The sequence below is a fragment of the Roseovarius albus genome, assembly GCF_900172335.1.
Taxonomy (GTDB): Bacteria; Pseudomonadota; Alphaproteobacteria; order Rhodobacterales; family Rhodobacteraceae; genus Roseovarius; species Roseovarius albus.
On the sequence record NZ_FWFX01000011.1, the window covers coordinates 1 to 115,343 of the forward strand.

General features: G+C 54.2%; 111 protein-coding genes, 2 tRNA genes and 1 pseudogene (1 of these 114 running past the window's edge). 63 read left to right on the forward strand and 51 right to left on the reverse strand.

All coding sequences use genetic code 11. From position 1 onward, the window contains the following. The first annotated feature begins 198 nt into the window (after positions 1–198). Positions 199–1,338, forward strand: a complete 1,140-nt coding sequence (locus ROA7450_RS15235) for an alpha/beta hydrolase (protein WP_159454066.1) — start codon at positions 199–201, stop codon at positions 1,336–1,338. Positions 1,339–1,555: 217 nt separating this feature from the next. On the opposite strand, the gene ROA7450_RS15240 is transcribed toward ROA7450_RS15235, so the two are convergent. Further along, entirely contained in the window at positions 1,556–3,226 is a 1,671-nt protein-coding gene (locus ROA7450_RS15240) for an alkaline phosphatase family protein (RefSeq protein WP_085806768.1), read from the reverse strand. Positions 3,227–3,490: 264 nt separating this feature from the next. On the opposite strand from ROA7450_RS15240, the pseudogene ROA7450_RS21300 reads away from it, so the two are divergent. Further along, positions 3,491–3,643 (forward strand): annotated as a pseudogene (locus ROA7450_RS21300) (integrase); the annotation flags it as partial. A gap of 244 nt (positions 3,644–3,887) precedes the next feature. Here the strand turns inward: ROA7450_RS21300 and ROA7450_RS15250 are convergent. The 5 genes from ROA7450_RS15250 to ROA7450_RS15270 all read right to left on the reverse strand — a co-directional run bounded on the left by ROA7450_RS15250 (position 3,888) and on the right by ROA7450_RS15270 (position 11,264). Further along, the gene (locus ROA7450_RS15250) at positions 3,888–6,335 is read right to left on the reverse strand and encodes a GcvT family protein (RefSeq protein WP_085806770.1); all 2,448 of its coding nucleotides are present in this window, start codon (positions 6,333–6,335) and stop codon (positions 3,888–3,890) included. 8 nt (positions 6,336–6,343) lie between these two features. Then, the gene (locus tag ROA7450_RS15255; RefSeq protein ID WP_085806772.1) at positions 6,344–7,225 is read right to left on the reverse strand and encodes a phosphotransferase; all 882 of its coding nucleotides are present in this window, start codon (positions 7,223–7,225) and stop codon (positions 6,344–6,346) included. A 2-nt stretch (positions 7,226–7,227) separates the two neighbouring features. Beyond that, on the reverse strand, positions 7,228–9,219 hold the full coding sequence (locus ROA7450_RS15260) for an ABC transporter permease (protein WP_085806773.1): 1,992 nt from the start codon (positions 9,217–9,219) through the stop codon (positions 7,228–7,230). Beyond that, the gene (locus ROA7450_RS15265) at positions 9,219–10,241 is read right to left on the reverse strand and encodes a quaternary amine ABC transporter ATP-binding protein (RefSeq protein ID WP_085806775.1); all 1,023 of its coding nucleotides are present in this window, start codon (positions 10,239–10,241) and stop codon (positions 9,219–9,221) included. Before ROA7450_RS15265 ends, ROA7450_RS15260 begins: the two co-directional genes overlap by 1 nt. Positions 10,242–10,319: 78 nt before the next feature. Continuing rightward, the gene (locus ROA7450_RS15270) at positions 10,320–11,264 is read right to left on the reverse strand and encodes an ABC transporter substrate-binding protein (RefSeq protein WP_085806777.1); all 945 of its coding nucleotides are present in this window, start codon (positions 11,262–11,264) and stop codon (positions 10,320–10,322) included. 214 nt (positions 11,265–11,478) lie between these two features. Here ROA7450_RS15270 and ROA7450_RS15275 point away from each other — a divergent pair, with 214 nt between their 5' ends. Further along, positions 11,479–12,252 (forward strand): DeoR/GlpR family DNA-binding transcription regulator, encoded by a 774-nt coding sequence (locus tag ROA7450_RS15275; protein WP_085806778.1) that lies wholly within the window; start codon positions 11,479–11,481, stop codon positions 12,250–12,252. 243 nt (positions 12,253–12,495) lie between these two features. Here ROA7450_RS15275 and ROA7450_RS15285 read toward each other — a convergent pair whose 3' ends face one another. The 4 genes from ROA7450_RS15285 to ROA7450_RS15300 all read right to left on the reverse strand — a co-directional run bounded on the left by ROA7450_RS15285 (position 12,496) and on the right by ROA7450_RS15300 (position 19,588). Beyond that, complete coding sequence (locus ROA7450_RS15285) at positions 12,496–15,801, reverse strand: error-prone DNA polymerase (protein ID WP_085806781.1); 3,306 nt, start codon at positions 15,799–15,801, stop codon at positions 12,496–12,498. Next, complete coding sequence (locus ROA7450_RS15290; protein ID WP_085806782.1) at positions 15,798–17,288, reverse strand: Y-family DNA polymerase; 1,491 nt, start codon at positions 17,286–17,288, stop codon at positions 15,798–15,800. Before ROA7450_RS15290 ends, ROA7450_RS15285 begins: the two co-directional genes overlap by 4 nt. A gap of 76 nt (positions 17,289–17,364) precedes the next feature. Then, positions 17,365–18,570 carry a cytochrome P450 gene (locus ROA7450_RS15295; protein WP_143534485.1) on the reverse strand — a complete coding sequence of 402 codons (1,206 nt, stop codon included), beginning with the start codon at positions 18,568–18,570 and terminating at the stop codon, positions 17,365–17,367. Between the two features lie 130 nt (positions 18,571–18,700). Next, positions 18,701–19,588: an AEC family transporter gene (locus ROA7450_RS15300; protein WP_085806785.1), complete on the reverse strand. Its 888-nt coding sequence runs from the start codon at positions 19,586–19,588 to the stop codon at positions 18,701–18,703. A gap of 311 nt (positions 19,589–19,899) precedes the next feature. On the opposite strand from ROA7450_RS15300, the gene ROA7450_RS21305 reads away from it, so the two are divergent. The 5 genes from ROA7450_RS21305 to ROA7450_RS15320 all read left to right on the forward strand — a co-directional run bounded on the left by ROA7450_RS21305 (position 19,900) and on the right by ROA7450_RS15320 (position 23,058). Then, on the forward strand, positions 19,900–20,046 hold the full coding sequence (locus ROA7450_RS21305; RefSeq protein WP_268808476.1) for a DUF5993 family protein: 147 nt from the start codon (positions 19,900–19,902) through the stop codon (positions 20,044–20,046). Positions 20,047–20,056: 10 nt separating this feature from the next. Further along, positions 20,057–20,638, forward strand: a complete 582-nt coding sequence (locus ROA7450_RS15305; protein WP_234999546.1) for a disulfide bond formation protein B — start codon at positions 20,057–20,059, stop codon at positions 20,636–20,638. Between the two features lie 86 nt (positions 20,639–20,724). Further along, complete coding sequence (locus tag ROA7450_RS15310; RefSeq protein ID WP_085806786.1) at positions 20,725–21,366, forward strand: MarC family protein; 642 nt, start codon at positions 20,725–20,727, stop codon at positions 21,364–21,366. Between the two features lie 203 nt (positions 21,367–21,569). After that, the gene (locus ROA7450_RS15315) at positions 21,570–22,163 is read left to right on the forward strand and encodes an HdeD family acid-resistance protein (protein WP_085806787.1); all 594 of its coding nucleotides are present in this window, start codon (positions 21,570–21,572) and stop codon (positions 22,161–22,163) included. A 28-nt stretch (positions 22,164–22,191) separates the two neighbouring features. Next, positions 22,192–23,058 (forward strand): DMT family transporter, encoded by an 867-nt coding sequence (locus ROA7450_RS15320; protein WP_085806789.1) that lies wholly within the window; start codon positions 22,192–22,194, stop codon positions 23,056–23,058. Between the two features lie 46 nt (positions 23,059–23,104). On the opposite strand, the gene cyoD is transcribed toward ROA7450_RS15320, so the two are convergent. The 7 genes from cyoD to mprF form a co-directional block, all read right to left on the reverse strand. Next, positions 23,105–23,386: a cytochrome o ubiquinol oxidase subunit IV gene (gene cyoD, locus ROA7450_RS15325; RefSeq protein WP_234999547.1), complete on the reverse strand. Its 282-nt coding sequence runs from the start codon at positions 23,384–23,386 to the stop codon at positions 23,105–23,107. 8 nt (positions 23,387–23,394) lie between these two features. Continuing rightward, the gene (locus ROA7450_RS15330) at positions 23,395–23,982 is read right to left on the reverse strand and encodes a cytochrome c oxidase subunit 3 (RefSeq protein WP_085806792.1); all 588 of its coding nucleotides are present in this window, start codon (positions 23,980–23,982) and stop codon (positions 23,395–23,397) included. Continuing rightward, positions 23,979–25,940, reverse strand: coding sequence for a cbb3-type cytochrome c oxidase subunit I (locus ROA7450_RS15335; protein ID WP_234999548.1), 1,962 nt, complete (start codon positions 25,938–25,940; stop codon positions 23,979–23,981). Before ROA7450_RS15335 ends, ROA7450_RS15330 begins: the two co-directional genes overlap by 4 nt. Continuing rightward, a complete protein-coding gene (gene cyoA, locus ROA7450_RS15340) occupies positions 25,937–26,740 on the reverse strand; it encodes a ubiquinol oxidase subunit II (protein WP_085806793.1) in 804 nt (267 codons plus the stop codon). The genes ROA7450_RS15335 and cyoA overlap by 4 nt, the downstream gene beginning before the upstream one ends. A 90-nt stretch (positions 26,741–26,830) precedes the next feature. Next, positions 26,831–27,418, reverse strand: a complete 588-nt coding sequence (locus tag ROA7450_RS15345; protein WP_159454067.1) for a rhomboid family intramembrane serine protease — start codon at positions 27,416–27,418, stop codon at positions 26,831–26,833. A gap of 11 nt (positions 27,419–27,429) precedes the next feature. Further along, on the reverse strand, positions 27,430–27,675 hold the full coding sequence (locus ROA7450_RS15350; RefSeq protein WP_234999549.1) for a DUF202 domain-containing protein: 246 nt from the start codon (positions 27,673–27,675) through the stop codon (positions 27,430–27,432). Between the two features lie 84 nt (positions 27,676–27,759). Then, entirely contained in the window at positions 27,760–30,348 is a 2,589-nt protein-coding gene (gene mprF / locus ROA7450_RS15355) for a bifunctional lysylphosphatidylglycerol flippase/synthetase MprF (protein ID WP_085806797.1), read from the reverse strand. Between the two features lie 158 nt (positions 30,349–30,506). On the opposite strand from mprF, the gene ROA7450_RS21190 reads away from it, so the two are divergent. From ROA7450_RS21190 to ROA7450_RS15375, 4 genes are all read left to right on the forward strand, one after another. After that, the gene (locus tag ROA7450_RS21190; RefSeq protein ID WP_200812972.1) at positions 30,507–30,977 is read left to right on the forward strand and encodes a DUF3302 domain-containing protein; all 471 of its coding nucleotides are present in this window, start codon (positions 30,507–30,509) and stop codon (positions 30,975–30,977) included. Continuing rightward, positions 30,974–32,119 carry an HlyD family secretion protein gene (locus ROA7450_RS15365; protein WP_085806798.1) on the forward strand — a complete coding sequence of 382 codons (1,146 nt, stop codon included), beginning with the start codon at positions 30,974–30,976 and terminating at the stop codon, positions 32,117–32,119. Before ROA7450_RS21190 ends, ROA7450_RS15365 begins: the two co-directional genes overlap by 4 nt. Before the next feature lie 19 nt (positions 32,120–32,138). Continuing rightward, a complete protein-coding gene (locus ROA7450_RS15370) occupies positions 32,139–33,548 on the forward strand; it encodes an efflux transporter outer membrane subunit (protein WP_085806800.1) in 1,410 nt (469 codons plus the stop codon). 171 nt (positions 33,549–33,719) lie between these two features. Continuing rightward, on the forward strand, positions 33,720–34,451 hold the full coding sequence (locus ROA7450_RS15375) for a DUF1003 domain-containing protein (protein WP_234999550.1): 732 nt from the start codon (positions 33,720–33,722) through the stop codon (positions 34,449–34,451). A 67-nt stretch (positions 34,452–34,518) separates the two neighbouring features. Here ROA7450_RS15375 and ROA7450_RS15380 read toward each other — a convergent pair whose 3' ends face one another. After that, positions 34,519–37,029, reverse strand: coding sequence for an AsmA family protein (locus ROA7450_RS15380; protein ID WP_234999551.1), 2,511 nt, complete (start codon positions 37,027–37,029; stop codon positions 34,519–34,521). 404 nt (positions 37,030–37,433) lie between these two features. On the opposite strand from ROA7450_RS15380, the gene ROA7450_RS15385 reads away from it, so the two are divergent. Further along, positions 37,434–37,856 carry a hypothetical protein gene (locus ROA7450_RS15385; protein ID WP_143534487.1) on the forward strand — a complete coding sequence of 141 codons (423 nt, stop codon included), beginning with the start codon at positions 37,434–37,436 and terminating at the stop codon, positions 37,854–37,856. Here ROA7450_RS15385 and ROA7450_RS15390 read toward each other — a convergent pair. From ROA7450_RS15390 to ROA7450_RS15425, 8 genes are all read right to left on the reverse strand, one after another. Beyond that, positions 37,853–38,422 carry an ImuA family protein gene (locus ROA7450_RS15390; protein ID WP_085806949.1) on the reverse strand — a complete coding sequence of 190 codons (570 nt, stop codon included), beginning with the start codon at positions 38,420–38,422 and terminating at the stop codon, positions 37,853–37,855. The two genes, ROA7450_RS15385 and ROA7450_RS15390, sit on opposite strands and share 4 nt — an antisense overlap. 60 nt (positions 38,423–38,482) lie before the next feature. After that, positions 38,483–38,977 (reverse strand): transglycosylase SLT domain-containing protein, encoded by a 495-nt coding sequence (locus ROA7450_RS15395; protein ID WP_085806950.1) that lies wholly within the window; start codon positions 38,975–38,977, stop codon positions 38,483–38,485. A 313-nt stretch (positions 38,978–39,290) separates the two neighbouring features. Next, a complete protein-coding gene (locus ROA7450_RS15400; protein WP_085806807.1) occupies positions 39,291–39,983 on the reverse strand; it encodes an aspartate/glutamate racemase family protein in 693 nt (230 codons plus the stop codon). Positions 39,984–39,999: 16 nt separating this feature from the next. Then, a complete protein-coding gene (locus tag ROA7450_RS15405; protein WP_200812973.1) occupies positions 40,000–40,164 on the reverse strand; it encodes a hypothetical protein in 165 nt (54 codons plus the stop codon). An 84-nt stretch (positions 40,165–40,248) separates the two neighbouring features. Next, positions 40,249–41,025 carry an isocitrate lyase/PEP mutase family protein gene (locus ROA7450_RS15410; RefSeq protein WP_085806809.1) on the reverse strand — a complete coding sequence of 259 codons (777 nt, stop codon included), beginning with the start codon at positions 41,023–41,025 and terminating at the stop codon, positions 40,249–40,251. Between the two features lie 107 nt (positions 41,026–41,132). Beyond that, positions 41,133–42,152, reverse strand: a complete 1,020-nt coding sequence (locus ROA7450_RS15415) for a COG3904 family protein (protein WP_085806811.1) — start codon at positions 42,150–42,152, stop codon at positions 41,133–41,135. Positions 42,153–42,163: 11 nt separating this feature from the next. Next, positions 42,164–42,754, reverse strand: a complete 591-nt coding sequence (locus ROA7450_RS15420) for a hypothetical protein (RefSeq protein WP_143534488.1) — start codon at positions 42,752–42,754, stop codon at positions 42,164–42,166. Continuing rightward, positions 42,738–43,124 carry a hypothetical protein gene (locus ROA7450_RS15425; protein ID WP_143534489.1) on the reverse strand — a complete coding sequence of 129 codons (387 nt, stop codon included), beginning with the start codon at positions 43,122–43,124 and terminating at the stop codon, positions 42,738–42,740. Before ROA7450_RS15425 ends, ROA7450_RS15420 begins: the two co-directional genes overlap by 17 nt. 158 nt (positions 43,125–43,282) lie before the next feature. Here ROA7450_RS15425 and ROA7450_RS15430 point away from each other — a divergent pair, with 158 nt between their 5' ends. The 3 genes from ROA7450_RS15430 to ROA7450_RS15445 all read left to right on the forward strand — a co-directional run bounded on the left by ROA7450_RS15430 (position 43,283) and on the right by ROA7450_RS15445 (position 46,670). Then, entirely contained in the window at positions 43,283–44,173 is an 891-nt protein-coding gene (locus ROA7450_RS15430) for a fatty acid desaturase (protein WP_234999553.1), read from the forward strand. 60 nt (positions 44,174–44,233) lie between these two features. Continuing rightward, positions 44,234–45,307 (forward strand): phenylalanine--tRNA ligase subunit alpha, encoded by a 1,074-nt coding sequence (pheS, locus tag ROA7450_RS15435; RefSeq protein WP_085806819.1) that lies wholly within the window; start codon positions 44,234–44,236, stop codon positions 45,305–45,307. 556 nt (positions 45,308–45,863) lie between these two features. After that, entirely contained in the window at positions 45,864–46,670 is an 807-nt protein-coding gene (locus ROA7450_RS15445) for a CE1 family esterase (RefSeq protein ID WP_085806951.1), read from the forward strand. Here the strand turns inward: ROA7450_RS15445 and ROA7450_RS15450 are convergent, their stop codons facing one another. From ROA7450_RS15450 to ROA7450_RS15470, 5 genes are all read right to left on the reverse strand, one after another. After that, entirely contained in the window at positions 46,671–47,879 is a 1,209-nt protein-coding gene (locus tag ROA7450_RS15450) for an HlyD family secretion protein (protein WP_306372435.1), read from the reverse strand. Between the two features lie 27 nt (positions 47,880–47,906). After that, positions 47,907–48,335, reverse strand: a complete 429-nt coding sequence (locus ROA7450_RS15455) for a hypothetical protein (RefSeq protein WP_085806825.1) — start codon at positions 48,333–48,335, stop codon at positions 47,907–47,909. A 126-nt stretch (positions 48,336–48,461) separates the two neighbouring features. Then, positions 48,462–49,916, reverse strand: coding sequence for an NAD(P)(+) transhydrogenase (Re/Si-specific) subunit beta (locus ROA7450_RS15460; protein WP_085806827.1), 1,455 nt, complete (start codon positions 49,914–49,916; stop codon positions 48,462–48,464). A gap of 12 nt (positions 49,917–49,928) precedes the next feature. Further along, complete coding sequence (locus tag ROA7450_RS15465; protein WP_085806828.1) at positions 49,929–51,503, reverse strand: Re/Si-specific NAD(P)(+) transhydrogenase subunit alpha; 1,575 nt, start codon at positions 51,501–51,503, stop codon at positions 49,929–49,931. 360 nt (positions 51,504–51,863) lie between these two features. Then, the gene (locus ROA7450_RS15470) at positions 51,864–52,316 is read right to left on the reverse strand and encodes a methyltransferase family protein (RefSeq protein ID WP_085806830.1); all 453 of its coding nucleotides are present in this window, start codon (positions 52,314–52,316) and stop codon (positions 51,864–51,866) included. Between the two features lie 93 nt (positions 52,317–52,409). On the opposite strand from ROA7450_RS15470, the gene ROA7450_RS15475 reads away from it, so the two are divergent. Further along, a complete protein-coding gene (locus tag ROA7450_RS15475; RefSeq protein ID WP_085806832.1) occupies positions 52,410–52,811 on the forward strand; it encodes an MmcQ/YjbR family DNA-binding protein in 402 nt (133 codons plus the stop codon). 54 nt (positions 52,812–52,865) lie between these two features. On the opposite strand, the gene ROA7450_RS15480 is transcribed toward ROA7450_RS15475, so the two are convergent. The 3 genes from ROA7450_RS15480 to ROA7450_RS15490 form a co-directional block, all read right to left on the reverse strand. Then, positions 52,866–53,642: a gamma-glutamyl-gamma-aminobutyrate hydrolase family protein gene (locus ROA7450_RS15480; protein WP_085806834.1), complete on the reverse strand. Its 777-nt coding sequence runs from the start codon at positions 53,640–53,642 to the stop codon at positions 52,866–52,868. A 109-nt stretch (positions 53,643–53,751) separates the two neighbouring features. Then, complete coding sequence (locus tag ROA7450_RS15485; protein ID WP_085806836.1) at positions 53,752–54,591, reverse strand: DMT family transporter; 840 nt, start codon at positions 54,589–54,591, stop codon at positions 53,752–53,754. A gap of 210 nt (positions 54,592–54,801) precedes the next feature. Beyond that, positions 54,802–55,941, reverse strand: coding sequence for a flavin monoamine oxidase family protein (locus ROA7450_RS15490; protein ID WP_085806837.1), 1,140 nt, complete (start codon positions 55,939–55,941; stop codon positions 54,802–54,804). Between the two features lie 271 nt (positions 55,942–56,212). Here ROA7450_RS15490 and pepN point away from each other — a divergent pair, with 271 nt between their 5' ends. The 3 genes from pepN (at position 56,213) to ROA7450_RS15505 (ending at position 59,516) form a co-directional block, all read left to right on the forward strand. Further along, positions 56,213–58,765 (forward strand): aminopeptidase N, encoded by a 2,553-nt coding sequence (gene pepN, locus ROA7450_RS15495; protein WP_085806838.1) that lies wholly within the window; start codon positions 56,213–56,215, stop codon positions 58,763–58,765. Between the two features lie 80 nt (positions 58,766–58,845). Continuing rightward, positions 58,846–59,130 carry a hypothetical protein gene (locus ROA7450_RS15500; protein WP_085806839.1) on the forward strand — a complete coding sequence of 95 codons (285 nt, stop codon included), beginning with the start codon at positions 58,846–58,848 and terminating at the stop codon, positions 59,128–59,130. A gap of 14 nt (positions 59,131–59,144) precedes the next feature. Then, on the forward strand, positions 59,145–59,516 hold the full coding sequence (locus ROA7450_RS15505) for an imm11 family protein (RefSeq protein WP_085806840.1): 372 nt from the start codon (positions 59,145–59,147) through the stop codon (positions 59,514–59,516). Between the two features lie 346 nt (positions 59,517–59,862). Here ROA7450_RS15505 and ROA7450_RS15510 read toward each other — a convergent pair whose 3' ends face one another. Beyond that, entirely contained in the window at positions 59,863–60,510 is a 648-nt protein-coding gene (locus ROA7450_RS15510) for a lytic transglycosylase domain-containing protein (RefSeq protein WP_234999554.1), read from the reverse strand. Between the two features lie 265 nt (positions 60,511–60,775). On the opposite strand from ROA7450_RS15510, the gene gatB reads away from it, so the two are divergent. The 6 genes from gatB to ROA7450_RS15540 all read left to right on the forward strand — a co-directional run bounded on the left by gatB (position 60,776) and on the right by ROA7450_RS15540 (position 68,037). Next, entirely contained in the window at positions 60,776–62,287 is a 1,512-nt protein-coding gene (gene gatB, locus ROA7450_RS15515) for an Asp-tRNA(Asn)/Glu-tRNA(Gln) amidotransferase subunit GatB (protein WP_085806842.1), read from the forward strand. Between the two features lie 26 nt (positions 62,288–62,313). Next, complete coding sequence (locus tag ROA7450_RS15520) at positions 62,314–63,393, forward strand: hypothetical protein (protein WP_159454070.1); 1,080 nt, start codon at positions 62,314–62,316, stop codon at positions 63,391–63,393. A gap of 86 nt (positions 63,394–63,479) precedes the next feature. Next, entirely contained in the window at positions 63,480–63,962 is a 483-nt protein-coding gene (locus ROA7450_RS15525) for a thioesterase family protein (protein ID WP_085806844.1), read from the forward strand. A 177-nt stretch (positions 63,963–64,139) separates the two neighbouring features. Beyond that, a complete protein-coding gene (locus ROA7450_RS15530) occupies positions 64,140–65,099 on the forward strand; it encodes an ABC transporter permease (protein WP_085806953.1) in 960 nt (319 codons plus the stop codon). Then, a complete protein-coding gene (locus ROA7450_RS15535; RefSeq protein ID WP_085806846.1) occupies positions 65,096–65,992 on the forward strand; it encodes an ABC transporter permease in 897 nt (298 codons plus the stop codon). Before ROA7450_RS15530 ends, ROA7450_RS15535 begins: the two co-directional genes overlap by 4 nt. Positions 65,993–65,994: 2 nt before the next feature. After that, positions 65,995–68,037: an ABC transporter ATP-binding protein gene (locus ROA7450_RS15540; protein ID WP_085806848.1), complete on the forward strand. Its 2,043-nt coding sequence runs from the start codon at positions 65,995–65,997 to the stop codon at positions 68,035–68,037. Positions 68,038–68,119: 82 nt separating this feature from the next. Here ROA7450_RS15540 and ROA7450_RS15545 read toward each other — a convergent pair whose 3' ends face one another. Further along, complete coding sequence (locus ROA7450_RS15545; protein ID WP_085806850.1) at positions 68,120–68,593, reverse strand: YHS domain-containing (seleno)protein; 474 nt, start codon at positions 68,591–68,593, stop codon at positions 68,120–68,122. A 347-nt stretch (positions 68,594–68,940) separates the two neighbouring features. Here ROA7450_RS15545 and ROA7450_RS15550 point away from each other — a divergent pair, with 347 nt between their 5' ends. Next, positions 68,941–69,495 (forward strand): L,D-transpeptidase, encoded by a 555-nt coding sequence (locus ROA7450_RS15550; RefSeq protein WP_085806852.1) that lies wholly within the window; start codon positions 68,941–68,943, stop codon positions 69,493–69,495. 18 nt (positions 69,496–69,513) lie between these two features. On the opposite strand, the gene ROA7450_RS15555 is transcribed toward ROA7450_RS15550, so the two are convergent. Continuing rightward, positions 69,514–70,287, reverse strand: a complete 774-nt coding sequence (locus ROA7450_RS15555) for an SDR family NAD(P)-dependent oxidoreductase (protein ID WP_085806854.1) — start codon at positions 70,285–70,287, stop codon at positions 69,514–69,516. A gap of 13 nt (positions 70,288–70,300) precedes the next feature. Then, positions 70,301–71,389 carry an ABC transporter ATP-binding protein gene (locus tag ROA7450_RS15560; protein WP_085806855.1) on the reverse strand — a complete coding sequence of 363 codons (1,089 nt, stop codon included), beginning with the start codon at positions 71,387–71,389 and terminating at the stop codon, positions 70,301–70,303. A gap of 317 nt (positions 71,390–71,706) precedes the next feature. On the opposite strand from ROA7450_RS15560, the gene ROA7450_RS15565 reads away from it, so the two are divergent. The 6 genes from ROA7450_RS15565 to ROA7450_RS15590 are packed head-to-tail and all read left to right on the forward strand — an operon-like array spanning position 71,707 to position 77,326. Then, positions 71,707–72,981 carry an imelysin family protein gene (locus ROA7450_RS15565; protein WP_085806856.1) on the forward strand — a complete coding sequence of 425 codons (1,275 nt, stop codon included), beginning with the start codon at positions 71,707–71,709 and terminating at the stop codon, positions 72,979–72,981. Positions 72,982–73,003: 22 nt separating this feature from the next. Beyond that, positions 73,004–73,279 (forward strand): (2Fe-2S)-binding protein, encoded by a 276-nt coding sequence (locus tag ROA7450_RS15570; protein WP_085806858.1) that lies wholly within the window; start codon positions 73,004–73,006, stop codon positions 73,277–73,279. Beyond that, a complete protein-coding gene (gene bfr, locus ROA7450_RS15575) occupies positions 73,246–73,731 on the forward strand; it encodes a bacterioferritin (protein WP_085806860.1) in 486 nt (161 codons plus the stop codon). Before ROA7450_RS15570 ends, bfr begins: the two co-directional genes overlap by 34 nt. A gap of 10 nt (positions 73,732–73,741) precedes the next feature. Beyond that, the gene (locus tag ROA7450_RS15580) at positions 73,742–75,232 is read left to right on the forward strand and encodes a di-heme oxidoreductase family protein (protein WP_234999563.1); all 1,491 of its coding nucleotides are present in this window, start codon (positions 73,742–73,744) and stop codon (positions 75,230–75,232) included. Positions 75,233–75,264: 32 nt separating this feature from the next. Continuing rightward, on the forward strand, positions 75,265–76,251 hold the full coding sequence (locus ROA7450_RS15585) for an imelysin family protein (RefSeq protein WP_159454071.1): 987 nt from the start codon (positions 75,265–75,267) through the stop codon (positions 76,249–76,251). A 1-nt stretch (position 76,252) separates the two neighbouring features. Then, a complete protein-coding gene (locus tag ROA7450_RS15590; protein WP_085806954.1) occupies positions 76,253–77,326 on the forward strand; it encodes a DUF1513 domain-containing protein in 1,074 nt (357 codons plus the stop codon). Here ROA7450_RS15590 and ROA7450_RS15595 read toward each other — a convergent pair. Beyond that, positions 77,323–79,716, reverse strand: coding sequence for an ATP-dependent helicase (locus ROA7450_RS15595; protein ID WP_085806864.1), 2,394 nt, complete (start codon positions 79,714–79,716; stop codon positions 77,323–77,325). The genes ROA7450_RS15590 and ROA7450_RS15595 overlap by 4 nt on opposite strands. A 49-nt stretch (positions 79,717–79,765) precedes the next feature. On the opposite strand from ROA7450_RS15595, the gene ROA7450_RS15600 reads away from it, so the two are divergent. The 4 genes from ROA7450_RS15600 to ROA7450_RS15615 all read left to right on the forward strand — a co-directional run bounded on the left by ROA7450_RS15600 (position 79,766) and on the right by ROA7450_RS15615 (position 85,958). Continuing rightward, the gene (locus tag ROA7450_RS15600) at positions 79,766–80,968 is read left to right on the forward strand and encodes an alpha-hydroxy acid oxidase (RefSeq protein ID WP_234999555.1); all 1,203 of its coding nucleotides are present in this window, start codon (positions 79,766–79,768) and stop codon (positions 80,966–80,968) included. Positions 80,969–81,193: 225 nt separating this feature from the next. Continuing rightward, entirely contained in the window at positions 81,194–84,634 is a 3,441-nt protein-coding gene (locus ROA7450_RS15605; protein WP_085806866.1) for a pyruvate carboxylase, read from the forward strand. Positions 84,635–84,735: 101 nt separating this feature from the next. Next, positions 84,736–85,122 (forward strand): MAPEG family protein, encoded by a 387-nt coding sequence (locus ROA7450_RS15610; protein WP_085806867.1) that lies wholly within the window; start codon positions 84,736–84,738, stop codon positions 85,120–85,122. Positions 85,123–85,142: 20 nt separating this feature from the next. Beyond that, on the forward strand, positions 85,143–85,958 hold the full coding sequence (locus ROA7450_RS15615) for a phosphodiesterase (protein WP_085806869.1): 816 nt from the start codon (positions 85,143–85,145) through the stop codon (positions 85,956–85,958). Here ROA7450_RS15615 and ROA7450_RS15620 read toward each other — a convergent pair. Further along, positions 85,955–86,302, reverse strand: a complete 348-nt coding sequence (locus tag ROA7450_RS15620) for a DUF1330 domain-containing protein (protein WP_085806871.1) — start codon at positions 86,300–86,302, stop codon at positions 85,955–85,957. The two genes, ROA7450_RS15615 and ROA7450_RS15620, sit on opposite strands and share 4 nt — an antisense overlap. Before the next feature lie 205 nt (positions 86,303–86,507). On the opposite strand from ROA7450_RS15620, the gene ROA7450_RS15625 reads away from it, so the two are divergent. The 3 genes from ROA7450_RS15625 (at position 86,508) to hisH (ending at position 87,901) form a co-directional block, all read left to right on the forward strand. Continuing rightward, a tRNA-Gly gene (locus ROA7450_RS15625) sits at positions 86,508–86,582 on the forward strand. A gap of 93 nt (positions 86,583–86,675) precedes the next feature. Then, the gene (gene hisB, locus ROA7450_RS15630) at positions 86,676–87,263 is read left to right on the forward strand and encodes an imidazoleglycerol-phosphate dehydratase HisB (protein WP_085806873.1); all 588 of its coding nucleotides are present in this window, start codon (positions 86,676–86,678) and stop codon (positions 87,261–87,263) included. A gap of 5 nt (positions 87,264–87,268) precedes the next feature. Then, the gene (gene hisH, locus ROA7450_RS15635; RefSeq protein WP_085806874.1) at positions 87,269–87,901 is read left to right on the forward strand and encodes an imidazole glycerol phosphate synthase subunit HisH; all 633 of its coding nucleotides are present in this window, start codon (positions 87,269–87,271) and stop codon (positions 87,899–87,901) included. Here hisH and ROA7450_RS15640 read toward each other — a convergent pair whose 3' ends face one another. Then, positions 87,902–88,642, reverse strand: a complete 741-nt coding sequence (locus ROA7450_RS15640; protein WP_085806876.1) for an AraC family transcriptional regulator — start codon at positions 88,640–88,642, stop codon at positions 87,902–87,904. It abuts the gene before it with no gap. An 89-nt stretch (positions 88,643–88,731) separates the two neighbouring features. Here ROA7450_RS15640 and ROA7450_RS15645 point away from each other — a divergent pair, with 89 nt between their 5' ends. Continuing rightward, positions 88,732–89,268 carry a peroxiredoxin-like family protein gene (locus ROA7450_RS15645; protein WP_085806877.1) on the forward strand — a complete coding sequence of 179 codons (537 nt, stop codon included), beginning with the start codon at positions 88,732–88,734 and terminating at the stop codon, positions 89,266–89,268. A gap of 65 nt (positions 89,269–89,333) precedes the next feature. Here the strand turns inward: ROA7450_RS15645 and ROA7450_RS15650 are convergent, their stop codons facing one another. Then, entirely contained in the window at positions 89,334–89,735 is a 402-nt protein-coding gene (locus tag ROA7450_RS15650; RefSeq protein WP_085806878.1) for a DUF2147 domain-containing protein, read from the reverse strand. A gap of 128 nt (positions 89,736–89,863) precedes the next feature. On the opposite strand from ROA7450_RS15650, the gene hisA reads away from it, so the two are divergent. Next, complete coding sequence (hisA, locus tag ROA7450_RS15655) at positions 89,864–90,586, forward strand: 1-(5-phosphoribosyl)-5-[(5-phosphoribosylamino)methylideneamino]imidazole-4-carboxamide isomerase (RefSeq protein WP_085806880.1); 723 nt, start codon at positions 89,864–89,866, stop codon at positions 90,584–90,586. 13 nt (positions 90,587–90,599) lie between these two features. On the opposite strand, the gene ROA7450_RS15660 is transcribed toward hisA, so the two are convergent. After that, entirely contained in the window at positions 90,600–90,893 is a 294-nt protein-coding gene (locus ROA7450_RS15660) for a hypothetical protein (protein ID WP_143534490.1), read from the reverse strand. Positions 90,894–91,061: 168 nt separating this feature from the next. Next, entirely contained in the window at positions 91,062–91,514 is a 453-nt protein-coding gene (locus tag ROA7450_RS15665; RefSeq protein ID WP_085806882.1) for a DUF302 domain-containing protein, read from the reverse strand. A 99-nt stretch (positions 91,515–91,613) separates the two neighbouring features. On the opposite strand from ROA7450_RS15665, the gene hisF reads away from it, so the two are divergent. Genes hisF through ROA7450_RS15680 form a run of 3 tightly spaced genes read left to right on the forward strand, consistent with a single transcriptional unit; the run spans position 91,614 to position 92,985 of the window. After that, entirely contained in the window at positions 91,614–92,378 is a 765-nt protein-coding gene (gene hisF / locus ROA7450_RS15670; protein WP_085806883.1) for an imidazole glycerol phosphate synthase subunit HisF, read from the forward strand. Next, positions 92,375–92,695 carry a phosphoribosyl-ATP diphosphatase gene (locus ROA7450_RS15675; RefSeq protein ID WP_085806884.1) on the forward strand — a complete coding sequence of 107 codons (321 nt, stop codon included), beginning with the start codon at positions 92,375–92,377 and terminating at the stop codon, positions 92,693–92,695. Before hisF ends, ROA7450_RS15675 begins: the two co-directional genes overlap by 4 nt. Continuing rightward, complete coding sequence (locus ROA7450_RS15680) at positions 92,692–92,985, forward strand: Dabb family protein (protein WP_085806885.1); 294 nt, start codon at positions 92,692–92,694, stop codon at positions 92,983–92,985. Before ROA7450_RS15675 ends, ROA7450_RS15680 begins: the two co-directional genes overlap by 4 nt. 8 nt (positions 92,986–92,993) lie before the next feature. Here ROA7450_RS15680 and ROA7450_RS15685 read toward each other — a convergent pair whose 3' ends face one another. Together ROA7450_RS15685 and ROA7450_RS15690 are read right to left on the reverse strand one after the other, a co-directional pair. Then, on the reverse strand, positions 92,994–93,467 hold the full coding sequence (locus ROA7450_RS15685; RefSeq protein ID WP_085806886.1) for a CoA-binding protein: 474 nt from the start codon (positions 93,465–93,467) through the stop codon (positions 92,994–92,996). A 196-nt stretch (positions 93,468–93,663) separates the two neighbouring features. After that, entirely contained in the window at positions 93,664–93,969 is a 306-nt protein-coding gene (locus ROA7450_RS15690; RefSeq protein ID WP_085806887.1) for a hypothetical protein, read from the reverse strand. A gap of 188 nt (positions 93,970–94,157) precedes the next feature. On the opposite strand from ROA7450_RS15690, the gene yidC reads away from it, so the two are divergent. The 6 genes from yidC (at position 94,158) to argB (ending at position 100,169) form a co-directional block, all read left to right on the forward strand. Continuing rightward, on the forward strand, positions 94,158–95,942 hold the full coding sequence (gene yidC, locus ROA7450_RS15695) for a membrane protein insertase YidC (protein WP_085806888.1): 1,785 nt from the start codon (positions 94,158–94,160) through the stop codon (positions 95,940–95,942). Next, on the forward strand, positions 95,942–96,688 hold the full coding sequence (locus tag ROA7450_RS15700) for an MOSC domain-containing protein (RefSeq protein WP_085806889.1): 747 nt from the start codon (positions 95,942–95,944) through the stop codon (positions 96,686–96,688). Before yidC ends, ROA7450_RS15700 begins: the two co-directional genes overlap by 1 nt. Continuing rightward, complete coding sequence (gene yihA / locus ROA7450_RS15705; protein ID WP_085806890.1) at positions 96,685–97,335, forward strand: ribosome biogenesis GTP-binding protein YihA/YsxC; 651 nt, start codon at positions 96,685–96,687, stop codon at positions 97,333–97,335. Before ROA7450_RS15700 ends, yihA begins: the two co-directional genes overlap by 4 nt. Positions 97,336–97,340: 5 nt before the next feature. Continuing rightward, positions 97,341–97,706, forward strand: coding sequence for a DUF2946 domain-containing protein (locus ROA7450_RS15710; RefSeq protein ID WP_234999556.1), 366 nt, complete (start codon positions 97,341–97,343; stop codon positions 97,704–97,706). 68 nt (positions 97,707–97,774) lie between these two features. Beyond that, positions 97,775–99,184: a PepSY-associated TM helix domain-containing protein gene (locus ROA7450_RS15715; protein WP_234999557.1), complete on the forward strand. Its 1,410-nt coding sequence runs from the start codon at positions 97,775–97,777 to the stop codon at positions 99,182–99,184. 121 nt (positions 99,185–99,305) lie between these two features. Next, positions 99,306–100,169: an acetylglutamate kinase gene (gene argB, locus ROA7450_RS15720; protein WP_085806891.1), complete on the forward strand. Its 864-nt coding sequence runs from the start codon at positions 99,306–99,308 to the stop codon at positions 100,167–100,169. Positions 100,170–100,205: 36 nt separating this feature from the next. Here the strand turns inward: argB and ROA7450_RS15725 are convergent, their stop codons facing one another. Then, entirely contained in the window at positions 100,206–101,111 is a 906-nt protein-coding gene (locus ROA7450_RS15725; protein ID WP_085806892.1) for a LysR substrate-binding domain-containing protein, read from the reverse strand. A gap of 476 nt (positions 101,112–101,587) precedes the next feature. Between ROA7450_RS15725 and ROA7450_RS15730 the strand changes: the two genes are divergently transcribed. From ROA7450_RS15730 to ROA7450_RS15740, 3 genes are read left to right on the forward strand one after another with little or no spacing between them, the layout of a single operon-like run. After that, positions 101,588–102,382, forward strand: a complete 795-nt coding sequence (locus ROA7450_RS15730) for a sterol desaturase family protein (protein WP_085806893.1) — start codon at positions 101,588–101,590, stop codon at positions 102,380–102,382. Then, positions 102,358–103,011 carry a ferredoxin gene (locus tag ROA7450_RS15735; protein ID WP_085806894.1) on the forward strand — a complete coding sequence of 218 codons (654 nt, stop codon included), beginning with the start codon at positions 102,358–102,360 and terminating at the stop codon, positions 103,009–103,011. The genes ROA7450_RS15730 and ROA7450_RS15735 overlap by 25 nt, the downstream gene beginning before the upstream one ends. Beyond that, on the forward strand, positions 103,008–103,502 hold the full coding sequence (locus ROA7450_RS15740) for a SixA phosphatase family protein (RefSeq protein WP_085806895.1): 495 nt from the start codon (positions 103,008–103,010) through the stop codon (positions 103,500–103,502). Before ROA7450_RS15735 ends, ROA7450_RS15740 begins: the two co-directional genes overlap by 4 nt. A 3-nt stretch (positions 103,503–103,505) precedes the next feature. On the opposite strand, the gene rlmB is transcribed toward ROA7450_RS15740, so the two are convergent. After that, complete coding sequence (gene rlmB / locus ROA7450_RS15745; RefSeq protein WP_085806896.1) at positions 103,506–104,285, reverse strand: 23S rRNA (guanosine(2251)-2'-O)-methyltransferase RlmB; 780 nt, start codon at positions 104,283–104,285, stop codon at positions 103,506–103,508. Positions 104,286–104,413: 128 nt separating this feature from the next. Between rlmB and ROA7450_RS21010 the strand changes: the two genes are divergently transcribed. Beyond that, positions 104,414–104,497, forward strand: a tRNA-Tyr gene (locus ROA7450_RS21010). Positions 104,498–104,683: 186 nt separating this feature from the next. Here the strand turns inward: ROA7450_RS21010 and ROA7450_RS15750 are convergent. The 3 genes from ROA7450_RS15750 to ROA7450_RS21440 are packed head-to-tail and all read right to left on the reverse strand — an operon-like array spanning position 104,684 to position 107,123. Beyond that, on the reverse strand, positions 104,684–106,369 hold the full coding sequence (locus ROA7450_RS15750) for a recombinase family protein (protein WP_085806897.1): 1,686 nt from the start codon (positions 106,367–106,369) through the stop codon (positions 104,684–104,686). Next, positions 106,366–106,821, reverse strand: coding sequence for a DUF2924 domain-containing protein (locus ROA7450_RS15755; RefSeq protein WP_085806898.1), 456 nt, complete (start codon positions 106,819–106,821; stop codon positions 106,366–106,368). The genes ROA7450_RS15750 and ROA7450_RS15755 overlap by 4 nt, the downstream gene beginning before the upstream one ends. Continuing rightward, positions 106,818–107,123: a DUF3489 domain-containing protein gene (locus ROA7450_RS21440; protein ID WP_085806899.1), complete on the reverse strand. Its 306-nt coding sequence runs from the start codon at positions 107,121–107,123 to the stop codon at positions 106,818–106,820. Before ROA7450_RS21440 ends, ROA7450_RS15755 begins: the two co-directional genes overlap by 4 nt. An 861-nt stretch (positions 107,124–107,984) precedes the next feature. On the opposite strand from ROA7450_RS21440, the gene ehuR reads away from it, so the two are divergent. The 8 genes from ehuR to eutC all read left to right on the forward strand — a co-directional run. Next, positions 107,985–109,379, forward strand: a complete 1,395-nt coding sequence (gene ehuR, locus ROA7450_RS15765) for a MocR-like ectoine utilization transcription factor EhuR (RefSeq protein WP_085806900.1) — start codon at positions 107,985–107,987, stop codon at positions 109,377–109,379. A 97-nt stretch (positions 109,380–109,476) separates the two neighbouring features. Beyond that, entirely contained in the window at positions 109,477–110,496 is a 1,020-nt protein-coding gene (dctP, locus tag ROA7450_RS15770) for a TRAP transporter substrate-binding protein DctP (RefSeq protein ID WP_085806901.1), read from the forward strand. Positions 110,497–110,637: 141 nt separating this feature from the next. Then, positions 110,638–111,210: a TRAP transporter small permease gene (locus ROA7450_RS15775; protein ID WP_085806902.1), complete on the forward strand. Its 573-nt coding sequence runs from the start codon at positions 110,638–110,640 to the stop codon at positions 111,208–111,210. Positions 111,211–111,212: 2 nt separating this feature from the next. Beyond that, positions 111,213–112,499: a TRAP transporter large permease gene (locus ROA7450_RS15780; protein ID WP_085806903.1), complete on the forward strand. Its 1,287-nt coding sequence runs from the start codon at positions 111,213–111,215 to the stop codon at positions 112,497–112,499. Positions 112,500–112,511: 12 nt separating this feature from the next. After that, positions 112,512–112,949, forward strand: a complete 438-nt coding sequence (locus ROA7450_RS15785; RefSeq protein ID WP_085806904.1) for a universal stress protein — start codon at positions 112,512–112,514, stop codon at positions 112,947–112,949. Positions 112,950–112,957: 8 nt separating this feature from the next. Beyond that, positions 112,958–113,722 carry an ectoine utilization protein EutA gene (eutA, locus tag ROA7450_RS15790; RefSeq protein ID WP_085806905.1) on the forward strand — a complete coding sequence of 255 codons (765 nt, stop codon included), beginning with the start codon at positions 112,958–112,960 and terminating at the stop codon, positions 113,720–113,722. A 21-nt stretch (positions 113,723–113,743) separates the two neighbouring features. After that, positions 113,744–114,733: a hydroxyectoine utilization dehydratase EutB gene (gene eutB, locus ROA7450_RS15795; protein WP_085806906.1), complete on the forward strand. Its 990-nt coding sequence runs from the start codon at positions 113,744–113,746 to the stop codon at positions 114,731–114,733. Continuing rightward, on the forward strand, positions 114,734–115,343 hold the 5' portion of the coding sequence (eutC, locus tag ROA7450_RS15800; RefSeq protein WP_085806907.1) for an ectoine utilization protein EutC. 383 nt of this gene lie beyond the right edge of the window; 610 of the gene's 993 nt are visible here — the first part of the coding sequence; the start codon lies at positions 114,734–114,736; its stop codon lies beyond the right edge, outside the window. It begins immediately after the preceding gene.

Genomic DNA, 115,343 nt, shown 5'->3' on the forward strand with positions numbered 1-115,343 from the left:
TTGATATCTTTGACGATCTTCTCGCCAGGGCTCTTCGTTGTCTTTCTCATCATCCACTCCTTGGTGGCTACGATGAGCAACAAACCCTCTCTTAGCAAATCGACCTATTTGGACCCATAAGCGCTGACGTCAGACATAGGCCCACATTGGTTCCAAAAACTCTGGTGACGGACAGTAATTGCATACTCCACCCACCGTGTGTCGATTGAATTGATTAAGAATAATAGTGGCGTGACAGGACTATTAATTGGTTTGACCTTCTTGCTTCTGGTCGCCTGTTCAGGGCCTAAAGACTTGATAGATGTTCCAACGATAGCACCTGTTGATAGTGTTGCAAAAGTTACCAAGCATCGCATTTTCGTTGCGACGTCGCGCGCAAAATCCAGCGAGGCCGGTGTTTTCTATTCAGGAAAAAGAAGCCAACAGCTCAACTTTGCTTCGGTCACTGTGTCTATCCCACCTGAACACAAAACAGGTAAGATTGAGCGCCCGAATAGCCTCCCATCAGATCCTCAAAAACACTTTGTCATTGATCAACCTGTTAATTTCGAAACCCGGGAAGCATTTCAATCGGACCTGATAACATATTTATCCAAATTGCCGAAAGATAAACGTAACCTTCTTTTGTTCGTGCACGGTTACAATACAAATCTGACCTCGGCCGTTCTTCAAATTTCGCAATTTGTAGAGGACACGGGGTACGATGGCGTACCAGTTCTATTCTCATGGGCTTCTAGCGGTCAAACGGTAAAATATGTTTATGATGTAAACAGTGTTCTGGTTGCTAGAGATCACCTTGTAAGCATGTTTTCGACCCTTCAGCTCTCGGCTGTGCAAGGTTACGACGTAGTGGCACATTCCATGGGCACGCTCCTTGTAATGGAAGCCTCTCGCCAAATTGCACTGACGACGGGGATTAACCCCACGAACAAAGTCAGGAATGTCGTCCTCGCAGCACCTGATATCGATATCGATTTGTTTATATCTCAGATCAAATTATTCCCTAATGATGGCCGAAATATTGTTGTACTTGTCTCGAAAGACGATGTGGCGCTCAGAGCCAGCAAACGTGTCGCCGGCGGTGTTCAGCGCGTTGGCCAAGTTTCAGCACAAGAGCTTTCTAAACTCGGGATCATAGCAATTGATCTGAGTGAAATCGAAGATGAGAGTTCGTTTTCACACTCAAAATACAAGGATTCTCCTGCGGTTGTTCAATTGCTCGGTGAGACACTAGAGGAAAAAACCAGCTTTAACCAACGGCCAAATCTCTCGCTCGGCCAATCAATCGCGGTTGGTGTAGATGGTGCTTTGCGATCAATTAGCGAGGCAAGCAACTAGGTGATGAAACTGAATGCCCGTTATGAGGGTTTTAACATGACCCGTTGTCGCTGAGCAGCCGTGGCTTGTGAACGACGTGAACCAGATCGCAGTCAGACGCTAGTATCCTGTGGGTTTAATTGACCGCTGCAACACCAACTTCAAATTTCTCCGCTGGTGTCTGATATAACGAGATTTTCTGGGTAATTCGTTGAATTGGCAAGTGACGAAAGTTGGGTCAGCGGACAACTTCATCCAGAATCTGACCTGCCGCGGAACTAGGTATGGTGGTCCCAAGAAGGTTGCTCAAAGTTATAGCCACATCAACAGTGGAAACCTGTCGCGAGACAACTTGTGGCTCAATTCCCGGGCCGCTGAACATTATCGGGACGTGGGTATCGTATCGCCAGGGCGAGCCGTGCATAACAGCGACAGCACCTGCTTCGAAAAGGAAGGAATACGGCGCTTGGGCGACGTAAATGTCTCCGGAGCGCTGCGGATGGAAATTGCGCCGAATCGGCCCTTCCAGAAAATCGCCAATCTGCTCAGGAAATGGATTGCGCGGCATGGCGATTGCAATGCCATCCCGCGATTCAAGATCGTCCACGATGGAACGTTCAATTGCACGTTTGTCTAAACCAGCTGCGGCGATTGCCTGCCGGTCAAGGTATATGTAAGGGCGAAAGAACTGTAGGATCGCATCTTGGATGCCAAACTCGGCCGCCAAATTTGCGTTCAATGCATCCTTGAGGGCACCATTGTAGTTGCGAGCAGTGCTCAGGCCCATCTCTGCCATAAACTCCGGCATTTCGGGCATGCCATGATCCGCCGACAAAACGTAAAGAATGTGTTCTGCACCGATTTCTTGATCGAGAAATGCAAAGAACTGCTCAAGGGTCTGGTCCAACCTGCGCATGATTTCCTCGTTTTCAAGGCTCGAAGGGCCAAAGAGGTGGTTTACAGCATCCACCGCGGAGAAGCTTACGCTGAGATAGTCTGTAAACGCGTCCTGTCCGAGGCCTTCAGCATGAACAGCAGTTTCAGCGAAACGAGCAGTGAGTTCATCCCCCAATGGCGTCAGCAAAACCTGTGTGTAGTAAAGCCCGTCTTCGGGTGTGCCATAGCGGTGCGGAAAGACGCGACCAAACCCCTTCAAGTCGACTTCATAGGGGCGGTCGTCGTTTTCAGCTAACAGATAACTTTCTTTTGGAGTGCTCAATTCCCATAATGTACCAATCGCTACATCTGCTGGCCGTTGGCTGTTCCATTCTGTCACCCAATCTGGATAGGAATTGAAATAGTACTCGCTGGTCTCGAAAGCACCTGTGCTGGTTGAAAACCAGAAAGCATCGCCAAAGTGGCCGGCCATCGCGACCGCCGATCGGTCTTTTCCAGAAATACCTAAAATTTTGGAACGACCATTGTTCGTCTTAAAAAGTTCGTCACCAAAAGTTGTCGCAAGAAGGTTCCTCGGCGAACGGCCGCCAGCTTGTGCTATGGCTTGCGATGGGTCGATTTGCTGACCCTTTCCGCCAAAACCCGGCACCGGCAGCAGAGGATGCTCGCTGTCCTCAATCCCGTAACCCAAGTGTCCCGTCACTCGATCAAGCCAGGCGTTGCCTATCATACCGTGTTCAGACGGATGAGCTCCGGTCGCGAGCGTTGCATGGCCGACAATGGTTTCGGTATTCGCGTGCATATGATGTGCATTCGTGTACCAGACGCCCCTTTCCATGAAACGATGAAAACCACCGTGACTGAAGCTGTCCTGATAGCGCTGCAAGAGGTCTGCTCGTAAACCATCCACCGTAACCTGAACGACCAAGCGAATGTCTTGTGCATCCTCTTGCGCCAAAGCGATTGAAGGTAGGAAAGCGACTACAACAATAGTAATTAGGGTTCTGTACATAATGTATCCTCCGCCAGTTTCGGCCGGGCAATATTGAAATCAGGCTCAACCAATGCAGCCAATCAGTCAATGTCTGTTTTGTCCACGACCTGTGAAACCAAGCACCAATCCTTGTTGCAACCCGAATGAACGACTGGTCAAGCCACTATATGGCAGCATTGAAACCAATGTATCTGCGGCGTTTTCCAAGGAATGAGCAACCCGATAACGGCCACTCAAACCACCTGTAGATTTTAGATGTCAGCGCGGTGCTGATGTCGGGGCTTGGCGGGAGGATTGGAGGGGAAGCTGCGCGATCTTGCGCTGTTCAACGCGGCAATTGATAGCAAGCTTCGCGGATGCGATTTGGTCAAACTGATTGTCACTGACTTGGTGAGGGATGATCACGTTCGCGAAAGGGTACTCGTGATCCGAAATTCCTTTGCCAATCAATCTGTCTGACGTCAGCGCTTATGGGTCCAAATAGGTCGATTTGCTAAGAGAGGGTTTCTTTTCCTTCACAACTCTTCAGTTCTTTTGGGCCTCTTCCCAGAGGTTTTGCTCAACAATGTGTAAACCGTCGCGGCCTTTGAGACAGATAGCATTGGCGCGGTTATCGCCCGATGAAGATGTCTTTCGGGCTTTGACAGGATCCTACGTATAAACCTTTCGATGGTGTCAGTTATGCCTTCACACGTTCCATTTTCGGGTCATAAAGGGGGCGCATGTGCACCTCGGCCTTGACCCGTTCAGTGGCCACCTCTAGCTCGTAATCACCGCTCAACACGTAATCGGCGTCCACGCCATCGGGATTGCGCACGTAGCCATAACCGATCGATTTTTCAACCGTATGACCATATCCACCTGAGGTCAGCCAGCCGACACGCTTGCCGTTACGGTAAATTGTTTCGCGGCCCAGCAAGACGATATCTGGATCAACGGTAAAGCCCGCTAGCAGTTTTTTTACACCATTGGCCTGCTGGGCCTCTGCGGCGGCGCGCCCATTGAAGTCAATGTTTTGCTTCAGCTTTACCGCCCAACCGAGGCCGGATTCAAATGATGTATGGTCCGGGCCAATTTCTGCACCCCAGGCCCGATAGCCTTTTTCCAGTCGCAAGGTCTCAATCGCTCGGTACCCGGCGTTGATCAAACCATGATCACGCCCTGCCTCCGTTAGTGCGGCATAAACCGTTTGCGCATATTCCACTGGCAGGTGCAGTTCCCATCCCAGTTCACCAACATAGGTCACCCGCAGCGCCTGTACCGGACAGCCTGCAATACCAATCGTGCGCAACGTGCCGAATTTGAAGCCTTCGTTTGTTACGTCATCGCGCGTGACTTTCGTCAAGATATTGCGCGCCTCCGGCCCCATCAGAGACAGCACCGCATTGGAGGAGGTGATGTCAAACAACTGACAGTTCAGCCCCTCGGGAATATTGCGGCGGATCCAGTCAAAATTATGCGTGGCAAAACCGGTGCCGGTGACGATGTAAAACTCATCATGTTTCACCCGCCCCACGGTCAGGTCGCACTCAATTCCGCCTTTGTCATTGAGCATCTGAGTGTAGATCAGCGCCCCGACAGGGCGATCCACATTATTGGCACAGATCCAGTTCATCGCCTTGAGCGCATCCGGGCCTTTGAGCGTAAATTTCGCAAACGATGTCTGATCGAACAGAACCGCCGCCTCACGCGCGGCCTTGTGTTCGCGGCCCACGGCATCAAACCAGTTCTGGCGACCAAAACCATACTCATCCTTCGGCACCTCACCGCTTGATGCATCCGCATACCAGTTGGGCCGCTCCCAACCCAGTTTCTCGCCAAAACAAGCCCCCTGCTCACGCAGCACATCATACAAGGGTGATTTACGGCAGGGGCGGCCGGAATCGTGCTCTTCATACGGCCAGGCCATCGTGTAGTGTTTGCCGTAAGCCTCTACCGTGCGGGTACGCACCCAATCAGTATCAAAATGCGGGCGCCCAAAACGACGAATATCTGCCGACCACAAATCAAACGGCGGTTCGCCTTTGTGAACCCATTCTGCAAGCGCCATACCCGCGCCCCCACCTGCAGCAATGCCAAAGGCGTTAAACCCCGCACCGACAAAGAAATTCGCCAACTCCGGGGCTTCACCAATGATGAAGTTGCCATCGGGTGTAAAACTTTCCGGCCCATTAGTTAACGTCTTGATCCCGGCGTGTTCCAAGGCAGGCACGCGCCCCAAAGCTAATTCCATAAGCGGTTCAAAGTGCTCAAAGTTGCTATCCAGCAACGTGTAGTGGAACCCTTGTGGAATGCCATCATTGGCCCAGGGAATTGGGTTGGGTTCATAGCCGCCCATGACCAGACCGCCGACTTCTTCCTTGTAATAGGTCAACCGGTCCGGGTCGCGCAGTGTGGGCAGGTTGGATGGCACACCCTCAAAGGCTTCTGTCACCATGTACTGGTGCTCCATCGACACTAGTGGCACATTGACACCAAAGCGCCCGGCAAACATCCGTGTCCACTGCCCCGCGCAGCAAATCACCTTTTCACACTCGATCCTCCCCCGATCAGTGATCACCGCTTTGATCTTGCCGTTGTCAATTTCGATATCGGTGACTTTTGTATCTTCAAAAATCTTTGCACCGGCCATGCGCGCGCCCTTGGCCAGGGCCTGCGTGATGTCCGAGGGGTTGGCCTGCCCATCGGTAGGCATGAAGGCGGCACCGACGACATCCGATATATCCATCAACGGCCATAGGCCCTGCGCTTCTTTCGGGGTCAGCAGTTCCATCTCAAGACCAAAAGAATGAGCGGTTGTGGCTTGGCGCTTTACTTCGGTCCAGCGCTCTTCGTTACAGGCAAGGCGTAGACCACCGTTCATCTTCCAGCCGGTGCCAAGACCGGTTTCTTCTTCGATCTTGTTATAAAGATCAACGGAATACCCCAGAAGCTGCGTGATGTTCGCATTTGAGCGCAATTGCCCGACCAAACCGGCTGCGTGAAAGGTCGTGCCCGAGGTTAGCTTTTTGCGTTCTAACAACACCGTATCCGTCAGGCCCAGCTTGGCCAGATGGTACGCGGTCGAGCAGCCGATAATGCCACCGCCAATGATGACGGCCTTTGCGGTTGAGGGAAGTTCAGTCATGTCAGTCCTCAGGAATTTCTGTAATCTTCAAAAGCCGCGCGGAACCGCGCGAGATTCTCAGCCGTATAAGCGGCGTAATCAAAGTCGATATCTGATGTGATCTCTGACACCATGCTCCACATGGTTTCACGCAGTAGCGAGGCACATTTCATCGCACCGTACCGATGGCGCAGATCTTGCGTCACAGGTGCTTCAAAATAGTTTTCCAGCATCCAGTCTTCTTGAGCAGCGCTCAATCCGTTGTTTGACGCCAAACCGCCCAGATCGAACAGTGGGCTGTTGAACCCGGCATAGTCATAATCGATCAACCACAGGCGGATACCGTCATCCAAAAAGTTGCCGCACAGCAAGTCATTGTGACCAAATACAATCTCATAAGGGCCTGCATCCTGTTCCAATGCGTTACCCAACTCTACCAGTTCCGGAACAAGAGCGGCATGAACGCTACTCCTATCCAACAAAGTAGCCCCGTAGTCACGCACCACATGAAAGACCCAAAACACCAGTGCCGGTCCGCGCAAATGCTTGGGCACTTGTCGATGACATGTTTTGACCAGCTCCAGTACACGCGGCAACATGTCTGATCTGCATACATCCGCCTCAGTCAGGGTGTGGCTTTCGATATACTGTAGAACAGTCAAATCGCCAGCGGCATGGACCACCTGGGGCGACAAGCCTGCAGCATGCGCTGCCCGGCTAGCGGCAAGCTCGTTGAACCGCATCACTTGGTGCAGCGGAATGTCTTCCCCCGCCCGCACAACGTATTTTCCAGCTCGGTCTTCAACCAGAAAATTCACATTCGTGATTCCCCCGGTCAAAGGCTCAGCCGTTATCTTGCCCTCCCAGATCGGCAAGGCGTGAATGCGGGTGATAAGATCAGCTTGCTCCATGATCAGTTCTCCAATCCAAAACGAATACGGGCCTGACGGGCGCCTGCATTGATCAGACGGTCGGCAATGATGGCGATAAAGGCGATGGCGAGCCCAGCGACCAACCCCCGCCCGATGTCGGCCTTGGTCAGCGCGATATAAACCTCCTGCCCTAGGTCGCGGGTGCCGACCAGCGCGGTGATCACTAGCATCGACAAGGCCAGCATGATGGTCTGATTGATGCCCAGCAGGATTTCCGGCAACGCCATCGGCAAGCGAATGTGGCGCAACAACTGTCGGCGCGTACAGCCCACCACCTGACCGGCCTCGATCAGCTCAGTACTAACAGAACGGATGCCGTGGGCGGCATAGCGCACCGCCGGGGCCAGCGCATAGAGCACAATGGCAATCATCGCGGTAAAATCCCCCACACGGAACAACATCACCACAGGGATCAGATAGACAAAACTTGGCAGGGTCTGCAGTGTGTCGATTAGCACGTTGATCACGACACCAGCACGCTTGTTCAAAGCGGCAAGAATACCAAGGGGAACGCCGATCACAGTTGCTAGAATGACCGAAGCACCGCACAGGTAAACGGTGATCATCGCCTTTGGCCAGAGTCCGGTGATGGCAATCAGCCCCGACAGGCCCCCACACAACAGCGCCAACCTTGGCCCCCCGACACGCCACCCCAGCAAAGTCAGCATCGAAATTGCCCATGGCCACGGAATACCCAGCAATGTCCGTTTGATCGGCAACAGGAAGTAATGCAAGAAAAAGACTTTGATTGCCTCAAGTGTATCGAAATAGTTGATGTTGAGGTACTTAACCAGATCATCCCAAAATGCACCCGTGGTGATGGTTTGGCTTTCCGGATACTCCAACAGCAGCGGCGAAAAGCGGCCCAACCCCCAGGTCACTACTAGCAAGACCAACACGAGAGCCGTGCGTCTGTGGCGTGCAACCCATGTGCCAGTTGCCGGCTTTTTTACCTGTCCCATACGTTCAGCAAAGGCTTGGCTTAACCGATCAACCGCGATGGCCAGAACTACGATGGCAATACCGGCCTCAAATCCTGCGCCAATATCTAGCCGACGCAATGCGGCCAAGACATCGAAACCCAGCCCCCCTGCCCCGATCATCGAGGCAATGATGACCATGTTCAGCGTTAGCATGATCACCTGATTGACTCCGACCATCAGGCTGCGGCTGGCGGATGGCACCAGAACCCGCCACATCAGCTGACGGTTGGTTGATCCGGCCATACGGCCAAAATCTACAATCTCCGGATCGACCGCCTTAAGCGCCAAGATCGTAATCCGAACCATCGGCGGCGTGGCATAGATGATTGTTGCCACCAGTGCCGAAATTGGGCCAAATCCAAACATGAACAGGATCGGCACAAGATATGCAAAGATCGGAATCGTCTGCATCAAATCCAGAACCGGCGAAATCAGCTTCTCCCCCCACGGTCTGCGATAGGCCCAGATCCCCACGAGCAATCCACCTCCAGCCCCGATCGGCACCGCGATCAACACCGAGGCCAGTGTGATCATCGCACTTTCCCATTGCCCGAAAATGGCGAGATAGACAAAACACGCACCCACCAACACGGCCAAGCCCCAGTCACGGCAGTAATGCCCAAGTGCAACAATCCCGGCAATGACTACGATCCAGCTTACCGCAGGCAACAGCAACTGCGCGTCGGCCCCCCGTCCACTGACAAAACCACTTGCCAGCAATGACAGCACGAACTGATAGGGCTGCTCAATCAACCAGGCGATGGCGCGGGTCACATCGGTAAAAGACAATGGACCGATGGCCGCTTCTTCAATTAACCAGCGCATTCCGTCAGAGATATAGGTTTTGAACGGTATCACCCAAGTTGATGGAAATTTGACCAGCCAGCGGGCATCCAGCTCTTTGGCCAAATCTCGGCCATAGACACCCAGAATAATTGTCAAGACAACCAGCCCCCAAGTGATTAACGCTGATCGGCTCAGATGAAACATCAAGCCCCCCCCTGACGGGCAAAAAGAACCTGTGCCACTGCCACGCGATCAATACTGCCAACAATCTGCCCAGACTCGTTTGCAACAGAAATAGGTCCTTCGGCGGCGATGATCTGCTCTGCCACATCCGAAATCTTTGCAGATTGAGCAATCGGTTCCCCCGCACCATTTGTTCCCGGTGTCATCAAGCCACCAACTGTCAAAACTTTTGAGCGCGGAATATGGCGGGTGAACTCGGCCACATATTCCGAGACTGGATTCATCAAGAGCTCTTCAGGTGTGGCGACTTGAATGATCTTGCCGTCTTTCATGATGGCGATACGGTCAGCCAATCGCACAGCCTCGTCAAAGTCATGGGTTATGAACACAATGGTTTTGTGTAAACGCGCCTGCAAACGCAGGAACTCATCCTGCATTTCCCGACGAATAAGCGGATCAAGAGCCGAAAACGGCTCATCCAGAAACCAAAGATCCGGTTCACTGACCAGCGAGCGCGCGATCCCCACACGCTGTTGTTGTCCGCCCGACAGTTCGCGCGGAAAATTATCCTCGCGTCCTTTCAAGCCAACGAGTTCCACCACTTCTCGGGCTTTGATATCAGCCTGTGCTTTGGAAACGCCCTGAATTATTAGAGGAAAACTGACATTCTGCAACACACTGAGGTGCGGCAGTAACGCAAAGTGCTGAAACACCATCCCCATTTTATGGCGGCGAATATCGATCAGTTCAGGCTCGCTAGCGCGTAACAGATCGACCCCATCGAACAAGACCTCACCCTTGGTAGGCTCGATCAGCCGGGACAGGCAACGCACCAAGGTCGACTTACCCGACCCGGAAAGCCCCATGATGACAAAGATCTCGCCCTCAGCGATATCAAGGTTGGCACTGCGTACCGCGCCCACCACACCAGCATCCGCGATATCTTGATCACTGGGATCAGGATAGGTTTGCAACAAGGTTTGCGCGTTGGGACCGTAGATTTTCCACACGTTTCGGCACGAAAGCTTGGGGCTCAAAGTCATCAACATCTCCGGGGGTCCGGTCGGACAGGATTGAAAAATGAGACAGCCCGGGGCGCTGCCCCGGGCACCGTTAACGGATCAGTTGACCCATTCAGACCAGCGATCTTTGTTGTCTGTCATCCACTCCGCAACCACAGCATCAACATCAACACCATCCAGATCGGCCTTGCCGACCATGGCGCTCATTTCCTCATTGTTGATGTTGTAGGCCTCAATGATGTCATAAGCCCCCGGCCATTTTTCTTGCAGACCACTCCAGGCAGCCTTCCAGATCGGTCCACGTGGCTTGCCGCAGTCGTAAGCCATGTTCGGGTTCACCCCAACTGATGGGTCTGAATAGCATTCCGGGCTAAAGGCTGGGAATTCAACAAACTCACCCTCGTACTTGGCGGGTGCCCAATGCGGCACATAGACCCACAAGACAATCGGATCTTGCCGCTGATACGCAGATTCCAATTCGGCAAACAGCGCTGCGTCGGTACCTGCATGAACAACTTCGAAATCCATCTCAAGCGCTTCGACCCGTTCTTCGTCAAATCCGCCCCAGGTGACTGGCCCGCCAACATAACGGCCATATGGATCGGTTTCAGCAGTGGCAAATTCTTCAGCGCAGTCTCTCAACGCTTCCCAGTTCGGCAAACCAGGGCATCGCTCTTTCATATAGAGCGGATACCACCATTCTTCGATCGCCATCAGACCCGTTTCCCCCACGTTGACAACCTTGCCCGAACCTGTGGCTTCATCCAGCGCCTCGCGGCCTGTGGTTTCCCAGATCTCCATAGCAAGATGCAGGTCGCCGGTTTTCAATCCCGCAAATTGTGCGATGTAATCTGCCTGAACGTATTCGACGTTGTATCCCGCCTCTTGCAAAATACTGCCCATGATCTTGGTGTTAATCAGTTGACCAGACCAATCATGCAACGTCAGCTTGATCGGATCAGACGATTCGGCGGCAGATCCGCTACCAACAGCAGTTGTTAGCATCAGGGCTGCGGCCCCTAATTTGTTGATTATATTGGTCATAGCTATCTCCCTAAAGTGTGGTATTTTGTTTGGTTTTTATTGTTTTCCCCAAAGGGTGCGGCATAATTTGGCTTTAGTCAACAAAAACCACACTTACCCACACTTAGTTTGCAAAATCTCACAATAATGAACGCTCTATCCGCCAAAATTGTAACTGAATGTTGCTTTATGTGGTTTCTTATTCTATACAAAAATCATGAATACTCGCCTACAAATGCCCCGCAAAACCACAAATCAACGTGAAGAAGAAATCCTCAAAGAACTCCAGCGCGCAGGTGGGTCATGCCGTATCGGGTTTCTTTCAAAACAACTCCACGTCTCGTATGAAACCATCCGGCGCAACATTCGTACGCTGGAAGATGCCCATATTGTCCGTAAGGTGCATGGTGGCGTTCATCTGATAGAAAATTTCGACGAGGCCCCACTTCAAAGCCGCATGGACACTCATGCAATTGTAAAAGAACGGCTGGCTTTGGCTGTGGCACAAAACATCAATAATGGTGATTCCATCTTTATGGATATCGGCTCGACAACAGCATTTGTCGCCTCCGCCCTCAGGGATCACACGGATCTGTTTGTGGTAACCAATTCAGCATTTGTGGCTTATACACTGGCCTCTAGGAACAATAATCGCGTGTTTCTAGCTGGTGGTGAATTGCGCCCACACGACGGCGGCGCGTTTGGCGCCGAGGCGATGGACCTCATTCAAAGACTCAGCGTGCAGTTCGCCATTTTATCAGTCGGGGCAATCAACGCCGAAGCGGGCTTCATGCTGCACGATCTGCAAGAGGCCAACTTGTCGGAAATCGCCGCACAAAATGCACAAGTCCGCATTGCCGTTGCTGATAGCGGAAAATTCAATAAGCGTGCTCCAGTGTCGCTAAAGGGCAAGATTAAGTTCAGCGTTCTTTATACCGATGCACAGCCATCTGGGCCGATCGTTGACATGCTAAAGTCGAATGAGATCGATCTTGCCGTTGTTGAATAATCTTTCAAGATGGTATTGCCTTCGAATTCGCTCAGCAAGGCGTTGTGGCTGCTAGCTTTAAATGTTTCCGACTGAAATTGTCGTTGCGGCTGCAGCAGAGACCGATACGGCGAGCGCCAGAAGCGTCGAAGTCATCCTACGCATGGGTGACCCCTTAATCGTTAAAAACACCAAGACCCGACTACCCCAATATTTTGCCACTCAAAAATCCTTTTGGGCTACAAAATTGAATTGCATTGGAGGTTAATGAAAGTCCCGGCTGGGAAACAGACGTTTGGCCTGCTCTCGGGGGTGTCTGGCCCGGGGCGGATGGCGTTGCGGGCGTGGGGCGTCGTCGGCTTGGGGTTGGGTAATGCCGATGGCGTCGTCCATCGGGTGACCCAGATCGGTCAGGCGATAAGACAGGTCTTCGACATTCTGGGCAATCAGATGTACGACGATACCTTCACGCTGTAGATAGCCCGTGACCCTTAATAAACGCCCACCCATGACAGACCGGCGAAACTGTTCATAAACCTTAGGCCAGACCACCACGTTTGAGACGCCTGTTTCATCCTCAAGCGTCAGAAAAATCACGCCCGAAGCCGTTCCGGGCCGTTGCCGGGTGATCACCAATCCGCAGACGCTGGCCCGCCCCAAGGGCACGTGTTGCAACTGATCATGTGGCGTCAGACCAGGCATCGCCGGGCGCAGCAACTCCATTGGATGAGCGCGCAATGTCAGGCGGGTTGAGACGTAATCTTCAACCACTTCCTCCCCCAGATGCATGGTGGGTAGCTGCACGTCGGGCTCATAGATGCTTTCGCCATCAATCGGGTCATTGAACAACGGCAAAGGCTCCGGGCTGCGGATGGCTTTCACCTGCCACAGCGCATCCCGGCGGGTCAGCCCCATGCCGATAAAGGCATCGGCCTCGGCCAGCCGCTCCAGCACCCCAGGCGCAACCCCTGCCCGCAGCCAAACAGTCTCCGGGTCCTGATAGCCGTTGCCGCGTGCCGCTTCGATCCAACCGGCGTCCTCTTCGCGAAAGCCCTTGATCTGGCGAAACCCCAGCCGCAGGGCCAGTGCCCCATCGGCGCGACGCTCCAGCGTGTTGTCCCATGTGCTGGCATTGACACAGATGGGGCGCACCTCGACCTGATGTTCGCGGGCATCGCGCACGATCTGGGCCGGGGCATAAAACCCCATGGGCTGGGAATTGAGCAGCGCGCAGGCAAACACCGCTGGATGATGGCACTTCAACCAGGCCGAGACATAGGCCAGCATGGCAAAGGCCGCCGCGTGGCTTTCGGGAAAACCATAGTCGCCAAAACCTTCGATCTGGCTAAAACACTGGCTGGCAAATTCCGGGGTATAATTACGCTCCAGCATGCCTTTGATGAATCTGTCCCGAAAGGTGCCGATGGTGCCCATCTTGCGAAAGGTGGCCAAAGACCTGCGCAGCCGGTCGGCCTCTTCCGGGGTGAAACCTGCGCCGACCACGGCGATCTGCATCGCCTGTTCCTGAAACAGCGGCACGCCAAGGGTTTTACCCAGCACCTCGCTTAACTCTTTGGAGGGAAAAGTTATCTCTTCGCGCCCCTGACGCCGGTTGATATAGGGGTGCACCATCCCACCTTGAATGGGGCCCGGGCGTACAATTGCTACCTCGATCACCAGATCATAGAATTCGCGCGGTTTCATCCGCGGCAAAAAGTTCATCTGTGCCCGACTTTCGACCTGAAACACCCCCACGGCATCGGCGCGGCACAGCATGTCATAGGTGGGCGTATCCTCTTGCGGCACGGTGGCGATGCTCAGGTCTTGCCCCTCGTGCAGGTCCAGCAGATCAAAGCTTTTGCGGATACAGGTGAGCATGCCCAGACTGAGCACATCGACCTTGAGAATCCCCAGCGCATCAATGTCATCCTTGTCCCATTCAATCAGCGTGCGATCGTCCATCGCCGCGTTCTCAATCGGGCACAGCTCGTCCAGCCGCCCCTTGGTAATGACAAAACCGCCGACATGCTGCGACAGATGGCGCGGAAAGCCGATGATCTCACCAATCAGGTGGATGGTTTGCGACAGGCGGCGGTCCTCGGGGTCCAGCCCCAGCTCGCGCATGCGGGTGGGATCGGCTCCGCCGTTGGAATACCCCCAGATCTGACCGGACAACCCCGCGGTCACATCCTGCGACAGGCCCATCACCTTGCCGACCTCGCGGATCGCGGCGCGGGAGCGAAAATGGATCACCGTGGCGCAGAGCCCGGCACGATGGCGGCCATAGCGTTCATAAATCCACTGGATCACCTCTTCGCGGCGTTCATGTTCGAAATCGACGTCGATATCCGGTGGCTCGCCCCGGTATTCCGAGACGAAACGTTCCACCACCATGGTGATCACCTCGGGGCTGACATCGGTGATACCCAGCAGATAGCAGATGATCGAATTGGCGGCTGACCCCCTGCCCTGACACAAGATGTCTTGGGATCGCGCGTAGTGCACGATGTCATGAACGGTCAGAAAATAGGCCGGAAAGTTCAGCTTGGCGACTAAGCTGAGCTCTTTTTCTAGCTGGTCCTTGGCTTTTTGCGTGGCTCCTTGGGGATAACGGCGCGCAAGCCCCTCTCGCGCCAGACGCTCCAACCGCGCCATCGGGCTTTCGCCATCTGCAATCTCATCCGGGTATTCATAGCTGAGTTCTGAAAGGTCAAAACTGCAACGTGCCGCAATCTCGACCGTACGTTTTAGCGCCGCCGGATGATGGCGAAACAACCGCGCCATATCAACATGCCCCTTCAGGCGACGCTCGGCATTGGGCAGCGCACGGGTCCCGATCTGATCAATAGCGATATGATGGCGCATGCAGGTCAGAACATCGGCCAATTGCCGACGTTTACCGTGATGCATCAGCACATCCCCCACCGCCACCATCGGGGTTGAGCAGCGCAGGGCCAAATCCGCGCAAGCGCTGAAATACTCCTGATCGCTGCCGTCATAACGTGGCGCAGCACCCAAAAAGACCTGCCCTGGAAACCGGCGTTGAATATACCCGATGTGAGCGCGCGCCTGTCGCAAATCACGTGGCAAGGCGATCAGGATCATCCCTGTTCCATGATCCAGCAAGTCACGCTGGTCGAGGTGGCATTCACCTTTCTCTGCCTTGCGCTTGCCCAGCGTCAAAAGCCGGGTCAACCGTTGATAGGCCGCGCGGTTCTGCGGCAGTGCCACCCACTCTACAGAGCTATCGCGCAGCACCAACCGGCAGCCAACAATCAGCTTGGGCAATGAGACAACATCGGCAGTGGGCAACGGTTCCGCACCACTCACCTCTTGGCGCGAAGACGGATCAGTGCGCTGTTGTGAGCGGATCTTGATAGCCTCATCCGCCTCGCGCTTCAGCTCTTTTAACGCACTCCACGCCCGTACCACCCCGGCCAAGGAATTGCGGTCGGTGATAGCCACTGCCGACAGCCCCAGTTCAGCGGCGCGCGTCACCAGTTCTTCGGGGTGTGACGCCCCGGTCAGAAAGGTGAAGTTGCTGGTGACACACAGTTCCGCGTAGCTCATGCAAACTCTCCCTGCACAAACCAGCCGGGGTTTTGCGGCGTATAAAACAGCCAAAGCCTGCGTCCCTCGCGCGTCTCGATCCGCCAGTAATCGCGCACGCCCGAGCGCCAGTTTTCATCACTCAGCCACCATTCGGGTGCAATGCGTTCTGGCCCCGTGGCCCGCCCCGTGCGCAGCCGCATACGCCGCCAGCGAAACTGCCGGGGCGGTTGCGGGCCTTGGCCGGCAATGGGTTCCGGGGGGAATAAGCGCAGCGGGCGCGGCAACAGGCTGATCCATGGCCCGCCGGGCTCGGAAAACGCTGCTGGAGCGATCAGGAAACTACGTTCGGGGATATGGCTGTCGGCGGGCAAAAACCGCTGGATATTTTCCAGCCCGATGCGCGTGCCCAGCCGGGTGATCAAGTCTTCCAGTTGGTCCTTGCCACCCGAAGAGACATGACTGATCTGCTGCACTGGCAGCGTCTCCACCTGCAGGGCGCTCAGACGCAGTTGATCAATGCCAAAACCGGCATCTGCCGCAGTCACCCCCCGTTCAAACAGAGGCAGGATGCGGGCCGGGTTATTCAAGGGCCGTGCCAGACGCAGTTCGACCTGCTGCGCAGCATGATCCACCCGCCGCAAGGACAGCATCAGCACCCGCGCCCCAACCCCATTGGCGGTTAGCTTGTCGCACAGCGGCCCCAGCAACCGTTCAGTACCCGCCATCACATCTGCACTCAGGCCAATGGGTTCCGGCAAGGTCATGCGCACGGCGTAATGCGGCGGGTCGGCCAGCGGTGTGACCTCTTCTGGCTGTGCGCCAAGCGCCTGATCCAGACGCATCACCAGCCCCGGGCCAAATCGGCGCGTCAGCGGCGCACGCTCTGTCGCAATCAGGTCGCCAATGCTGCGCAGGCCCAGCCGCTGCAGGGCAATGTCCGTCTTGCGCTCCAGACGCAGGGCCGCCACCGGCAAGGGGGCCAATGCCTCCTCCAACGGCCCTTCCGGGCAGGCCTCCTCGCCGTAATGCGCAAAGGCCCAGGCCGCCCCTCGTGTTTTTGCCACACCGATCCGGGCAGTCAGCCCGGCCCGCATCAGGCGTTGTCGCATGTCTGATAGCATCCGGGGCTCGTCGCCAAACAGATGCACCGATCCGGTCACATCCAGCGTCAGCCCATCGCGCCCCTCCAGCCCAACCCAGGGACAATAGCGCGAGGCCCAGCGTCGCAAGGCCAGCAAAAACCGCTCATCCGCAGGAATGTCGGCCGGCTGACTTAACACCAGAGGGCAGAACGCCCGCGCATCGGCAAAGGACATGCTTTGGTGAAGCCCTTGCTTTTCGGCCTCAACATTCAAGCAATAAATGCGATTGGCGTTGCTTTCTTTCAGCGTCAGAACAAACGGCCCATCCACCGGGCGCACCCGGAGAAACCGGTCACTGGACAGGCGGGGAAACCACAGCGAGACGATCCGCCGGGCGGGCTTTATGCGGGTCCCATCGAACATATCACTCACATAATGTTCCTGATTTGTTCTAAATAAAAGATCGACGCATCAGAGTCGAGTGACTATGACAACCACTTCACGCTTTATGGATCCTCAAGTTCATGTGCTTTGGACCGCGGAGGTTTAAGTTATCGGCCCAGGTCACTGTAGTTTCTAGTAATTCGAACCTATCAAGATATGGAAGCAGAAATTCGAACGCGACTTTTGCCTCAAACCGCGCCAATTGAATTCCGGCACATAGATGGGTGCCAGTTCCAAAACTGAGATGATGATTGCGCGTGCGTGTCACATCGAATTTGTCTGGGTTCTCAAATCTCTCAGGATCGCGGTTGCCGGACGCCAAGAACATCAAGACAAGCTCTTCTTGGTGTATTGTCTGCCCTCCCAGTTCCAGATCTGTTGTCGCGATCCGTCCAGAGATTGTGACTGGCGTTTCAAAGCGCATGATCTCTTCGATTGCATTTGGGATGAGCGAAGGATCATCTTTCAGCAATTGCCGTTGATCCGGATGTTCAAGCAGCAATCGCACCCCATTGCCCAGCACACAGGTGGTAGTTTCGTTTCCCGCGTTCAAAAGGATCATCAGGTTTGCCGTAACTTGCTCACGTGTGAGGATCCCCTGATCCCTTGCGGCAAGGGCAAGACTGCTTAGCAGATCTTCTTTCGGGGATTTCAGGGCAGCTTCGACCTTTTCATCCAGGTAGTGAACGAAATCCATGACCTGTTTGCTGCGAACCTCTAGATCGGCATCATCGATATGCGTGTAAAACTTGAGAATGATCCAAGAATAAGCATCACACCATTCCTTGATCTGCTGAAGGTCCTCACTTGGGACACCAACGATTTTTGCAATCACGAGCAACGGCAAAGGAACCGAGAATTCACTCATAAACTCGATTTCACCGCGCTCCAGTCCTGGCTTCAACAACCGCTTACAACGCTCCCGTATGTCCGCTTCGTATTCGACCACTGCCGTACGAGTGAATGCGGCATGAGTTGCATCGCGCAGGTGACGATGAACGGGGTCGTCTACCTGAATCATAATCCGGGCAATGATATCGAATACAGGCTGGAACTCTGGTTTATAACGATGTCGGGCGCGGCTAACCCGTTCTGCCGAGAACTCTTTTGACTTCAGCACTTTCGAAATGTCCGCAAACTTGTAAGCCGCCCAGGCATTCACGGAATCGTCCCATGCAAGCGGTGCGATCTCACGTTGTTGCTTATACGTTTCGTATGGGTATTGCTGAATGCTCAGGCTCATGATCTCGGATGCTTTCACGGGCGCCCCCTGTCTGTGGTTTAGCAACTCGACTTAAATTATTCCGACTTATGAGCATCATAGGCAGGTTCTGTCAGTTCGGGCAACAAAGTGGTGCCATAACGGGAAAGGTTTCTCCTGAATACCGGTTTCAGATCCAAAATGATAAAACCAAAGGCAAGATCACGATGGTTGAAAGCGTTGAGATCAGAATGAACCCAGCCACGTCAGGGGCATGCTCAGGCGTGTTCTGCTCAATGAACAGATAGGTTGCAACCGAAGATGGCATAAAGCAGCACAGGATGAAGGCACTGCGCTCAACCCCAGTAAGACCAAACATCCGGGTGACGGCAAAAGCAATGATAGCAGCCATTCCCAGATGCAATACCGTAAGAACGGCTGCCCTGCTAAGCGTTCCAATTTTCAGCGTCGCCAACGTATGGCCCAAGGTTAACAACATCAACGGGATCGACATGCCGCCTAAGATGTCAAATGCCTTATCCAGCGGTGTGGGGAGTGCTTTGCCAGTCGACAAAAGGATCAACGATAGGGCAACAGAGAAGATGATGGGCGAGGTCATTATGTCTCGCAACGAGAACTTTCCAGTTGGGATCCACATGCCAATCGTAAAGATGCTGACTAAAACGGCCACGACAAAACCCATCGAATAAGCCATGCCAGCATTGCCAAGCGCCAAAAGCGTGATTGGCAAGCCGATGTTGCCGACGTTGCCGTGCATCAAGGGGGTTAAAAACGCCCGGACAGGGAGGCGAAGGAACTTAAGTGCCACCAACCCTAGAACACCGAACATCGCAATGGCTGCCACGCTTGCCGCCAACATCGACAAGAAGCTCTCAAGCTCAATCTTGGTTGACGATAAATGAGAAATGATCAGCGTTGGATAACCAACATTTTTAACGAGACTACCAATAACCGCGTGATCAAAAGGCGCTTTCTTAATTGCTAATAAATAGCCGATGCCAGCGCACAGCAGAACTGGAAGGATCACGTTAAACACGTGGAGAAACCAGCTTTCCATTCCACCGCCCTTTCCCACAGATCACGCGAGCAAGCCTTGGCGGCAAATTCGGTTAACATGCCCTCAACGCTTCTTCCTTGGAGTGAGGATAATCGGGAAGGAAACAGCCTGTCACCTAATATCGGAAATTTTGATTACAAAATCGCGACTTGGGTTAGCAGGTTAAGGCTCCTTAAAAGGCGAGATGTTCGATTTTAGGGAATTGTTTGACCTGAAACAAAGCTTGCGATGTGTGAAGACACACGCCAATGTGATTACACCAGCTAAAAACGTTGAAACAATGTTAGGCGGGAGGAAAAGAAATGATCGCGATGCTTTTTGCACTGCTTTCTTTGGCCATGTTGCTCAGCTATTTCGGAATGCAAAAATTTGCTTATGCAGTATTCGCTGTGAGTATTGTATTGAGTGTTTATTGGTTGAAATTCCACGCGACCTCGCCATTGACGATCCAGCTTTAGGAGAAGCGTTATGACAATGTCATTGGAAACGTCCAGAACGCTAAACGCCTTGGGTATGCTGGCGGTTTCCCTTGTTCTAATAGGTGCGTACTTCTATCAGTTTCTGCTGTACGAGCTGCCTTGCCCTTTGTGTTTGCTTCAACGGGTTGGTTTTGTCGCCGTGGGTTTTGGTTTGGGGCTTAACTTGCTTTATGGTCCGCGGCCTCGGCATTACGCGCTTGTGTTGATCGCTGCAATATCTGGTGGCTGCGTATCAATCAGACAGATCCTTTTGCATATTGTTCCGGGCACCGGACATTATGGCTCTCCCGTTATGGGATTACATTACTACACTTGGGCTGGGATTTGCTTTTTCCTGATAATCTTGGGCACATCGATCATGATGCTTTCTGAGAACCAGTATGAAAAGGACGATGTCTTAAGTCATTCAGAACGCTTCGGCGGAAGTTCACTAGCCAAGTTTGCCTTTATCTTGATGCTCTTTCTCGGCATCGCGAACGCGGTCTCTACTCTGTTGGAATGCGGCCCCGGAATTTGTGACGACCCGCCAACGGACTACAAGTTTTTGGATGAGCTTGAGAAAAGTGAGTAGAATTGATCTTTAGAAAAGGTTTCACCGCATGAATTCGATGGAAATAATCTCACGAGATCGCAACCTCTGTATATCCCATTGGTGGTATAAAGTTGCTACTTGAACGATTTGTAACGCTCTGGGTGGTTATCGATCCGATTGGAACCATCCCTGTATTTATTGCTGTCACAGCAGGAATGACAGCAAACGCACGGCGCAGGACGGCACTTGTCGCAACATTGGTGAGTGCAAGTGTTCTGCTCTTCTTCCTTGTGCTCGGCCAACTCCTTATCGATGCACTTGGCATTGGCTTGCTTTCATTCCAAATCGCAGGCGGTATTGTGTTATTTCTTTTTGCTCTCACCATGATTTTTGGCGAGTCAAAACAAGAGACTGACAAACGCCTAGTCGAAGCCGATGCGGAACTCAGAGCAGCGGATCGCCCGTCACCCGCAGTGTTCCCACTCGCCGTCCCCTCGCTTGCATCTCCAGGCGCAATGCTCGCAATCGTACTCTTGACTGACAATCATAGCGTCTCGATTGGTGATCAAGCCATCACGGCTGCGGTTATGGGTGTGGTGTTACTCATTGCATATGTATTTATGCTGCTGGCCGGACCGATCATTCATCTAATCGGCAACTCTGGCGCCGCTGTTATCAGCCGCGTGATGGGAATGATCCTTGCCTCTGTGGCCGCAGATGCAGTGCTCTCTGCGTTTATTGAAATTATAAAAACGGGTACACTATGAGCTGCAATTGAGATCTCAGTTACGATTTCTTAATGTGGCCCCTCAGCTTTGGTGCGCAGATTTAATCGATGACTGCGCCAAATGTATCTTGGCGGAACTTTGAGCCAATTTCTTCTAGCAACTTGTTTTATTGGATTTTTTCATCGGTTTGGTTAAGTATCCGTTGATAATGCAATTGAGACTTAACAAAGCAGGACGGTGGAATGGACCAGGATATAGACCCAAACGAGAGCCGACCTACAATGGCGCAACATGCTGAAATAGAATTCGGAGAACGCTTGAGCAGCCTGCGATGGTCTTACCTAGTAAGAGGTATCGTTTTCCTCATTCTGGGTTTGATTGCCCTGTTTTGGCCGTCCGGCAGTGTGTCCTTCATGCTGAGGATATTTGGATTTATTCTACTCCTCGACGGCGCGATAAATTTCTTGGCACTCAAACGTGCGGGAGGACAATTTGCAGGGCTCCTACCGTCACTTATCACGGCGATTTTGGGACTTGTGCTCATGCTATTGCCAGCGGCATCTATAAAGTTGGCATTTATGCTGCTGGGTTTGTGGGCACTGATGATGGGGGCCGGCTACCTGTTGTCATGGTGGCAGATGCCCAAGGCGTACCCAGGAAGAGATAATTCGCGAAATACCGGCCTCTTAGCAGTGTTGTTTGGGTTGGTACTGGTATTCTGGCCCGGTACTGGACCCGTCGCACTGGGATGGACGCTCGCGATTATGGCGTTAGTGACTTCCGGAGTAATGTTTTATCTGGCGTCCAGCTTCAAACAGGTGCGGAATATCTTGTGAGATTTAATCAGCTTGCAAAGGTCACGTCTTGACCCGCGGACTATTGCTGGGTTTCGCTGCCGCCTTCTTATGGGGAACGCACAGCGTAATTGTGCAGTTTCTGACTGGCGACTTGGACGCGATTCAAATCGCAGCGATGCGTTTGTACATTGCCGCGACAACGTTGTTCATCGTCTTGAAGGTGTTGCGGCAGCCAATTTCAATTCCGAAACACAGCAAATACTTCTGGCTCGCGACTGGCGCGACTTTCGTAAATTACATCCTGTTTCATTTGGGGCTCGAACGAACGACTGCGGCAAGTGCCATGGTACTTGAAAACACAGCACCATTCTTCGCACTTTTGTTCTTGTTTGTATTTTTTCGCACCCCTGTCAGCTGGCTCGAGGTAGGCGCAACAGTGCTCGCTGTGGTTGGTGTTGCCCTCATCGTTTACCCAGATCTCGCGCAGGGTGGTGCGCGCTTGACCGGAGACATCATGGAGGTTGGGGCTGGCATTACCTGGGCGGTTTTTCTGATCGCATCAAGCCTCGCCATGCAGGCTTCGCAATCCACTGGCGAGCGTTTGAATTTTTTGTTTGGTATCTTCAGCGTCACCGCGGTGTTGTTGACGCCAATCGCGCTGATCAACATGTCGGTTCCGACTGCCGGTGACATTCTACCTCTTTCGATGCTCGGTATTCTGGCAACCGCCCTATCATATTATTTCTGGTACGAAGCTGCAGCAGTCCTTTCTACCATGACTGCCACCTTGCTGTTTGCCTTGTCGGTCGTGGTCACATTCATGAACGCTGCGATCTTTTTGCACGAATCCATTGTCCTGCTTCAGGCTGTCGGAGCCACAATGATCGTGGCCGGAATATTCTTAACGACCCAAGCGAAAAAAAGAGTAGATTGATTGCGTCAGAGTGTCTGACGGCACGCAATAACAATTGCGCCTCTGGTCACATCATACGCCAGTACAAATTCCCCATGACCCACAGCGTTCCGCCGACCATGATAAAGATCAGAACACAGGCAAAGAGCAGAGAGCTTAGACGTTCGCGATGCTTGCCGGTAATCTCGACGCCGAGGAAAAAGTACAGGTGAACCGTTATCTGCACCACCGCAGTGATCGCGATGAGCCACAGGGTCCCTTCACGCGGCAACCATTGGCCAATGACAGCAACAAAAGGCAGAACCGTTAGAATGACGGCCAGAGCAAACCCTGTCAAAATGGTGCGCATTTCCCGCATCACAAAAACTCCGGTAGGTAAACAAGTGAAAATACTCCGATCCACACGATATCAAGAAAGTGCCAAAAAAGCGTAAGGCGATACAGGCGCGACGTCATGCGCAGGCCTATTCCTTTGATCAGGAACTGCGCGATCAAGGTCATGGCCCAAATCAAACCCGCCGTAACGTGCAGACCGTGCGTCCCAACCAGCGTGAAAAATGCGGAAAGATATCCGCTGCGACCTGGTCCGGCATCTTGCGCGACGAAACCAGATAGCTCCTTGATCTCTAGCCCCAGGAAACCAGCGCCAAGCAGGCATGTGACAACCAGCCAACCCAAAGTGCGCGCCAAATGGCCAGTGTGAGCCGCATGATGGGCCAGTGCGATTGTCAGGCTACTGACCAAAAGCAGGGCGGTTTGCGTTGCCAAATTCTTCATATCAAACAGCGCAGAGCCGCCAGGCCCCCCAGCCAAATTTGATGACATGACCGCGAAGGTTCCAAAGAGGAGGCTGAACAACACTGCATCGCTCATGAGGTAGAGCCAGAAACCGAATTCGGTTTCCTCGTCGATCTGTTCTTCGACCTTGTCAGATGCTGCGATCATATCGACTCTGCCCCCTCGCCGGGAAAGACTTCGACTTCGGTGTCATCAAAGAACGAGCGCCCGATGATAGCCGCAATCGCCAGTGCCAGCCCAGCAAACATCAACCACCAAATGAACCAGACGGCACCAAAACCTACGCAAAAGCCTGCAGCCCCTATGATTGGCCCAACGGTGGAATTACGCGGGATGAGAAGCGGCTCTTCTTCTGGTGCAACAGAGAGAACGACACCGGTGATCTTGGATTCGTGAAAGGCATCCCGGGCGGTTACGACCGGTACGCTATCGAAATTCCAGACTGGTGGAGGTGACGGGATCGACCATTCCAAAGTACGGCCATCCCATGGATCTCCCGTTGTGTCCTTCAATGCATCGCGCTGCTTAATACTCACCCAAAGCTGCATAACCAGCGATACGATCCCCAACAGGATCAGACACGCACCGATAAAGGCGACGATTAGCAAGGGCTGCCATTCAGGGTTTCCATAGGTTTCCATCCGGCGGGGCATTCCCATCAGTCCCAAAGCGTAAAGCGGCATGAAGGCCAGCAGGAACCCAACCAGCCAAAACCAGAATGAGCGAGAGCCCCATTTTCTATCCAGCTGGAATCCAAAAGCCTTTGGAAACCAGTACATGTAGCCGGCCAAATACCCAAAGAGCACGCCGGGAATGATCATGTTGTGGAAATGAGCAACCAGGAATGTGGTGTTGTGGGTCGAGTAGTTGATCGGCGGGATTGCCAGCAGCACGCCACTCATCCCGCCAATGACGAAAAGGCACATGAAGCCGATTGTGAATTTCATTGGCGGCTCAAACCTTATGCGTCCGCGAAACATCGTGAACAGCCAGTCGAAAACTTTCACACCTGTCGGGACCGCAATGACCATAGTAGCAATGCCGAAAATCGCATTGACGTTCGCACCCGCGCCCATTGTGAAAAAATGATGCAGCCAGACGGTAAAGGACAAAATCGCAATCACGGTTGTCGCGTAAACCAGCGAAGGATATCCGAACAATCGCTTGGACGAGAATGTGGCAACGACTTCTGAGAAAATACCAAATGCAGGCAGGACCAGAATGTAAACCTCTGGATGCCCCCAGATCCAAAACAGGTTCATATAGTTCATCATATTGCCGCCGGAATCATTCGTAAAAAAATGCATTCCCAGTGTGCGATCCAACGCCAGCATCACCGTTGAAACGGTGAGGGCCGGAAACGCGAAAATGATCAAAACGCTGGAGCAAAGACCCGTCCAGGTGAACATGGGCATCCGCATCAGCAACATACCCGGAGCTCGTTTGCGCAGAATGGTGACAATAAAATTGATCCCGGTCATCGTGGTACCAACACCACTGATAAGAATTGACCAAATCCAATAATCCACGCCGACGCCAGGCGTAAATTCAACACCGGAATATGGCGGGTATCCCGTCCATCCGGCCGTCGAAAACCGCCCGATGACCAATGAGATCAGCATCAAGCCTGCACCGGCCGCCGTGAGCCAAAAGCTGATCGCGTTCAACACCGGGAAGGCCACATCACGCGAGCCGATCTGTAGGGGGATGATGTAATTCAGCAAACCGGTCATAAATGGCATAGCCATGAAGAAAATCATGATCGTGCCATGGCTGCTGAATATCTGTTCAAAATGCTCTGGCGGCAGGTAGCCGTCGCTGTTCAAAGCCATCGCTTGTTGCAAACGCATCATGATCGCATCGACAAAACCGCGCACCAGCATGATCAAGGCCAGCACGATGTACATGATCCCGATGCGCTTGTGATCCACCGAGGTGAGCCATCCGGTCCACAACGCGCGCCACTGTCCCAGCCACGTCACCAGGATGAGAAACCCAAGGCCACCCGCCAATGTCACCAGCGCCCCGCTGAACGCGACCCAGCTATAAAACGGCAGCGCATCCGGCCCCAAGCGCCCAAACAGAAGTGAGACGTTTTCGGTCATTTGTCTCCCCCGTCCGAGTGCCCGGCATGTTCATGCTCCATACCCATGAAATGTGCGACACGCCTTGAAAAGAAGTCCTGCGGAACTGTCGAAAAATAGGCAATGGGCGCGTCAATGCTTGGCTTGCTGAGTTCTGCGAAAGACGCTTGATCGAGAGCGCTATCCCCTGATCTGACTTTATTGACCCATGCTTCAAAATCAATTTGGGACATCGATAACGCCTCGAACGTTTGGTCCGAAAAACCGTCACCGGAAAATTGCATGTTCCGCCCCTGCATGGCGCCAATCTCATTGGCTTGCAGGTTCAGCTGAGTTTCCATCCCTGCCATCGCGTAGATCTGACCACCAAGCGCGGGGATCATAAAGGAATTCATGGCCACCTCTGACGTGATCCGAAACGAAAGAGGTTGTTCAACCGGGAACGCCACCTGATTGACTGTTGCGATGTTCAAATCGGGGTAGATGAACAGCCACTTCCAATCGAGGGCAATAGCTTCAATACGCAGCGGCTCAGCGCCAGGAAGTTGCTTGTAAGGATCAAGTGCATGGGTTCTATCCCAGACCCAGGTCGCAAGGATCCCGATCATTACAATGGGAATACCCCAGACGGTAATTTCAATAATGCGGGAACGATCCCAATCCGGTTTGTAAGCACCCTGACCACCAGCGGCCCTGTAGCGCCAAGCAACAAACAAGGTCAGCAAGATTACCGGAACCACAACCACAAGCATCAGACTGAAAGCCTGCCACATCAAGGCATTTTCTGCCTCGGCAATTGGTCCGGTTACAACTTGCTTCATTGATCCGCGTAAACTCACTTCTCAATCGCGTTTAACGGGATATTACTGCATATTTTCCAATAGTCTACGATAGTTTGTTTATTGTGCAGGTTAACGTCTGGTTGCGTAACCGCTGATCGCTGTTTGCAGCGCGAAACCCAAGAAGAGACAAAGGATATGTGCGGTGTCCGCGATGATGTCGAAACTTATCCAAACCTTGGCGAAAATCGCCAAGTATATCGCGATCAAGTAAATCCAGCGATGTTTCCATTGGGCAACCAATGCGCCAATGAGGCCAAATCCACCCGCAGACATTCCCACGTCATAGATTGAGAGTGCCTCCGCATTTATAGACGGATGAACTTGAACAAGGATTGGCAGGATGACAAAGAGAACCAGCAATGTTCCGATGACGTCTATCGACAGAAACATTGCAAACGTTCGCCGTGTCCCTGCGGTCCATTCAAACATTCCAATGACTGTCGCAGCGAACACCATTTGCCGCAGGAACATGCCGAAATCGTGTGAAAGAAATGTCCCCGTGAGCAAGCGGTAAAGTTCGCCTTGCCGGATACTAAGGTGACTGATGCCCCAACCAGATAATGCGCTATCAGAAATAGCGCCGCTTAGCGTTCCTGCGAATGCATTCGCGACGACCATGATCGTCAGAAACAATAGAGTGAATGGTATTCGGGACATCATGGCAAGGCCTAGAGAACATGGAAGGCGAACACGCCCAAAAGCAGCGCGAGCGACGCAATCAACGCAAATAAGAATGTATCTTTTGGCAGATAATCTTGATCAATCTCATCAGATTTTATGATTAGTCTTCGCAAATGGCGCATCCGAATATAAGCAAAGAGAATGACCAACCCGCCCGATGCCAACATCAATAATTCAGTTGTTACATTCACCTTTTGATCGCTTAGGCGCGCTGCGGCCAAGCCAAAGCCCATGATCGCAATGGCGGTTCGGACCCAGGCCAAAAATGTACGCTCGTTGGAGGAGTGGTCGTTAAAGTTTGAAATCATCTAAATCCCTCACTTCATCAAACCGCGAATTCCGCCAGACACCAGAACGTTCACTTCGTACAGGATGCTTGGAACAGCGAACCCGCCAGGGCTGGCCAAATAATTCGGCTCCCAGACAGGGTTGAACTTCTGTTTAAAGCTGCGCAGCCCTTCGAAATGATAGAACTGTTCACCGTGTTCATAAACAAAGCCACCAACACGGTTCCAGAAAGAGGCGAGTTGACGATTGTCGATGCCCGAAAATGGCGCAGAGCCCAATGAAAACCAGCGGAAACCTTGATCCGCGCCCCAAAGCATCATTTCAGCAAAAAGCGCATCCATTGCAAAGCTTGGCCCGTCAGTATTGTAGCGCATCAAATCGAGAGACAACTCGTATTTGTTGCCGCTTTGGAACAAGTTGGCAAAGGCCATAATCTCACCATCAGGACCGCGCAAGACTGCATGATCGAAATTTGAGATGTAGTCTTCTTCAAACCCACCAAGCGCAAAGCTCTTTTCCTCGCCCTGTTTCGAAGCCAACCAGCTATCCGATATTGACTTGAGTTTAGGTAAGACCGGCCCAAGGTTTTCTTTCGGAATGACTTCAAAGGTATACCCTTCCCTCTCGGCCCGGTTGCGCGCCTGGCGGAAGCCCTTTTTCGAAGACCCCTGAAGCGAGAAATCTTTCAGATCAGCGCGTGCCACCTCACCGATCTTCATGATTGACAGGCCAAGGTCTAGATATGTTGGCAGGTAACGGGGTGAGACCGCGTAGAAGGCGCAACGTTTGCCTTCCCGGTCGGCTTGTTCGCGAATCTCCCAAATCAGATCACGACCCTGCTCTTCTGCGCCTACCGGTTCCCCCTTGGTTATGAGCGATTTTCCAGTATCGACGTAAGAGATGAATGCCTTTCCATCGTGCGAGATCAAAAAGGACTTGTCTCCGATCAGGGCCATATTGGCTTCGGTGTCTTCACTTTGCGCAACCAATTCCCGCACGACATCCGGGATCGGCTCGCCTCTCTTTGGAGTGTGCCTGTTGGACAGCACAGAATCCAATGAGATTGCCGCCAACAAAAAGGCCACGATCAGACTGGCACGCAAAAAACGCGACGCATCGCCGTGCCAGGCAAAATCCCACCATAGATCGTCGCGATACTCGACATTGCTGTATGATAAGGCTCCGATCCAGGTGATTGCAGCTAAGAGCGTGATCAGGCTGACGATCCATGTGCCATTCAACCGGAAAACAGATGCGCTCTCTGCCCGGTAAAAGGCAGAGCGGAAAAGTGCTAGCAAACCGATGCTCATCAGCATACCAAGTGCCTCTTCCCAATCCAATCCTTTGATCAGTGACACGGCAATTCCGATCACCATGAGGATCATCGCGATCACCCAGGCGCGGTAAAGTTTTCGGAAAAGCCCACGCGAAATAACAATAAGCAGCAAGCCGACGATGCTGCCGACCATATGAGAGGCCTCGATGAACGAAAGCGGGACAAGGTCGCGCAAAATCCCAAGACGGGCCGTGTCTGCGGGTAAGTTACCCGAGATCAGCAAAATAGTGCCCGCAAGCAATGCAATGCCAGCCGTAGCAAAAGGAATGAAAGGCCGCGTCAGATTATAAATCAACGTTGCCGTTTTGGTCACGGACCGACGCGCCGTGATAACCCACGCGATGCCCAGCCCAGCCACCGCGAGCAAAAACGGCAACAACGTATATATCGCTCTGTACATCAGCAAAGCCGCCAACACATCCGAACGCCCTGATGCGCTTAGCCCCGCAATAATTGTGGCTTCAAAGACACCCAGTCCCCCCGGCGCATGACTTAAAATGCCGAAAGCAATCGCGCCCACATATATGACAAAGAAATACGGAAAGTTCTGCACTAGGTCGGCCGGCATGAGCACATAGAGTGTCATCGCTGCGGCACCAAGATCGACCATGCCCGCGACGGTTAAGGCACCTGCGAGCTTGCCATTCGGCAAGTCGAATTCCAAACCACCGAAAGAGAACCGGCGGCCGCCGCGCGCCAGCCATAAAAATATAATCAGAAGGCCGATCAAAGCCGCAACACCAATGATCGTTTCCGAGGTGTTGTCCAATGGAAGAACAGTGGACAGGTTCTGCGGATGCATGGTGAGCAGAACACCTAGGATCAGCGTCAGCCCCATCCAGAACCCGACCCACGACGTTGCAAGCACACCGGCCACCCGACCCAGATCCAACCCAAGCGCAGCATACACGCGATAGCGCACGGCGGTCCCCGTCAAATACGAAAATCCGAGGAGGTTGGAGATAGCCGAGCCGCTACTCCCAGCAAGTCCAGCCACCCAGCTTGGAATGAGTTCTCGGGCGACAGTACGAACCGCTAGAATGTCATAGGACGCAAGTGCGAGGAAACTCACTGACGTCCACATCAAGGCGGCGGCCAGTGTTGTCCATGGGCTATCCGCGATATCGGTTTTAATGTCGCTCCAATGCGCTTCGGATGCGAGCTTGTGCAGAACCAGAATTGAAATTGCCACGATTATCAGAGGAACAACGATCCGGAAGACGGGGCTTTCAATGATCCGCACTAAACGGTCTAAAAACGTACCCTTTTCGGTGTCGGCCATTCAGGGGCTCCTCAACTAGGTCTGATTTGGCTCGCCGTGGTCGTCCAAAATATTGAAGCTATACCTTAAGTTACAATAATTACTGGACGAATCGGCTTTGAGTCCAGACAATTATAGAAACGGCTATTGTGCACCGGAAAACGCATGACTGAAGGCCGGTGAAAAATCAGCGCGTCGGGAAAGTTCAAATTGAACTGTCGAGGATAGACATGGAGAATGCCGATAGCGGTTGGGCCGCGCTTCACAATTCCTATTATTTTTGGGATGTCATCACACTTCTTTGTGGGATGACTTGTGTGTTCGGGGGGCTTGCCGCTTTTGCTTGGATACTAGGCTTACCCGGACGTATTGCTGTCGCACGCAACCATCCTGAAGCTGAAGCAGTGTACACGATGGGCTGGGTTGGTTTCCTTGCCATCATACCGTGGATCAATGCTTTTATCTGGGCCTTCAAGCCGACAGATGTGGTTGATATTCGCCGCTTCCCTGACGAGGAGGCCGAAGCAATCAAGCGTGACATCGCACGTTTGAAAAAAACGGCTTACGGGAAGGAAGATCCACCAGAACCTGACGATCAGGCGGTGACAGAAAATTCAGAGTCGAAAGATGCCCCGAGGTCTGAAACATGATGGGAGTTGTCGCCATAACGCTGCTGTATGTGGCGTTTGTCTGGCTCGTGTTTTTCAAATTCAAATGGCTTCGTTTCACTCCCGCTTGGGGCCTTGTGTCAGCCTTTTTCATTTTGCACCTGCTTATCGTGCCCTTGGTCGGGACCCGCATGCAGTCGCCATTCACCAGTAACGTACGGGTCGTGCGTCAAACTATACAGCTGATCCCGCGTTTGCCCGAACCGACGCTTGTTACCGAAGTTCTGGCCCGGGAAAATACGCCTGTCAAAAAGGGCGACCTGCTGTTTGTCTTTGACCAAGAGATCTATCAAGCGCAGGTGGATTCTGCGCAAGCCGCAGTGGTTGCAGCCGAACAGAATGCGAAAATTCTTGAAGCCGATATTGCGATCGCCAAAGATAGTGTTGCGCGCGCTCAGGCCGAACTCGATTTTGCGCTGGTACAGCAAGAACGGTTTACCAACCTCGCAGCTCAACGTGCTGGGTCACAAGAATCTGCCGATGAATGGACGACGCGTGTAACTTCTGCCGAAGCTTCATTAGCTGAAGCACAAGAATCTCAAAAACGCGCTGAACTTGCCTATGCGTCGCAGATTGATGGTGTAAACACGACCGTGATTCAGGCCGAAGCGGAACTGTCGCAGGCACTGTATTACCTTGGCCAGACAGAAATGCGCGCACCCAAGGATGGTATCATCTACAATTTGCAAGTTCAGGAAGGAATGGTTGCGGGGACGTTGCGTGTCGGGGCCATAGCATCCTTGATCGTCGATGAAGATCCGTACCTGCTAGCGGCTTACCGGCAAGAGAACTTGCGGAACGTACGTGTTGGCCAACCGGTCGTGATCGCATTGAACACGCATCCGGGAAAGCACTTTACTGGCAAAGTCGACGAAATTTGGTACGCAAGCCGACGTGGCCAGTTTTTGCCATCTGGCCGACTCCCAGTCTTTCCAGATATCCCGATTCATACTGAACCGCGGCTACCGGTAAAAATCACACTTGATGATCCGGATGTCCCCATGGGCATCGGGGTCGGTGGGGCAACCCTGATCCTGACCAGCGATAGCCCGTTCACCTGGATCGGACAGATTTCTTTGCGCACCTACACTTGGGCCCGTTGGGTCTATCCGCTGCCGATTTAATCTCAGTTTGGGAGACAACATGAAACGAGGCAATTTCGGCAGGATGATCAGCGCGTGCTTGGCGCTGACGATACTCTTGGGCTGTGAACTTGCAACGCCGCCATCCGATGATGAGTTGCTTCAAGAAGCGCTGCCTGCCAGCACGACAGTTCCATCAAAATGGTCGGCCTCCGGTGTCCCAACAACCGCAGTTAAGGGCAACTGGGTGGCGACTTTTCGCGATCCAAACATGACTAAGCTGGTGCAAGAAGGCTTGCAAAACAATCGTGACCTTGTCGCGGCGGCCGCCCGCGTTGAGGCGGCTATGCAAGCGGCAGTGATTGCTGGCGCACCGTTGTTACCCCAAGTTGGAGTGGAAGCCGGTAGTCAAAACTCGGAGCTTTTCAATCTCAGGGGAAATCGCAGCACCAACAGAACCACGAATGGCGCGATAGTTGCGGCATCCTGGGAATTGGATGTTTGGGGCAAACTGCGGGCAGGCCAAGGATCGACTGCCGCCCTCGCCCGTGCGGCCGCCGATGACGCGCGGTATTTGCAACAATCGATTGCTGCAACGATCGCACGAACCTGGATTGCCAATATCGAGTTGAAACGATTGATTGCGGTTAGTCGTGCTGCAGAGAGAAATTACGCCGAGCTGCTGGAGCTCACGAACGAAAAAGAAGCGGCTGGGCAAGTTTCGGACTTCGATGTGGTTCAAGCCCGCTCTCGTCTTGCTGCAGCAAAGGCTGCTACAAGCAGTATTCAGACGTCGCAGAACCAGGCAATCGGCACTCTTGAAGTCCTGTTGGGCCGGTATCCCAGCCTCAAACTAACACCAGCCTCAAATTACCCTCGGATGCCTTCGTCACTTCCACCCTCGGGTTTACCTCTTTCGTTGTTGGACCGTCGGCCGGACATTTCCGCAGCCCGTAACAAGGTGATTTCCGCGTTCTACAAATCCGAAGAAGCAAAGCTCACGCGTTTACCTGGAATCACGCTAAGCGCTGCGGGGGGAACCTTGTTTGACCCCGATTTGGCGCTGATCGGAGCGAACCCAGACTTCTTCAGAGTTGGCATCAGCCTGCTGCAGCCAATATTTGCTGGCGGGGCAATCGAGGCAAACGTGGTTCGTATGTCAGCCAAACAACGTGCTGCAGTTGCCGAATATGGTCAAACCGTACTTGAAGCATTCAACGAGGTCGAAACCGCATTGGCCAATGAAAAAGTACTGCGTCACGAACTGTCTCATCGGGTGGAAGCCTATCAAGATTCATCCGAGGCGCTTGAACTGGCGAATGACAGATACATTCAAGGCACGATCGACATGACGGGGCTTTTGTTCCTTCAGCAATTTCAGATCGAACGCGATGTGGATGTCATCCAAACCCGCGCCGATCTGCTGAACAACCGTGTGTTGCTCTATATGGCGCTCGGTGAAAGTTTTTAGAACAATCACTCACCACTCTGGCGAAAAAGCAGTAATCAAATCCAAAATTCGATCACTGGCTTTAGCCTTACAAATCAGGGTGGTTTCTGACCTAACGATGTAACATCGCGGCATAGGACAGCCTTTTGTGTTGAGATTTGTTTCACATCATGCACGACTAGAATACGACGCATGGAGAAACCGAAAATGCCAGAAAAGGACGAAAAATCTATAGGTGATGGACTCATTTGCCATGTTTGCAAAGGATCTTTTAGCGCGTCGCAAGTAAGGCCATGGATTTCCGTCCGTCCCGGCGTGTCAGAACTGATCGCCGAAAGGGTTACAGGATGGCAAAACGGTTGCGTCATTTGCCACAACGATCTTGCAGAATATCGCCGACAATACGTTGAGCAATTGCTTGAGGAAGAGCGAGGAGAGTTGGGCGACCTGGAACATCAGGTCATTGACAGCCTACATTCAGGCCAGCTGGTTTCGCGCAATCCGGAAAGCGAGTTGGAAGAAAGGTCCACTTTTGGGGGGCGCACCGCAGACAAAGTTGCCGAATTTGGCGGCAGCTGGACTTTCATCGGGATCTTCGCGTCTGTTTTGATCTTATGGATGGCAGTAAATGTTGTCGGTCTCTTAAAGGCTCCTTTCGACCCCTACCCTTTCATCTTACTGAATTTGGTGCTGTCCAGCCTCGCTGCCTTCCAAGCACCAGTCATTATGATGAGCCAGAGGCGACAAGAGACAAAAGACAGGCTGCGTGCAGAGAATGATTATCGCGTGAATATGAAAGCTGAACTTGAGATCCGCCAGCTTCACGAAAAAATCGACCACCAACTGGCGCGCCAGTGGGAGAAGCTCGCCGAACTGCAGCAAATCCAAATTGAGCTTCTGGAAGAACGCCTTGATGAGCACTGATCGGTGAACTGCGTGCGATCCAAAGGAAGTTAACGGGGAACAGGCGCAAACTTAACTAACGCAAGATCTAGTGAAGTTGGAGAATATCCGGAATACAGTGCTTTCTGTGTTCTGGCGGAGTTGTTTTGCCATCAGATCGCCGTTGCCGATGCGAGCCTTTCTTTAACCCAAGCTTCGGATGCTTAAGGGAACCGGAGACAACAAACGGCCATGGGCTTCGCGACAGTGGCTTGCCAATGGGGCGCGGCTCTCCTGTCACGTCGATTGTTTCTTTCCCTAAATTCACATCTCCATTGACAACCACTTGCACCTTGTCAGTTTCAAGCGCGGCCTCTCGGATGGTGATATTTCCGCGATCAAATCGCAGTGGAGCGCGCAAACATGCGATCGGCGCAACCTTGCCATGGGCGTCCGTAAACAGCCAAGGAAAGACACCCAGCCCCGCCAAGTTTATCAATCGGGTGTGGATTTTTCCGTTTCGCATTGAAACCAAGATGTTGCCTGATGCGGTGTCGGTAAACCCCTTGATTGACTTATGGGCTCCAGAAAGATTGAACGTCGCGTTTAGGATCCCACTGCCACGCTTTTTGATATGTAACTCTTTGAGAATGGTGCCAAAGTTCCATCCGCCTGCGTTTCCTTTGACTTTGACGATATCGGGATGATTTTTGAGATCAACCGAGCCAGTCACATCGAAGTGGCCACCGTCATATTCAAACTTTACCGGCCCAAGCTGGGCCTTGTCAATTTTCAAGATGAATTCGGTTTTGACGGCTGATGTGCCGACCACACCTTCGATCTTTTTAAGATCTATCGCCACATCCATATCTAAGCCCGATTGCAGCATTTGTGTGGTCACAGGCTCAAGCGTCACGTTGCTGAATATGCTGTCCGGTTTTTTCTTGCCCCCATCCGAGGGGCTCAATTCGCGGATCATTGCGGTGATGTGTTTTACATCAATCAATCTGACAAGGCTGCTTGTGATCTGCCCCCCCATATGGGGGGGCGATTGATCGAGCTTTGCGGTCAAGGACATGTTCAGATCTGATTTCGCGACAGATAGCTGTGTCTGCGACTGCCATTTTGTCCCGTCGTTCGAAAGCTTGGTACCGAATTTGATTTTTCCTGTTGAGACCGGGGGAAGTTTCAACGCGGAGAGCAGTTTTGCGCCGGAAGGCACATCCGCTGTAACATCAAATGTATTGTCCGAGAGCTTGAGCAAATTGCCCGATGCAGCCGTGACATCCAGTTGCAACACATCGGTGCCTTGGGATTTTGCCGTAAAATTGGAAAGTGCCAGTGTTTTGCTGTCGCCACTCAGGTGGAACCCTCCAACCACCTTGCCCAACATTTCCGAATTCTGGAACTGCCCTGGCTTCAGCAGTATGACTGTGGGCAGGTCTATCGTCGCATCAAATTCGATGTCCTTTACTTGAAAAGCATCACCAATAGAGCCGTCGAACACGACAAAGTAAGAACCGGGCGGCCCGATGCGCAATCCCACCTTGCCTAAGTCCAATAAACCATCGGATGTGATCTTGATTTGTGAAACCGTGATCGGGGGCGCCCCTTTGCCATGGGTATTAAGAACAAATCCGTTGGTCTGGACTTTCATCTTGCGCAGCGGGATGCCATCAGGCTGCGCCGTCAGATCCATTTCAAAACCGGTCAACTTCAGATCGCGACGCAGCTTTGCAGGTGACGGCATCTGATCCGAAGGATAGAGACTGATATCCACCTCAAGGGTCGCATCGTTTAAATCACGCAACTCCCCAAGATCACCGGTAAGAGTGACACTTTCACCGCTGTCAAGCGACACCTTCAGGTCAAGCCCGCCAAGGCTCTGCTTGCCGTTCAACGAGTTGAAAGTCGCATTCGCGGTCCCTTTCCCAGAAATCGTTTTTTGAAGCTTGAGAATATCCAATAGCTCAGCCAGCTCACGAACTTCGGTGGAAATTTTCGCCGTGAACCCGGATCCATACCCATCGGGGGCTGGGGCACCGTCAATCTGCAAATCAATCTGGTCGGACGTTGCCGTGATTGAGAACGGTTGATTGGCCTGGAATGTCCCTTCAAGCGAAAGGTCTTGCTCATTCAGATTGCCCTTGGCGGTCAGCGTCCATGGCGCTCCAACTTCTTTTTGAGCGGCGACAGCTGTCGAGAGTTGCAAGTCAAAATCAAGCCCGTTGTCGGCGTTTTGATAGATCAGCTCGAAGTCAGAGAGCTTTATCTGGCGATCTGTTATCACCTCCTGCAAGGTTTCGCTCAGGCTCGAAAATTCAAATCCTTTTGCATCCTGATCCGCTGAATCCGTTTCAGGGGGGGCTGTGGAATCATGTCCTCCCGAACGCATCTCAATCTTTGCGCCATCGGCGTGCACGTCGCTCAGCCGGACCTCTTTACTCAGCATGGCCCGCCAATCGAGTGCAAAGCCAAGTTTATCGACCTTCACCAGATCCGCGCTGGCTGTGGTATCGGTCGAAACGATCAGATCTTTGGCCACAACAAACAATCTCTCATCAATAGAGAGATCAACGCCGCCAACGATGCTGACGTTTTGATTCAGACGTTCCGACAAAATCCGAGCGACGAGCAGCCCTCTTGGTTCTGCAAAAAATATCGAGAATGCCAATAGCCATATTAACAGGATCATTAGCCCTGCGAATATTACAGTCACGATTGCAAAACGCTTGATCGATTTCATGGTCAAATGGGCACCTGTTGACTTAATACGTCCAAGTATAGGCCGAATAGTTGAAAACACACCACTTTTACGCGTGAAATTGACGCGGAAAACTTCTGGATCAGCTCAAGCTTTCTGTGTTTCGGAGAAGAGACAAATGCACAAAGCCGAATTCATGCTTGATGGTGTAACACTCTATAAAGCATACTGAACAGGCTATAAGCGAGTATCAGTATCTTGAGCCGTGAAACTGCGATTTTTTAGAGTACTGAAAATTTGGGATATATCCGATGTTAAAAATGAAACGTGCATTTATCATTCTGACCGCTGCGGCTTTGCTTCCGAACGCCACTTTAGCGAGCACTGGCGAATGTGCTCCGATGTCCGGTGTACTTGATGTCATCCAACCCGAGGGTTCGGGAGCCAACATCAACCAAGCAAGATTGGTTCAAGAAGTTGGAATTGCTTCTGATAGCACAATTGAAACCAAATTATTGGCAGGCGAGCTTCGGGATAGTCTTCCCGGCAATCCGGAAACTATAATCGCCGACCTGATGATCACAGCATATTGTGAGTATCTGATGACATCGCAAAGCGACGTTGCGCTGGACGAGTCTGTAGAGAACTATCAAAAAGCCCTTTACAATGATGTCTTGGTCGATCCCGGCGACACGGTTTCCTATTCAGACAGCCGCCCAGAAGGCTGGCTCTGGGGCAACTAGGCAGGCGCGGAAACCATAACGAGCCGGTCCGCCGGGCGGGTTTTCTGCCCGTCCCATCGAATGTGCCAGTCGGATAAGGATCCCGATTTATTCTTGATTAGAGACCAACGCATCAGAGGCGTGTCGCTATGCGCAGGATCAAACACTGGCTCACATCGCCAACGGGTTTCAGCAGCATTGCTGCCCATGCCCTCTGAAATCAAGCAAATCCCGGTCGCCTGTCCCTCCTTCGCCGCCAATTGCAACCGTCGCCCGGCGGTCAGGCTCAGGGGTTGATTCAGCTCAATCACGACACAAGCCACACTGCCGTCACGCAACGCCTCTTCCATCACGGCCAGGGCTTCAGTCTGATCCTTCGCCTGCGCCAGCAACACCTGTGCCGGATCCAGCAACGACACCAGTCCAGTGGGGTTAAGCGTCTCAGCACGCCAAGCTTGGCGAATCCACAAAACATTGCCCTGACCAAAAGAAGCCGCAATGGCCGCAAATCCAGTAGCAGCACTGCCGCACACCTCGTGCACGCGGGCTTTTCGCAAGGGAAAATGTGTCGAAAGATCTAATCGCATGACAGCCAATTTAGCCAAACCAATGCCGGACTTCAAAGCCTCAGAGTCGCAAGTCTGCTCTTAGAGCTGGGCCTTTCCCCGGCAATGTTTGGCAATCTCACGGTTCAGCAGGCCGGTTTCGACCAATTGGCAGCGATCACGCGCCTCATAGTAATAACCGCGGGCGTACCACATCACCGCCTCGTCCATATTACCATCAGACACCAACCAAGCCCCGCGCAGGTATTTCACCGCCCAACGCAGGTTGGTTTCTGCATCCAAGAGGTCATTCGGCTTGCCCTTGAATCCCATTTGCCCGGCCGTCGCTGGCAGGATCTGCATCATTCCGTAATACGGCCCGTTGCGGGCATGCGGGCGATAATCACTTTCCCGCTGGATCACCTTGTGTACCAAGGGGCGCGGCACCTCGTACAGGTCGGCATATTCATTGATCAACAGGCGGATTTCAGGGGTTTCACCGGGGTAAAGACCAACCCGATCCACCGTATCTTTTTGCCCGCCTCCACAGGCCGACAGCACCAAAGCTAGCCACAGAACACCCCATTTGAATTGCATATCGCCACTCCGTTTTTCACTGTCCATAACAGCCTCGGTCAATTGGGCAAGCTCCCGAATTAATCCGAAGGCCTTCTGGCAATAATTCACTCAAATTGTTCATGGCGCGCGTCCCAATACAAAACTACCCGTAACGCCTCCCTGCCAGTATTTGGGCATCCGAATGTACAAAGAATAACTACCCCGCAACAAGAGCAAGGCATGCATTATTAACCGCACTCAGGAAGATGCAGGACTAACAATTCATATACTCGAAAACTGCAGGTGTGCCCCCGCGCTGGAAATGGTTTTTGGAGCACAAAGCGCTCTCCATCTAGTGGGATCGCAAAGCCACCTGCTCATTTTTCACCAGTTCAGCCATTGCCGCGACGTGGATTTCCAGAGCATCGATCACCGGATAGCCGGGGTCCCGTCCATCAAAGGCTAAACCCAGGTCGGTTCCTGCCAGCAAAATCGCATCGGCCTGCTGAGTGGCAATCATGCCCTGCCCCGCTGCAAACAGTATGTCCCGGTCCGCATCAGTACACTCACCGGACAGCGCAACCCGCATATAAGTGTCCCCCAACCCGACCAAGCCTTCTTCCGGTACAATCGCTTCAACCTGCTGCAAGCACCTGAAAAGCCGGGTTTGCAAAACCGGCGGGCTGCCCAGCAAACCTACGCGATTAATGCCGTTCTGAGCACAATAGAAATCTATTGGCTCTATCGCACTCATCAACGGCAGGGGCGACAAGGCCTTGACCTCGTCAAAACAGAAATGCCCGGTCAGTGCAGTTATGCTGGCCACGTCACAGCCCGCGGCTTTGAGCTGCCTGAGATGTCCTGCAAACACTTCGGCCTGTTCATCTCTGCGATCCGCCGGGGCGTTCTTTGCCAGAACGGACACATCGGCATGGGCAATCGTCAGCTTCAAAGGCAGGTCTTCTGCTTTAAAAAGCTCAACCAACCGCCGATAATACTCAATAGTTGCGGCAGGTCCGATTCCGCCAATCAGTCCGATATGCATCTTAGCTTCCTTCCGATCATTGCCTAATACGTCGCTCGGTCTGTTGTACCCACATCCGGTCATCATCTGCCGCCACCGCATCCGGCACCACGATCTCAGGCAAGGCGTCCGCTGGCATCGGCGGTTGATAAGGGATCATCGGATTTTCGTCGGTCATTTCCAAAGGCATCGGCGCATCCATCGAGAGCTGGGAAGACGGCTATAACCCATGAGAGGGGCAAAGTCCCTCTCGGTCAATTCAATATGCAGCCAATCTGGTGCTTCTTCAGCCCAAGCTGCCCAGCGCCGCCTCTGCTTGATCGCCCAGCCAAGACACCATTTTCTTGTACGGCACCGGGCCATAGCTGATCCGCGCGACGCCCAGATCTGCCAGACGGCTGTTTTCGGGCGTGCCCGGCAAGGCGATGATGTTCACTGGTAAATCCGTGGCCGCGCACAGCCGCGCAATCATCGCTTCATCCTTGAGCGCCGGGGCAAAGAACCCGCTGGCGCCTGCGTCGGCAAAGGCCTTGGCACGAGTGATCGCCTCCTCCAGCATCGCCTCAGAATGATCCTCGGGCGCGGCTTTCAAAAACAAATCCGTGCGCGCGTTGATATAGGCGGGCACACCCGCGGCATCACAGGCGTCGCGCATGACACGCACGCGGGCCGCCTGCACATCTACCGCGTGCAGGTCTGAAGTACCAACCACCTGATCCTCGAAATTGAACCCGACCACACCCGTTTCCAAGGCACGCGTGACATTGGCCTTGATGCCCTCGGCCTCCACCGCATAGGCCCCCTCAAAGTCCAGCGAGACCGGCAAGTCGACCGCGCCAACGATCCGCGCCGCATTGGCCAATGCTTCCTCCAGTGGCATGTTCTGCCCATCGCCGTAGCCCTGCGCCATGGCCACCGGCGCACTGCCCGTGGCAATCGCTGCCGCCCCGGCCTCCGCCACCACACTGGCGCTGCCTGCATCCCAGATGTTGAACAGGATCACTGGCTGGCCTTTGACATGCAGAGTGGCAAAAGCCTTGGCTTTTTCGATTTGTGTCGTCATTTCAAATTCCGATCTTTTTCAAACTGATCTCAATCACACACAACACTGCAGAGCTAAAAACTATTCGACAACCTTGAATGGCCCGAACGAAGGTAAAATCTTTGGCACTACCGCACAGGTAATTCTGTCAGTCGTGTCTCCGGGGCAAACAGCTGATAGGCATGCAGATCCACCCATTCGACCAATTCCACCAGCCCCTGATGATTGGTCACGTGCAGGCGGTCCGTCGCGACACGCGCATTGTAGTAAAACGAACACGGCGTAGCCGCTTCTTGCCGAAAACCAGTGTACTCCCCGGCCCACTCAGTTCCGCCTTCATTCCTGAGCGTATAGGGATCCCCACCCTCGACTAGATAAAACCCCCACTCGCGCGGATCCTCATCCAACAGTCCCGCGTCAATGTTCTCGCAGGCGTTTTCCATATGCGACGCCTGCACATCTGTCACCGGCTGCACATCCGCCACGATCATCCGCCACCGCGTGGCCTGCCCCACGGTTTCAACAAACATCATGTCACTGGGCGGGGTGCCCAACATCTCAACCAGCAGAGAGCGCGGGAAACGGATCTCATCCGCAACCTTCTGCAGCTCGGCGATTGAACCCAGCGCCGCCGCATAGGCATCGGCGACAATCGCCTCGGAATATTGGCTTTTGGGGACATTCAGCGACGGCGAATGAAACCCCAGACGCGCAGTAGGGTGCAGGGCACGTTTGGGCTGGACCCCGCGATCAGATTCCGAGTGATAACTGCCGCCCATAAAAGCCACGGCACAGGCCGACATGCAGACATCCCCTGCTTCGACCAGTGTGCCATATCCCGCGCGGTTCAACACCTGCGCCATTTTCACGCCTTCGGCGAAATTACCGCCTTCGCTGTTCAGACACACGCTGTCATAGGGGTAATCGGCCATATAGTAGAATTGGTTGGTCTTCGTTATCTCAGCCTCAAACCTCTCAATTGCCAGCTCCAAGGCCTGCGCATCCCCTGTCGTCACAGCCCCTTCGAATTTCAGCACGCAAGCAGAACCATCGGTGACCCCTGTGTGCCGCCATTCCCCCGCGTACGCGAAACCGCCCAACGCCAGCAAAGCGACTGCAATCCCACCCAAGACAGAAAGTTTGGACACGTTGAATTCTCCTAACTGGCCGGATCTACAGTCGCACACTCCACTGCATAGGCTGACAGCTCCCGCCCTACGCCACTGTCCCCGGTCTTGTCGGAAATCCGGTCAAAAAACGGACCATAGACAAAGGCGTATTTACGCGCGGTCTCGCAGAAATAGTCATCCAGAAGCCCCGCCTCACACAGCCCGCTGGACCGGCAGAACCCCACCTGCGTGTAAAAACTATCCACCTGCAGTAATGCACGCTGAATATCGGCATCACGGCCCGCCCGGAACACACTGGCATCCAGCAGAGCCTCATAGGCGCGCTCTGACACGCTGGTATTGCGGAAAATACCCACCAAATCGCCCTGCCCGGCCCAAAACTCCGCCAGCGCATGACGCGCTTCCAGCATGTCGGCATTGGCATATTGTTCGATGTAGGAGATTGAGCGGCTTTTCTTGCCACTGGCCCGCGCATCGACGCGGTCATAGACATATTGCGCGACACCAAAGACCGCGATCACCAAGGTCACCACCTTGGCCATGCTGTCAAATCGGGAAGGTTTGTCCGCCTCGGTCTGGGGTTCGCTCTCCTGCGGCCCGGCCTCAGTCTTTTTGTTCAAGACGGCACCCATTCGGATAGAAGGCATAAAGCGCATCCGCGCCGGCGACATCCAAATTCGCCAAACAGGCCAGATCGTCCTTGCTCAGTGCTACCACAGCATCCGGCGCCTGATCATCCGCAACCGAGACATCCGGCGCGCTGTTCAAGACCATGTTTGCAAGGCTCACCTGTCCACCGCCATCGCCTGAGCAATCCTCAACCGCGATAAACGCCACATCACCACTGTCAAAACTGTAGTCCGCGCTGTGCGACATGACGCAAGCCAGACGTTCGCCTGTGATCAGGAAATGGCTGTCATCTTCTGCGACACCAGCAACCGGCATCAGCATCATTGACGCAATGAAAACAGATAATCTGTTAGGATGCATTGGGCCCTCTTTGATAAATCTCTGCACAAAGAAGAGCATAGCGCGCGCTTCTGTCAATAGGCATCCCTCTCAAGTGCGCAGACAATGCGTCACCAGTATTGACATATGTCCTTTGCTCCTGCTGAGTATGCCCAACCATATATGCCAGCATGCCTCCAATGACCGATCACAAAGCCTTTGTCTTATCCCTGCCCCGCGAAATGCTCTCGGCCCTGAACACAGCCGAGGATGCGCCGGGCCTGCGTCATCTGGCCGGGCATTTAGGGTTGATCTTATTCCTCGGCTGCTGGATCGCCTTTGGCTGGCCCCTGTGGCAACTGGCATTGGTGGTACAGGGCATCGCCATTTGCTTTCTGTTCACGTTGGAACATGAAGCCACGCACAAAACCCCCTTCAAAACCGTCTGGATCAACGAATGGGTCGGGCGCATCTGCGGCTTGATGATCTTTCTGCCCTTTGAATGGTTCCGCTATTTCCATCTGGCGCATCACCGCTTTACCAACATCCCCGGCAAAGACCCCGAGCTGATCGCTGGGGCCAAGCCCGAGGGCCTTGGCAACTACATTGTCCATATCACCGGCATCCCCTATTGGGTCGACACCATCGACAAAACCATCGGCAACGCCTTTGGACGCGAACCTGGCGATTACGTCCCTGAACGCGCTCGTGTACGCGTCAGAATGGAGGCGAAATACATGCTGGTGATCTATGGCGTCGCACTTGCCAGCCTGTTTGTGACACAGCTGTTGTGGTGGGTCTGGCTACTGCCCTGCCTGCTGGGCCAGCCGTTCCTGAGGCTGTATCTGTTGGCCGAACACGGCCGCTGCGCCTTTGTCGCCAACATGTTCGAAAACACCCGCACTACCTATACCAACCGGATTGTGCGCTTTCTGGCATGGAACATGCCCTATCATGTCGAACATCACACCCTTCCGCAGGTCCCGTTCCACAAACTGCCCGATCTGCATGATCACATGCAGGGCCACCATCAGGTAACCTCTGGCGGATACCGCGAGTTCACCAAAGAATACCTCGCCAACTTGCGCTAGAGCTTGCACAGCCGCCGCAAGCGGGGTAACTCGCATTTGACGCTGATACAGGTATGCCCAATGGACGATCTCAAGAACAAATATCTGACCGCAATCGCCGATGCTGCCGATGAAAACGCGCTCGAAGAGCTGCGCGTGCAGGCCGTTGGCAAAAAGGGCGAAGTCAGCCTGAAGATGCGTGAGTTGGGTAAGATGACACCGGAAGAGCGTCAGGTTGCTGGCCCCGCGTTGAATGCGCTCAAGGATGAGATCAACTCGGCGCTGGCCGCAAAGAAGGCTGGCTTGGCCGATGCCGCGCTGGACGAACGCCTGCGCACCGAATGCCTGGACGTGACCCTGCCCGCGCGGACCGAGCGCCGCGGCACCATTCACCCGATCAGTCAGGTGACTGAGGAGGTCACCGCGATCTTTGCCGACATGGGCTTTGCCGTGGCCGAGGGGCCGCAGTTGGAAAGCGACTGGTTCAACTTTGACGCCCTGAACATCCCCGGCCACCACCCGGCCCGCGCGGAGATGGACACATTTTACACCCACCGGGCCGAGGGCGACGAGCGCCCGCCACACGTGTTGCGCACGCACACGTCGCCGGTACAGATCCGCTCGATGCAAGCCCAAGGCGCGCCCATCCGCGTGATCGCCCCGGGCCGCGTCTATCGCGCCGATTACGATCAGACCCACACGCCAATGTTCCATCAGGTCGAAGGGCTGGCCATCGACAAAGACATCTCCATGGCCAACCTGAAATGGGTGTTGGAAGAGTTCGTCAAAGCCTTCTTTGAGGTCGACGATGTCGAGCTGCGCTTCCGCGCCTCGCACTTCCCCTTCACCGAGCCTTCGGCCGAGGTTGACATCCGCTGTTCCTGGGAAGGCGGCACCGTCAAAGTGGGCGAAGGCGACGACTGGCTTGAGGTTCTGGGTTCGGGCATGGTCCACCCCAAGGTACTGGAAGCCGCCAACATCGACCCCAACGAATATCAGGGCTTTGCCTTTGGCGTCGGCATTGACCGCATCGCCATGCTGAAATACGGCATCCCCGACCTGCGCGCCTTCTTTGATTCCGACCTGCGCTGGCTGCGCCACTACGGCTTCTCGGCCCTCGACGTGCCAACGTTGCATGGTGGTTTGAGCTGGTAATGTGGTTTCTGGGCACCCAGATTGCCCGCTATTACAACTGGTGTATGGATGTGCCTTCACACCCTCCGTTGTGGCGGGTAATCCTATATTTTTCATTCAGCGTCATTGCGTCTATTCCCCCGTTGTACATGCTATCCATGCCATATTTAGGGGCATATTTTGCAATTTCTCACACCACGATAGTTGCGGCTTTTCTCTTGTTCGTCTGGGGCCGGATCAAACATTTTGAAAAACAGTGGCAGACAGACAAGTCGATACACACCCCAAATACTCAGACTTCATTCAAAAAGAAATAGCGCGGAATCAAGGCCGCAGGCCGCCGCGCGTATCGCCAGACCGCCCGCAAGGGCTGGCGATTTTGCAATGGGTACGGCACGCACCTCCTCTCACGGATTTGGCACAAATAAACCGGCCTACGAACCCACACATCGCCATCCCGCGGTCTGGCTTGGCCGGGTGTTGTAAAGAGGGACTGGGTTGAAGCCCGACCTACAGGCGCGTGCCCCCACAGAGATGTGACATGACATTACACATCTGATCCGCCATGTCTGGGCGCATGATACGTAATGCCCTTTTTGCCCTTTTCCTGTCTGCCACACCGGCCTTTGCCGTGGGCCTGCAAGAGGGCACCTGCCATGCCGAGGTGCCCTGCCCCCTCGGTGACCGCTCTTACCATGTGCTGGAACCCGACAGCTGGGACGGCACATCCCCCCTGCCCGTGCTGCTGCACTTCCACGGCTGGGCGCGACAGGGCACTCTGATCGTCAAACATGGTCGCATCGCCGGGGCCACGCGCAAGCGCGGCGTGCTGCTGGTCGCCCCCAACGGGCTGGGCAAAAGCTGGAACTTCTGGCGCCCGGAAACCGAAGACGTGCCCTTTGCGCAGGCCGTGCTGAAGGATGTCGCCAAGCGCTATCCCATCGACCAAAGCAAAATCTACGTCTCGGGCTACTCCTTTGGCTCCGCCATGGCCTGGCGCTATGCCTGTGAAAACGGCAACCAAGTCTCCGCCCTCTTAGCGGTCGCGGGAACGCTGGACCAATACGTACAATGCCCCCAAGCCCCGGCAGAGGTCCGCCATGTCCATGGCACATCAGACACGGTGATGGATTTCCCATTTGGCCCGAATGGCGACACCACTTATCCCGTGGCCCTGTGGCGGTCCAAATTCCACTGCGGCCCCGGCACTGATCGGGGCGATTGGAGCATCACCAAACATGACACCTTCACCCGCACCACATGGGACAGTTGCGCCAAAGGTAAGGTCACGCTGGACGTCCACAGCCGCGGGCATTTCATTCCCCGCGGCTGGATCGCACGTCAGCTGGATGAATTGCTGGAGTTAAAACCCAGCTATCCCTGATCAGTGTCCCGTCAGAACCAGATTTTGAACCGGCAACAACAACGCTTGAATGCGCAGGATCGCCGCATGGACAAGGCCAACGGTATCAACCATGTGCAAAAAGAGCCATTTGCCCGTGCTCATTTCCTCGGAATGCAGGCGGTCATGATTGTTGGTGTAGACATTCGCAATGCATTTGCTACCGCGTGACACCAGCTTGGTTCCACCTTCGAACAGCGGCTCCATATAGACGTTGAGCGTACCGGGGCGTGCCCGGTCCTGAACATCCAATAGCTGATCAGAGGGCCGGAATTGCCCTGAAGGAATATAGTCGGTCACCCCGACAACTTTCATCGGAATGATCGTGAATGGCAGCGACATGCAGGTGATTTCGGCCAGCATCCCCGGCTTGATCACCTGCGCGGACAGTTGGCTGAAACCAGCCTGAAACCGGCCTTCCCCCACATCCGGCGGCACCAAAACACCAGCCGGGCGCAGGATCGGATTGACAATATCACCGGGTTGCAGCGCAAACTGCTCAACCGTGCCGTCGACCAACGCGTAGATCACCGTTTTTTCCAGTTCGGTCTGCGCCTGTTTCAATGAAGCTAGCGCCGTTGCTTTGGCAGCCGGCAGTGAGATCTCAACCTCTGCCTCAACCGCCTTGAGCTGCGCCTTCGCCGCGTCCAACGCCCCTTGCCGAGTTTCCACAACATTTTCCAGCTTCTCGACATCTCTCGTGTTCACGGCTGTTGAGCCCTGGTCCAATAAGGTCTGCCGTACGGCAAGTTCTTCTTTCGCCTGATCCAAGGCGCCTTTTGCTTGTGCTACCACACCTCGTGCGGCGGCAAGATCGGCTTCCGCCACATTGAATTGGGCCAAGACTTCTTCGATTTGGCGCTCAGCTGTTTCAACCGCCGCACGCTGCGAAGACGCATCGAGCGAGAACAAAGGATCACCTGCATTCACTTCCTGATTATTGATCACGTAAACTTCTTCGACCCGCCCACCGCTTTCGGACAAGATGGTTACGGTTCTGAAGAACGAGGACACATTGGTGGTCGATGGGTGATAATAGAAGACGACCGTCACCAACGAGATTGTCAGCATCAGGCAGGTCACGATGCCATAGCGTAGCTCGTACCAGACAGAAAACAGCGTGATCTCATGACCAATCCGCTTGCCCTGCCTGTACCGGCGAAACATGTAATCCGGAAAGATCGTGAGCATTGAGCAAAAGATAAATTCTAACATACCTTAGCCCTCCGCCTTGGTGGTTTCATCGGGCGCATCCATGGCAGCCACCGTTTCGGTTTCAGCCGCGAGGGTTTCTCGTGAATCGAGTTTTTCGGCCATACTTTTTAGAGACTCGGACATCGATGTCAGCAAGCCCTCGTAATCCGGCAACTGGATGGAGGCCAAAATCAACGCTGCAATCCAGAAGAAGTTATTATGGGTAAACAGCGCAATTAACCCCAAGATGGCAACCACTTGGAACTGCGTATGGTTAGAATGATGCGCCATCTGTTCTGGCAATGAATGCAGCTTGAGGTAAAAGACCCCAAGCAACAAAATCAAAACCACGACAAAAACTGTTATCCCGACGAATAATACATCCGTTTCTCCGGGTGCCGTAATATAAAACGGCAAATGCGGAGCTGTCGCCTCATGAGCTTGATCAGCCATAATGTCCCCAAAATATTTATACGTTCGTATCCCGCTTCTATTGTGCAGGTTTTGCCCGTCAACAAAAGAAAAAACGCCCGGATTAGTTTCCGGGCGTCTTTTTGTTTAATAATTTGAAACGCTTGGTCAGTCGATCATCGGGATCAATTTGCTGACGCTGTCTTTGGCATCGCCATAGAACATGCGGGTGTTCTCTTTGTAGAACAGCGGGTTTTCGATGCCGGAGTACCCAGTACCCTGACCACGCTTGGACACAAACACCTGTTTCGCCTTCCAGCACTCCAGAACCGGCATGCCGGCGATGGGGCTGTTTGGGTCATCCTGCGCCGCAGGGTTCACGATGTCATTTGACCCGATGACGATGGCCACGTCTGTGTCTGGGAAGTCATCGTTGATCTCATCCATCTCCAGCACGATGTCATAAGGCACCTTGGCTTCGGCCAGAAGCACATTCATGTGCCCGGGCAGACGACCCGCCACCGGATGGATGGCGAAACGCACGTTCTTGCCTTTAGCCCGCAGCTTGCTGGTGATCTCGCTCACCGCTTGCTGTGCTTGTGCCACGGCCATGCCGTAGCCCGGAATAATGACGATGTTATCCGCCTCATTCAGGGCTGCTGCCACACCTTCAGCCTCGATCGCGATCTGCTCGCCTTCAACGGCCATCTGCTCACCCGCAGGGCCACCAAAGCCGCCTAGGATCACGCTGATGAACGAGCGGTTCATCGCCTTACACATGATGTAAGACAGGATCGCACCCGAGGAACCGACCAGCGCACCAACAACAATCAACAGGTCGTTGCCAAGGCTGAAACCAATCGCCGCCGCGGCCCAGCCGGAATACGAGTTGAGCATCGACACCACCACCGGCATGTCGGCGCCACCGATGCCCATGATCAGGTGATAGCCGATGAACAGCGCCGCCAGAGTCATCAGGAACAGCGGGAAGAAACCACCAGTGTTGAAGTACCAGATCAGGCAGATCAGCGACAAACCAGCGGCTGACGCATTCAGGATATGCCCACCGGGCAGCTTTTCCGCCGCCGAGGTCACCTTGCCCGCCAGTTTGCCATAGGCAATCACGGATCCGGTAAAAGTCACCGCACCGATGAAGATGCCCAGGAACAGTTCCACCCGAAGGATCGAGAGTTCGGTCGATGTCTTCTTGGCAATAAGTTTGGCAAAGGTTCCAAGGTTCGAAAGATCTGCATCTTTTGCAGAATCCGCAATCGCCATCACTTCAGCGACATTGCCAATTTCAAAATGTGCGATGAAACCGACAAAGACCGCGGCCAGACCCACCAAAGAGTGCATCGCCGCAACCAGCTGTGGCATCTCGGTCATCTGCACGCGTTGCGCCACATAAGTCCCGATAAAGCCACCGCCAGCGATCAGCAGCAGCGACAAAAGCCACAGGCCAGATCCGGGTCCGATAATCGTTGCAAAGACCGCAAGCGCCATGCCCGCAATGCCGTACCAAACCGCACGTTTGGCGCTTTCTTGTCCGGACAAGCCACCCAGAGACAGGATGAAAAGAACGGCGGCCACCACGTAAGCGGCTGTAGTAAAACCATAATCCATTATTCTGACCCTTTACGACTTTTGGAACATGGCGAGCATGCGCCGTGTCACGAGGAACCCACCGAAGATGTTGATCCCCGCCATGAAGACCGACAGCGCCGCCAGCAAGATCACCAGGAACGAGCCTGAGCCAATCTGCATCAACGCCCCCAGAATGATGATCGACGAGATCGCATTCGTCACCGCCATCAATGGCGTGTGCAGCGAGTGCGACACGTTCCAGATCACTTGGAAGCCGACAAAGACCGCCAGAACAAACACGATAAAGTGCTGCATAAAGCTGGCCGGCGCCACCAGGCCCACACCCAGCAACAACACAGCCCCAATCCCCAGCAAGGTGACTTGGCTCTTGGTTTGTGCCTTGAATGCCGCAGCTTCCTGCGCCAGTTTCTCTTCGCGGGTCAGTTCTTTGGGCGCTTCCGCCTTCGGCTGGGCCGCAATCGCCTGCACTTTCGGCGGCGGTGGCGGGAAGGTGATTTCACCTTCAAACGTCACAGTTGCACCGCGAATAACGTCGTCTTCCATGTCATGGTTGATCTGACCGTCCTTCTCTGGCGTCAGGTCGGTCATCATGTGGCGAATGTTGGTGGCATAAAGCGTCGAGCTTTGCGCCGCCATCCGGCTTGGGAAGTCGGTATAGCCGATAATGGTGACGCCGTTGTCGGTCACAATCTTCTCGTCCATGACGGTCAGCTTACAGTTGCCGCCTTTTTCCGCCGCAAGGTCCACGATAACAGAGCCCGGCTTCATCGCCGCAACCATATCTTCGGTCCACAGCTCTGGCGCTTCGCGGTTCGGGATCAGGGCCGTGGTGATGACGATATCAACCTCAGGCGCCAGTTCACGGAACTTGGCCAGCTGCGCCTCGCGGAACTCTGGCGAAGACACCGAGGCATAGCCGCCCGTGGCCGCGCCATCGGTCTGCTCTTCCTCAAAATCAAGGAAGACAAACTCGGCGCCCATCGATTCAACCTGCTCGGCCACCTCTGGACGCACATCAAACGCTAGCGTGATCGCACCCAGAGAGGTCGAAGTGCCAATCGCGGCCAGACCAGCCACACCGGCACCGACAACCAGAACTTTCGCCGGGGGCACCTTGCCCGCCGCCGTGATCTGACCGGTAAAGAACCGGCCAAAGTTGTTCCCGGCCTCAATGACAGCGCGATACCCTGCGATGTTTGCCATCGACGACAGCGCGTCCATCTTCTGCGCACGGCTGATACGTGGCACCATTTCCATGGCGATCACATTCGCGCCTTTGGATTTGGCCAACTCCATCCCCTCTTCATTCCCACCCGGGTTGAAGAACGAGATCAGCGTTTTGTCCTTGTTCAGACGCTTCAGTTCCGTCGCATCTGGCTGACGTACTTTCGTAACAATATCACAGGCCTTCCACAGGGCGGCAGGTGTCTTGATCACCTCAACCCCGGCGGCCTCGTAATCTGCATCCGAGAAACCGGCGCTTGCACCTGCACCCGTCTCAATCGCGCATTCATATCCCAGCTTTTGTAACTGCTTGGCTGAGTCAGGTGTCATTGCCACCCGGTTCTCACCGTCCATCACCTCTTTAGGCGTTCCGATCTTCAAAACTGCGTCCCTCCGTGTCTTGCGTCGTCTTGTCCTGATGTTGGGCCCTGAACAAGATGTCGCTTCATAGCTTCAGGCGTCGTTATTTCACAGCGTTTCCAAAGATGCGACAGCCAGTTTTTCTAAATGCCTAGGGCCAATGCCTATATTTTAGGCAGCGATCTGGATTCATCCTTAAACACGGCGGCAAAACCCACGTTTAGGATACAATTGGATACAAAAAGGACGCTCAAACACGGTTTTTTGACCAGAACCAACATCGAACTCACCAAGATCCTAGACTCAGGGAATCACCCTGTCCGACCTGTTTGATCATCAATATGATACCTTTACTCGCTGCAGTGATCGTCGTTCCACGCCCTAAAACCAACGTCGCGTCTTCAAACTATACCGGGCAAATTCAGCCCGAAACTTGCGACGCAAACGGTTTTCTTCGGGAATGACAAAACGTGTCTCAAGCACCCATAAAAGGATCGGCACAAGCGGCAATGACAGCACCGCATTCCATTTCAGAATGCAACCCAGTAAGATTAGACAATCACCCAGATAGATCGGATTGCGTGACCACTTGAAGATCCCGCTTTGAATCAAGCGCTCAGCCTCGCGATGGGGAATGACCGTCGTGCGATGTGTGCGAAACTCTCGTATCGCCATTGCAATCAGCACCAGCCCCCCACCGACACATACCCCCCCAGCAAATCCCGACCAAGCACCACCAAAGTTAAGATCTGTAGACAGGTAGGTTGCTTGCCCCCAAGCTAGAGCTAGGAAAAGGACCAGCCAAATGGGCGGTAGATCAATGAACCTGCGCATTTGTTTTTCCTTTCATCTGCGTCAGTAGAGGAACTATGCTCGAGTAATGATGAAAATGCAGGGCGTCACTTTGGCGCTGCTGAAAGGATCTGCATGATACGGGATGACTTCAACAAATTCTGCGCGACCTTCCATGCCACCAACCATGTGGTGCAATGGGGCAATGCCGATGTGTGGAAAGTGGGCACCAAGGTCTTTGCCATCTGCGGCTGGAACGACGGGCGCGATGCTTTCACTTTTAAGGCGTCCGAAATTGCCTATGAGGTTCTGCAGGATCAGCCCGGTATCCGCCCTGCCCCTTATCTTGCCTCGCGGGGGATGAAGTGGTTGCAGGTCTATGATGAACCGGGACTCAGCGACGCTGAGCTTAAGAACCACATTGCGCAGTCCTATCAGATGGCCGCGGCCAATCTGACTAAGAAGAAGCGCATGGAATTAGGGATCATTCTCGACAGTGAGGCTAGTAGCGAAAAAACGTGGACCTGCACCAACTAAGGTCGCAAGTCCACGTCGCCCGGCAAGGTCACTTCTACAATATGGCGAAAACGTTTACGCCGTCTTAAGGGACCAACTGTTTTGCCCTGCTGCCCACGCGCGCGCTGCCTCACCAAAGGCCTCAAACAAAGGCCTGCTCACCGGATCATTGGCTGCGTTCCACTCCGGATGCCATTGCACCGACAGGGCAAACCCCTTGGAATTACGGATATAAATCGCCTCGGGCGTGCCATCGGGCGCATGGCCATCAATCACCACATCCTTGCCCGGCGTGACAATCCCCTGCCCGTGCAGGGTGTTGGTCATCACCTCTTGCGCCCCCATCAGCCTGTCAAACACACCGCCAGGGGTGAAATGCACCACATGGCGGAGGGCAAATTTCTCCTCCAGCGTGCCATCGGGGGGCATGCGGTGATTTTCGCGTCCCGGAATCTCGCGGATTTCCGGATGCAACGTGCCACCCATTGCAACGTTCACTTCTTGAAATCCCCGGCAGATGCCCAAAACTGGCTGCCCCCGCTCCACGCAGGCCCGCACCAATGGAAGGGTGATCGCATCGCGCGCCCGGTCAAAATCACCGTGGGCTGCGGTGGCGGATTGCCCGTATTCCTCAGGGTGCACGTTGGGTCGCCCCCCGGTCAGCAGAAACCCGTCGCAGGCTTCCAGCAACTCATCCACCGACACATATCGTGGATCACTTGGCACAATCAGCGGCAAACATCCCGACACGCCGGAAACTGACTCTGATAACATCGTGCCCCCGGCATGCACCGGGTATTCGTTTTCAAGCAGATAAGAATTACCAATAATACCAATGATCGGTCGGGACATGAGAAGCCTTGCGCAAGTTTCGTTATCCAGACGCTACCGCGATCAAGGCATTATGAAAACCTGAAATCCTGCACATGTCATCGCGCGCAGGCGCAGACTGACGCATGCTTTACGCTGTTAATGCAATCACAGCTACACCCGCCGACATCAGCACTGCCGCCGCAGACCGACGTTTCCAATTGCCTTCCTTGAAGATCACAAACCCAATCACCGCTGCAAAAATCACCGAGGTTTCACGCAACGCCGACACCGCGCCCAGCGGTGCAAAGTTCTTGGCATAGAGCACCAGCCCATAGGCCACCATCGACACCAGACCACCCGCCAGACCAATCACCCAAGTCTGCGTCGAAATCGTCGCCAACATATGCCGCCGCCGAATGCCGATAAAACCGGCAATGATGATATGCAAAAAAGCCCCCCAGGCCCAGTATGACAGCGTATTGCCCGACAGGCGCACGCCGATCCCGTCAAACACGGAATAGATCGAGATGCACAGCCCGGTGCCCAGCGCAAACATCAACGCATTACGATCAAAGCCAGAGGTCAGCGCCTTCCAGCTCGACAGCGGGATCGCCGCCGCAATCAGCGCAATCCCAAACCACGCCGCCAGCGGCAGCAGCTCGCCGACTAAAATCATCGCCCAGATCGCCACCAGCGCCGGGACAATCCCCCGCGCAATCGGATAGACCACGCTGGAATCGCCATACCGATAGGCCCAGTTCAGCATGTAGTAATAACAAAAATGCGTCCCCGTCGAGAACAGGATATAGAGAAAGCTCTCATAGCTCGGCAGCGGCAAAAACACCGCCATGATCCCACCCGCCACACATTGCGCAAGGGCAATCATACCCAACGTCACCGTCCGGTCCGCCGACGATTTCACGATGGCATTCCACGTCGCATGCAAAAGCGCTGCAAACAGGATGATGGCAACAACCGAAAGCGTCATTGGACTATCCCCGCTGTGTAACAGATCGATGACAGCGCCCTTAGGAGGGCTTTCACCAGACCACAAGCCCCTCGTATAAGTCCAGTTAATAGATGAACGGGCGATATGCGGGCAAAGCAGTCGCTGCTCATCTAAGTCAGATCAATGTTGGCGTACAAGCTCAAGGCGCACGTGGTTGAAGAGTCACTCGCCCCCGAGAAAATGGCTAGGTTACATCCGATCTACCACTTTCTTGGCCGCCAAAGCCGCAGCATGCACTGAGCCCCAGTCTTCCCCGTCTGTGTAAGCTTCGCCTGCAAAGTGTAGATGCGGACCGACCGGGTTGCCTAATTGGCGGACGCGTTTCCAATTTTCATGATCCTGCAGGTAAGCGCCGCCTATAAAGGGCTCGTTTGACCAATCTTGTGTGACGATTTTGCGAAACTTCGGCGTCGCCGCACGATCAAAAATTTCGTCAAGACGCCCGAGAATCTTGCGCGCAGTAGCGGCTTCAGGCAGCCCCAGATATGGTTTTGCGGCGCTGCCCACAGCAAATACACCTAAGATGTGACGCTGTGTATTCTGCCCATAGGCCGCGTCGTAAAAACCCAGCTGCCCTGCGGATTTGGGGGTCACTTTAACCTCAGTGTATGCAGGATAAAACGAGGCGTTGAACTCCAGAAAAGCCTTGTAACCGTCCCAGACCTTCGCCCTATTAATCGCGTTGGATTTGCTGCGTGGAAGGGGGGGCACAAAGGATATCCGCCGCTCTTGCAGCATTTTCAAAGGTGCGGTGACAATGATATCGTCTGCCGTGAATGTCTCACCTGATCGGGTTTGGACGAATGCGCGCGCGCCTGATGTGTCGATCACAGTCACAGGGTTTTGAAACTGAATTCGATCTGAAATAGCAGGGAATATATATTGTTCAAAAAAGTCGAGCCAGCTGGAATTGACAAATTTTCGATCCGTTTCGCCACCCATGCGTGAACGCTTCAGTACATTGCCGTCCCAATGGGCAAAGCTATCGTCCCGTTTGTATCCCACCGTTGGCAGCGCAACATTCACGGCGCGATTGCCAACGATTTGTTTGAAAATTCGAGGGGAGACATGAAGCCATTCGGCACCCATCGGCAAAGGAAAGTCAGCAAATCCCAAATTTCGCTTCATCCGCCCGCCAAAGGTATTTGAAGCCTCTAATATCTGAAAATCCATGCCTCGCTGTCGCAGGCAATAGCCCGCAGTCAATCCGGCGGCACCTGCCCCAATAACAATAACACGCCGCGAGGTACTTGCCTGAAGTACATTTGGCGTTGCGAGCGTACTGAAACCAAGCAAAGCGGCCATCGCCAGAAAATCCCTACGCTCCATATTTAGCCTTTTTTTGAGGTTTATATTCTTATGATCGACGACTTACTTTACCTCCAAATGTTAGAGCTTCAACAACTGATCTTTGTGCAGAACTGTCGCTAAAACACATGTGCAGTGCCGATAATTAGACTCGGAGCAGACTTTGGCCTGTAATTCGATCAGCTGCTCATGTGTTCCGAAAACTAGCCCCTCGGACAACTCCCAAACATTCCCGCCTTGCAGCCCCCGGCGGATCGATTACATCTATTGCCGCAGCAGACGGAGGCCGAGCATGCGTGAAACAACACCCCAACCGATTTACCTCAAGGATTATACCCCCTTTGGCTATCTGATCGACTCGGTTGACCTGACCTTCACCCTCAGCCCCGAAGCCACCCGTGTCCGCTCGCGCATCGCCTTCCGACCCAACCCTGACGCCAGTGACACAACTTTCTTTCTACACGGCGAAAACCTGAAACTGATCAGCGCCGCCATCGACGGGCAATCCATCACCCCCAAACTCACCGATCAGGGCCTCACTGCTGATGCACCGAACGCACCGTTCGTGTGGGAGGCCGAGGTCGAGATCAACCCCGCCGCCAATACCGCGCTCGAAGGGCTTTACATGTCAAACGGCATGTACTGCACCCAATGCGAGGCAGAAGGCTTCCGCAAGATCACCTATTACCCCGACCGCCCCGATGTCATGGCCCCCTTCACCGTCCGTATTGAGGGCGCGGAAAAGGTCATGCTCTCCAACGGCAACCCCGGCGCATCTGGCGAGGGCTTCGCCGAATGGCACGACCCTTGGCCTAAACCCGCCTATCTCTTTGCGCTGGTTGCGGGTGACCTGATCAATCATCCCGGCCAGTTCACCACCAAATCCGGCCGCGAGGTCGAACTGAACATCTGGGTCCGCCCCGGCGACGAAGGCAAATGCGCCTTCGGCATGGAGGCCCTCAAACACTCGATGAAATGGGACGAGGATGTCTACGGCCGTGAATACGACCTCGACCTCTTCAACATCGTCGCGGTGGATGACTTCAACATGGGTGCGATGGAAAACAAGGGGCTGAACATCTTCAACTCTTCCTGCGTCCTCGCCAGCCCGGAAACCAGCACCGACGGCAACTTTGAACGGATCGAGGCGATCATCGCCCACGAGTATTTCCACAACTGGACCGGCAACCGCATCACCTGCCGCGACTGGTTCCAGCTTTGCCTCAAGGAAGGGCTGACCGTCTACCGCGACGCGCAGTTCACCTCGGATCTGCGCAGCGCGCCGGTGAAACGCATCGAAGACGTTATCGCCCTGCGCGCAAGACAGTTCCGCGAGGATAACGGCCCCCTCGCCCACCCGGTGCGCCCCGAAAGCTTTGTCGAGATCAACAATTTCTACACCGCCACCGTGTACGAAAAAGGCGCCGAACTGATCGGCATGCTCAAAACCCTTGTCGGGGACGCAGCCTACTACAAGTCCCTCGATCTCTACTTTGAGCGCCACGACGGCGACGCCGCCACCATCGAAGACTGGCTCAAGGTGTTCGAGGATGCCACCGGCCGCGACCTAAGCCAGTTCAAACGCTGGTATTCCGACGCGGGCACGCCGCGGCTAAAGGTCAGCGACGATTACTCTGACGGCACCTATACCCTGACCTTCCGCCAAAGCACCCCGCCCACGCCGGGGCAGGATGAGAAACCGCCGCGTGTCATTCCCATCGCCGTCGGCCTGCTTGGCCCCAACGGCGACGAAGTGCAGGCAACCCAGGTGCTGGAGATGACCGAAGAAGAACAAAGCTTCACCTTCACCGGCCTTGCGGCCAAACCCACGCCGTCAATCCTGCGTGATTTCTCGGCCCCGATGATCCTGCAACGCGACAGCAGCAACGCGGAACGCGCCTTCCTGCTCGCCCATGACACAGATCCTTTTAACAAGTGGGAGGCCGGGCGTGCGCTGGCCAAGGACGGCCTCATCGCCATGATCCGCGAAGGGGCGTCCCCCGACAGCGCCTATCTCGACGCCATCACCGCGGTCGCCCGCGACGACACGCTTGATCCGGCCTTCCGCGCGCTGGCCATGGGCCTGCCCAGTCAGGACGATCTGGCCCAAACCCTGTTTGACGGCGGCACCACGCCAAACCCGCAGGCGATCTGGGACGCGCTGGAAACTCTCAGACAGGCCCGCGCCCAGCATATGCAGGACCTCGCCCCGCGCCTTTACGCGCAGTATCAGGTTGAAGGCGACTACCAGCCCGACGCCGCCCAATCCGGCGCGCGCTCCTTGGCCAACACCGCCCTCGGATTGATCACCCGGCTCGACGGCGGCGCGCAGGCCCAGCGCCAGTATGATGCGGCTGACAACATGACCCAGCAACTCGCCGCCTTCTGCTGCTTGCTTCAAGCGGGTAAGGGCGAAGCCGCGATTGCCGCTTTCTATGACCAGTGGCAACACGACCGTCTGGTGATCGACAAGTGGTTCTCGATGCAGGTGGTGCAGGCCGCGCCCGACCAGACCGCCGCCGTCGCCGATGCGCTCACCCAGCACGCAGATTTCACCATGAAAAACCCCAACCGCTTCCGTGCCACACTGGGCGCGCTGGCAATGTCGCCCGCAGGCTTCCACCACGCTTCGGGCGCGGGGTATGAACTGCTGACCGACTGGCTCATCCAGCTCGACCCGCTCAACCCCCAAACCACCGCCCGGATGTGCTCGGCGTTCGAGACCTGGAAACGCTATGATGCCGCCCGCCAGGATCTGATCGCTACCCAACTGGACCGCATCCTCGCCACCCCAAACCTGAGCCGCGACACCACCGAAATGGTCACCCGAATCCGGGGGGCGTGATCTTTTAGGGTGGGCACTTTTGCCCACCACTCTATACCCCCGCCGCCAAAGGGGCCGCAGGCCAGCAGAGGAGAAATGAGATGACTTGGGGTGTTTTGTATCCAGACGGTAGTGGCGATTATTCACCAGAGGCCGCAGACTTTGCAGACTATGAAGAGAAGATAACCCATCACTTTAAGACTGTGATGACCGAAGAAGAAAGAGCCAAATATGACAATTGGGTCGTTAAATTTCGTTCAGAGGTTGGTCGAAAATATTTAACGGAAGGCGCGGTTCTCGAGGACTTTGAAAAACCAACGCAGCTGGTCCTTCCGCGAACACCCAAAAACCTCGCATCTCTGTTCATGGTTCACGTGGCTTTTTAATTGTTGAAAGAGCATTGAAAGAGATTATAGAGCGGTTGGATCCCGGTGTGCATCAATTCTGGGCAGTTGACGTGCAACAGCCACGGGGGAAAACCCCAGAAAAAGACTATTTCATGATGGTGATCGGCAGGTATCTGGATGCCTTCCTGCCTGAAAAAAGCGTGGAAGAAGCGTGGGTCTGCGCTGGGACTTCGTACCTTTCAGCCGGTAGTTACAAGAAGGATTGCAACGGTCTTGCCGTAAGTCGCGACGTGATCGGTGAAGCGCATCTTTGGCGGGATAGAAAATTGACCCGGCCAACGTTTTTCATATCCGATGATCTTAAAGCTGAGATTGATGCCGCCGGGTTGCGGATTTTTCAGCATCATAAATTGATTGACGTCTGAAACGGCGTTTTTGGCGGGTTGAACTAAGAGGCAACCCAAAGGCTAGGCACCACCCCACCATCCGCCCCCTATCCCTCCCCTCGGGACATGGTGAGTTATCACCCACTCTATCGATCGAAGTACTCCTGCTTGCCCGTTTCATCTGACCACGAATACCTCCGCCAGAGGAAACACCCGAGGCGGAGGCCAAAGGCCGACAATGAGATAAACCTGCGCGCCGCAGGCGCACATTCTGTTTAAACTCGCTCCCCGTAGGCTGGCCCCATTTCCCCGACCACTCCACCTCACCTGAGTTTTGTACAAAACCCGCGTACAAGTTGTACAACTTGTACATAAATCTACGGCCTTAACGATCGGCTCCGGGCTTGCTCAATCCTTTGGGGCGCGTCTTGGGACGGGTCGATTCGATGGGTTTGCAATAGGTCTGCGCCCGGGTGTACGCCATCATATCATTTCGTTTACGACTGCTGTAAAACGGCCCCCAGTCAGCCGCGACTCCTTTCATCCCGCGTGACACAACCCCATCCCGCGCAACGGTTTTTGACATGATCCGGATTCCACAATTCAGGTTGGCCACCCCGTCTTTAAGCGCCGCACCCGAGCGAGCGCTACATTTATAAAGCCGTGCGGTTGAAGGCGTGATCTGCAACAGCCCATACCAGCGCCCTCCGCCCCCCACAGCGGTCTGCCGAAACGTGCTCTCATGCTTCGCCAACGACGAAATCAACCCCACCCAAAACGCCCTACGTGCTTCAAGGTCAGCATCGGGGTAAGCCGGGCACCAATCCGTCACGTCTGCGGGCACCATATTTGGAAGCGCGGCTCCATGAGACTTTAATGCTGCAAGCGATGACCGCGTCCACAATGCACCGCTCTTCTGCCCTTCCCACCGGGTGCGCGGAATGTTGCCTTCGCGCGCCGGAGGTGACAGAGTTTTGGAAGATTTCCCACCGCTATCCGTCAAAGACAACACAGGAGCGGCTAAAAGAATCATTAATAAGCAGATAGTTAACTGTTTCATCATGATATATTTACTTTTTTTGCACGCATCCGGCAACTTATCATGATGCTACACTTCCCATTAACTGGCCCTTCGGAACATCACCTAAACCCTACCACCGCATGCTCCGAATTTAGTTGCACAAGAGCCGAATTTGAATTGGGCGAACATTTTAAAAGACAAGCGGATCACTTGCCCTTGCTCGTTATGGCCACCTGCCGTAGAAGGCGGAAGACTTTTCCGTATCGGAGACTTTGCGATGCTCGACCTGACTTATGATACCCCCAAACCCAAAGTGATTGCAGGGGCCAAACATGACTGGGAACTTGTCATCGGGATGGAAGTGCACGCGCAGGTTTCTTCGAAGGCAAAGCTGTTTTCCGGAGCGTCCACCAAGTTTGGAGCGGAGCCCAATTCCAACGTGGCTTTCGTGGATTCGGCCATGCCTGGCATGTTGCCAGTGATCAACGAATTCTGTGTTGAACAAGCCGTGCGCACCGGTCTGGGCCTGAAGGCCGAGATCAACCTGAAGTCCGCCTTTGACCGCAAAAACTATTTCTACCCTGACCTGCCGCAAGGCTATCAGATTTCCCAGCTTTACCATCCCATCGTTGGTGAAGGTGAGGTTCTGGTGGAACTCGGTGACGGTACCGCGCGTCAGGTTCGCATTGAGCGCATTCACATGGAACAGGACGCAGGCAAATCAATCCATGATATGGATCCTGCGATGTCCTTTGTTGACCTGAATCGCACCGGCGTTTGCCTGATGGAGATCGTCAGCCGCCCCGATATTCGCGGGCCAGAGGAAGCCGCTGCTTACATCGCTAAAATCCGCCAGATCATGCGCTATCTTGGTACCTGCGATGGCAACATGCAAAACGGCAACCTACGGGCAGATGTGAACGTGTCGATCTGTCAGCCCGGGGCATATGAGAAATATCAGGAAACGCAGGATTTCTCGCACCTTGGTACCCGCTGCGAGATCAAGAACATGAACTCCATGCGGTTCATCCAACAAGCAATCATGGTCGAGGCCAACCGTCAGATCAAAATCGTCGAAGGTGGAGGCACTGTCGATCAGGAGACCCGTCTTTATGATCCGGACAAGAACGAAACCCGGTCGATGCGGTCCAAAGAAGAAGCGCATGACTACCGCTATTTCCCGGATCCAGATCTGCTGCCTTTGGAGATTGAGCAAGCTTGGGTCGATGATATTGCTGCCAACCTGCCTGAACTACCAGACGAGAAAAAATCTCGCCTGATTAATGATATGGGGCTGTCTGATTATGACGCCAGCGTCCTGACGGCTGAAGCCGAGAACGCCAGCTACTTCGAGGCCGCAGCACTGGGTCGTGACGGCAAGGTTGTTGCCAACTGGGTGATAAACGAATTATTTGGCCGTCTGAACAAAGATGATGCCGACATCTCAACGTCACCCGTCTCTCCAGCGCAGTTGGGTGGCATTGTTGACCTGATCGCCTCGGATGCGATCAGCGGCAAGATCGCCAAAGATCTATTCGAAATAGTCTATTCCGAAGGCGGCGACCCGGCGCAGATCGTTGAAGAGCGCGGCATGAAACAGGTCACGGACACTGGCGCGATTGAAACAGCGGTAGAACAGATCATCGCGGACAATCCTGCCCAAGTGGAGAAGGCCAAGGTCAACCCAAAACTGGCGGGCTGGTTTGTTGGCCAGGTAATGAAAGCCACCGGCGGCAAGGCCAACCCCAAGGCGGTGAACGAGATCGTCGCGCAGAAGCTGGGTCTATAAGGACTCTGCTTGTGAAGGTTATGTCATTGATAACGCTCCGGCTCCTCGCCGGGGCGTTTGTTTTTGCGGCGAGCACAGTTGCCGCACAGGCGCAAGACGGTTATCTGAACACATGCGAGCCTGTTGATATCTTTGACGAATGTCAGGATCTAGCTTTACGCTACTACGCTGGAAGCGCTCCCTTTCCTTATGATCCTGAACGTGCCGAAGCCCTACGCTCAACCGTTCTAAAGTATGCTTTGGCAGAGTGTGGCTTGGACTTCTCTATGACTGATAGCTGCGGCAAAGCCCGCGATCTAATTGTGCAGCGATATGGGCGCATTCTCCCATCAACCGGATTGGTAACAACCGGTGCACAGGAATTGTTGGCATTGCGCGACCTTACCGAGATTGGCTGTGATCAATCTAATCCTTTAGCCTGCATCGCTCGTGCCCGTTTCGATTATGATACGGGAATGTTGCTGTATCGCACACAGATCGCCCGGCAATCCGGTGATGATCCAGCCGAGGTAACAAAGGTATATGAGGCTGAGTATGCGGCATATCTTGGCAAGGCGAAAACCGCGGCTCAACTCTATCAAACCCGCTTAAATGAAGATTGCAATAATGAAGAGACCAGTACCTGTGTGCTACGCGATGAAATGAAACAGCTCTTGCTGGATCTTGAGACAAATAACCTTCGAGCGTCTTCGGTGTTATACCCCTCGTTTCTTGATGCCTGCCTGCAAGGACAAACCAACAACTGCGTCAAATTGGTAAGCAACATTGCAACATTGGGGCTGGATCATTTGCCCGAAAACGGAGACGCGCCACAAGTTGTTGCCGCACGCTTTGAACGCGAGTGCAAAGCTGGAAATGGCCCTGCATGTTTTTCTGTCGCCTTATTGCTCACGACACAAGAACGAAACTCTGAAGATTTCTATAATCTTAGTTGCCAGATGGGTGTTCCACACGGCTGTGAAGCCGTCGCGTGGCAAGCATATGTTCGCTACAGCGAGGCCCCTGCCCCTGAAACTCTGGCTGTCGCAACATCGCTATTGCAAAAAGCTTGCAACATGGGCCGCAATGTTCCGTGTCATGTTCTGGAACATCTGCCTGCCAATTAGGCCGCCTTGGCACGCCTCCGCTTTCGCGTTGCATTCCGTGGCATACCGTTTATGCAGGACGCACCCAACAAGAGATACCTTGGATCATGTCCCAACCTGCCCCTTTTTTTTCGACCTATCACGAGATCGAACCGGGATGGATTGACCATAACAATCACCTAAACATGGGGTATTACACCGTTTTGTTTGACCGGATGTCGGACGAGGTGTTTGCCGAATTGGGGTTTGGGCCAAATTACGTCAAACGCACAAATCACACGACTTTTTCGGCCGAGTTTCACATTCGTTACTTGCGGGAAGTGAAGTTGGGTGAACGTCTGCGGTCTTCGTTCTACATGCTGGATTATGATGGCAAACGGTTCCACACCTATCAAGAACTGTTTCACGAAGATGGCTGGATCTCCGCAACAGGCGAAGGGCTGACGCTGCATGTGAACCTTGACGGCCCCAAGGTGGCACCGATGCCCGATGACATTCTTGAACGCGTTTCCAAGATGGCGGAAGAGCACGCTGCCTTGCCCCGGCCCGCTGACGTCGGACGCAAGATCGAGATCCGGCGCAAGGGCTGACCTCTTGCCATATTGCAAGATTACACGCAGGTTTTACCGGATGTTCGAGATTCGCCCTGCGAGCGTGCCAAGAAAGAGTCGACGCCGCTGATCCGCTTGCGTTAGGCTTGGCTCAGAACTGGGCACATGCCCGCAACTTCAGGGGCCTTGCTGCCCGCAAGGGGCCCACAGGACCGCATGACAGAACTTATCCTTCGTCGTCTTGCCCTTGGCCTTGTCACCGTCTGGATGGTGTCTGTCATCATTTTTATGGGGATCGAGGCGCTACCCGGCGACGCCTGCACAGCATTTTTAGAGCGCGATGCGCAAGGCGAGGTTCTGGAACGGTGTCGTGAACAGCTCGGCCTCAATCAATCCGCGACGCAACGATATCTGGCTTGGGCGACTGGCGCCCTACAGGGCGATCTGGGTGTATCAGCCAATGGCAATACCACGATAGCAGCAGAGGTTGCCTTGAGGGTCAAAAACTCGATCCTGCTTGCCGCAGGGGCCCTGAGCGTTGGCGTACCTCTGGCCATCTTTCTGGGTGTCTTCACTGGCCTGTGGCGCGACAAGTTTCCAGATATTTTCTTTAGTACCGGTGCGATCTTTGCGATGACGATTCCTGAGTTTGTTGCGGCCACGATCATCACGTTGATCTTTTCAATCTGGTTGGGACTTTTTCCCGCCGTGGTCCTGACCCCCGCAGATGCGCCACCGTTGGACTTCTTTCCAGAATTCGTGCCGGCTGCGATTGTCCTAACATTGGTCATGGTGGCGCATATCATGCGCATGGTCCGCTCTTCCGTAATCGAGGTGATGACCAGCGACTACATTCAGATGGCCCAATTGAAGGGTGTGCCCTATTGGCAAATGGTGTTTCGCCATGCCCTTCCCAGTGCGCTACTTCCCGCGATCAATATTGTCGCGCTGACCATTGCCTGGTTATTAGGCGGCGTCGTGGTGGTTGAAGTGGTGTTCAACTACCCCGGCTTAGGGCGAATGATGATCGATGCCATTTCGGATCGGGACCTGCCAGTGATTCAGGCCATCGCCATTCTGGTGGCTGCCACCTATGTCGGGATCAACTTGCTGGCAGATCTGCTGACAATCCTGTTGAACCCGCGCATGCGCACCCAACATTTGAGGCGCAAATGAGTGTTGGTGCACCCTCCCGCGCTCAGGCGCGTCCCTCTTTGCTCCGCCGTTGGGGCACGGTTTTTTACGATGTCTTGTCCCGGCCATCTGGGGCCATCGGTGTGGCCCTGGTGTTGACGCATGTGTTGATGGCACTGTTCAGCCCGTGGCTGGCACCGTTCGATTACAAGGCAATGGACTCCGGCTTGATCCTCTCTGGTCCCTCTCCCGAGCATTGGCTCGGCACCGATCATCTGGGCCGCGATGTCTGGACCCGGGTGATGCTGGGTGGACGCGAGGCCCTGTTAGTTTGTGGCGTCGCGACACCGATTGCGGTGCTTTGGGGAGGAATGGTTGGCGTATGGCTGGGTCTGCGTGGCGGCTGGCCGGATGAGATCGTCATGCGCGCCGTTGATGCCTTTTTGGCTCTGCCTGGAATATTACCACTGATGGTGTTGGTGGTGATCTTCGGCACTGGAAATGAGGTGCTGATCCCGACACTGGCGTTTTTCTTTGGCATTCCGGTTATCCGCGTGGTGCGGGCAGCGGCACAAACGGTGGTAGCACGTGATTTTGTACTGGCTGCACGGGCGCGTGGACATCCACAAAGGCAGATTATCCGCCGCGAGCTGTTACCCAATGTGCTCGATGTTTTGCTGGTTGAGGGCGCGATGCGGCTGAGTTGGATGTTGCTGACGTTTTCATCACTCTCATTCCTGGGCTTTGGCGTTTCCGAGCCCACACCTGATTGGGGGTTAATGATCAATGATGCGCGCACCTTCATGTCGCTCGCGCCTTGGGGGGTACTTGGTCCGATGATTGCATTGTCGAGCCTGATCATTGGCGTCAATCTGATGGCGGATGCCTTGGGCAAGGCATTGGGCATCGACCGCGCCGGAAAGGCGGTGCTTTGAGAATGTCTGACACGCCGATCATCGACATCCAGAACCTCTCGATTGGGTTTACAGGACGCTCCGGCGCAACCTTGCCTGTTTTACGCGACGTGAGCCTGTCGATCCGGGCGGGGGAAAGCATTGGATTGGTTGGCGAAAGCGGCTCTGGCAAAAGCACATTAGCCTTAGCAGCCATGGGTTTTTTGAAAGGCGGGCTGCGCAAGCTGTCCGGCCGCGTTTGTTTTCGGGGTGACGATATGTTTGCCCGGTCCCGTGATGAGTTGGAAACCATTCGCGGCGGACGGCTGGGGTTAATTCCGCAAAACTCAGGACAGGCGTTGACCCCCACAATGCGCATCGGCACACAATTGAAAGAGGCGCTACGCCTGCATTGTCTCTCAGTGCCCACAGAACAACATCAAGAGGTGGCACACAATCTACTGGCGCAGGTCCGTTTGCCAGATCCCAATGTGATACTGCAACGTTTCCCGCATGAGCTTTCCGGTGGGCAGCAGCAACGCGTAGCCATTGCAATGGCGCTTGCGGGTGAGCCCGAAGCCCTGTTGTTGGATGAACCTACCACCGGGCTGGATGTGACAACGCAGGCACACATCTTGCAGCTGCTCAACGATTTGGCAGCTGAGCGCAACATGGCGATGCTCTATGTTAGCCATGATCTGGGGGTCATCGCCCGCAGTTGCGCCCGTGTTGCAGTGATGTATGCCGGGCAAATTGTTCTGGATGGCCCTGCCACTGAAGTCCTGCGCACGCCATCCCATCCTTATCCCAAGGGGTTGCTCGCCTCGATCCCGCGCCTTGGGGACCGTCGCCTGCCCGTTGCACTGGAAGGTCGGCCGCCCCCGCCCGGCGGCGATGGCGAGGGTTGTGCTTACGCTCCCCGTTGCCCTTTGGCTGAGGTACGCTGTTCAGAGGCCCCTCCTCATCCCGTGCCGGATAGCCTCGGGGGGATCGTACGTTGCTTTCGCGCCGCAGACACGTTGCATGCATCCATGGATCATGGACGTCATGAACCGGTACATCACAGCCCCGATGGTCAGCCGGCCTTGTCTTTGAAAGACATCTCTTTGAGCTATCGCAGCTTGGGTTTAATTGACCGAATGCGCGGCGTTTCTGAGCCCGTGCCCACCGTGGATGATATAGATTTGACCATCGCTCGAGGGGAAACGCTGGGGCTAGTTGGGGAATCCGGCAGCGGCAAATCGACCATCTTAAAAGCTATCGCAGGTTTGCTCCCCCCGCGCGCTGGAAACATTTGCGTTGCAGATGAAATCAACCTTCCGCCCGTGGTCGAAAAACGCACGCCAGAGCAGCTGCGCCGGATTCAAATGATTTTTCAGAACCCGGACGAAAGCCTGAACCCGCGTCAGACCATCGCAGAGATCATCGCCCAGCCCCTGCGGCTGTACGACCGGCTGGATGGCCAAGCCCTACATGATCGCAGTGTAGCGTTGTTGGAAACTGTACGGCTGAGCGCGCACTACATGGACCGTTTGCCCAGCCAGCTTTCAGGGGGCGAAAAACAACGCGTGGCTGTTGCCCGTGCTTTTGCAGCCGAGCCAGAAATTGTTCTGTGTGACGAGGTCACCTCGGCGTTGGACGTCTCAGTTCAGGCGGCGGTGCTGGATCTATTGAATGATCTCAAGTGCAGCCAGAACACCACCTATGTTTTTGTCAGCCATGATCTGGCAGTGGTGCGCGCCCTGTCAGATCGGGTCGCAGTACTTTACCAAGGACGTCTGTGCGAATATGGCCCGACCGAACACGTCTATGGTGATGTCTCGCACCCTTATACCGATATCCTGTTGGGCGCGGTGCTGGAGCCTGATCCAGACACTGCACCAAAACTTTGCGCCGAAGATGTTGTTGAGCTTTCCCCCCCCGCACTGGGGTGCCCATTTCAGCGCCGTTGTCCGCGCCGTTTGGGGGCCATTTGTGATCAGCAAGTGCCGCCGTGGCAGGAAGGCGCTGACGGTCATATGATCCGGTGTCATATTCCGCGTGAAGAACTCTGTATCGACACGCAGGCTCAAACCGCCGCAGAATAGACGCAGAATTTTCGCAATACTTAAATAAAAAATGGCGGCAGAAAGTCTGCCGCCATCCCACGCCAATCAGGAAGAGATAGGCTTACTGTTGTAGCGACGCTGGAGTTGCGTCTTTGATATTGGTCCAGTTTCCATCTGCACTAGTGATGAAGCCCGGAATGTCACCTTCCCAACGCTCTTGAATGTCTTGCGACAGGTTCAGGTAAAGCTTGTTATCAACGATTTTCCAGTGATCTGGGTCGCCGTCAAATTTGAAGCCCATCGCTGTACCGAAGGCGCAATACCCACCGTAAGCTGGGGCATAGGCCTCTGGGTTGGCTTCAAACGTGGCTTTGTGTTCTTCAGACGAAAAGCGATATGTCGCGTCGTTGTAAATGCTCGTAATTTTGTAGCTGCCTTCTGTGGCTTCACCAACGGTGAAGTATGCAACCGGATCGTAGCCCTGCATTGCAAGTCCAGTTGACGATGCATTGATTTCGGGACCTGCGGCCAGAGTTGCCGTTGCAGTTACAACAGACAGAGCAATTCCGCCCAGAAGTGATTTAAACGTTTTCATTGGGGTACCTTTCCCATTTGCTTGCCCCACCGCGCTCAATTCAGCGCTCAAGAGCAAAGAGTTTTGAATTTTTTAGAAGACCGTAATTTTCTTCTGACACCAAACTGGCCATTAGGTGATCACGTTTCAAAACAACTAAATGTGATTGTGCAGGGGCGAACAGCGCGCTGTGCACCTGTAGCAAACTGCAATTCCCGAGAACTCAATAATGAATCCATTTTCGCCAGCTCAAGTGACGTAGATCGGGCACATTTCGTAGAAACATTCTCAAATTCACTATATTTTTATTTTGAAGTGGCTCAGACAAACATTATTTTAATGTGAAATGTACTAAGGATTCATCTGTTATGCTCACACGCCGTCACTTCATTGCTACCGGCCTGACCGCTGCGACGTTTCCCAGCGTTAGCCAAGCTTTTCAGTTGGAGGATAAATTCAATCCTCAGAAGGTCAGCATAGACCCCAAATATCAGCCCGGCCAATTGCTGGTGCTACCGCGCGCGCACTTTCTATATCTGATCACCGCGCCCGGAGAAGCGCTGCGTTATGGATGTGGCGTTGGCAAAGCTGGGTTAGAATTCACAGGCACCGCCACAATCAGCGCCAAGAAAGAATGGCCAACATGGCGCCCGACCAATGAGATGATCGAACGTGATCCGGTGGCATACGCCAAATTCAAAGGCAATGATTACGTGCAACCTGGCGGTGGCGATAACCCACTAGGCGCACGCGCGCTTTATCTGTTCCAGAACGGTCGCGATACTTATTTCCGTATCCACGGCACAACCGCGCCGAAAACCATTGGCCGCTCGGTTTCAAACGGGTGTATTCGTCTCATCAACGAGCATGTTGCAGATCTGTATGAGCGCGTGCCACTGGGCACGACAGTCACCGTTCTCTAAGCCTTGAAGCTTTTTAGTTCATGTCTTCGGCAATATCCCTGAAGACATGAACCCGCCATCCACATTGAGAATATGGCCGTTGATAAATGCGGCTTGTTCAGACGCGAGGAAGCACACTGCATCGGCCACCTCTTGTGTGGTCGCGTAGCGCTTGATCGGGGTTTGGTCGTGCCACAACTGTCGATCTTTTGGTCCGAGAACCTTTTTGATCATTGGCGTATCCACTGGAATAGGTGCAACAGCATTCGTGGTGACGCCCTGTTCACCCAACTCTGCAGCCAGCAGCCGCGTCAGCATATCTACGCCACCCTTGGTGCAGGAGTAAGCCCCGCGTCCAGCATTGGCGATTTGGCCATTGACCGAGCTTAGCGTCACGATCCGCCCCCAACCCTTTGTCACCATCTGACGCCCCGCCAGTTGGCAGCAATGGAAAGTGCCGCTGAGATTCACATCCAGAATTCGCGCCCAATCTTCTGGATCGAAATCAAGGATTGGCATGGCTTTCACGATGGCAGCGCAGGTCACAAGAATGTCGACGCCCCCGTCTGCGGCCAGCTTTTCAAAGGCTGTTTCGCAGGCCGCACGATCGCTAACATCGAACACTATGAAATCAGCAGTGTGTCCAAGGCTTTGCAGATCCTGCACCGCCTTTCTGCAAGCCCCGTCCGAAAGATCGCAGATCGTCACTTCCGCACCCGCTCGGCTCAGCCCTTCGGCACAGGCCAGCCCAATGCCACTCGCCCCGCCGGTGATAAGTGCGCGCTTGCCCGAAAGATCGATTTCAATGCTCATCGCAAGATCCTTTTCAATCCGTTTCAACCGGGAACACAAAGCACCGGTTCCGTCGCAGCAACAACCACATCACCTTGCCCGGTTTGGGCAAAAACACATTGGGAACAGTGGCTTTCAGCGTCGATCCATCGTGTTCCATCCGAAACTCAACAAGGCTTTCGCTGCCCATGAATCGCGAACGCAACACCGTACCACGCGCGGCCGTACCATTTTCAATAGTCGGGCTGGGCCCAGTACCGCTTCGATCAAAATCTAGCTTGATATGCTGCGGTCGTGTAACAATTTCAACCTCTTGCCCATCCGCGATCCCTGGGGTTAGGAACTGCCCAAATGGCGTATCAGCCAAGGCCCCGTTCACCGTGCTGCAGATGATGTTGACGTCGCTGAAAAAGGCAACGGCTTCGCGATCCACCGGCGCATTGTAAATGTTGTACGGCGCACCTTGTTGCACGATCCGTCCGCGCCGCATGAGGGCAATCTCATCAGCCATGCGCATCGCTTCTTCGGGCTCGTGCGTGACCAATAGAACAGCGGTTTCTTCTTCACGTAAAATCTCAAGCGTTTCGTCGCGGATGCCATCACGCAAACGGTTGTCCAACCCGGAGAACGGTTCGTCCATTAACATAATGCTGGGCCGTGGAGCCAAAGCGCGCGCCAAAGCAACGCGCTGTTGCTCACCACCTGAAAGCTCATGCGGATAGGCCTCAAGATAGCGCGACATGCCGACCCGGCGCAGCAGTTCTTCGACTCGCATGCCCTTGTCCGCTTTTGACCCTCTCAGACCGAAGGCCACATTCTCCCCCACACGCAGATGAGGGAACAGAGCGAAATCCTGAAACATCAGACCAATTTGGCGCCGTTCAGGCGGAACACGAAACACGGTGTCGCAGATCAGGTTGCCATCCACCCAGATCTCACCGCTGTTTTGCATCTCGACGCCAGCGATCATTCGCAACGTCGTGGATTTCCCGCAGCCAGATGGCCCCAGCAGGCACACCACCTGCCCCGGCCAAATCTCAAGCGAAACATCATCAACCACCTTGCGGCCATCATAGCGCTGTACAAGGTTCTTAATCTTTAGTCTGGGATTGGCGTTCTGCAAATCGGCCCCGCGGCTTTCCGATTAAATCTATCGGGTTTTCCAAGCGCATAGCAAGCCTGCGCAACTGGTGCAAGTTATGTCCATCAATCAGCCGCAACAGTATATGCTTATCGGCCCGCCGATTACCGCCAGCACCAGTAACTAAGTAAAATACTCGGATTGACATACCTGACTTTTTAAATCAGTTAATAGACAGCAAGCCACCCTACGCGACTCGATTAGGGAAGCCCGAACACGAAGCACGCGTTTCGCGCCATGAACCAATACTTTCCGGATCCCTCAGCGATCCATAACCCAGTGTTAAGGAACCTTGTTATATGAAGTCTTTTACGCTCTCCGTCAGCGCCATTGCCCTGACAAGCCTCGCACCAGTAGCTCTGGCAGGTGATGCCGTCAGCAAAGCCGATATCCTCAATAACTATGCAGATATTGCGTCAGCAAAATACAGCGACAGCCTGAGCAGCGCTGAAACTTTGAAAGCTGCAATTGCTGCGCTAGTCGAAGCCCCATCTGCCGAACACCTGCAAGCCGCCCGCGCGGCTTGGATCGCCGCCCGTGTTCCCTATCAGCAAACCGAAGTCTTCCGTTTTGGCAACGCGATCGTTGACGACTGGGAAGGCAAGGTAAACGCGTGGCCGCTGGATGAAGGCCTGATCGATTACGTCGATGCCAGCTATGGTGGCCCAACCGACGAAAACGGATTTGCCGTCCTGAATGTTATCGCCAATCCAAGCTTTGAGTTGTCTGGCGAAGCCATTGACGCCAGCAGCATCACGCCCGAATTGCTGGCCGAAACGCTGCAAGAGGCAGACGGCATCGAAGCCAACGTCGCCACCGGCTATCACGCCGTTGAATTTCTTTTGTGGGGCCAGGACCTGAACGGAACGGACCACGGTGCAGGCAGCCGCCCTTGGACAGATTTTGCTCAAGGCGACAACTGCACAGGCGGTAACTGCGACCGCCGCGCAGAATATCTGACAGCCGCGACCGATCTGCTGGTCTCGGATCTGGAGTGGATGACTGCGCAATGGCAGGAGGGTGGAGACGCCCGCGCCCATCTTATCGCAGACGAAAATGCAGGTATTACTGCAATCCTGACCGGCATGGGCTCGCTGTCTTACGGTGAACAAGCGGGTGAGCGCATGCGCCTTGGCCTGATGCTGAATGATCCCGAGGAAGAGCATGATTGCTTCTCGGACAACACCCACAACAGCCATTACTATGACGGGCTGGGCATCCAGAACGTGTACTTGGGTGAATATGTCCGCACCGACGGTAGCCGTGTGTCTGGCCCGTCCCTGTCGGATCTGGTTGCTGCAAGCGACGCAGACTTGGACACAGAGATGCGCCTGAAGCTGAGCAACACCATGCAGGCTCTTGCTCGTATCAAAAGCGCCGCTGAATCCGGATTCTCTTACGATCAGATGCTCGAAGCAGGCAATGCTGGTGGTGAAGCTCTGATCATGGGCGGCGTCAACGGTTTGGTTGATCAGACGAAATCCATCGAACGCGTTGTTGCAGCTTTGGGCGTCGATGGCATCGAGTTTGAAGGTTCCGACAGCCTCGACGACCCAGAAGCGGTGTTCCACTAAGACACAAGCGGAGTGATCTCAGATGATTATCTGTCATTGTCAAAACATCACTGATCACGAGATCAACTCTGCCATCGACTGGATGCGGGCCTCTGACACTGCGGCCCTCATCACCCCCGGAAAAATCTATCATGCGCTTGGCAAAGCCGCAGATTGCGGCGGTTGCATGCCGCTTTTTCTGGCAACCATGAGAAAAAATGATAACCTGAAAGTCCCCATGGAACTGCGTGGCCTGCGCCACGGCATTACAAAGGAAAACCAGACATGCAAGGTGATAGCAACGTCATCGACTACCTGAACAAAGCCCTTCGCCACGAGTTGACAGCCGTCAGCCAGTACTGGTTGCACTACCGTTTGCAAGATGACTGGGGCCTGGGCCGGATGGCCAAGAAAAGCCGCGAAGAAAGCATCGAAGAGATGGAGCACGCGGACAAACTGATTGATCGGATCATTTTCCTGGGCGGGCATCCCAACCTGCAAAAGCTCGACCCGCTACGGATTGGGCAAAACCCGAAAGAAACACTGGAATGTGATCTGGCCGCCGAAATTGATGCAAGGGCGCTGTATAAAGAAGCCCGCGATGCCTGCAATGACGCAGGCGACTATGTATCAATGAAACTGTTCGAAGAGTTGATGGCAGATGAAGAAGGTCACATTGATTTCCTCGAAACTCAGCTTGAGCTTTATGAAACCCTTGGTGCGGAACGCTATGCCCAACTTAATGCGACCCCGATGGACGAAGCTGAATAGTCTTGCCCTAATGGTGGCCGGGTTCGCCCCGGCAGCCATCTCCGGCCCGCTGGACGAGCCACATCTGAACATCACTCTCCGCACCGACGATGAAATCGCCCGCATTGAGCGGGTGTTGTTTGGCGTAGATGACTATTCGAAAGCGCACCAATTCGAAGCTAAACCTGCCGGGGCAGCCACAGTGCGCGTTCTGACCAATGCAGATGCGTTTTCCCAGCCTACTGAAAACATGCCGTTTGAGGACGAACTGGATTTCAAAGTTGGCAACGGGCTCTTTCGCAAGCTTTGGGTATCGTCTCCCTCCTCCACACTGGCCTCTGATGGCCTGGGGCCGCTTTTCAATGCGCGCTCTTGCCAGCGTTGCCATATCAAAGATGGGCGCGGGCATCCACCTGAAGACCCGAAGGACAATTCCATTTCCATGTTCCTGCGGGTTTCCATTCCCGGTGGTGATGCTGGTGCAATGGTCGAGATTGAGGACTATATCGCCACGTCACCCGAGCCCACCTACGGTGAACAACTACAAGACTTTGGCCTGCCCGGTGTCCCTGCCGAATACAGGCTGCAGATCGATTATGAGGAGATTGATGTTGCTCTGTCCGACGGTGAAACCGCTACCCTGCGCAAGCCAACTTACACGGCAGCCAATCTCGGTTACGGCCCGCTACACCCCGACGCAATGCTCAGTCCACGAGTCGCCCCACAAATGATTGGCCTTGGCCTGCTTGAAGCCATTCCGGCAGCTGACATTCTGGCGCAAGCCGATCCTAGCGACAGTGATGGCGATGGTATATCGGGCCGTGCCAATATTGTCTGGTCGGTGGAATATGGCATGCCCATGCTGGGCCGTTTCGGCCTCAAGGCCGGGCACCCGACTATTCGCCAACAATCCGCAGCAGCCTTTGCCGGAGATGTCGGAATTTCCAGCCCGCTTTATCCTGCGCCTTATGGTGAATGCACCAGCGCTCAGGTCAAATGCCAAACCGCACCGCATGGTGATCAGGATGTGCGCGGCTTTGAAATCGATTCTGAAGGTCTGGATCTAGTCACTTTCTACAGCCGCAATCTGGCGGTACCAGCCCGGCGCGATGTGAATGACCCAAAGGTCTTGCGCGGCAAGCAAGTGTTTTACGAGACGGGATGCGTGTCCTGCCATACGCCCGCCTACGTCACCCATCGTTTGCAAGATCAGCCCGAGCAAAGCTTTCAGATGATCTGGCCCTATACTGATCTGCTTTTGCACGACATGGGCGAGGGCCTGGCTGATAACCGCCCCGAGGCCCGTGCAACAGGTAAGGAGTGGCGCACGCCGCCACTGTGGGGCATAGGCATGACCGAGCAAGTCAGCGACCACACCTATTTTCTCCACGACGGGCGAGCACGATCCCTGCTTGAAGCCATCCTGTGGCATGGCGGTGAGGCAGAGGCACAACGCAATGCCGTCATTGAAATGCCCGCCGCTGATCGCGTGGCGCTAATCGAATTTTTAGAGAATCTTTGATGTTGAGACCCCTCATTCTGAGCCTCTGTATAGTGTGGCCCATTACAACCGTTGCTCAGGATGATCTTTGGTCAGATCAAATCAGCATCACCGTAAAAACCCAAATCCTGCACCGCTTTGATTATTTGGAACACAGCACCAAAAACCTTGCCAAAGCTGCTGCCCAAAATTGCGATCCAAACAGCGAGGTTCTGAGGAAAAGCTTAAAAGACGGAATGTGGGCATGGGCATCTGCCAGCGCATTTCGTTTTGGCCCGACTGAGACAGATAACCGTGCCTTTGCGCTCGGTTTCTGGCCCGATACGCGCGGAAAGACGCCAAAGGCCTTACGGAAATTGATTTTGGACAGGGACCCAATCATCGAGAGCACCGAAAGTTTTACAGAGGCTTCGATTGCTGCGCGCGGATTTTATGCAATGGAACTTATGCTCTACGACCCCGCATTTCGCGATATCGGATCACCTGAATACCGCTGCACCTTGATCCAAAGACAAGCGGCAGACATTGCACGCACTGCCAATTCAATCCGTGAAGATTGGGAACACTACAAAACATATCTGATCGCCCCATCTGAAGACGGCCCTTATCGCACACAAGCTGGGGTCAAGCGTGAGCTTTTCAAGGGCGTCACAACTGCACTGGAGTTCACATCCGATGCTCGTCTGGGGCGCCCATTGGGCAGCTTTGACAAACCGCGCCCCAAGCGTGCTGAGGCGCGGCGGTCTGGAATGTCACTGGAGCTGATTGAGGCCTCTTTAAACTCACCTTGGGATATGTCCATTATGATGACCTTGGAAAACGAGGAATTGTCAGGAATACTTCAGCAACACTTCAGTAAGATTAAGCTTAGCATCAAAGATCTGGATGATCCGGATCTTTCAGGGGTCAGCGATCCAGCCAGCCGCTTTCGCATCGAAGCACTGAAACAGCAGATTGATAATCTGCGGACCACACTCGCTGACAATCTCGGCCCGCATTTGGGTGTTTCAGCGGGGTTCAACTCGCTCGATGGTGACTGACATGACCAACCGCCGCGCTTTTTTGTCCGGAATGCTGGCCGCGACTGTCCTACCCCGCCCCACATGGGCGGACGCGGGTGCACCAACCTGTCTGGCTGCCGCGAAGGTATCGACAGGTGATTACATTCTGTGCGGAATGCGTGAAGGCGGAGAGCTTGTCTTCAGCCTTCCCTTGCCCGGACGTGGCCACGCGGCTGCTGCACATCCAACGCGTCCTCATGCCGTAGCTTTTGCCCGCCGCCCGGGGCGTTTTGCGCTGGTGATTGACTGCCTATTAGGCCGCGAAATGGCAGGCCTTGATGCGCCAGATGGGCGGCATTTCTACGGGCATGGCGTGTTTTCAGATGATGGCAGGCAGTTATTCACCACCGAGAATGACTATGACAACGGACGCGGGGTCATCGGGGTTTGGGATGCCACCAACAACTACCGCCGGCTAGGTGAATTCTGGTCTGGCGGAACTGGCCCGCATGATCTACGCCTGATGCCAGATGGAGAAACATTGGTCGTGGCCAACGGCGGGATAGAAACCCACCCCGACAGCGGCCGGGCCAAGTTGAACCTGCCCACAATGCAGTCGAACATCAGCTATCTGTCATTTGTTGGCGAGATGTTGGAGCAAGTCACCCTGCCCGCTGAGTTGCAACTGAATTCGATCCGGCATCTGGCCGTCGCTCCCTCTGGAAAGGCTGCGCTGGCAATGCAGTGGCAAGGGGATCTAGCGCGCCCTGTGCCATTGGCCGGTTGGCATGAGCGCGGGCGGGAAATTCACCTTTTGACTGCCGCACCGAATTCCCAACGGCAAATGGCAGGCTATGCAGGAAGCATCGCCATCTCGGGTGACAGCAAACAGATCGCCACAACGTCACCACGTGGCGGCATGATTCAGTTGTTTAGTGTTGGCCAAGATGCGCCCACCATACTACAGGCTCCAGATGTCTGCGGGGTTTCACATCAAGCTGGCGGTTTCCACTATACCACTGGCACTGGGGAGGTCGGACAATTTTCGGAAAATGGCCTAAAGCCACAGCAAACCCATGACCTTGCCTGGGATAACCACTTGGTCCGGCTTTAAAACGGGATGTCATCCGCGCCGGTGATAAACTTGGCAATCACTTTTTTCAGACCTGCTTTTTCAAACTCGATTTCTAGCTTGTCGCCGTCAACGCCGACAATCGCCCCATAACCAAACTTCTGGTGAAACACCCGATCCCCCATAGTGTGGGCACTAGTTGCTTGCACATCAATCACGTTGGTTTTGGGTTTGCTAACCGTTCGTTGCTGATTGCGCGCCTGCATGCGCCGCCAACCGGGGGATGAATACACATCCGCCTCAGCCGCTCGCGTCTCAATGCCCGCGCTCATGCCCGCCGCACCGTAGTTGCCGCCATAAAGACCCGGTGCGGTCAGCACATCAACGTGCGCCTCGGGCAACTCGTCGATAAAACGCGAAGGAAGCTGCGATTGCCATTGGCCAAACACCTGCCGGTTTCCAGCGAATGAGATGGTGCAAACCTCCTCAGCGCGGGTGATGCCGACATAGGCCAGCCGACGCTCTTCCTCGAGACCTGTCTGACCACTTTCATCCATCGAGCGTTGCGAGGGGAATAGGCCATCTTCCCACCCCGGCAGGAACACCACCGGGAATTCCAGGCCTTTGGCCGCGTGCAAGGTCATGATCGACACTTTTTCAGAGGCGTCCTCGCTATTGTTGTCCATGATCAGGCTAACGTGCTCTAAAAATCCGGACAGGTTTTCGAACTGCTCCAACGCCTTGACCAGTTCCTTGAGGTTCTCAAGGCGGCCCTGTGCATCCGGACTTTTATCGTTTTGCCACATCTCGGTATAGCCAGATTCATCAAGCATAATCTGCGCCAGCTCGATGTGGTTTACCTCCGGCTCACCCACCTCGATGCCGCCGTCATCAATCACTTCGCCCTCACCCGCGTCAATCACACGCGCGCGGGTCATCATCGCCCAACGTTCAAGATTGTCTAGCAAGCGGGTCAGCTCCGTCGCACCTTTCCCGGTCAGCCCCTTGTTCTGTAGCAAAATGCGCGCGCCTTGCATCAGAGGTACGCCGTTTTCACGCGCCGCCATCTGAATTTTCTGCTGCGCCTTGTCGCCCAAACCACGTTTGGGTGTATTAACAATCCGCTCGAACGCCAGATCATCCGACGGGCTGACCACCAGCCGGAAATAAGCCATAGCATCACGAATTTCTAAACGCTCATAAAAACGCGGGCCACCGATCACACGGTACGGTAGGCCAATCGACAAGAACCGATCCTCAAACGCCCGCATCTGGTGCGAGGCGCGAACAAGAATGGCCATCTTGTCCAGCCCGTATGATTGCAGGCCGCGCGTGCCATATTGCATCGCCTCTATTTCTTCGCCAATCCAGCGCGCCTCGGTTTCGCCATCCCAATGGCCGATCAGACGAACCTTTTCACCGCCCTCCGCGTCGGTCCACAGCTCCTTGCCCAACCGCCCCTTGTTGCCAGCGATCACCCCAGAGGCCGCGGCAAGAATATGCGCGGTAGAACGATAGTTCTGCTCTAGCCGCACCACATGGGCACCGGGAAAATCTTTTTCAAACCGCAGGATGTTGCCCACCTCGGCCCCGCGCCAACCATAGATCGACTGGTCATCATCACCTACACAGCAGATGTTTTGATGGCCGCCAGCCAGCAGTCGCAGCCACAAATATTGGGCTACGTTGGTATCTTGGTATTCGTCGACCAAAATGTAACAAAACCAGCGCTGGTATTGCTTCAACACATCATCATGCGCCTGAAATATCGTCACCATATGCATCAAAAGATCGCCGAAATCGACGGCATTCAACTCGCACAGACGCGTTTGATACATGCGATAGAGTGCAGGCCCCTTGCCGTCGTAGGCATGCGCCTCTGAGGCTGGCAAGTTATCTGGCGTCCAAGCTCGGTTTTTCCAATGGTCAATGACGCCGGCTAGAGCACGCGCAGGCCAGCGCTTGTCATCAATATTGGCCGCGCGGATCAGCTGTTTAAGCAGACGGATTTGATCGTCCGTATCCAATATGGTGAAGTTCGAGTTCAGCTCGACCAACTCGGCATGTCGGCGCAGTAACTTCACGCAAATCGAGTGAAACGTGCCGAGCCACGGCATGCCTTCGACCGCTTCACCCATCATCCGTCCGACACGATGTTTCATTTCGCGTGCTGCTTTGTTGGTGAAGGTCACCGCAAGGATTTCGTTGGGGCGCGCACGCCCGGTGTTGAGCAGATGCACGATACGTGTGGTCAACGCCTTGGTTTTACCCGTCCCAGCCCCGGCGAGCATTAGCACCGGACCGTCTAGCGCCTCAACCGCGGCGCGCTGCTCGGGGTTCAGCTCATCAAGATAAGGCATAGCCCGCGCGGCCATCGCGCGTGCGGCCAAAGAAGCGCCTTCATAGGCGTCGGAATCGTCAAAACTGCTCATGCGCGCAGGATAGCGCGGGTGATCGCCGAGTTAAAGGTTTGTTCAACAAATGTTCTGCGCATTTCTGACACTGGACAAGGGCTTGAAAAACCGCCCAAATGTGCAGATGGATGTGAACGCCCGATACCCGTCCCTGTCAGACCTGCGCGCCCGTGCCCGCAAGCGCCTACCGTATTTTGTCTGGGAGTTTCTAGACAGTGGCACCGGCATGGATGCCACCAAAGCACGCAATCGGGCGGCGTTCGATGCTATTGAATTGGTGCCCTCCATCCTGAAAGGGGAGCTGGAGTACGACACGACAGCGCGCTTGCTGGGACATGACTATGCCCTGCCCCTTGGGATTGCGCCGGTCGGCATGTCCGGGTTGATCTGGCCGGATGCGGAACGGATATTGGCGCGTACAGCCACAGACGCAGGCATTCCCTACACGCTTTCAACCGTGGCCAGCCAGACGCCCGAAGATGTCTCTGGCGCGATTGATGACAAGGCGTGGTTCCAACTGTATCCGCCGCGCGATCCTGGCATTCTGAAAGACATGCTCCGCCGCGCCAAAGCCGCAGGGTTTTCGACATTGGTCATGACAGTGGATCTTGCTGTGGCCAGCCGTCGGGAACGGCAACAACGTTCAGGCCTTACCACACCGCCCCGGCTCACACCGCGCTTGCTGGCACAAATTGCCCGCCGCCCCGCTTGGGCGCTTGCCATGGCACGTCAGGGTATGCCGCGCATGCGGATGGTGGATGACTACCTGCCCGATATCACAGGCCAGCCTTCGAACCAGCATGCGGGTTACATGATCCGGATCGCACCGAACTGGGAGTATCTGCGTACGGTGCGCGATGCGTGGCAGGGATCACTAATCATCAAAGGTGTGATGCAAGTAGAGGATGCCACACGGCTCGAAAACGAAGGTGTTGATGCCCTGTGGGTCAGCAACCATGGTGGTCGACAGTTCGATGCGGCTCCGGCCCCGCTCAATGTTCTGCCGGGTATTCGCAAGGCGACCAAGCTGCCGCTCATTCTGGATGGTGGTGTTGAAAGCGGGTTAGATATTCTGCGTGCCTTAACTCTTGGCGCTGATTTTGTGATGATGGGGCGGGGCTGGCACTATGCCCTAGCGGCCTTGGGGTCAGCTGGCCCGGCGCATCTGGCGCATATTTTGCGCGAAGACCTGGTGTCAAACATGGGTCAACTGGGGATTCGCACACCTTTTGAGATTCTAAAACCACCGGCAGCACAAGACTTGGAGTAAATCGAGCTCGAATCAACGAAAGAATAGTTCGCCACCCTTTCCCTTACGTTAACTTTATTAGGCAATATTAATAAAATTCTAAAAATGTCGCGATTGGTGTGCCGCGCTTCGCATCGAGATTGCATGAAACTCTTGCAAAATTTACAACATAAAGCACTATGCGCTGCAATGCGGCGAAATATATGCTGCAAATGCAAAATAGGTGCCATCTAAGGAGAGCTTTCAATGGGTGAATTCAGCAAAATACTGGTAGCCAACCGTGGCGAGATCGCCATTCGCATCATGCGAGCAGCCAACGAGCTGGGCAAACGCACGGTTGCGGTTTTTGCTGAGGAGGACAAGCTCAGCCTGCACCGTTTCAAATCAGACGAAGCTTACCGCATCGGCGAAGGTCTGGGGCCGGTTGCAGCCTACCTGTCAATTGACGAAATCATTCGCGTCGCCAAAGAGTGCGGTGCTGACGCCATTCACCCGGGTTATGGTCTGCTGTCGGAAAACCCGGAATTTGTTGATGCCTGCGCCGCGAACGATATCACCTTCATCGGTCCCAAGGCCGAAACCATGCGTGCTCTTGGCGACAAGGCCAGCGCCCGCCGCGTCGCGGTCCAAGCGGGTGTGCCCGTCATCCCAGCCACAGAAGTGCTAGGTGACGACATGGATGCCATCCGTGCCGAAGCGGCTGAAATTGGCTACCCACTGATGCTCAAAGCCTCTTGGGGTGGTGGCGGACGTGGCATGCGCCCGATCAATGGCCCCGACGAGTTGGAAGAAAAAGTTTTGGAAGGTCGTCGCGAAGCCGAAGCCGCCTTTGGCAATGGCGAAGGCTATCTGGAAAAGATGATCCTGCGCGCTCGCCACGTCGAGGTGCAGATTCTGGGCGACAAACATGGGCAGATGTATCACCTGTATGAACGTGACTGCTCGGTCCAGCGCCGCAACCAAAAGGTCGTTGAGCGCGCGCCAGCGCCTTATTTGACCGAGGAGCAGCGCACCGAGATCTGCGAACTGGGTTACAAAATCTGTAAGCACGTGAACTACGAATGTGCTGGTACTGTCGAGTTCCTGATGGACATGGACAGCGGCAAATTCTACTTCATCGAAGTCAACCCACGCGTTCAGGTAGAACATACTGTCACTGAAGAAGTCACCGGCATCGATATTGTACAGGCACAGATCAAGATCGCTGAGGGCAAAACACTTGCTGAAGCGACCCGCAAGGCCAGCCAGGACGAAATCACTCTCAACGGTCACGCACTGCAAACCCGGATAACCACCGAAGACCCGCAAAACAACTTCATCCCAGACTATGGCCGTATCACCGCTTTACGCGAGGCCACGGGCATGGGCATCCGTCTGGATGGCGGCACCGCCTATTCGGGCGGCGTGATCACACGTTACTACGACAGTCTCCTGGTAAAAGTTACAGCCTCGGCGCAGACACCCGAGGCCGCGATTGCCCGGATGGACCGCGCGCTGCGCGAGTTCCGTATTCGTGGCGTTTCAACCAACATCGCCTTTGTGGAAAATCTGCTGAAGCACCCGATTTTTCTGTCGAATGAGTACACCACCAAGTTCATCGACACGACGCCGGACCTGTACAAATTTTCCAAGCGTCGCGACCGTGGCACCAAGGTGCTGACCTACATTGCCGACATCAGTGTGAACGGTCACCCGGAAACCGATGGACGTCCAGTTCCGGCCGCAGGTGTTCGGTTGCCCAAGCCACCAGCACCTGTTCAGGATGTACAACCGGGCACACGCAACTTGTTGGAGGAAAAGGGCGCCAAGGCCGTGGCCGACTGGATGCTCGAGCAAAAGCAACTTCTGCTGACCGACACCACCATGCGCGACGGGCACCAATCCCTGCTGGCCACCCGTATGCGCTCGATAGATATGCTGCGCGCGGCCCCCAGTTATGCCGCCAACCTGCCACAACTGTTCAGCATGGAGTGCTGGGGCGGCGCGACCTTTGACGTAGCCTATCGCTTCTTGCAGGAATGTCCTTGGCAGCGCCTTCGCGATCTGCGCGAACGCATGCCAAACTTGATGACACAGATGCTGCTGCGTGCCTCCAACGGTGTGGGGTACACCAACTATCCAGACAACGTTGTGCAGGAATTCGTGCATCAGGCTGCCACAACCGGCATCGATGTATTCCGTGTGTTCGACAGCCTTAACTGGGTCGAAAACATGCGCGTCGCCATGGATGCAGTCAACGAATCCGGCAAGATCTGCGAAGGCACCGTGTGCTATACCGGCGACATCCTTGATCCTAACCGGGCCAAGTATGATCTGAAATACTACGTCGCCATGGGTAAAGAACTGCAAGCCGCAGGCGCGCATGTTCTAGGCCTCAAGGATATGGCAGGCCTGCTGAAACCGGCATCAGCAACTGTTTTAGTTAAAGCCCTGAAAGAAGAGCTGGATATTCCGGTCCACTTCCACACCCACGACACCTCTGGCATAGCTGCGGCGACCATTCTTGCTGCGACCGAAGCTGGTGTTGATGCCGTGGATGCCGCGATGGATGCCTTCTCGGGCGGTACTTCGCAGCCGTGCCTTGGCTCCATCGTTGAAGCGCTGGCCAACACCGCGCGTGACACCGGCCTAAACATCGAGCGCATTCGCGAGATGTCGGATTACTGGGAACATGTGCGGGCGCAATATGTGGCATTCGAATCCGGGTTGGCCGCCCCTGCGTCCGAAGTGTACTTGCATGAAATGCCCGGCGGGCAATTTACCAATCTCAAGGCGCAAGCGCGTTCCTTGGGGCTGGAAGAGCAATGGCCCGACGTAGCCCGTACCTATGCAGATGTGAACCAGATGTTTGGTGACATTGTGAAGGTAACACCGTCGTCCAAGGTTGTCGGTGACATGGCTTTGATGATGGTATCCCAAGGCCTGAGCCGTGAAGAGGTCGAAGACCCGCAAACCGATGTCGCCTTTCCTGATTCCGTAATCGACATGATGCGCGGCAATCTGGGCCAGCCTCCCGGTGGTTTCCCGGATGGGATCGTTTCCAAAGTTCTTAAGGGTGAGGCGCCCAACACCAGCCGCCCCGGCGCACACTTGCCGCCTGTAGACCTGGAGGCTGAGCGTGCCAAACTGTCGAAAGAACTGGAAGGCTTCAAAGTTGATGACGAGGATCTGAACGGCTACCTGATGTATCCCAAGGTCTTCCTTGATTACATGGGACGCCACCGCATTTATGGTCCGGTACGCACCCTGCCAACGCGGACCTTCTTCTACGGCATGGAACCGGGCGAACAGATCAGTGTCGAGATCGACCCGGGTAAAACACTGGAAATCCTACTTCAGGCCGTCGGTGAAACCGATGAAAAGGGCGAAGTACGCGTATTCTTTGAACTCAACGGCCAACCACGTGTGATCCGTGTGCCAAACCGCTTGGTCAAAGCCCAGACTATCACCCGTCCGAAAGCAGAAGCAGGCAACCCAAATCACATCGGGGCACCAATGCCCGGCGTTGTTTCAAGCGTTGCTGTCACTGTTGGCCAAGAGGTCAAGCAGGACGATCTGCTGCTCACCATTGAGGCAATGAAAATGGAAACCGGTATCTATGCCGAACGCGATGCTGTGGTCAAAGCGGTTCACGTCCAAGCCAGCGGCCAAATCGATGCCAAAGACCTGATGATCGAGCTGGAGTAAGCCGCTCATAACTTTTCTGTAACACCTTCAAACGGCGATTGGATTAGCATCCGGTCGCCGTTAGACATTTCGGGAATCGAGTCCCTTTGAAGGATGTAAACATGATCGCCATCACCCCGTTTTATGCAGGCATAATTGCGCTGCTTTTTGTCACGCTGAGTTTTCGTGTCATCTTTCGCCGTCAGACGGCAAAAATCTCGGTTGGCACCGGGGCAGATTCGGATCTGGAAAAACGCATTCGTGTCCATGCCAACTGCGCCGAATACGCCCCTTTTGCGTTGTTGCTGCTTGGTCTGCTTGAACTTCAAGGAGCATCAGCCTGGCTGTTGCACCTGATGGGGCTGACTTTGCTAGCGGGCCGTTTCATGCACGCCTATGGTTTGGGATCGACCCCTCAGGTCATCTTTGCCCGCAAGAACGGTATGGTCCTGACGTTTGCCATGATCGCACTCACATCGGTCGCCAATCTTCTTTGCGCAATCTTCTAAAACTGATCGGACTCAACGGTATGAAAAAACTGCTGATCTTCACCGACCTCCATCTCAAAGACCCCGGTGAGACAATCATCGGGTTGGACCCGATGGAGCGCTTTCAACAAGGTCTAATGCATGCGGTTGCCCATCATCCTGATGCGGCCCGGATCATTTTGACCGGTGACCTGACGCACTATGGGCGCACAACCCAATTTGAGCGCCTCAAGGTAGCGTTGGGGGATTGCCCTATTCCCGTTTCTCTGATGCTAGGCAATCACGACAGCCGGAAGGGGTTCCACAACGTCTTTCCCGATGAACCGCGCACCGCAGAAGGGTTCGTGCAACAGGCCATCGACATGGATGGCTATTGCCTGATTCTGATGGATACTCTGGACGAGCCCGCAGAGGATTTGCACAGCGGGTTCTTGTGTGAACATAGGCTTGCTTGGCTGGATCAGGCCCTATCAGAAGCGTCTGATCGCAAGGTGATTGTCTTCACACACCATCCGCCAATGCTGACCGGGTTTGATGGGATGGACTCGATTGCCCTGCGCAATCGGCTTGATCTGATTTCTCGGCTGAGAAAGCACCCCCAGTCGGTTCAGGTCATTTCCGGCCACATCCACCGCACAATTTCAGGCCAAGTGGATGGCATCCCCGTCAGCATGTTCAAAAGCCCATGCCACCAGATGCCCATGTGCTTGGGCCCCGCTGATGTACACAGCAGTGTCGACGAGCCTGGCGCTTACGGCCTGATTCTGCTCCATCCAGAGGGGCCAATCATTCACACCGAGGACTACGCCCTGACCGGCGATCTTAATGTCGACACACATGGATCGGAGCACGCCTAGGCGTGCTCCTTGGCGGGTTTATTGGTGGGCAGATATGGAATGCTGCCCGCCGCATCAGTGTCGTCAATCACGTGTAGATTGCTGATGCTCCCTTCTGTACGTGCCTTGGCATAAGGCGCATATTCGGGATCATTCGCGAACGCCTCAACCGCCGCCATCGTCGGAAAAGACATCAGCGCAATGACGCTTGTATCAAGCGGTTTCCCTGCAATCGTATGGATATTTTCACTTCGTGACAAATACTTGCCGCCGTGCCGAGCCGCGATGTCATGCACGTGCTTGGCGTATTCTGAGATCCATGAACCATCTGTCACTTTTACATCTGCAATCACATATACGGTCATAGGAATTGCCTCCTAAAATGGGCTTGTTCAAAATAAAAAGGGCATAAAAACCAAAACGAATATGTGTATTATAGCACAATTCGGCCGAAAGATTGCCCACGATTGCGCATTTCACAATTTCGGAATCAAAAAAAATCACAAAAAAGATGAAATTTCCTCTTGCAGCTTATCGCCAATAAAACTACATCACGCCTCACCCAAGGACGCGGGCGTAGCTCAGGGGTAGAGCGCAACCTTGCCAAGGTTGATGTCGTGAGTTCGAATCTCATCGCCCGCTCCAAATTTTCTCTATCACCTGACTTCGCATCTCCTCTTGGCCCGGACGGGCCGCGCGGTTATACCACGCCGTGAAACGACCAAACCGAGGACAGCCATGCGCAGCGCCACGATCACACGCAAGACCAACGAGACTGATATTTCTGTCGAAATCAATCTCGATGGCACTGGCAATTACAGCAACGAAACCGGGATCGGTTTCTTTGATCACATGCTGGATCAACTGGCGCGCCATTCATTGATCGACATGACTGTGCGCTGCAGTGGTGATCTACACATCGACGATCACCACTCGGTCGAGGATGTGGGTATTGCTCTCGGTCAGGCGCTTTCACAAGCGGTTGGCGACAAGAAGGGCATCAATCGCTATGCGTCATGCTTGCTGCCTATGGATGATGCTTTGGTCCGCGCCGCGCTGGATATTTCCGGCCGCCCGTTCCTCGTGTGGAATGTTGACCTTCCAACCGCCAAGATCGGCACGTTTGATACCGAACTGGTTCGCGAGTTTTTTCAGGCCATTAGTACCCACGGCGGCCTGACCTTGCACGTCGATCAAATCCATGGATTCAACAGCCACCATATTGCAGAGGCTGCGTTCAAAGCCGTCGCACGCGCCCTACGCGATGCGCTGGAAACCGATCCGCGCAAGGCGGACGCGATTCCTTCCACCAAAGGCGCGCTGTAACTGCCATGAGCACCGTTATTGTCGACTATGAGAGTGGAAACCTGCATTCCGCCGAGAAGGCCTTTCAGCGCATGGCGCAGGAAACAGGTAGTGGTGACGTTGTGGTCACGTCCGATCCGGATGTCGTTCGCAAGGCCGACCGTGTTGTTCTTCCCGGCGATGGCGCCTTTCCAGCCTGCCGTAAGGCCCTGTTTGATCACAGCGGGCTTTTTGAGGCAATCGAAGAGGTTGTTATCAAAGACGCTAATCCCTTCCTGGGTATTTGCATCGGCATGCAAATGATGGCCAGCCGAGGGATGGAATACACCGAAACACCCGGCTTTGACTGGGTTGGTGGCACCGTCGATGCGATTTCTGGCAAAGGGCTGAAAGTACCGCATATGGGCTGGAATGATCTGGTGATCGAACAGGAACACCCGGTTTTTGAAGGCATCAAGAGCGGCGATCACGCCTATTTTGTGCACTCATATCAGTTTCAGGTGGCAGATCCTGCTCAACGTCTTGCCTATGTGGAATACGGCAGTCCCGTGACGGCGGTGATTGGCCGTGACAACATGGTCGGCATGCAATTTCACCCTGAAAAAAGCCAGGCCACCGGCTTGCGTTTGATTGCCAACTTCCTGCGCTGGGCACCCTGATCAGGCGGCGACCTCTCTCCGCATCTGAATTGGGGTTTTGCCATAATGTCTGCGAAAGGCTCGGCTGAACCCCTCAGTCGAGCCATAGCCATAGCGGTGCGCCACGGCGGACACCCGATCACCGCTGATCAGATCCTGTCGCGCCAAAATCAGCCGCCAGCGCCGCAGATAGGCCATTGGCGTCTCCCCTACGACCTCGACAAACAGTTCGCTGAATCGGCTGAGCGACAAGCCAGCGACATAGGCCAGATCGTCCGCTGTCCAAAGCCGATCAGGCAGGTCATGCATTGAGACAATTGCACGGCTCAAACGTGGGTCAGAAAGCCCAGCCAAAAGCCCCGTCTCCGCATGCCCTTGCAACATCAGGTGACGCAGAATGCGTACCACCAAAACCTCGCACAGCCGATTTAGGACCGAAGCCGATCCGCATCGATCTGCCGCCGCCTCATGGCAAATCAATCTTGCCAGGGCCTGCGCGTTTGGCTCCTGTGCTATAGTACAGTCCACCAAATCGGGCAAAGATTGAAACAACGGATTTCCCCCTTTGTCCCAATCCAGAATCGCGGCAAAAGCGATCCGTTTGTCATTTGTGGCAATCCCTCCAATTGGTGAGAACAAAAGGCTCTTAGGCGCGCCCTCCCCATCTAAGGCAATGACAAGACCAGCATGGCCTGCCTGCACGGGCGTCACGTTAAGTTTGAAACGTTGCAGTAGCGTTGTCAGTCGATCATATTCTGGCATTATCGGAATTTATGTCGCCTAATTCGGGATTAATCGACCATATTATCTGATTTACTAAAAAGCAAATCCAGTGAAAAGAAAGATCCCACATGCTTATTCCACGCCAAAAAACACCTGAACTTGCTATCCCTACCCTAGATCATGGCCCCTTCGATCTCGTTTCTGAGAATAACGAACGCGGCACCGTCATCTGCTTTTACCGCGGTTTGCACTGCCCGCTGTGCGCCACATATCTGACCGAGATGGAAAAGCGCGTTGCGGATTTTGACGAGCGTGGTGTTACAACAATCGCCGTCAGCTCGGACGGGGAAGAGCGAGCCCGTGCGATGGCCGACAAAATCGGCGCCAAGTCATTGCGCTTCGGTTACGATCTCTCGCTGGAAAAAGCTCGTGAATGGGGGCTGTATATTTCAACCTCTCGCGGCAAAACATCGATTGGGATCGAAGAGCCCGCCCTGTTTTCTGAACCGGGCTTGTTCATGGTGACGCCCGACCAAACACTCTACTACGGTTCGGTGCAAACTATGCCATTTGTGCGTCCGCATTTTTCCGAACTTGTTGGTGCATTGGACTTTGCCATCGCCAACAACTATCCCGCACGTGGCGAATACACTGGCGCGGTCTGAGATACCCAAAACGAAAACAGCGGGCCTAAAGCCCGCTGCAAGTACACTTGACAAAGCAAATTGATTTACTTCAGGCGTGTCCAATCCTGCCCGCGGCAGATCGGCCCAACGCACCCTTTGACTGTCAGTTTATTGCCGTTCAGATGCATTTTGGACTTATAGGTTTTATCACGATCCGCCGCCCACACTTTACCACCAGCATAGGCACCGTTGCCCTTTGACTTCATGTCCCACAGCATACGTTTGCCAAGATGCTCATACCCGTTTTGGCTGCCTTTCGAACCATCGGCACTGATCGCTTCCTTGATCGTTCCGCAAATATTGCTTCCGCATTCCGAGATCTCAACATGCAGATAGCCGCCCGTGTCACCAGGTTGAGTTTTCCAAAGCCCAACAGCCGGATCAGCCGCAAAAGCGCTGCCCGCGCTCATCACCATCATACTCGCGGCAATTGCAATCTTCTTCATAACTATACTCCCTTTTGCGGCACCTTGCTTGGGTGTCGGTATTCGATCAAGTCTGACGTTGGGTCGCGTTGCGAATCCCTGCGCTACGTGCGAAATGGCGCTTATCACTGCCAATCGGAGCCTGCGCCATGATCCTCTATCCCGCTATCGATCTCAAAGACGGTCAGGCCGTGCGCCTTTATAAGGGCGAAATGGAGCAAGCCACCGTTTTCAACGATGACCCAGCCGCACAGGCGATGGAATTTGTCGAAGCAGGTTGTGAATGGCTACACCTTGTTGACCTGAACGGCGCTTTCGCAGGTGAGCCAGTCAATGCTGCCCCGGTTGAGGCCATTTTGGAACGCACCAAAGTACCTGCCCAACTGGGCGGCGGCATTCGCGACATGGCCACAATTGAACGCTGGCTCTCAAAAGGCCTGGCACGGGTTATTCTGGGAACAGTCGCCGTCGAAAATCCAGATCTGGTACGCGAAGCCGCCCGCGCCTTCCCCGGTCAAGTTGCGGTTGGCATCGACGCGCGCAATGGCCGTGTTGCGACCAAAGGCTGGGCCGAAGAAACCGATGTGATGGTCACTGATCTTGCACGGTCATTCGAGGATGCCGGAGTCGCCGCAATCATTTACACTGACATTAACCGTGATGGCGCTATGCAAGGACCAAATGTTGAAGCAACTGCTGCCCTAGGCAATGCTGTTTCCATTCCGGTCATTGCATCTGGTGGCGTGTCATCTATTGCCGATCTGAAAGCTCTGAAAACCTGCGGCGCGCCTTTGAACGGCGCAATCTCTGGTCGCGCGCTCTATGATGGTGCGATTGATCTGCAAGAGGCTCTAAAAACCTTAGCGTCCTAGGTCACGATTATTGTTACTTAATGGTCCATAGGTTCTTTAGGGGTTTGCCTCCTTGATGGACACGCAACTTGTTTGCGCCGACACGCTCAAAATTCCAACAGTGAAACCCTTCTCCCCAGTCTTCGCACCATTGTCCATCAATCACACGCCAATCAGATTCATATTCATCGCTACCGAAAAGCCCAGCGATTTTGCCTTTCTTGCGCCCCTTGCTATAGGCTTGCACCCATCCGGTTTTGTTATCTTGGTTTGAAATACCGTGAACTGTGCTTCCGGGCAGTGTCGCAAGCATCTCTTTTTCTGTCATGAAATCTGCAGCCCAGCTCGTTGTTGCAATACCCGCGAAGCAAACTGCAGTCGTGCAAACTCGGGTCAATTCTCCGAAATTCGGTAACATAATTCTCTCCAATAGAAATTAAATATGCAGAGAATTATATCACATTTAGGCATCCTATCCCACAGATAGAAAAATCTCCTATTCACCTGCAGCTTTGGCCGTCAATTTGGCCAAGGCTCCGGTCATTTTCTTGATATATTCACCCTCACCCGAGATACCGTCTAAACGACCCAGCATTTTACCCGGGTCTTCATAGTTCAGCCAGACCTGACCTTCGGCATCCTGATAGACCAACACTTTGAGCGGTAAGTACAATCCGGCCAACGGATCATCTTGCATCGCGGGCGTACCGAGCTTGGGATTACCGAAGATCAGCAGCTCCGAAGGTGCCAGCTCCTGCCCGACTTTCTGCGCCCCACCGGCATGATCAACCCGAGCGAATACCGTGGCACCGGCCCCGGTGACGGCCGCTTCCAGCGCGTCCATTGTTCCGGCCACATCCGAGGCTGATTGCACCCGTTGAACATCACCCGCGCTCACGATTGCCGGGATCGCCAAAAGACCCGCTGCCATTAATCCCAATTTGGTCATCACATTCTCCTTAAATTGAATCCTTGCGACATCTCACCTCTGGCATGTAACGCATTTTGCGCATAGATAACCGCACGAAACGTTACGGATCACGAAAATATGCTTAAGACCCGCATCATTCCCTGTCTGGACGTGGCCGATGGCCGTGTGGTGAAGGGCGTGAATTTTGTCGACCTGATTGATGCAGGCGACCCGGTGGAATCGGCCCGTGCCTATGATGCGGCAGGTGCCGATGAGCTGTGTTTCCTGGACATTCATGCGACTCATGAAAACCGCGGCACAATGTTTGACGTGGTCCGTCGTACCGCTGAGCAGTGCTATATTCCCCTGACCGTTGGCGGCGGTGTACGAACATCCGAAGACGTCCGGGCATTATTATTGGCCGGGGCCGACAAGGTCAGCTTTAACTCGGCGGCTGTCGCCAACCCCGATGTTGTGGCCCAAGCGGCTGATCAGTTTGGCAGTCAGTGCATTGTGGTCGCGATTGATGCGAAAACCGTTTCTCCTGGAAAGTGGGAGATTTTCACCCATGGCGGTCGCAAGTCCACCGGCATTGATGCCGTCGAATTCGCTCGTTTGGTTGAAGGCAAGGGTGCGGGTGAAATCCTGCTCACCTCGATGGACCGTGACGGCACACGTGCAGGATTTAACTTGCCGCTGACCCGTGCCATTGCGGATGCGGTCAACATTCCGGTGATTGCATCGGGCGGTGTTGGCAATCTGGATCACCTGGTCGAAGGCGTGACCAAGGGCGGTGCGTCAGCCGTTTTGGCCGCATCAATCTTTCACTTTGGCGACTACACCATTGCCGAGGCCAAGGCACATATGCAGGCTGCGGGCATTCCGATGAGGACAGGCGCATGACCTTGGATGAGCTGGAAAAGATCATCACAGAACGAGCGACCGCAAGCCCAGAGGATAGCTGGACAGCCAAGCTTTTGGCAAAAGGCCCTGAGAAGGTTGCCGAAAAATTTGGCGAAGAAGCCATTGAAGCGATCATCGAGGCCGTCAAAGGGGACTGCGAAAAGCTGACCTCAGAAGCTGCAGATGTGCTATTTCATCTGCTGGTGATGCTGCAGTCGCGTGGCGTATCGGTTGCAGATGTGATGGCCGAGCTGGCACGCCGCCAAAGCACCAGCGGTCTTGCTGAAAAAGCAGCCAGAACGGAGGCACAAAAATGATCCGGCATATCGTCTTTTTCAGTGCGAAGAATGCAGATGAAGTTGAAGCCGTGCGTGATGGTTTGATGATGCTGCGTGACATCCCTCATGCCCAGCATTTTGAAGTCGGTCGCAACCTGCAAAGTGATGCGATCAACGGAACGCAGGTCGATCTGGTGGTTTATGCCGAATTCGGAGATGAGGCCGCTCTAGAAGCTTATAAAGCTGATCCGATTTACTCGTCTTGCATTGCCCGCGTGCGCCCCATGCGCGAGTTACGCATCGCCGCGGATTTTGAGGCCGACATCTAAATCATTCCCTACAGCTTTGACGAAATAATCCCGGTATTGAACCCGCCCATTCGCAGCTCCCCAAACAAGCGCTGATATTCGATCTTAGGGCAACGATCCATGATCACGTCGACACCCCTCACCTTGGCCATTTCAGCAGCTTGCTCATTCACCACCCCAATCTGCATCCAGACCGTTTGCAGCTTCGGAAACTGGGCAAGCGCCTCTTCGACAATTGGCGGCACGTGTTCGGAACGCCGGAAAATATCGACCATGTCAACATGCCCCTCAATATCACTCAGGCTGGCCTTGACCTCGAATCCGAACAACATAGTGCCCGCGTGCCCCGGATTGACCGGCACCACGTCATATCCCTTCAAAGCGAGGTAGCGCGCCACATAATAGCTGGGTCGTACCGGGTTCATCGATACACCCACAACAGCAACGCGTTTGGTACGTTGCAAGATCTTGCGCAAATGCGCGTCTGAATACTCTTCGCTCATAGGGGCAGCTTTAGCAGATCAATCCGATAAAAAAAGCGCCCAGACAAAATATCTGGGCGCCAGTCGCGGAACGAGGGACAGTGAAGAGAAACACGGGTGTTCCAAACCGGTGTTTCTGAACATTAGATAGGATGGATTTTGGGAATAAAAAGGGGATGTAATATAGCTGTGAACAAAATGTTCGGTATTCCGCCGATTAGTCGAAGATGTCTTCGGCCACATCCCACAGTTCGCTCAATACCTTGCGGCCAAGGCTTTTCCGTTTTTTGGCATAACGCTTAGTAGGATTTTTCTCATATGAGCGGCGCTTGCAATCGGGCTTTTTGCGGCTTTTCGATTTCTCATAAGCTCGATCACGCGGCTGCAGTTTGTGAATTGGGATCGCTTTGAATTCATGCAAAGGGGCCCCACAGTTGGCACAGCTCAACTCATGAAGGGATTTATCGAGCACCAAGGTGGCACGAGTTCCGCAGTAACAACATGTCGCAATTTTCTGTGCCAATCGCCCTCTCCTTTGCCACTTGATAAAAGCGTGATACCGGCCAGATACAAGCCCCGTTGCACCGTAAAGCACGGCAGATCAATGAATCCCGCCTCCAATGTCCCCTGCGACCGCGAATTGACTTGACCTTTTGCCCCGCACTCTGTTGAACGCCTTGAGACGACAGACAACAGATAGGTGGCCGTCACATGGACGATCAGACCAAGAATCTAATCCTTGCCAGTGCACTCAGCTTTGGCGTCATTCTGATTTGGTTCACACTTTTCCCGCCACCAGAGGCCGATCCAAACGCGCCCACGGCGGTTGAGCAGGTTGATGGGCAGGACGTTGCCACCACTCCATCCGCCGATGGAGAGGTCGCGATTACTGAAATCGAGAAAGTTGTAGAAGACAATGCGCCACGTCTGTCGATAACCACCCCAAGTGTTGAAGGAAGCATTTCCCTCAAGGGTGGCCGTATCGACGAGCTATCGCTGCGCAATTATCGCGAAACACTGGCTGAGGATTCTCCAATCGTAAAGCTGCTGTCGCCCATTGGCACTGATGAGCCCTATTATGCGCTTTTCGGATGGGCCCCGGGCGATGGTTTGACGGCAGATCAGGTTCCTGGACCCAACACTGTCTGGTCGGTAGATGGCAATGATGTGCTGACTCCAGAAACCCCGGTGACTTTGACTTGGGATAATGGATCAGGCCTAAACTTCCAACGCGAAGTAAGCATTGACGACAAGTTCATGTTCACCGTGCGCCAGACCGTGGAAAACACGAGTGGCGGCGCTGTGCGCATGGCCCCTTATGGCATTCTGGCCCGTCAGGGCGAGCCAGAGGATCTGAAGAACTTCTTCATCCTACACGAAGGCGCCATACAAATGGTCGACGGCGAGTTGACCGAAACCGATTACGACGATTTTGAGCCTTCAAATGACTTCCAGACTATTGGCGTTGAAGAGCACGCTTGGACAGGTTTCACCGATCACTACTGGATGACAACACTCATCCCAGCAGACGAAGCGGGTTCAACCGTCAGTACATTCCACGATGCACGTCGCAATATCTTCCAGACGACAGCGCGACAAAGCACCAAATCGGTTGGTCCTGGCGAAACGCTCTCACAGGAAATGCGCCTTTTCGCTGGTGCAAAAGAGTGGGAAGCCATTCGTGAGTATCAGAACGAAGACGGTGTTGAAAAGTTTGTTGATTCCATCGATTGGGGCTGGTTCTTCTTCCTGACCAAGCCGATCTTTGCTGTTCTGCACTGGTTGAACGCCCTGATTGGCAACATGGGTTGGGCAATCATCGCACTGACGGTACTGCTTAAGGCGCTGCTATTGCCGCTGGCTTATAAGTCCTATGTCTCCATGGCGAAGATGAAAGAGCTTCAGCCAGAAATGGAGAAAATCAAGGAAAAGGCCGGTGATGACCGGCAAATGATGCAAAAGTCGATGATGGAGCTCTACAAGAAGGAAAAAGTGAACCCCGCCTCTGGTTGTTTGCCGATTCTGATGCAGATTCCAATCTTCTTCTCGCTCTACAAAGTGATCTTTGTAACGCTTGAACTGCGTCAGGCACCTTGGATCGGCTGGATCAAAGACCTTTCGATGCCTGATCCATCTTCGATCTATAACCTATGGGGTATTTTCCCGTGGGCCGCACCTGAAGCAGGATCGATTTTCGCGTTGGTCTTCATCGGTATCATGCCGCTCTTGTTGGGTATTTCGATGTGGCTGCAGCAAAAACTGAACCCGGCGCCAACAGATCCGACACAAAAGATGATCTTTGCCTGGATGCCTTGGGTCTTCATGTTCATGCTGGGCAGCTTTGCCAGCGGCTTGGTGCTCTACTGGATCACCAACAACGTGATCACCTTCTGTCAGCAGTATCTGATCATGCGTAGTCAGGGCTACAAGCCCGACGTCTTTGGCAACATCACCTCCAGCTTCAAACGTAAACGGGCTGAAGAAAAGGACAACTGATGGGACAGGTGCAGGCGATCTGGCGGCACCCAATCAAAGGCCATGGGCGCGAAGCGCTGAATAATGTAACTCTGAGCGTAGGCCAAACTATGCCGTGGGATCGCCGCTGGGCTGTGGCACATGAGGCCGCGAAAACCGATGGCACAGAGTGGACCCCCAGTGCTGACTATTCCCGTGGTTCCAAGGTCGGCGCTATCATGGCTATCAATGCGGTTGCAGACGAGACGAGTGAAACGGTCACACTGGCGCACCCGGATCGCCCTGCGCTGACGTTTGCCCCTGATACTGAATCAGATCAGTTTCTGGACTGGGTAAAACCCTTGATGCCGGTTAATCGAGCGCAGTCTGCCAGCATTGTGCGGGTCGAAGGGCGTGGCATGACCGACACAGACTATCCGTCGATCAGCCTGATCAACCTCGCTTCGAATGACGACATGAGCGCCAGAATGCGACAGGATATTTCCGCCCTGCGCTGGCGCTGTAACCTGCATTTCACCGGTTTTGCGGCATGGGAAGAGTTAGGCTGGATCGGCAAAACGATCCGCGCAGGTGAGGTCGAGTTGAAAGTTCGGGAACCTATTGAGCGCTGTCTGGCTACTACCGCCAATCCAGACACCGGGGAACGCGATGCCGATACGCTGGGTACTTTGAAAGCGGCCTTTGGCCATCAAAATTTTGGCATCTATGCCGAAGTAACCAAAAGCGGTGATATTCACGCCGGTGACACGGTTGAGGTGCTCTCATGAAACTTCCCTTCCCTCTTGCAGAAGAGCCAGAGCCCCTTGCCCTCGAAGAAGGTCGCAAGCTGTTCGCCGGTGAGGTGGATTTCCTCAAAGGCGTAGTTGCCATGTCCGGCCTGCCCCCGGCAGACCGGCTTGAGGTTTGTTTTGCCGGACGCTCGAACGTCGGAAAGTCCACTCTGATCAACGCATTGACCGGTCGCAAACGTCTGGCGCGCGCGTCGAACACTCCGGGTCGGACGCAAGAGATCAACTATTTCACACTTGGCGGCAGCCGTTACATGGTCGACCTGCCCGGCTATGGCTATGCCGAAGCCCCGGTTGCGGTTGTTGAAAAATGGCAGCGTCTGCTAAAGTCCTACCTGTCTGGTCGCCAGACCCTGCGTCGTGCCTTTGTGCTTGTCGATTCCCGCCACGGCATCAAGAAAGTTGACGAAGAGATCATGTCCCTGCTCGACAGTTCTGCAGTCACATTCCAAGTGGTGCTGACCAAGGCAGACAAGATCAAAGAGAAAGATCGCGAAAAGATGCTGGCGCAGGTGCGTGAAAAGCTTTCAAAGCATCCCGCAGCTTACCCTGAGCTCATCTCAACATCTTCAGAAAAAGGCGATGGCATAACTACTTTGCGTGCAGTCATCGCGGGCTTGGCCTGAACCCGATGCACGCTCGTCTCATCAGCCTGATCACCCTGCTGGCGCTGACAGTTGTCAGCATCATCCCACAGGGCTGGATGGTCAGCGCGGACACAGATGGCAAGGTGCAATTGGTGCTGTGTACCCCCGACGGCCCAGAGGAGATCTGGATTGATTTTGGCGACACAACCCCTCCTGAGCATGATCAGCAAGACGAGTTAATGCCGTGCCCGTTCACCGGCATCGCCTCTTCGGATGTTTCCGCGTTCGTGCAGATTGTAACGCTGAAGCAAAAACCTCTGCCCACGCCTTGGGCACAATCGGATTTCACGCATCGCAGCGCCGGATTCTATACCCGGTATGATGCCCGCGGCCCTCCCGCTTTCTCCTGACACATCAACATTCTGAATTGTCTGACCAGCTGCCTAGCAGTTGGCATATCTATCTTATGGAGAAATCAATGGTCGATCAAAGCCACGTCGCCATGCGCGACCCCGCAGCCAACCCAAATGCCCTGCCTCAAAAACTCTATTTCGCCGTCTGGCGTTGGCATTTTTATGCTGGCCTCTATGTCATTCCCTTCTTTCTGATGCTCGCCGTGACGGGCCTGATGATGATGTTCATCTCGCAATTCGATGGTCGCGATGGTGAGAAAATAGCTGTTTCCGTTCAAGGTGAAGCGCTAAGCGTTTCACGACAAGCGGACGCTGTGACAGCGGCCGTACCCGGCGCCATCGTCGAATGGATTGGACCCAAGGCAGAGAACCTGGCAACGGTCTTCCGGGTTAAAACTGATGCAGGTCAGCAGATGGTCGCCATTGATCCTTACACCGGCGCTGTGATCCAGACCTGGGACCGCCGGGCTGGCTGGTATGACTTCGCGGACAATCTTCACTCTGATCTGTTGCTGGGCACAGCCGGGGATCGCATGATCGAAATCGCCGCCGGTCTGGGCCTAATCCTGATATTAACAGGCCTATATCTTTGGTGGCCTCGCGGAAATGCAGCATCAATGCTTGTCCCCAACTTCAAAGCGCGAGGACGCGCCTTATGGAAGTCTTTGCATTCGGTTGTTGGGTTCTACATCTCGGCACTTCTGGTGTTGTTTTTAATTACGGGCTTTTCTTGGACTGGCGTCTGGGGCGGCAAGTTAGTTCAAGCTTGGAGCAGCTTCCCAGCAGCAAAGTGGGACAATGTGCCCTTGTCTGATGACACCCATGCCAGCATGAATCACGGCAACCAGAATGATGTGCCTTGGGCGCTGGAACAGACTCCTATGCCTGCCTCTGGATCAGATGCAGGCATTCCGGGCCTGGCAGAAGGTGCACCGGTCAACATAGACACACTTGTCGCCTTTGGTGCGTCAATGGGAATGGAGGGGCGTTTCCGGATAGCCTACCCCAACGGAGAAACGGGTGTCTGGACGATGAACCGCGACAGCATGAGCAGCGATTCGAACGAACCCACAACTGACCGCACCATTCACATTGACCAATACACCGGCAAAATTCTGGCTGATGTGAAATATGAGGATTACTCCGCCATGGGGAAATTCATGGCGCTTGGCGTGCCGTTTCACATGGGCCTGATGGGCACGTGGAACTTCGTGCTGAATGTGGTGTTCTGCCTGTCGGTGATCTTTGTCTGCATCTCTGGAGTTGTCATGTGGGTCATTCGCCGCCCTTCAAAGGCAACCCGTTTGGCCGCCCCGCCAGCACCAGCGGAAATGCCGTTTTGGAAGGGGGCTGCTTTGATTGCAATTTTGGTGTCTATCGCCTTCCCACTGTTGGGCCTGACACTTCTCACGGTTCTGGCGTTTGACGTCCTAATTCTGAGCAATCTGCCTGCGCTTAAGCGCGCCTGCAGCTAAGCGCTTTCAAAGTTTAGGCGCGCAGGGTCTTGTGGCTCTGCGTGCCTCATTCATTCCGGCTCAACTCCCCCTTGGCCTTTTGGCTTGAACCTCGTAACAGGGAGGGAAGAGGACACGCCGAATGAGAAAACAAGCCATGAACCGCGACTGGATTGCCACCGCCCGCACGCTGAGCGAAGCCCTGCCTTATCTGCAACGGTACGATGATGCGATTGTCGTCATCAAACTGGGAGGTCACGCCATGGGCAGTGACGAGGCGATGGAAACCTTCGCACGTGACATCGTTTTAATGCAGCATGTTGGCGTTAACCCGGTTATCGTGCATGGCGGTGGACCGATGATCAATCAGATGCTGGATAAGCTTGAGATCACATCCGAATTCGTAAACGGCAAGCGCGTGACTGACGAAGCCACAATGGAAGTGGTTGAGATGGTCCTCTCGGGCCGTGTCAATAAACGAATTGTTCAAGCGATCAATCAACAAGGCGGCAAGGCTGTCGGATTGTCGGGCAAGGATGCCAATCTGATTACATGTGACGCGACCGATCCGGCACTTGGGCTGGTGGGCACCCCGTCCGAGATTGATCCAAGCATTCTGCAAACCCTATTCAAGGATGACACCATTCCGGTGATCGCCCCCTTGGGTGCTGGCCGAAATGGCGAGACATATAACATCAATGGAGACACAGCCGCTGGGGCTATTGCTGCCGCCCTGACTGCTGACCGGCTGTTGCTGCTGACCGACATCGACGGCGTGCGCAACGCCGAGGGCGATGTGGTGACTGAACTGACCTCACAAACTATCCGAAGTATGATTATCGATGGCACCATTGCTGGTGGCATGATCCCCAAGACTGAAACAGCGCTTGCGGCCATTGACGGCGGCGTGCGGGCGGTTGTTATCCTGGATGGTCGCGCGCCCAACGCGACCTTGCTTGAACTTTTCACCGACCACGGCGCAGGTTCAATGATCCGGGCAGGTTGAGGGCATTTCGACGAAAGTGCCTAAGCCAGCCATAGCTTATGCGGCTGGCGCGCCTTCCGCAGAAACCTCAGAAATCCAGTCTTTGAATTTCGTTACATTTGGATCGTCCCACTTGTCCCTTGAACCAATGAGCGCATACCGCCCATGCGGCTCTTCACACTTCATATGTTCAAGCGGCAGAATGAGCGTACCCAACTGAAGCTCCTCTCGGCACAGGGCCATATCTGCCATAACAATCCCCGCGCCCATGACCGCGGCCTTGGTTGCCATGTCAAGATTTGGGAATGCCTCCCCTTGGCTGGGATCGAAGCCTTCGACATTGAATTCCCTTGCCCAGGTTTTCCAATCTTCGCGTCTGGGGTTTTCGTGCAAGAGCGTGAAATTCTTGAGATCCTGAGGGCTAGAAAGTGACTGTTGTCCCTTCAACAGATTCGGTGCACAAGCCGGAGACAGGTAGGATGAAAACAGTGGCAGCACCACAATATTAGGCGACCGCCCCGGCATATGCTCAACCGATATTCCAAGGTCGTATTCTGAGGTGTCAAAACCCTTCGCTCCATAAAAATCGGTCGTTAATTTGATGCGGACCTCAGGATGAAGTTCCCGAAAGCGCTCTAACAGCGGAAACAACCAGCGGATCGACAAAGCAGGCGGGCATATGATCCGCAATTCAAATGCGGAGGCTGAGATGTGACCACATTTTTCGGCCATCGCTTGGAAGGACTCTGTCAATACAGGCAACAAGTCATGGCCAGCAGTGGTTAATTCAACTCCCTTATGATTGCGGTGAAATAGCTTCAAACCCAGATGTTCTTCGAGCAGTTTTACATGCCGACTAACGGCACCGCGCGTGACAAAAAGCTCATCCGCAGCAGCAATAAAGCCATTGTGGCGTGCCGCTGATTCAAAAGCACGCAATGCATTGAGTGGGGGTAGTTTCATCTTGCTTTTGGATCAGTTTTTCTAATCCAATGTATGAGAAACCTTGGTTTGAAAGCAAGTATATTCTTATCGTATTTTTCTCCTATAAACTGATTATGGGTTGATATAATGGAAAATACTCTTCGCACCTGCTCGAAGTTTTCTTTTAAACTTCAATCGAATTCACTTCGAACCATTTCGAACTTTTTTAAAAAACATCACGCATTACGGTGGAAGACTCGCCTCGAAAAACAGCTCGAACAAGACTTGTATCGACTGTCAGAAACGTCACCCCATTTGATAGATGATGTTGGGTTTGTCGACGTCGTTTATGCGGACACAAAACAAGTGAACAGCTCATTTGAAATCGATCTAAGTGCTCGCGGTTAACAGCCAAAAGATCCAAGCAATCCACCAAGGCAATTTACGCTCGCTGCCTGAGACATCATCCAAAGTTCTTCCTTGCTCAAATTCCCTTGTGACTTAAGTTGCGAGCAATGGAACACGAAGCACTGATCAGATTGGGCGTTTTTCTGGGGTTGTTTGCCCTCTTTGCCCTTATCGAATCCGCTGCGCCACGCAGGCGTCGCCTTCAGCCGCGCACGCAAAGGTGGTTCACCAACTGGGCCATCGTTGTGATTGACACTTTGCTCTTGCGCGCGTTGGCAATTGCGATGCCGCTTTTGGCCGTGGGTGCAGCAATTGACACGCAAGCGCAGGGTTTTGGTCTGTTCAATCTTATCAACATGCCGCTGTGGCTTGCTGTGATCCTGACAGTTCTGATCTTTGACTTTGCCATTTGGGCTCAGCACCTATTCACGCACAAAATCCCGATCTTGTGGCGGTTCCACCGTGTCCACCATGCTGACCGCGACATTGATGTCACCACCGCAATCCGATTTCACCCGGTGGAGATCGCTTTTTCAATGTTGTTGAAAATCGGGCTGGTTTATCTGCTGGGCCCACCTGCACTGGGCATTGTTCTGTTCGAAATCATCCTCAATGGCACGGCAATGTTCAACCATGCCAACATCCGCCTGCCCTTGCCGATTGATACCGCCCTACGCCGTTTTCTGGTCACGCCTGACATGCACCGTGTTCATCATTCCGATCTGCGCGAGGAACACGATAGCAATTACGGCTTTGCCCTGTCGATCTGGGACAAAATCTTTGGCACATATATTGCACAACCGGGCAAAGGCCATGATGATATGACGATTGGCCTGCGCTGGCAGGATGACAGACCGTCCAAACTGGGGTGGAGCTTATGGCTACCGTTTCGAAAACTGTAACTTACGCCGCCGCTGAGGCCGCCGCCAAGCTCAATGGTCTTGGGATCATGGGGGCGTTGCATGAAGACGGCAGTACAATCTTGCTGCTGGGACCCGGCAAAGAGTTTTGGGAGATTTTCAAGCTAAGTCCGGAATTGAACGATGGCGCAGAAGACCCATTTAACCGCTGGTCTGAACGTATCATCGGCCACATGGCTGATACGTTGGGGGCTAAGGCCCGCTTCCCCTTTGGCGGCCCTCCTTACGAGCCTTTCCTACGCTGGGCAATGGACTCGGGCCGCGCTTGGCAAAGCCCTGTCGGCATGCTCGTGCATGACGAGGCAGGTATGATGATCTCGTTCCGTGGAGCGTTGCATTTCAGCTACGAAATCGACCTTCCCGCACCCCCAGCCGCGTCACCTTGCGAAACCTGTGAAACGCAGCCTTGTGTTTCTGCCTGCCCTGTTGGAGCGCTCAGCGATCAACATTTCTATAAGATCGACGCCTGCCATGCCTATCTGGATACGCCAGCGGGACAAAGCTGCATGAGCCACGGCTGCATTGCACGCCGCGCCTGCCCTGTAAGCCAGTCCTTTGATCGCAACCCCGCGCAATCCGCCATTCACATGAGGTATTTTCACCGCTCATGACCAAACGCCTGATCCTGATGCGCCATGCCAAGTCCAGTTGGGACAACGCCCTACTGGATGATTTTGCCCGCGCATTAAATGGCCGAGGGCGCACCTCAGCCAAGGCCTTGGGAGATTGGATACGGCAGAAATCCTATCTGCCTGATCAGGTGCTCTGCTCAAGCGCGGCACGCACACGTGAAACTTTTGCCGGACTGAAAGTCATGGCGGATACAGCTTTCGTTGACACTCTCTACCATGCAAGCGCCGACCAGATGATGCGTACACTTCAGCGCGCGACTGGATCAGCGGTTTTGATGATCGGCCACAATCCCGGCATCAGTTGGTTCGCCGCGCAGCTTGTTTTAACCCCGCCGTCACATACCCGATTTTCGGACTATCCAACGGGTGCGGCAACGGTGATCGATTTTGATATCGCAGAGTGGGCAGAGCTGCGCCCCGCCACCGGGCAAGTTGTCGATTTTGTAATCCCCCGCGAATTGACGGGTTAAGATTTAGCGAGAGGCATAGAGCGCAATCGCCGCCGCATTGGAAACATTCAGTGACCCAAATTCACCAGCAAAGTTGATCTTGACCAGTTGGTCGCAGGTTTCCTTGGTCTTCTGACGCAGACCCGGCCCCTCGGCTCCCATGACCAAGGCCACTGGTCGATCACGTCGCCCTTCAAGAGCGGTTTCGATAGTGTCCTCTGCTGTGCCATCCAAACCCAGAACGATGTAGCCCATGTTCTGCAGTTCAACGATGGCATCCGCCAGATTACGCACCCGCAGGTATGGCTGTCGTTCCAACGCGCCGCTGGCTGTCTTGGCCAAAGCCCCGGTTTCCGGAGCTGAATGGTGACGCGGAGCTACAACAGCGCAGGCGCCCAGCACCTCGGCAGAGCGTAGAATCGCCCCCACATTGTGCGGATCCGTCACGCGATCCAGCATCACAACGCGCGGCGGCATCGTACCGTCACCAAGACAGCAGTCAGCCAACCCGCCCCAATTGAGCGGCTTCACTTCCAACGCAGCCCCCTGGTGCACTGATTGTGGATCCAGTGGCGCTGAAAATTTGCGCGCATCGGCCAATTCTGGCTCGATCCCGGAAAAAGCCACGTCTTCCGCCAGCTTATCGGTGGCATTTCGCGTCAGAATCAGCCTCAGCTTCTCCCGCGCAGGGTTTCGCAAAGCATCCCGCACCGCATGCAGCCCAAAAAGCCAGACGGTTTCCGCCGCGCTTGCCCGTTTTGCCTGCTCTTTATCAATCACCCAGCGGGGTTTTTTCGTGGCCATTGTTCACCTTTCGCATCAGATCGCGACATTGCTTACAAGTGGGGTGCAGTGCAAGGCATTTTCGTCTTGACGGGGGGCTTGGGCGCTTCTAAATACGCCCTCACGTCAGATGCAGTGCATCAGACAGTGGGCGACAGGCCGCAAGGTGTGGCAGGGGACTGTAACTCCCTCGCGGAGACGCACGCCTGGTTCGATTCCAGGGTCGCCCACCACTCAGTCTTCCTAAAACCGCCGACACCTGGCATGCATTCAATAGTGTTTATTTTTCCGTTAGTTGCGAGGTTTAAGAGCGCCTGAGACCTCAAAGTTGGGCTCTGTTCAGGGTCAGTTTACAGCAAATTATGGGAAAGTCTCAGCAGGGCAACTGCGTGTGAGGTCTTGTGCCAGCCACATGGGACTCAGCGATGCGGGAACCCAAGTATCTCTCGCTGCATAACCCAGTCCAGCGGTAATTCAGGAAGATCGCGCAAGGCTTTTGCGCTGAGATTAGCTGGTTGACGGCCTTCGAGAATCGCCGTCGAAATGTCGGGTGCAAGCCAGGCGAGCGGCAGGATCCGGCTGACAGATCCGCTTCGTAACCTTTCCCGCTCCGTGATCTGCTGAATGGAGGATGCTTTTCCATCCAGAAGTTCGCGCGCCCAACGTCTGGCATCTGCTACAAGTGCGATGAGGGTGCGATCCGCTTGAGGGGCATCCTCCGGTTTGATGATAATCGGTTTCGCACGACCGTTCTGGCGTTTTTTGAACGGGACGTCGCATGTAGCAGGTATCGGAACGCAGGGCTGATCCGGGCCCAACAGAGCATGGAGATTTATCCGGATGCGCAACCGATCCTTATGTGCATCAATTCGGTCGATCAACCCGACAAGGCTCTGGGCTTTAGTATTGCTGTCGCGCGTGGCGAGCGCCGCGCACCATGATTCCGCCGCCTGCAGGATGTCGGAGATCGAGACGTCTTCTCCCCCGGCCCCTATTGTCCGATCTGACAGCCAAGTCTTGTTGCTCATGCAATCTTCGAGGCTGCTGAATACAAGTCGCTCGATCTCCTTTGCAGGCAAACGCTCGACGCCATTGCGATCTTCGGCGCCTGATTTGCTGGAGGTGTAATACCAATAGCGTTTCATCAAGGTCACCCCCTCCCGCCTGGTGGACTTGCTGGCGTAGGTCGTGCGCATGACCCGGCCTTTTGAATCGAACAGCAAGCCATCCAGTGGACGCTTGGCGGGCTGCCGAGCGGCAACGATCTTCTTGCCGCCATGGTCGCCCAACTGTGTCTGTACCTGTGCCCAGGTTGCATCGTCGACAATGGCCTCATGCAGACCGTCATGCAGATCTTCTTTGTGCCGCACCTTGCCGACGTAGATTGGATTGCGCAGGATGTTGTAGAGCGCACCACGTGAAAGCGCCTTGCCACCAGTAACGCGCCCATGCCGGTCTGTCCGACTTTTGCTGACAACACTCAATTCATTCAATCGCACAGACAATTGTCGCACCGATCCAGCGGCCAGATAATCTGAAAAGATCGTCCGCACCGCTGCAGCTTCCCTCTGGTTCACCACCAGCGCCTTGTCCCTGACATCATAGCCTAGGGGCACAGCCCCACCCATCCACATGCCCTTACGTTTTGAAGCTGCAACTTTGTCTCGAATACGCTCGGCCGTCACCTCGCGCTCAAACTGCGCAAAGGACAGAAGCACATTCAGCGTCAGACGGCCCATCGATGATGTGGTGTTGAACGCTTGCGTAACTGATACGAACGACACCCCTACCCCGTCAAACACATCGACCATCTTGGCAAAGTCAGCCAGTGACCGTGTCAGGCGATCAACCTTGTAGACCACGATGACATCAATCCGACCGCCTCGAACATCGTCTAGCAACCGACTGAGCCCTGGGCGGCCCATAGAGCCGCCCGAGAACCCGCCATCGTCGTAGTGCTCCGAAAGCTCCGACCATCCTTCGTGTTTCTGACTCAGAATATAGGCGGCACAGGCTTCGCGCTGCGCGTCGAGCGAGTTGAAGTCCTGTTCCAGCCCCTCCTCGGTCGACTTGCGCGTGTATATTGCGCAGCGCTGGCGGATCATGATTTGACCTCCTCGCGCAACCCGAAGAACTTGGGCCCGTTCCTGTTGGTCCCTGTCATTGCGCGCGCCACGGCCGAGAGCGAAGAATAGCTCTGACCGTTCCAAATGGCACCGCCTCTCGCTGTTATCAGCACCTCATGGGTGGTCCCGCCCCAGTCCTTTAGGATGCGGGTACCGTCGCAAACCGATCGGCCCGGTGCAGCTTCAACACGCTTGTTGGCCCCGGTACCGCTCGTGCGCCTGATGATCCGGTTCCAATCTCGTCGGGATCTGGCTGCCTCACAACCCTGTGCGTTAGATTGAGCTTCCCAGGCAAGGGCCAGCCGCATGAGGCGTGCCGTGAACGTCCTGGGTGGATCAGAACCTTTGATTTCTGCCCAAAGCCACCGAAGCGTGGCAGCGTCCGCGTTTTCCAGTTGGCTGCACTCAATCGTTTCGACGATCGGGCTCATTTCAATGCCTCGGCAGGCAGAAGACGATAACGCGTCGCTTCGTCGGGCCGGTCCAGTTCAATCGTCACTCCTGGCTGCCGCAACCGTGAGATCGCGGCACGGACCGAGTGTGGCTGCCAATTGAAGCATTTCTGAATCTGTGCGATCGTAACCCCGGTCGGACGAGACAACAGATTTTGCAAGTTCTCTGTTTTGGTTTTGCCAATCTGCTTTGGTGGTTTGAATCTCGTCTTAATTCTCGTTGGTGGGCAATTCGCTGGTTCTTCCAAACCTCTGCTTTGATCTCGCATTCTGGTCTCCATCTAAACAACAGTGCTTGCGCGCCCTGTACCGGCCAAAGCCCGGAAATTCGGGCAGGAAACTTGAGTATTGGGTGACACCAGTGACGCTCACAATGGCTGTGAAGTCCAGTGGAAGGTAGCAGACCCGACAATCTGCGCCCGGTATGAGTCAATGTTGGCGACCTGGCTCACAAGTGGTAGAATACTCCCCAAAGCCGACCTCCTTACAGACCGCAGAGAATGACGGATTGAGCCCAATCGAGACCGTCGTGAACCCCGCAGCATCGCTTAGAAATGGGCGGGTAACTGACTTTCGCTGCCTCACGTTCCTATAATCGCTATGCGGACAAATTTACGATTCGCGTCTTAGGGCGCAATGACGGCTCTCAACCCGAAGCAGACCTTGGTTCTGAATGCCGCCAATGGCCGCTAAGAGCCCAAAGATCCGATTGCTGCACCTTGCATTAATAACGTCAACCACTGAAAGCCGACATTGACGGCAGTACAGATGGCACACACCAGACTTTCACTCGAAGGTAGAGTTGCTTATCTTAAACGCATATTCCGCGACTGTGAAACGCAACTTTTTAAATTGGCGCAGTGTGAAATTGCCGGATCCACGTGCATCTGAGAATGATGACTAGTCTCCGCGAATGACGTTCCTAACGAACAGGTAGAAGATGCCCTAGAAATAGTTTCTGTTGAATACTTCGTGCCGCACTATAGTAGCAAAAGGCTTATTTTAGAGAGGGGCAGGTTAACTGAGAGCTGCAGACAAAATCAATGTTACTAATATCTAAGCACATATGATGGTTCGATATTGTACTGCCTAAGCCTTAGTGGTGTACTTGTTAAATAATCACGAAGAGTTAATATTGTCGCATGACAAATTGGCGGCCTTCCCGAGATTCACTTCTTTCCCCACTTCATGTTAGCCTTGCTGCGTCGATTGCGAATGCAATCGAAGATGGCCGATTGCCACCTGGTGAGCAGTTGCCAACGCATCGTAAGCTTGCTGATGATTTAGGGTTAAGCGTAAACACCGTTAGCAAAGCTTATGATGTTTTGCGTAGGCAAAATCTCATTGATGGACAGATTGGTCGTGGTAGTTATGTCATTGATGCGGCCAGTTCCGATGATCAGCCTTTCAAGCTTGAGTCAGAACCAGACAACCAGTTTGACATGTCGATATCGCGCCCTCTGTTTAATCGACAACATGTTGACGCAATGCATGCCGCGCTCAAAGACATGCAGAGCAATCTGAACCCTGCATTGTATTTGTCTACGCGTCCAAATCTTGGGCATGAAACGCATCGGAAAACCGGGGTGAAATGGTTGTCGCATTGCGGCCTTCAGGCCAAGCCGAATTCTATCATAATGACCAATGGTGTGACCCATGGGATGTCAGCAGCCTTATCTGCCATCATGCGCCCCGGCGATGTCATTATGTCAGATATGATCACCCACCATTTGATGGCATCCAGCGCAGTGTATTTTGGTTATCGACACTTTGGGCTTGAAACGGATGAATATGGCATCTGTCCTGATGCTTTGGAAAGGGCATGTATCGAAAAATCACCCAAGGCTTTGTATATGCTGCCATCTTTGGCAAATCCAAATGTCCATATGATGCCCGAATTCAGGCGGCGCCAAATCGCCGAGGTTGCGCGTAAACATGGGCTGTACATTATTGAAAATGATGCGTTCGGCCCAGTCGCAGCGGATCGGCAACTTCCGATTTCATCATTGATCCCTGACCTGTCGATCTACCTCACGACCTTCACAAAATGCACCGTCAGCGGGTTGCGGGTTGGCTATGCAGTTGTTCCGGATCATTTGATGCCAGCAATGACGGCTCGCTTGATTGTGTTTGGTTGGATGGCGACGCCAATTATGTGCGAGCTTGCAACTCGTTGGGTAGAAGACGGGACGGCTCTTGCCCTGGCGGAATGGCAAAGACGTGAAATCGCCAAACGGCATGAAATCGCGACTCAGGAGCTGGCCGGTCTGAATTGGACAGGCCATCCCGCCAGTCTACATCTATGGTTGAAACTTTCCGGAGACTGGGATTCGAACAGTTTTGTGGCTCATGCACGTGAGTTGAATGTAGTGGTCGCACCAGAAAGCCCATTTCTTTCTCCGAAGGCAATTCCCCAAAATGCAGTACGGGTTTCGGTGGGCAGCATTCGCGAAAAAGAAAGGTTTCGTCAGGGGCTTAAGTTGTTGGTTGGGTTGTTAGGCCGCCCTCGAGAACCGATGCCGCAAGTCTCGTTTTGATATTGTAGTACGACAATAAAAAAATTGACATGCGATACAATTTTTAGGAATTGATGGGTCATTCACACCGAAACAAGGTGATATCTGGGAGGATATGATGACCGATACTGCACATTTGTCTTTGCGCTTTGGCGCGTCCATCGCGGCCGCATTGCTAGCCGCTGGCGTGGCACACGCCGATAACTGGCGTTATGCCATGGAGGAAGGGTTGACCGACCCGCAAGGCCTGTACGCCACCAAGTTCAAAGAGGAAATCGAAGCCAACTCTGACCACACGGTTCAAATCTACCCTGTGGGATCGCTTGGAGAATCGGCCGATGCTATGGAGCAGGCCCAAGCTGGATTGCTACAATTCATCGACCAGTCACCAGGCTTCACCGGAGCATTGATTCCTGAAGCCGAAGCCTTTCTGGTGCCCTACATCCAGCCGACCGATCCGCAAGAAGTGCGTAAATTCTTCAAGGAAGGTGTCGCAGTGAACGAAATGTTCCACGACATCTATCGTGAGCAGGGTCTGGAATTGCTATCAGTGTTCCCGGAAGGTGAAATGGTTGTCACCACGATGGAAGAGTTCCGTACGCCAGAAGATCTGGCGGGGATGAAAATCCGCACCATGACATCCCCATTGCTGCTGGAAACCTATACAGCCTTTGGCGCTTCTCCAATTGCCATGCCGTGGGGTGAACTGATCGGGGGGCTGAAGACCAAGATGGTTGACGGGCAAGAAAATCCCACGATCTGGATCGAAGCTTATGATCTGGATAACCTGACCAATGTCATGACCTATACCGGTCATGGACAGTACACCACCGCAGTGATGGCCAACGCAGATTTTTACGACGCACTGAGCGATGAAGACCAAGAGCTTGTCCAAAACGCATCGCAGGCTGCCCTCGACTATATTCTTGATGTCGCCGTCGAGTTGGACGCCACAGGGTTGTCGAAAATCCAGGAAACCAACCCGGGCTACACAATCAATCGACTGACTGAAGAAGAGCGTGCTGTTTTCAAAGAGCGTGCCGCAGCGGTCGAAGCCGCGTTTATTGAGCGGGCAGGTGAGCGGGGCGCTGCGATCCTAGAGCAGATGAAAAAGGATCTTGCTGCAGCCCAGCAGTAATGCCGCGCGTTCGGCATACATCGTGATCGCGATGTGATTGTCCAAAACATACTTGCGGGCCGTGGAAAAACGCTCAGGCCCGCAAGTCAGCACGCAAAAGCTACCACTCCGTTCACTCTGCACTTACTCGGGAGAGAAATTATGAGCGACACGTCGCGAAAACGCTCGGGTCTCACCGGGATTATTGACCGCATTGATTCAGGTATCGCCGGGCTAGAACGATTCATCATGGCCACCGGTGTTATCTTGATGGCAGTCAACACCATTGCGAATGTCATCAGCCGGTTCGTATTTAACCATTCCATTATCTTCGCCGAAGAGTTGAACAGCATTTTCATATTGTTGGTTACATTTGCCGGGATCGGCTACGCCGCGCGCCATGGTCGACATATTCGGATGTCTGCAATTTCGGATGCGTTGCCAGAGCGGGCCCGTAAAATCCTGATGATTGTGATCACTGCTGTCACGGCAGCGATGTTGTTGGTGTTGGCTTGGTATTCCGTTCAATACATCATGAGCATGTACGCCAAGGGCCGGGTGTATCCTGCACTCGGGATTCCGGTTTACCTAAGCTATCTGTGGGTGCCAGTTGGTCTGTTTGTCACGGGCGTTCAGTACGCACTGACCTTTCTCAAAAACCTACAGGAACGGGAAATCTATCTGTCCACTGATCTACGTGAAGCAGATGCCCAAGAACTAGAACTGGAGCTTTAAAGATGGCACTTTTGATGTTTTCCGCAATGGTCGTCCTTCTGCTCCTTGGGTTTCCAATGATGGTGCCCCTGATTGCGGGCGCGTTTATCGGCGTAATGGAGCTTTTTGGGACAATCGACAAAACAGAATTCATGGTCCAGCAAATGCTTGGCGGTATCCGCCCCTCGTCTTTGATTGCGGTGCCCATGTTTATCTTGGCCGCCGACATCATGACGCGCGGCCAATCCGCAGGACGGCTGATCGATATGGTCATGGCTTTTGTCGGTCACGTCCGCGGCGGCCTGGCGGTCAGCACCGCCTCGGCCTGTGCCCTGTTCGGGGCGGTGTCCGGTTCTACTCAGGCTACCGTTGTAGCCGTAGGCACGCCATTGCGGCCACGTATGCTGAAAGGGGGATACAAGGATTCCTTTGTGCTGGCGCTTATCGTGAACTCAAGTGACATTGCCTTCCTCATCCCGCCCAGCATCGGCATGATTATTTACGGCGTTGTGGCCAAAGCCTCCATCCCAGAGCTTTTCATTGCGGGGCTTGGGCCCGGATTACTTATCCTGTTCATGTTCTCCGTCTACAGCATGATCTATGCCAAGATTAACGATGTGCCGACGGAACCAGCAGCGACATGGTGCGAGCGTGCGAATGCCGTGAAACGCGCCTTGTGGCCTTTGGGTTTCCCGGTGTTGATCATCGGCGGTATTTTCTTTGGCATCTTCAGCCCGACTGAGGCTGCGGCAATCAGCGTGGCCTATGCGGTTTTCCTAGAGGCTGGTGTTTTCCGGACAATGAAAATCAGCGACCTGTATCAGGTCGCCCTATCGACCGGTATGGTCACGGCGGTAGTTTTTATCCTCGTCGGTGCAGGTGCCGCGTTCGCATGGGTCCTGTCATTCGCGCAAATACCTCAACAAATTCTGGGCGCGCTTGGAATCGATGAAATGGGTCAGATCGGCGTGCTGTTCACTATCGCCATTGCGTTCTTCGTCGGCTGCATGTTCGTAGATCCAATTGTTGTCATCCTGATCTTTGTTCCGATCTTTGCACCTGTGGTTGAAAAAAATGGCATCGATCCAATTCTAGTTGGTACCTTGGTGACATTGCAGGCCGCCATCGGCTCAGCCACGCCACCATTTGGTTGCGACATCTTCACAGCCGTGGCCGTGTTTAAACGCCCGTATCTGGAAGTGATCAGAGGAACGCCACCCTTTGTTCTAATGCTGCTGAGTGTTTCGGTTCTGATGATCTTTTTCCCGCAGGTCGCACTGTTCCTGCGCGATGTTGCCTTTGCCAAATAAGGAGGCCGTAGAATGTTCAAATCAATACTGGCTGCGTTTGACGGATCTGAAGGAGCTGAAGCTGCTCTTCGCAAAGCCGCTGAATTGGCAACACTATGTGAAGCGGAACTGATGGTTCTGACGCTTTATCGTCATCATTCCATACTGGAAGGGTCGATGTTCGTGATCGATGCTGAAAAGCCCGACAATATAGACGAGATTATGAGGGATCATGCCAAAGATACGGCTGAACGTGGCGCCTCAATCGCCAAAGAGTCAGGCTGCGAAAATATTCGTGCCTTTGTTAAAGGAGGGCCAACCGCGCGTACAATTGTGAGCTTTTCAAAAGAACACGAAAATGACCTGATTATCATGGGCAGCCGGGGGTTGGGCTCGATTGAAGGCTATCTGCTGGGAAGTGTCTCGCACAAGGTGACGAGCCTCTCGGAGTGTCCGGTTCTGTTGGTATGAGGGTGGCAATGGCGTTTGACATACGATCTTCGATCTCAACTGTGAGCGCGCAGCTTGATGCGCGCCCGGTAGACAAGAGAATTGGTCTGGTTGCGCTGGCGACAGACCATACTACAGAAACTGATTTTGCGCGTTTGCTTCAGGGGCAGGACGTCGGGGTTTATGTAAACCGTATTGGGTTCGAGAACCCGACCACGCATGAAAGCCTGTTACAGACTGGTCCGCGATTGGCCGAAGCGGTTTCAGATATTTTGCCTGACGAACCTGTGGATGTATTGGTTTATGGCTGTACGGCGGCCTCGGTTGTATTAGGGAATGACACTGTCGCTCAGCATATGAACAGTGCCAAACCCAACACGCCTTGCGTGACGCCCAGTTCAGCCGCGTTTGATGCCTTTGACGCGTTAGGTGTCAAAAAGATCAGCGTGCTCACGCCCTATACGCAGGATGTCACGGATTCACTTGTGACCTATTTTTCTCAAAACGGGCCGCAGGTGGTGAACGCCACTTGTTTTGGTCTCTCGGATGATCGCGAAATGGCGCGCTTGTCGCGCGACAGCATCATCGAGGCAGGAGTTGCGGCTTGCGATCCGGAGGCTGACGCTTTGTTTGTCTCTTGCACGGCTGTGCGTGCCGCTGCCTGTGTAGAGGCGCTTGAAGCGCGATTGGGCAAGCCGGTTGTAACATCTAACCAAGCGATGGTTTGGCGCTGCATGCGGCATCTTGGTATCGTCACGGACTGCCCAGGTGGCGGTTCGTTGTTTAAATTGTAAGACTTAGATCAGGACTTGAAGATGAATTCTGACATTACGCTGCAGGACAGTTTTGCTGCGCGCGTGCGCATCGCTGGGCGTGTTCGAACAACCCCAATTGTCTTCTCCCCCAGCCTGAGCGAGGCAACGGGCTGTGATATACGGTTAAAGCTGGAACACACGCAGATCACTGGCAGTTTCAAACTGCGCGGGGCCACCAATGCGGTGCTCTCTTTGACCGAAGCAGAACGCGCCAATGGTGTGGTTGGTGTATCCACTGGCAACCACGGGCGTGGTTTGGCTTATGCGGCGAAACAAGCCGGGGTGCGGTGCATCATCTGCATGTCAGAGCTTGTGCCTCAGAACAAAGTGGAAGGCATCAAAGCACAAGGCGCCGAGGTACGTATCGTTGGCCGCTCTCAAGATGACGCACAGGTTGAAGTTGATAAGCTGGTGGCAGAAGGCATGGTCATGCTGCCCCCCTTTGATCACCGAGATATCATCGCCGGCCAAAGCACGGTGGCATTGGAAATGCTCGAACAAACCCCCGATCTGGAAACGGTACTGGTGCCCCTGTCAGGTGGCGGGTTGATCTCGGGCGTGGCCATGGTGATGAAGGCTGTGAACCCTTCAATCCGCGTGATCGGCGTTTCCATGGAACGTGGTGCCGCGATGTATGAAAGCCAACAGGCTGGCAAACCCATTTTCGTTGAAGAGCTGTCTACACTGGCAGACTCACTCGGTGGTGGCGTCGGATTGGATAACCAGCACACCTTTGCCATGACCCGCGATCTTGTGGATGAGATGATCCTTGTGACCGAGACCGAGATCGCGCAAGCCATCCGGCACGCTTATTGGCAAGAACGGCAGGTGATCGAGGGGTCAGGCAGCGTTGGCATAGCTGCGCTACTCGCCGGAAAGATCAGGAATCCCGGAAGATGCGTGTCGCTGATCTCGGGGCAGAACATCGATATGGCGCTGCACCACCGGATCATTTCTGGTGAAGATGTAGATGTTACGGCGGAGGGATAAATGCCTGATATCAAAATACTAACTGAGGCGGAACTGCGCGCATTGGTCTCTTTGGACGCCGATGCGGTAGACTGCATTGAACAAGGCTTTACAACATTGGCTGGCGGTAATGTAGTGATGCCCCCGATCATGTCTTTACCGGTTCGGGAGCATAACGGCGAGGTTTGTGTCAAAACGGCTTATGTCCCGGGAATTGACAGTTTTGCCGTCAAAATGAGCCCGGGATTTTTCGACAATCCGAAACTGGGCCTGCCCAGTACCTCAGGGCTTTTGGTGCTGTTTTCAAGCACAACAGGGATGCTCGAGGCGCTGCTTTTGGACAATGGCTATCTCACTGACGTGCGCACTGCCGCTGCCGGGGCTGTCTCAGCCCGCCATCTGGCCCGCGAAGATGCCACCAGCGTATGCATCATTGGTGCAGGGGTTCAGGCGAAACTGCAACTCAAGGCGCTGACATTGGTGCGCGAGGTGAAGAGCGCTGTGATCTGGGCACGCGATGCCGCCAAGGCCGAGGCAACTGCTGCTGAACTGCGCCAAGATCTGGGGCTGGAGGTCACAGCCAGCACGGATGCGGCTTCGGCCGTGTCCTCGGCCGATATCGTTGTGACAA

Bases quoted from the DNA above. Each gene is read 5' to 3' on its own strand.
- ROA7450_RS15240 (WP_085806768.1), bottom strand. From the start codon at position 3,226: ATGTACAGAACCCTAATTACTATTGTTGTAGTCGCTTTCCTACCTTCA.
- ROA7450_RS15250 (WP_085806770.1), bottom strand. From the start codon at position 6,335: ATGACTGAACTTCCCTCAACCGCAAAGGCCGTCATCATTGGCGGTGGC.
- ROA7450_RS15255 (WP_085806772.1), bottom strand. From the start codon at position 7,225: ATGGAGCAAGCTGATCTTATCACCCGCATTCACGCCTTGCCGATCTGG.
- ROA7450_RS15260 (WP_085806773.1), bottom strand. From the start codon at position 9,219: ATGTTTCATCTGAGCCGATCAGCGTTAATCACTTGGGGGCTGGTTGTC.
- ROA7450_RS15265 (WP_085806775.1), bottom strand. From the start codon at position 10,241: ATGACTTTGAGCCCCAAGCTTTCGTGCCGAAACGTGTGGAAAATCTAC.
- ROA7450_RS15270 (WP_085806777.1), bottom strand. From the start codon at position 11,264: ATGACCAATATAATCAACAAATTAGGGGCCGCAGCCCTGATGCTAACA.
- ROA7450_RS15275 (WP_085806778.1), top strand. From the start codon at position 11,479: ATGCCCCGCAAAACCACAAATCAACGTGAAGAAGAAATCCTCAAAGAA.
- ROA7450_RS15285 (WP_085806781.1), bottom strand. From the start codon at position 15,801: ATGAGCTACGCGGAACTGTGTGTCACCAGCAACTTCACCTTTCTGACC.
- ROA7450_RS15290 (WP_085806782.1), bottom strand. From the start codon at position 17,288: ATGTTCGATGGGACCCGCATAAAGCCCGCCCGGCGGATCGTCTCGCTG.
- ROA7450_RS15300 (WP_085806785.1), bottom strand. From the start codon at position 19,588: ATGGAAAGCTGGTTTCTCCACGTGTTTAACGTGATCCTTCCAGTTCTG.
- ROA7450_RS21305 (WP_268808476.1), top strand. From the start codon at position 19,900: ATGCTTTTTGCACTGCTTTCTTTGGCCATGTTGCTCAGCTATTTCGGA.
- ROA7450_RS15305 (WP_234999546.1), top strand. From the start codon at position 20,057: ATGACAATGTCATTGGAAACGTCCAGAACGCTAAACGCCTTGGGTATG.
- ROA7450_RS15315 (WP_085806787.1), top strand. From the start codon at position 21,570: ATGGACCAGGATATAGACCCAAACGAGAGCCGACCTACAATGGCGCAA.
- cyoD (WP_234999547.1), bottom strand. From the start codon at position 23,386: ATGCGCACCATTTTGACAGGGTTTGCTCTGGCCGTCATTCTAACGGTT.
- ROA7450_RS15330 (WP_085806792.1), bottom strand. From the start codon at position 23,982: ATGATCGCAGCATCTGACAAGGTCGAAGAACAGATCGACGAGGAAACC.
- ROA7450_RS15335 (WP_234999548.1), bottom strand. From the start codon at position 25,940: ATGACCGAAAACGTCTCACTTCTGTTTGGGCGCTTGGGGCCGGATGCG.
- cyoA (WP_085806793.1), bottom strand. From the start codon at position 26,740: ATGAAGCAAGTTGTAACCGGACCAATTGCCGAGGCAGAAAATGCCTTG.
- ROA7450_RS15345 (WP_159454067.1), bottom strand. From the start codon at position 27,418: ATGTCCCGAATACCATTCACTCTATTGTTTCTGACGATCATGGTCGTC.
- ROA7450_RS15350 (WP_234999549.1), bottom strand. From the start codon at position 27,675: ATGGGCTTTGGCTTGGCCGCAGCGCGCCTAAGCGATCAAAAGGTGAAT.
- mprF (WP_085806797.1), bottom strand. From the start codon at position 30,348: ATGGCCGACACCGAAAAGGGTACGTTTTTAGACCGTTTAGTGCGGATC.
- ROA7450_RS15365 (WP_085806798.1), top strand. From the start codon at position 30,974: ATGATGGGAGTTGTCGCCATAACGCTGCTGTATGTGGCGTTTGTCTGG.
- ROA7450_RS15370 (WP_085806800.1), top strand. From the start codon at position 32,139: ATGAAACGAGGCAATTTCGGCAGGATGATCAGCGCGTGCTTGGCGCTG.
- ROA7450_RS15375 (WP_234999550.1), top strand. From the start codon at position 33,720: ATGGAGAAACCGAAAATGCCAGAAAAGGACGAAAAATCTATAGGTGAT.
- ROA7450_RS15385 (WP_143534487.1), top strand. From the start codon at position 37,434: ATGAAACGTGCATTTATCATTCTGACCGCTGCGGCTTTGCTTCCGAAC.
- ROA7450_RS15390 (WP_085806949.1), bottom strand. From the start codon at position 38,422: ATGCGATTAGATCTTTCGACACATTTTCCCTTGCGAAAAGCCCGCGTG.
- ROA7450_RS15395 (WP_085806950.1), bottom strand. From the start codon at position 38,977: ATGCAATTCAAATGGGGTGTTCTGTGGCTAGCTTTGGTGCTGTCGGCC.
- ROA7450_RS15400 (WP_085806807.1), bottom strand. From the start codon at position 39,983: ATGCATATCGGACTGATTGGCGGAATCGGACCTGCCGCAACTATTGAG.
- ROA7450_RS15405 (WP_200812973.1), bottom strand. From the start codon at position 40,164: ATGGATGCGCCGATGCCTTTGGAAATGACCGACGAAAATCCGATGATC.
- ROA7450_RS15410 (WP_085806809.1), bottom strand. From the start codon at position 41,025: ATGACGACACAAATCGAAAAAGCCAAGGCTTTTGCCACTCTGCATGTC.
- ROA7450_RS15425 (WP_143534489.1), bottom strand. From the start codon at position 43,124: ATGCATCCTAACAGATTATCTGTTTTCATTGCGTCAATGATGCTGATG.
- ROA7450_RS15430 (WP_234999553.1), top strand. From the start codon at position 43,283: ATGACCGATCACAAAGCCTTTGTCTTATCCCTGCCCCGCGAAATGCTC.
- pheS (WP_085806819.1), top strand. From the start codon at position 44,234: ATGGACGATCTCAAGAACAAATATCTGACCGCAATCGCCGATGCTGCC.
- ROA7450_RS15445 (WP_085806951.1), top strand. From the start codon at position 45,864: ATGATACGTAATGCCCTTTTTGCCCTTTTCCTGTCTGCCACACCGGCC.
- ROA7450_RS15450 (WP_306372435.1), bottom strand. From the start codon at position 47,879: ATGCTCACGATCTTTCCGGATTACATGTTTCGCCGGTACAGGCAGGGC.
- ROA7450_RS15455 (WP_085806825.1), bottom strand. From the start codon at position 48,335: ATGGCTGATCAAGCTCATGAGGCGACAGCTCCGCATTTGCCGTTTTAT.
- ROA7450_RS15460 (WP_085806827.1), bottom strand. From the start codon at position 49,916: ATGGATTATGGTTTTACTACAGCCGCTTACGTGGTGGCCGCCGTTCTT.
- ROA7450_RS15470 (WP_085806830.1), bottom strand. From the start codon at position 52,316: ATGCGCAGGTTCATTGATCTACCGCCCATTTGGCTGGTCCTTTTCCTA.
- ROA7450_RS15475 (WP_085806832.1), top strand. From the start codon at position 52,410: ATGATACGGGATGACTTCAACAAATTCTGCGCGACCTTCCATGCCACC.
- ROA7450_RS15480 (WP_085806834.1), bottom strand. From the start codon at position 53,642: ATGTCCCGACCGATCATTGGTATTATTGGTAATTCTTATCTGCTTGAA.
- ROA7450_RS15485 (WP_085806836.1), bottom strand. From the start codon at position 54,591: ATGACGCTTTCGGTTGTTGCCATCATCCTGTTTGCAGCGCTTTTGCAT.
- ROA7450_RS15490 (WP_085806837.1), bottom strand. From the start codon at position 55,941: ATGGAGCGTAGGGATTTTCTGGCGATGGCCGCTTTGCTTGGTTTCAGT.
- pepN (WP_085806838.1), top strand. From the start codon at position 56,213: ATGCGTGAAACAACACCCCAACCGATTTACCTCAAGGATTATACCCCC.
- ROA7450_RS15500 (WP_085806839.1), top strand. From the start codon at position 58,846: ATGACTTGGGGTGTTTTGTATCCAGACGGTAGTGGCGATTATTCACCA.
- ROA7450_RS15510 (WP_234999554.1), bottom strand. From the start codon at position 60,510: ATGATTCTTTTAGCCGCTCCTGTGTTGTCTTTGACGGATAGCGGTGGG.
- gatB (WP_085806842.1), top strand. From the start codon at position 60,776: ATGCTCGACCTGACTTATGATACCCCCAAACCCAAAGTGATTGCAGGG.
- ROA7450_RS15525 (WP_085806844.1), top strand. From the start codon at position 63,480: ATGTCCCAACCTGCCCCTTTTTTTTCGACCTATCACGAGATCGAACCG.
- ROA7450_RS15530 (WP_085806953.1), top strand. From the start codon at position 64,140: ATGACAGAACTTATCCTTCGTCGTCTTGCCCTTGGCCTTGTCACCGTC.
- ROA7450_RS15535 (WP_085806846.1), top strand. From the start codon at position 65,096: ATGAGTGTTGGTGCACCCTCCCGCGCTCAGGCGCGTCCCTCTTTGCTC.
- ROA7450_RS15540 (WP_085806848.1), top strand. From the start codon at position 65,995: ATGTCTGACACGCCGATCATCGACATCCAGAACCTCTCGATTGGGTTT.
- ROA7450_RS15545 (WP_085806850.1), bottom strand. From the start codon at position 68,593: ATGAAAACGTTTAAATCACTTCTGGGCGGAATTGCTCTGTCTGTTGTA.
- ROA7450_RS15550 (WP_085806852.1), top strand. From the start codon at position 68,941: ATGCTCACACGCCGTCACTTCATTGCTACCGGCCTGACCGCTGCGACG.
- ROA7450_RS15555 (WP_085806854.1), bottom strand. From the start codon at position 70,287: ATGAGCATTGAAATCGATCTTTCGGGCAAGCGCGCACTTATCACCGGC.
- ROA7450_RS15565 (WP_085806856.1), top strand. From the start codon at position 71,707: ATGAAGTCTTTTACGCTCTCCGTCAGCGCCATTGCCCTGACAAGCCTC.
- ROA7450_RS15570 (WP_085806858.1), top strand. From the start codon at position 73,004: ATGATTATCTGTCATTGTCAAAACATCACTGATCACGAGATCAACTCT.
- bfr (WP_085806860.1), top strand. From the start codon at position 73,246: ATGCAAGGTGATAGCAACGTCATCGACTACCTGAACAAAGCCCTTCGC.
- ROA7450_RS15580 (WP_234999563.1), top strand. From the start codon at position 73,742: ATGGTGGCCGGGTTCGCCCCGGCAGCCATCTCCGGCCCGCTGGACGAG.
- ROA7450_RS15590 (WP_085806954.1), top strand. From the start codon at position 76,253: ATGACCAACCGCCGCGCTTTTTTGTCCGGAATGCTGGCCGCGACTGTC.
- ROA7450_RS15595 (WP_085806864.1), bottom strand. From the start codon at position 79,716: ATGAGCAGTTTTGACGATTCCGACGCCTATGAAGGCGCTTCTTTGGCC.
- ROA7450_RS15600 (WP_234999555.1), top strand. From the start codon at position 79,766: ATGTTCTGCGCATTTCTGACACTGGACAAGGGCTTGAAAAACCGCCCA.
- ROA7450_RS15605 (WP_085806866.1), top strand. From the start codon at position 81,194: ATGGGTGAATTCAGCAAAATACTGGTAGCCAACCGTGGCGAGATCGCC.
- ROA7450_RS15610 (WP_085806867.1), top strand. From the start codon at position 84,736: ATGATCGCCATCACCCCGTTTTATGCAGGCATAATTGCGCTGCTTTTT.
- ROA7450_RS15615 (WP_085806869.1), top strand. From the start codon at position 85,143: ATGAAAAAACTGCTGATCTTCACCGACCTCCATCTCAAAGACCCCGGT.
- ROA7450_RS15620 (WP_085806871.1), bottom strand. From the start codon at position 86,302: ATGACCGTATATGTGATTGCAGATGTAAAAGTGACAGATGGTTCATGG.
- hisB (WP_085806873.1), top strand. From the start codon at position 86,676: ATGCGCAGCGCCACGATCACACGCAAGACCAACGAGACTGATATTTCT.
- hisH (WP_085806874.1), top strand. From the start codon at position 87,269: ATGAGCACCGTTATTGTCGACTATGAGAGTGGAAACCTGCATTCCGCC.
- ROA7450_RS15640 (WP_085806876.1), bottom strand. From the start codon at position 88,642: ATGCCAGAATATGATCGACTGACAACGCTACTGCAACGTTTCAAACTT.
- ROA7450_RS15645 (WP_085806877.1), top strand. From the start codon at position 88,732: ATGCTTATTCCACGCCAAAAAACACCTGAACTTGCTATCCCTACCCTA.
- ROA7450_RS15650 (WP_085806878.1), bottom strand. From the start codon at position 89,735: ATGAAGAAGATTGCAATTGCCGCGAGTATGATGGTGATGAGCGCGGGC.
- hisA (WP_085806880.1), top strand. From the start codon at position 89,864: ATGATCCTCTATCCCGCTATCGATCTCAAAGACGGTCAGGCCGTGCGC.
- ROA7450_RS15660 (WP_143534490.1), bottom strand. From the start codon at position 90,893: ATGACAGAAAAAGAGATGCTTGCGACACTGCCCGGAAGCACAGTTCAC.
- ROA7450_RS15665 (WP_085806882.1), bottom strand. From the start codon at position 91,514: ATGACCAAATTGGGATTAATGGCAGCGGGTCTTTTGGCGATCCCGGCA.
- hisF (WP_085806883.1), top strand. From the start codon at position 91,614: ATGCTTAAGACCCGCATCATTCCCTGTCTGGACGTGGCCGATGGCCGT.
- ROA7450_RS15675 (WP_085806884.1), top strand. From the start codon at position 92,375: ATGACCTTGGATGAGCTGGAAAAGATCATCACAGAACGAGCGACCGCA.
- ROA7450_RS15680 (WP_085806885.1), top strand. From the start codon at position 92,692: ATGATCCGGCATATCGTCTTTTTCAGTGCGAAGAATGCAGATGAAGTT.
- ROA7450_RS15685 (WP_085806886.1), bottom strand. From the start codon at position 93,467: ATGAGCGAAGAGTATTCAGACGCGCATTTGCGCAAGATCTTGCAACGT.
- yidC (WP_085806888.1), top strand. From the start codon at position 94,158: ATGGACGATCAGACCAAGAATCTAATCCTTGCCAGTGCACTCAGCTTT.
- ROA7450_RS15700 (WP_085806889.1), top strand. From the start codon at position 95,942: ATGGGACAGGTGCAGGCGATCTGGCGGCACCCAATCAAAGGCCATGGG.
- yihA (WP_085806890.1), top strand. From the start codon at position 96,685: ATGAAACTTCCCTTCCCTCTTGCAGAAGAGCCAGAGCCCCTTGCCCTC.
- ROA7450_RS15710 (WP_234999556.1), top strand. From the start codon at position 97,341: ATGCACGCTCGTCTCATCAGCCTGATCACCCTGCTGGCGCTGACAGTT.
- ROA7450_RS15715 (WP_234999557.1), top strand. From the start codon at position 97,775: ATGGTCGATCAAAGCCACGTCGCCATGCGCGACCCCGCAGCCAACCCA.
- argB (WP_085806891.1), top strand. From the start codon at position 99,306: ATGAGAAAACAAGCCATGAACCGCGACTGGATTGCCACCGCCCGCACG.
- ROA7450_RS15725 (WP_085806892.1), bottom strand. From the start codon at position 101,111: ATGAAACTACCCCCACTCAATGCATTGCGTGCTTTTGAATCAGCGGCA.
- ROA7450_RS15730 (WP_085806893.1), top strand. From the start codon at position 101,588: ATGGAACACGAAGCACTGATCAGATTGGGCGTTTTTCTGGGGTTGTTT.
- ROA7450_RS15735 (WP_085806894.1), top strand. From the start codon at position 102,358: ATGGCTACCGTTTCGAAAACTGTAACTTACGCCGCCGCTGAGGCCGCC.
- ROA7450_RS15740 (WP_085806895.1), top strand. From the start codon at position 103,008: ATGACCAAACGCCTGATCCTGATGCGCCATGCCAAGTCCAGTTGGGAC.
- rlmB (WP_085806896.1), bottom strand. From the start codon at position 104,285: ATGGCCACGAAAAAACCCCGCTGGGTGATTGATAAAGAGCAGGCAAAA.
- ROA7450_RS15750 (WP_085806897.1), bottom strand. From the start codon at position 106,369: ATGATCCGCCAGCGCTGCGCAATATACACGCGCAAGTCGACCGAGGAG.
- ROA7450_RS15755 (WP_085806898.1), bottom strand. From the start codon at position 106,821: ATGAGCCCGATCGTCGAAACGATTGAGTGCAGCCAACTGGAAAACGCG.
- ROA7450_RS21440 (WP_085806899.1), bottom strand. From the start codon at position 107,123: ATGGAGACCAGAATGCGAGATCAAAGCAGAGGTTTGGAAGAACCAGCG.
- ehuR (WP_085806900.1), top strand. From the start codon at position 107,985: ATGACAAATTGGCGGCCTTCCCGAGATTCACTTCTTTCCCCACTTCAT.
- dctP (WP_085806901.1), top strand. From the start codon at position 109,477: ATGACCGATACTGCACATTTGTCTTTGCGCTTTGGCGCGTCCATCGCG.
- ROA7450_RS15775 (WP_085806902.1), top strand. From the start codon at position 110,638: ATGAGCGACACGTCGCGAAAACGCTCGGGTCTCACCGGGATTATTGAC.
- ROA7450_RS15780 (WP_085806903.1), top strand. From the start codon at position 111,213: ATGGCACTTTTGATGTTTTCCGCAATGGTCGTCCTTCTGCTCCTTGGG.
- ROA7450_RS15785 (WP_085806904.1), top strand. From the start codon at position 112,512: ATGTTCAAATCAATACTGGCTGCGTTTGACGGATCTGAAGGAGCTGAA.
- eutA (WP_085806905.1), top strand. From the start codon at position 112,958: ATGGCGTTTGACATACGATCTTCGATCTCAACTGTGAGCGCGCAGCTT.
- eutB (WP_085806906.1), top strand. From the start codon at position 113,744: ATGAATTCTGACATTACGCTGCAGGACAGTTTTGCTGCGCGCGTGCGC.